The sequence below is a fragment of the Cupriavidus sp. FW305-27 genome (genome assembly GCF_058787995.1).
In genome coordinates, this window is sequence record NZ_JBYTAG010000002.1 from 114,310 (window position 1) to 202,127 (window position 87,818).

79 protein-coding genes and 1 pseudogene are annotated in these 87,818 nt (G+C 67.1%); 27 read left to right on the plus strand and 53 right to left on the minus strand.

All coding sequences use genetic code 11. From position 1 onward, the window contains the following. Window positions 1-20 precede the first annotated feature (20 nt). Together AC3WRI_RS01500 and AC3WRI_RS01505 are read right to left on the minus strand one after the other, a co-directional pair. Window positions 21-932: a TauD/TfdA dioxygenase family protein gene (locus AC3WRI_RS01500; protein ID WP_010814518.1), complete on the minus strand. Its 912-nt coding sequence runs from the start codon at window positions 930-932 to the stop codon at window positions 21-23. Window positions 933-980: 48 nt separating this feature from the next. Continuing rightward, on the minus strand, window positions 981-2,654 hold the full coding sequence (locus AC3WRI_RS01505; RefSeq protein WP_492292408.1) for a GMC family oxidoreductase: 1,674 nt from the start codon (window positions 2,652-2,654) through the stop codon (window positions 981-983). A gap of 176 nt (window positions 2,655-2,830) precedes the next feature. Here AC3WRI_RS01505 and AC3WRI_RS01510 point away from each other — a divergent pair, with 176 nt between their 5' ends. Both AC3WRI_RS01510 and AC3WRI_RS01515 read left to right on the plus strand, forming a co-directional pair. Continuing rightward, window positions 2,831-3,541 (plus strand): GntR family transcriptional regulator, encoded by a 711-nt coding sequence (locus tag AC3WRI_RS01510; RefSeq protein ID WP_492292410.1) that lies wholly within the window; start codon window positions 2,831-2,833, stop codon window positions 3,539-3,541. Window positions 3,542-3,814: 273 nt separating this feature from the next. Further along, window positions 3,815-4,069 carry a hypothetical protein gene (locus AC3WRI_RS01515; RefSeq protein WP_492292411.1) on the plus strand — a complete coding sequence of 85 codons (255 nt, stop codon included), beginning with the start codon at window positions 3,815-3,817 and terminating at the stop codon, window positions 4,067-4,069. Window positions 4,070-4,117: 48 nt separating this feature from the next. On the opposite strand, the gene AC3WRI_RS01520 is transcribed toward AC3WRI_RS01515, so the two are convergent. From AC3WRI_RS01520 to AC3WRI_RS01530, 3 genes are all read right to left on the minus strand, one after another. Next, a complete protein-coding gene (locus AC3WRI_RS01520; protein WP_234788113.1) occupies window positions 4,118-4,669 on the minus strand; it encodes a host attachment protein in 552 nt (183 codons plus the stop codon). An 80-nt stretch (window positions 4,670-4,749) separates the two neighbouring features. Further along, the gene (locus AC3WRI_RS01525) at window positions 4,750-6,318 is read right to left on the minus strand and encodes a sulfatase-like hydrolase/transferase (RefSeq protein ID WP_492292412.1); all 1,569 of its coding nucleotides are present in this window, start codon (window positions 6,316-6,318) and stop codon (window positions 4,750-4,752) included. A gap of 17 nt (window positions 6,319-6,335) precedes the next feature. Further along, window positions 6,336-7,313: a Bug family tripartite tricarboxylate transporter substrate binding protein gene (locus AC3WRI_RS01530; protein WP_010814512.1), complete on the minus strand. Its 978-nt coding sequence runs from the start codon at window positions 7,311-7,313 to the stop codon at window positions 6,336-6,338. Between the two features lie 95 nt (window positions 7,314-7,408). On the opposite strand from AC3WRI_RS01530, the gene AC3WRI_RS01535 reads away from it, so the two are divergent. Next, window positions 7,409-7,960, plus strand: a complete 552-nt coding sequence (locus AC3WRI_RS01535) for a MarR family winged helix-turn-helix transcriptional regulator (RefSeq protein WP_492292414.1) — start codon at window positions 7,409-7,411, stop codon at window positions 7,958-7,960. A 17-nt stretch (window positions 7,961-7,977) separates the two neighbouring features. On the opposite strand, the gene AC3WRI_RS01540 is transcribed toward AC3WRI_RS01535, so the two are convergent. Continuing rightward, the gene (locus AC3WRI_RS01540) at window positions 7,978-8,844 is read right to left on the minus strand and encodes a LysR substrate-binding domain-containing protein (protein ID WP_439669122.1); all 867 of its coding nucleotides are present in this window, start codon (window positions 8,842-8,844) and stop codon (window positions 7,978-7,980) included. 143 nt (window positions 8,845-8,987) lie between these two features. Here AC3WRI_RS01540 and AC3WRI_RS01545 point away from each other — a divergent pair, with 143 nt between their 5' ends. Further along, entirely contained in the window at window positions 8,988-9,473 is a 486-nt protein-coding gene (locus tag AC3WRI_RS01545) for a (2Fe-2S)-binding protein (RefSeq protein WP_011617287.1), read from the plus strand. Beyond that, a pseudogene (locus AC3WRI_RS01550) lies at window positions 9,470-9,556 on the plus strand (twin-arginine translocation signal domain-containing protein); the annotation flags it as partial. The gene AC3WRI_RS01545 and the pseudogene AC3WRI_RS01550, both read left to right, overlap by 4 nt. Before the next feature lie 273 nt (window positions 9,557-9,829). Here the strand turns inward: AC3WRI_RS01550 and AC3WRI_RS01555 are convergent. Continuing rightward, complete coding sequence (locus AC3WRI_RS01555; protein WP_492292416.1) at window positions 9,830-11,446, minus strand: sensor domain-containing diguanylate cyclase; 1,617 nt, start codon at window positions 11,444-11,446, stop codon at window positions 9,830-9,832. A 142-nt stretch (window positions 11,447-11,588) separates the two neighbouring features. Here AC3WRI_RS01555 and AC3WRI_RS01560 point away from each other — a divergent pair, with 142 nt between their 5' ends. Further along, complete coding sequence (locus AC3WRI_RS01560; protein ID WP_010814506.1) at window positions 11,589-12,620, plus strand: patatin-like phospholipase family protein; 1,032 nt, start codon at window positions 11,589-11,591, stop codon at window positions 12,618-12,620. Here AC3WRI_RS01560 and AC3WRI_RS01565 read toward each other — a convergent pair. The 10 genes from AC3WRI_RS01565 to AC3WRI_RS01610 all read right to left on the minus strand — a co-directional run bounded on the left by AC3WRI_RS01565 (window position 12,601) and on the right by AC3WRI_RS01610 (window position 23,297). After that, window positions 12,601-13,245 carry an HD domain-containing protein gene (locus AC3WRI_RS01565; RefSeq protein ID WP_010814505.1) on the minus strand — a complete coding sequence of 215 codons (645 nt, stop codon included), beginning with the start codon at window positions 13,243-13,245 and terminating at the stop codon, window positions 12,601-12,603. The two genes, AC3WRI_RS01560 and AC3WRI_RS01565, sit on opposite strands and share 20 nt — an antisense overlap. Next, complete coding sequence (locus tag AC3WRI_RS01570) at window positions 13,242-16,709, minus strand: adenylate/guanylate cyclase domain-containing protein (RefSeq protein ID WP_011617284.1); 3,468 nt, start codon at window positions 16,707-16,709, stop codon at window positions 13,242-13,244. The genes AC3WRI_RS01565 and AC3WRI_RS01570 overlap by 4 nt, the downstream gene beginning before the upstream one ends. A gap of 142 nt (window positions 16,710-16,851) precedes the next feature. Beyond that, on the minus strand, window positions 16,852-17,172 hold the full coding sequence (locus tag AC3WRI_RS01575; protein WP_010814503.1) for a Rieske (2Fe-2S) protein: 321 nt from the start codon (window positions 17,170-17,172) through the stop codon (window positions 16,852-16,854). A gap of 1 nt (window position 17,173) precedes the next feature. Further along, entirely contained in the window at window positions 17,174-17,542 is a 369-nt protein-coding gene (locus tag AC3WRI_RS01580; RefSeq protein WP_010814502.1) for an SUF system Fe-S cluster assembly protein, read from the minus strand. 6 nt (window positions 17,543-17,548) lie between these two features. Further along, window positions 17,549-17,995: a Fe-S cluster assembly sulfur transfer protein SufU gene (gene sufU / locus AC3WRI_RS01585; RefSeq protein WP_439669118.1), complete on the minus strand. Its 447-nt coding sequence runs from the start codon at window positions 17,993-17,995 to the stop codon at window positions 17,549-17,551. Next, a complete protein-coding gene (locus tag AC3WRI_RS01590; RefSeq protein ID WP_010814500.1) occupies window positions 17,995-19,263 on the minus strand; it encodes a cysteine desulfurase in 1,269 nt (422 codons plus the stop codon). Before AC3WRI_RS01590 ends, sufU begins: the two co-directional genes overlap by 1 nt. Then, complete coding sequence (gene sufD / locus AC3WRI_RS01595) at window positions 19,260-20,591, minus strand: Fe-S cluster assembly protein SufD (protein WP_492292417.1); 1,332 nt, start codon at window positions 20,589-20,591, stop codon at window positions 19,260-19,262. The genes AC3WRI_RS01590 and sufD overlap by 4 nt, the downstream gene beginning before the upstream one ends. Next, window positions 20,588-21,334, minus strand: a complete 747-nt coding sequence (gene sufC / locus AC3WRI_RS01600) for a Fe-S cluster assembly ATPase SufC (RefSeq protein WP_010814498.1) — start codon at window positions 21,332-21,334, stop codon at window positions 20,588-20,590. The genes sufD and sufC overlap by 4 nt, the downstream gene beginning before the upstream one ends. 12 nt (window positions 21,335-21,346) lie before the next feature. Further along, complete coding sequence (gene sufB / locus AC3WRI_RS01605; RefSeq protein WP_010814497.1) at window positions 21,347-22,795, minus strand: Fe-S cluster assembly protein SufB; 1,449 nt, start codon at window positions 22,793-22,795, stop codon at window positions 21,347-21,349. Between the two features lie 31 nt (window positions 22,796-22,826). Next, entirely contained in the window at window positions 22,827-23,297 is a 471-nt protein-coding gene (locus AC3WRI_RS01610; protein WP_058696794.1) for an SUF system Fe-S cluster assembly regulator, read from the minus strand. 132 nt (window positions 23,298-23,429) lie between these two features. Between AC3WRI_RS01610 and AC3WRI_RS01615 the strand changes: the two genes are divergently transcribed. Together AC3WRI_RS01615 and AC3WRI_RS01620 are read left to right on the plus strand one after the other, a co-directional pair. Then, window positions 23,430-24,140 (plus strand): SDR family oxidoreductase, encoded by a 711-nt coding sequence (locus AC3WRI_RS01615; RefSeq protein ID WP_011617280.1) that lies wholly within the window; start codon window positions 23,430-23,432, stop codon window positions 24,138-24,140. 377 nt (window positions 24,141-24,517) lie between these two features. Beyond that, window positions 24,518-25,489, plus strand: coding sequence for a Bug family tripartite tricarboxylate transporter substrate binding protein (locus tag AC3WRI_RS01620; protein ID WP_492292419.1), 972 nt, complete (start codon window positions 24,518-24,520; stop codon window positions 25,487-25,489). Between the two features lie 4 nt (window positions 25,490-25,493). Here the strand turns inward: AC3WRI_RS01620 and AC3WRI_RS01625 are convergent, their stop codons facing one another. The 15 genes from AC3WRI_RS01625 to blaOXA all read right to left on the minus strand — a co-directional run bounded on the left by AC3WRI_RS01625 (window position 25,494) and on the right by blaOXA (window position 41,632). Continuing rightward, window positions 25,494-26,399 carry a LysR substrate-binding domain-containing protein gene (locus AC3WRI_RS01625; RefSeq protein WP_010814493.1) on the minus strand — a complete coding sequence of 302 codons (906 nt, stop codon included), beginning with the start codon at window positions 26,397-26,399 and terminating at the stop codon, window positions 25,494-25,496. An 82-nt stretch (window positions 26,400-26,481) separates the two neighbouring features. Further along, window positions 26,482-27,720 (minus strand): metal-dependent hydrolase family protein, encoded by a 1,239-nt coding sequence (locus tag AC3WRI_RS01630; protein ID WP_011617278.1) that lies wholly within the window; start codon window positions 27,718-27,720, stop codon window positions 26,482-26,484. A 1-nt stretch (window position 27,721) separates the two neighbouring features. Beyond that, window positions 27,722-29,047 (minus strand): MFS transporter, encoded by a 1,326-nt coding sequence (locus AC3WRI_RS01635; protein WP_010814491.1) that lies wholly within the window; start codon window positions 29,045-29,047, stop codon window positions 27,722-27,724. 307 nt (window positions 29,048-29,354) lie between these two features. Beyond that, a complete protein-coding gene (locus tag AC3WRI_RS01640; protein WP_010814490.1) occupies window positions 29,355-29,720 on the minus strand; it encodes an HVO_A0114 family putative DNA-binding protein in 366 nt (121 codons plus the stop codon). Next, on the minus strand, window positions 29,721-30,074 hold the full coding sequence (locus tag AC3WRI_RS01645; RefSeq protein WP_492292420.1) for a toxin-antitoxin system TumE family protein: 354 nt from the start codon (window positions 30,072-30,074) through the stop codon (window positions 29,721-29,723). Between the two features lie 253 nt (window positions 30,075-30,327). Continuing rightward, complete coding sequence (locus AC3WRI_RS01650; RefSeq protein ID WP_010814488.1) at window positions 30,328-31,239, minus strand: carbohydrate kinase family protein; 912 nt, start codon at window positions 31,237-31,239, stop codon at window positions 30,328-30,330. 29 nt (window positions 31,240-31,268) lie between these two features. Continuing rightward, complete coding sequence (gene pgi / locus AC3WRI_RS01655; RefSeq protein WP_010814487.1) at window positions 31,269-32,903, minus strand: glucose-6-phosphate isomerase; 1,635 nt, start codon at window positions 32,901-32,903, stop codon at window positions 31,269-31,271. 24 nt (window positions 32,904-32,927) lie between these two features. Continuing rightward, entirely contained in the window at window positions 32,928-34,424 is a 1,497-nt protein-coding gene (gene zwf / locus AC3WRI_RS01660; protein ID WP_011617276.1) for a glucose-6-phosphate dehydrogenase, read from the minus strand. Window positions 34,425-34,469: 45 nt separating this feature from the next. Then, window positions 34,470-35,456 carry an ABC transporter substrate-binding protein gene (locus AC3WRI_RS01665; RefSeq protein ID WP_011617275.1) on the minus strand — a complete coding sequence of 329 codons (987 nt, stop codon included), beginning with the start codon at window positions 35,454-35,456 and terminating at the stop codon, window positions 34,470-34,472. Window positions 35,457-35,481: 25 nt separating this feature from the next. Beyond that, a complete protein-coding gene (locus AC3WRI_RS01670; RefSeq protein ID WP_010814484.1) occupies window positions 35,482-36,504 on the minus strand; it encodes an ABC transporter permease subunit in 1,023 nt (340 codons plus the stop codon). A gap of 79 nt (window positions 36,505-36,583) precedes the next feature. Continuing rightward, a complete protein-coding gene (locus tag AC3WRI_RS01675; protein WP_010814483.1) occupies window positions 36,584-38,146 on the minus strand; it encodes a sugar ABC transporter ATP-binding protein in 1,563 nt (520 codons plus the stop codon). A gap of 19 nt (window positions 38,147-38,165) precedes the next feature. Continuing rightward, window positions 38,166-39,434 carry an ROK family protein gene (locus AC3WRI_RS01680; RefSeq protein ID WP_011617273.1) on the minus strand — a complete coding sequence of 423 codons (1,269 nt, stop codon included), beginning with the start codon at window positions 39,432-39,434 and terminating at the stop codon, window positions 38,166-38,168. A gap of 200 nt (window positions 39,435-39,634) precedes the next feature. Next, window positions 39,635-40,051: a hypothetical protein gene (locus AC3WRI_RS01685; RefSeq protein ID WP_492292422.1), complete on the minus strand. Its 417-nt coding sequence runs from the start codon at window positions 40,049-40,051 to the stop codon at window positions 39,635-39,637. A 37-nt stretch (window positions 40,052-40,088) separates the two neighbouring features. Beyond that, entirely contained in the window at window positions 40,089-40,547 is a 459-nt protein-coding gene (locus AC3WRI_RS01690) for a hypothetical protein (RefSeq protein WP_492292424.1), read from the minus strand. 245 nt (window positions 40,548-40,792) lie between these two features. Next, window positions 40,793-41,632 carry an OXA-1206 family carbapenem-hydrolyzing class D beta-lactamase gene (gene blaOXA / locus AC3WRI_RS01695; RefSeq protein WP_011617271.1) on the minus strand — a complete coding sequence of 280 codons (840 nt, stop codon included), beginning with the start codon at window positions 41,630-41,632 and terminating at the stop codon, window positions 40,793-40,795. 152 nt (window positions 41,633-41,784) lie between these two features. On the opposite strand from blaOXA, the gene AC3WRI_RS01700 reads away from it, so the two are divergent. Further along, the gene (locus tag AC3WRI_RS01700) at window positions 41,785-43,425 is read left to right on the plus strand and encodes a hypothetical protein (RefSeq protein WP_492292438.1); all 1,641 of its coding nucleotides are present in this window, start codon (window positions 41,785-41,787) and stop codon (window positions 43,423-43,425) included. 164 nt (window positions 43,426-43,589) lie between these two features. Continuing rightward, a complete protein-coding gene (locus tag AC3WRI_RS01705) occupies window positions 43,590-43,910 on the plus strand; it encodes an IS110 family transposase (RefSeq protein ID WP_371852252.1) in 321 nt (106 codons plus the stop codon). 76 nt (window positions 43,911-43,986) lie between these two features. On the opposite strand, the gene AC3WRI_RS01710 is transcribed toward AC3WRI_RS01705, so the two are convergent. Further along, window positions 43,987-44,286 carry a TFIIB-type zinc ribbon-containing protein gene (locus AC3WRI_RS01710; protein ID WP_010814477.1) on the minus strand — a complete coding sequence of 100 codons (300 nt, stop codon included), beginning with the start codon at window positions 44,284-44,286 and terminating at the stop codon, window positions 43,987-43,989. Window positions 44,287-44,445: 159 nt separating this feature from the next. Between AC3WRI_RS01710 and AC3WRI_RS01715 the strand changes: the two genes are divergently transcribed. Then, window positions 44,446-45,039, plus strand: a complete 594-nt coding sequence (locus tag AC3WRI_RS01715) for a M23 family metallopeptidase (RefSeq protein WP_011617269.1) — start codon at window positions 44,446-44,448, stop codon at window positions 45,037-45,039. Between the two features lie 30 nt (window positions 45,040-45,069). Here AC3WRI_RS01715 and AC3WRI_RS01720 read toward each other — a convergent pair whose 3' ends face one another. From AC3WRI_RS01720 to AC3WRI_RS01745, 6 genes are all read right to left on the minus strand, one after another. Continuing rightward, entirely contained in the window at window positions 45,070-46,401 is a 1,332-nt protein-coding gene (locus AC3WRI_RS01720) for a nucleobase:cation symporter-2 family protein (RefSeq protein WP_010814475.1), read from the minus strand. A gap of 355 nt (window positions 46,402-46,756) precedes the next feature. Continuing rightward, window positions 46,757-49,051: a TonB-dependent receptor gene (locus tag AC3WRI_RS01725; RefSeq protein ID WP_011617268.1), complete on the minus strand. Its 2,295-nt coding sequence runs from the start codon at window positions 49,049-49,051 to the stop codon at window positions 46,757-46,759. Window positions 49,052-49,307: 256 nt separating this feature from the next. Then, the gene (locus AC3WRI_RS01730; protein ID WP_010814473.1) at window positions 49,308-49,826 is read right to left on the minus strand and encodes a thioredoxin family protein; all 519 of its coding nucleotides are present in this window, start codon (window positions 49,824-49,826) and stop codon (window positions 49,308-49,310) included. 3 nt (window positions 49,827-49,829) lie between these two features. Next, window positions 49,830-50,531 (minus strand): cytochrome c biogenesis CcdA family protein, encoded by a 702-nt coding sequence (locus AC3WRI_RS01735; protein ID WP_492292425.1) that lies wholly within the window; start codon window positions 50,529-50,531, stop codon window positions 49,830-49,832. 273 nt (window positions 50,532-50,804) lie between these two features. Next, complete coding sequence (locus AC3WRI_RS01740; RefSeq protein WP_010814471.1) at window positions 50,805-52,328, minus strand: Fic family protein; 1,524 nt, start codon at window positions 52,326-52,328, stop codon at window positions 50,805-50,807. A 409-nt stretch (window positions 52,329-52,737) separates the two neighbouring features. Next, entirely contained in the window at window positions 52,738-52,881 is a 144-nt protein-coding gene (locus AC3WRI_RS01745) for a hypothetical protein (RefSeq protein ID WP_439671864.1), read from the minus strand. Between the two features lie 522 nt (window positions 52,882-53,403). On the opposite strand from AC3WRI_RS01745, the gene oxlT reads away from it, so the two are divergent. After that, entirely contained in the window at window positions 53,404-54,723 is a 1,320-nt protein-coding gene (gene oxlT, locus AC3WRI_RS01750) for an oxalate/formate MFS antiporter (protein WP_010814470.1), read from the plus strand. 102 nt (window positions 54,724-54,825) lie between these two features. Here oxlT and AC3WRI_RS01755 read toward each other — a convergent pair whose 3' ends face one another. From AC3WRI_RS01755 to AC3WRI_RS01765, 3 genes are all read right to left on the minus strand, one after another. Beyond that, window positions 54,826-56,043: a polysaccharide pyruvyl transferase family protein gene (locus AC3WRI_RS01755; protein ID WP_010814469.1), complete on the minus strand. Its 1,218-nt coding sequence runs from the start codon at window positions 56,041-56,043 to the stop codon at window positions 54,826-54,828. Window positions 56,044-56,246: 203 nt separating this feature from the next. Further along, window positions 56,247-57,449 carry a chromate transporter gene (locus AC3WRI_RS01760; RefSeq protein ID WP_011617267.1) on the minus strand — a complete coding sequence of 401 codons (1,203 nt, stop codon included), beginning with the start codon at window positions 57,447-57,449 and terminating at the stop codon, window positions 56,247-56,249. Window positions 57,450-57,473: 24 nt separating this feature from the next. After that, the gene (locus AC3WRI_RS01765) at window positions 57,474-58,430 is read right to left on the minus strand and encodes a chromate resistance protein ChrB domain-containing protein (protein WP_010814467.1); all 957 of its coding nucleotides are present in this window, start codon (window positions 58,428-58,430) and stop codon (window positions 57,474-57,476) included. A 200-nt stretch (window positions 58,431-58,630) separates the two neighbouring features. Between AC3WRI_RS01765 and AC3WRI_RS01770 the strand changes: the two genes are divergently transcribed. From AC3WRI_RS01770 to AC3WRI_RS01800, 7 genes are all read left to right on the plus strand, one after another. Further along, the gene (locus AC3WRI_RS01770; RefSeq protein WP_010814466.1) at window positions 58,631-59,848 is read left to right on the plus strand and encodes an acyl-CoA dehydrogenase family protein; all 1,218 of its coding nucleotides are present in this window, start codon (window positions 58,631-58,633) and stop codon (window positions 59,846-59,848) included. Window positions 59,849-59,865: 17 nt separating this feature from the next. Further along, window positions 59,866-61,206 (plus strand): LLM class flavin-dependent oxidoreductase, encoded by a 1,341-nt coding sequence (locus AC3WRI_RS01775; protein WP_010814465.1) that lies wholly within the window; start codon window positions 59,866-59,868, stop codon window positions 61,204-61,206. A gap of 92 nt (window positions 61,207-61,298) precedes the next feature. Next, complete coding sequence (locus tag AC3WRI_RS01780) at window positions 61,299-62,123, plus strand: MetQ/NlpA family ABC transporter substrate-binding protein (RefSeq protein ID WP_439671862.1); 825 nt, start codon at window positions 61,299-61,301, stop codon at window positions 62,121-62,123. 9 nt (window positions 62,124-62,132) lie between these two features. Further along, window positions 62,133-62,966: a methionine ABC transporter ATP-binding protein gene (locus AC3WRI_RS01785; RefSeq protein ID WP_439671861.1), complete on the plus strand. Its 834-nt coding sequence runs from the start codon at window positions 62,133-62,135 to the stop codon at window positions 62,964-62,966. Further along, complete coding sequence (locus AC3WRI_RS01790) at window positions 62,947-63,603, plus strand: methionine ABC transporter permease (RefSeq protein ID WP_011617262.1); 657 nt, start codon at window positions 62,947-62,949, stop codon at window positions 63,601-63,603. Before AC3WRI_RS01785 ends, AC3WRI_RS01790 begins: the two co-directional genes overlap by 20 nt. A gap of 62 nt (window positions 63,604-63,665) precedes the next feature. Beyond that, window positions 63,666-64,478, plus strand: a complete 813-nt coding sequence (locus tag AC3WRI_RS01795) for a helix-turn-helix domain-containing protein (RefSeq protein ID WP_439669107.1) — start codon at window positions 63,666-63,668, stop codon at window positions 64,476-64,478. 80 nt (window positions 64,479-64,558) lie between these two features. Beyond that, window positions 64,559-65,332 carry a dienelactone hydrolase family protein gene (locus AC3WRI_RS01800; RefSeq protein ID WP_011617260.1) on the plus strand — a complete coding sequence of 258 codons (774 nt, stop codon included), beginning with the start codon at window positions 64,559-64,561 and terminating at the stop codon, window positions 65,330-65,332. Window positions 65,333-65,353: 21 nt separating this feature from the next. Here the strand turns inward: AC3WRI_RS01800 and AC3WRI_RS01805 are convergent, their stop codons facing one another. Continuing rightward, window positions 65,354-66,364 carry a tripartite tricarboxylate transporter substrate binding protein gene (locus AC3WRI_RS01805; RefSeq protein WP_010814459.1) on the minus strand — a complete coding sequence of 337 codons (1,011 nt, stop codon included), beginning with the start codon at window positions 66,362-66,364 and terminating at the stop codon, window positions 65,354-65,356. A gap of 26 nt (window positions 66,365-66,390) precedes the next feature. Continuing rightward, window positions 66,391-67,572, minus strand: a complete 1,182-nt coding sequence (locus AC3WRI_RS01810) for a M20 aminoacylase family protein (RefSeq protein ID WP_011617259.1) — start codon at window positions 67,570-67,572, stop codon at window positions 66,391-66,393. A gap of 152 nt (window positions 67,573-67,724) precedes the next feature. On the opposite strand from AC3WRI_RS01810, the gene AC3WRI_RS01815 reads away from it, so the two are divergent. The 6 genes from AC3WRI_RS01815 (at window position 67,725) to AC3WRI_RS01840 (ending at window position 75,072) form a co-directional block, all read left to right on the plus strand. Continuing rightward, window positions 67,725-68,633, plus strand: coding sequence for a LysR family transcriptional regulator (locus AC3WRI_RS01815; RefSeq protein ID WP_010814457.1), 909 nt, complete (start codon window positions 67,725-67,727; stop codon window positions 68,631-68,633). A 149-nt stretch (window positions 68,634-68,782) separates the two neighbouring features. After that, window positions 68,783-71,110 (plus strand): FdhF/YdeP family oxidoreductase, encoded by a 2,328-nt coding sequence (locus tag AC3WRI_RS01820; protein ID WP_492292427.1) that lies wholly within the window; start codon window positions 68,783-68,785, stop codon window positions 71,108-71,110. A 134-nt stretch (window positions 71,111-71,244) separates the two neighbouring features. Beyond that, on the plus strand, window positions 71,245-72,090 hold the full coding sequence (fdhD, locus tag AC3WRI_RS01825) for a formate dehydrogenase accessory sulfurtransferase FdhD (protein WP_010814455.1): 846 nt from the start codon (window positions 71,245-71,247) through the stop codon (window positions 72,088-72,090). Continuing rightward, window positions 72,084-73,295, plus strand: coding sequence for a molybdopterin molybdotransferase MoeA (locus AC3WRI_RS01830; RefSeq protein WP_492292429.1), 1,212 nt, complete (start codon window positions 72,084-72,086; stop codon window positions 73,293-73,295). Before fdhD ends, AC3WRI_RS01830 begins: the two co-directional genes overlap by 7 nt. A gap of 69 nt (window positions 73,296-73,364) precedes the next feature. Further along, window positions 73,365-74,819 carry an aminotransferase-like domain-containing protein gene (locus tag AC3WRI_RS01835; protein WP_492292431.1) on the plus strand — a complete coding sequence of 485 codons (1,455 nt, stop codon included), beginning with the start codon at window positions 73,365-73,367 and terminating at the stop codon, window positions 74,817-74,819. Continuing rightward, the gene (locus AC3WRI_RS01840) at window positions 74,806-75,072 is read left to right on the plus strand and encodes a helix-turn-helix domain-containing protein (protein WP_010814452.1); all 267 of its coding nucleotides are present in this window, start codon (window positions 74,806-74,808) and stop codon (window positions 75,070-75,072) included. Before AC3WRI_RS01835 ends, AC3WRI_RS01840 begins: the two co-directional genes overlap by 14 nt. Window positions 75,073-75,096: 24 nt before the next feature. Here the strand turns inward: AC3WRI_RS01840 and moaA are convergent, their stop codons facing one another. From moaA to AC3WRI_RS01885, 9 genes are all read right to left on the minus strand, one after another. Next, window positions 75,097-76,197 (minus strand): GTP 3',8-cyclase MoaA, encoded by a 1,101-nt coding sequence (gene moaA / locus AC3WRI_RS01845; RefSeq protein WP_492292433.1) that lies wholly within the window; start codon window positions 76,195-76,197, stop codon window positions 75,097-75,099. 148 nt (window positions 76,198-76,345) lie between these two features. Next, entirely contained in the window at window positions 76,346-77,179 is an 834-nt protein-coding gene (locus AC3WRI_RS01850) for an HlyD family secretion protein (protein WP_011617255.1), read from the minus strand. Beyond that, window positions 77,176-77,388 (minus strand): DUF1656 domain-containing protein, encoded by a 213-nt coding sequence (locus AC3WRI_RS01855; RefSeq protein ID WP_010814449.1) that lies wholly within the window; start codon window positions 77,386-77,388, stop codon window positions 77,176-77,178. The genes AC3WRI_RS01850 and AC3WRI_RS01855 overlap by 4 nt, the downstream gene beginning before the upstream one ends. Beyond that, window positions 77,375-79,483 (minus strand): FUSC family protein, encoded by a 2,109-nt coding sequence (locus AC3WRI_RS01860; protein ID WP_231881441.1) that lies wholly within the window; start codon window positions 79,481-79,483, stop codon window positions 77,375-77,377. Before AC3WRI_RS01860 ends, AC3WRI_RS01855 begins: the two co-directional genes overlap by 14 nt. After that, window positions 79,473-79,610 carry a DUF2474 family protein gene (locus AC3WRI_RS01865; RefSeq protein ID WP_010809252.1) on the minus strand — a complete coding sequence of 46 codons (138 nt, stop codon included), beginning with the start codon at window positions 79,608-79,610 and terminating at the stop codon, window positions 79,473-79,475. Before AC3WRI_RS01865 ends, AC3WRI_RS01860 begins: the two co-directional genes overlap by 11 nt. Next, window positions 79,610-80,617: a cytochrome d ubiquinol oxidase subunit II gene (gene cydB / locus AC3WRI_RS01870; RefSeq protein WP_010809253.1), complete on the minus strand. Its 1,008-nt coding sequence runs from the start codon at window positions 80,615-80,617 to the stop codon at window positions 79,610-79,612. Before cydB ends, AC3WRI_RS01865 begins: the two co-directional genes overlap by 1 nt. 13 nt (window positions 80,618-80,630) lie before the next feature. Next, window positions 80,631-82,070 (minus strand): cytochrome ubiquinol oxidase subunit I, encoded by a 1,440-nt coding sequence (locus tag AC3WRI_RS01875; protein ID WP_492292435.1) that lies wholly within the window; start codon window positions 82,068-82,070, stop codon window positions 80,631-80,633. Between the two features lie 450 nt (window positions 82,071-82,520). Beyond that, window positions 82,521-82,643, minus strand: a complete 123-nt coding sequence (locus AC3WRI_RS01880; RefSeq protein ID WP_010809255.1) for an MFS transporter small subunit — start codon at window positions 82,641-82,643, stop codon at window positions 82,521-82,523. A gap of 43 nt (window positions 82,644-82,686) precedes the next feature. Further along, on the minus strand, window positions 82,687-84,117 hold the full coding sequence (locus AC3WRI_RS01885; RefSeq protein ID WP_010809256.1) for an L-lactate MFS transporter: 1,431 nt from the start codon (window positions 84,115-84,117) through the stop codon (window positions 82,687-82,689). A gap of 288 nt (window positions 84,118-84,405) precedes the next feature. Between AC3WRI_RS01885 and AC3WRI_RS01890 the strand changes: the two genes are divergently transcribed. Both AC3WRI_RS01890 and AC3WRI_RS01895 read left to right on the plus strand, forming a co-directional pair. Then, window positions 84,406-85,809: a sigma-54-dependent transcriptional regulator gene (locus tag AC3WRI_RS01890; RefSeq protein WP_439669104.1), complete on the plus strand. Its 1,404-nt coding sequence runs from the start codon at window positions 84,406-84,408 to the stop codon at window positions 85,807-85,809. After that, a partial coding sequence (locus tag AC3WRI_RS01895; protein ID WP_492292437.1) for a sensor histidine kinase occupies window positions 85,782-87,818 on the plus strand: 2,037 nt, incomplete at its 3' end. The genes AC3WRI_RS01890 and AC3WRI_RS01895, both read left to right, overlap by 28 nt.

The following is an 87,818-nucleotide window of genomic DNA, read 5'->3' on the forward strand; positions in this document are numbered from 1 at the left end:
TTGTCTTTGGGTGGGGACGGTCAGACCGGGCGGTCGCCGATGATGGTGGCGCGGTTCATATGGCGCACGGCCGGGAAGTAATCCTGCACCGCGTAGTGTTGCGTGGAGCGGTTGTCCCAGAGCGCGATGGTGTCCGGCTGCCAGCGCAGGCGCACCTGGTACTCTGGCGCGGCGGCCTGGCGGTACAGGTACTGCAGCAGGTCCAGTTCGGCCGGGCGGTAGTCGGAGCCGATGCGATATGGCGCTTCCTTGACGAAGTTGGCGAAATGCGTGGTGAAGGCTTCGTTGACGAACAGGATCTTTTCGCCGGTTTCCGGGTGCGTGCGTACCACCGGGTGCACCATCGGCGGATACTTGGCGCGCATCTCCGCGTATTTTTCTTCGTTCAGCGCCGAGCCGAAGGTCGGCATGGCGTCGTGCACGGCCTTCAGGTTGGCGATGCGGGCCTTCATGTCCTGCGGCAGGTTTTCATAGGCCGCGGCCATATTGATCCACATGGTATCGCCGCCGACCTCCGGGCACTCCACGCAGCGCAGCATCGAACCCATCGACGGGATCTCACGCCAACTAACGTCCGAGTGGTAAAGGTTCTCGCGCCCGCGCGTCGTGCCATCGCGCCCGAATACAACCAATTCGGGATGTTCCGGGTGGTTGGTAAACATCGGATGCACTTCCAGCTCGCCGAAGCGGCGCGCCACGGCCACGTGCTGGGCTGGCGTGATTGCCTGCTTGCGGAAGAACAGCACCTTGTACTTCAGCAGTGCGCGGCGCAGTGAGAGATAGGTGTCGTCGTCCAGCGGCTCGCGGAAATCGATGCCTTCGACATCGGCGCCGATCGTCGGCGTGCAGCGGCGCACGGCAAAGGGAAAGGCTTCATTGTCCAGCGCGCGGTAGGCTTCCGGGCTGATGGTGGTTGCGGCAGTGGCTTGCATGGGGTGTCTCCTCGGTGTAGTGGTTGCCGATGCAGGGGGATAGCCGGCTTAGCGGTGCGAGGCCTTGACCAGGTCCGCAGCCTTTTCGCCGATCATGATGGCGGGGGCGTTGGTGTTGCCGCCGATCAGCGTCGGCATGATCGATGCGTCAGCGACGCGCAGGCCCTCCACGCCTTGCACGCGCAGTTCCGGGTCGACTACCGCCATGTTGTCGACGCCCATCTTGCAGGTGCCGACCGGGTGGTAGACCGTGTCCGCGTGCGTGCGCACGAAGTCGCGGATGGCGGCTTCATTGCTGCTGTCGGGGCCGAAAGCGTCGGTCAGGATTTCGCGCCCGCCGTACTGCGCCAGCGCAGGCTGCGCAAAGATGCGGCGGATTGCCCGCACGCCTGCGACCATGCCGGCCATGTCTTCCTCAGCCGACAGGAAGCGCGGATCGATCACCGGCGTCTCGCGCATGTCGGCGCTGCGCAGGCGCACATGGCCGCGGCTCTTCGGACGCAGCACGCAGGCGTGGCAGGAGTAGCCGTGGCCCAGTTTGCCCAGGTTGCGGTTGCCGAGCAGCGCCACGGCAAAGTGCAGCTGCACATCCGGGATGTCCAGCTCGGGGCGGCTGCGCAGGAACGCACCGGCCTCGGCGATATTGGACGACACCATGCCGGTGCGGTTGCGCCGGTAGCGCATCACCTCGCGCGCCAGCCGCAACATGCCGCGGCCGGTCTTGCCGAACAGCTCGGTCGTTTGCAGCTGCTTGTTGACGATGATGTCGAGGTGGTCCTGCAGGTTCTCGCCCACGCCCGGAAGGTCATGGACCACGTCGATGCCGAAGCTGCGCAAGTGCGCGGCCGGGCCGATGCCGGATGCCAGCAGCAACTGCGGCGAGTTGAAGGTGCCGCCGCTGACCACGATCTCGCGCCGTGCGCGCAGGGTCTGCACTGCCCCGCCGCGCACGACTTCCACGCCGACAGCGCGCCTGCCTTCGAACACGATGCGCAGCGCTTGCGTATCGGTCAGCACCGCCAGGCCGCGACGGCCGCCATTGAGCGCTGTGTCCGCGGCATTGCCGTTGTGCAGGTAGGCCCGCGCCGAGTTCCAGCGTTCGCCGTTGCGCTGCGTCACCTGGTACAGGCCGACGCCTTCCTGGCTGTGGCCATTGAAGTCGTCGTTGTGAGGCAGGCCGGCCTGGATCGCTGCCTGGACAAAGCGCTGTGCAAACGGATTGGGCGAGCGCAGGTCGCTCACGTGCAGCGGCCCGTCATTGCCGTGCAGCGGATGTTCCTGGCCGGCTAGGCTAGGATTGCGCTCGCTGCGGCGGAAGTAGGGCAGGACGTCGTCGAAGCCCCAGCCCCGGCAACCGAGCGCGGCCCAGTCGTCGTAGTCGCGCCGATGGCCGCGGATATAGACCATGCCGTTGATCGAGGAGCTGCCGCCCAGGCCACGCCCGCGCGGCTGGTAGGAGCGGCGGCCGTTCAGGCCCGGTTGCGGTACCGTGTAGTAGGCGTAGTTGCGCGGGCCGGCCTTGGGCACCACCGCGGCAATGCCCACCGGCGCCCAGATCGAGAAGTGATGATCATGCGGCCCGGCCTCGAGCAGCGCCACGGTCGCACTCGGATCTTCTGCCAGGCGCCCCGCCACGGCGCACCCCGCCGATCCCGCGCCGATCACGATGTAGTCGAACTCCGCCGCCGCGCTGGCGGTGTCTTGTGATGTCTTGGTATTCAATTTGCGTGTCTCCTGAGTTGCCAGCATGCGGTGATCTGCGGGGGCGCGCGCATATCTGGTGACGACGGATACTGCCATTACCTGTTATAACAGGTCAATAGGGTTACGCCGCAGGCTGTCATGATAGGTATAATCCCTTCCACCCAGTTCGGAGCCGCCGCCAAGGCGGAACATAAGTGGCGCTGCCCAGGTTCAAAGAGATCGAAAACGAGATTCGCCAGCGAATCGCCAGCAACACATGGGGGCCGGGCGCCAAGCTTCCGTCCGAGGCGGAGCTGGTGGCGGAATTCGCGGTTAGCCGGATCACCGTGCGCCAGGCCCTGTCCGGGCTGCACAACGCCGGCCTGATCGAGAAGGTCAACGGCAAGGGCAGTTTCGTGACTCGTCCCTCAGACACGCCCAGCCTTGGCGCGCTGACCGGTTTCTATGAAACCGCACGCGCCCGTGGCCAGCTCGCCTACGGCAAGCTGGCGTCGGTACGGCTGGTGCGCGCGCCGGCCCATGTGGCGGCGGCGCTGCGTCTGCAACCTGGCGAGAAAGTGCTGAGCGTGGCCACCGTGCGGTACTGGGATGACGCGGCCGTCGCGCATTTCACCCTGATGGGTCCTGAGCCGCTGATGCGCCGCCTGGTGCAGGAGGACCTGGAAACCAACGACGCCATGTCGCTGTTTGAAAGCCGGCTCGGGTACCGGTTCAAGGAAGTGGCGATGGAAGCTACCGCCGTTGCCGCGCCCGCGGACGTGGCGCGCCGGCTCGGTGTTGCCGCGGGCGAACCGCTGTTGCGCCTGCGCAGCACGCCGCATGACATCGAGGACACACCGTTGTTCTGCGGCGAACTGCTGTTCCGCCCGGACCGCTATGCCTACAAGTGGACACTGACGCGCTAGCACGGATGCCTGCCATCTTCAGTCGATACTGAACTGCGCCGGCGCGGTAACTTTTACCCGCGGCGCGCACTTCTTACTGTGGCCGGACCGCAGTCATGTCACTTTCCCGCATTGCCGGGCGCCGCGTTGCCAACCCGGCTCGCGCCGCTCGTCGTATGGCGCCGCTGGTACGTCAGTTGCGTCTTCCGCAGCAGAGCTGCGTTCCAGCGCGCTCACCGGCAGCCTGCGCCGTGTAGCAAGGCTTGCCGCCAACCATGCTAGATGGAGGACGACATGAAAACAACACTACGCATCGGCACAGCCCTGCTCGCAATTGGCTTCCTGGCGGGTTGCACCGCCACCGGCAGCACCACCGGCTCTGGCTCGCTGTCCGGCTCCGGTTCGGTCACCGAACAGAGCCGCAGCCGCAGCGCCACCCCTGGCTCAAGCACTTCTACGGGCACGTCCGGCGCTACCAGCACGACCAGCCCGAGCGGCACCTCCAGCGGCAGCAGCGGTGCAGCCAGCGGCTCGGGCACGGCCCGCTGACGCCGGCGCCGCCGCCGGTGGCCTGGCACCGGAGGCGGCGCGGCTTCACTATCGGTCCCGGCCGGTAACAACGCGCGCGTCGCGGCGTGCGGGAATGATGTCCTCGTCGGCCAGCCGTTGTTGCAGGTCGTTGTTGGGCACGTGGGTAAAGTCCTTGCCAATTTCCTTCGTGATGACGTCGGTGACGCCGGCGGGAAGGGCTTTGCGCAGCAGGCCCAGGAAACGCGGCGCCGCGATCAGCGCCAGTGAGTCAAAGCGCTGCTTGTTGCGCGCATCGGCAAGGTAGTCCGCCACGCGGCGGGCAAACAGCTGCGCTTCCTGGTGCAGTTCATCCTCGCCGGCCGACGATGTGACGGTGGACGGCCCGGCCTGGTGGGCACCGGGGTGCCCGGCGTCGCCCTGTACGGCGGCGTGGCCGCGCCGGCCGTAGGCGTCGCGACGCAGGTTGGCGCGGTCGCCATGTGCTGCCGCGTCAGTGATTTCCTCAACCAGAGCCATTGGCGCGGTTGAGGCGTGCGAGGCAAAAATGCGGGCGAGGGATTCGTCCGCCACAAGAATCCAGGTGTGTTTCATGATCGCTCCGGTTGCCGGTGCGAACACCGGTCCCCCATCCCTCGCTTCAAAGGATACGCCATCCGGGCAGGGGGACGTCACCGGACCGCAGATGACGCCGGGCGTAGTCACCACACGCCAAAGAACACGCCGGCCTGCTTGTACACATTGGTCTTGGCCGCTACCTCTTGGCTGGTTACCGTCACGCGCGGCTTGAGCGTGCAGAACCACTCCAGCAACCGCAACCGCATGGCGCTGCGCACGGCTTCGTGGCCGGGGTCGCTGCCCAGGTCGAAATACTCCTGCGGATCGTTCTGGAGGTCGAACAGCTGCGGCCGGAACCCTTGCCAGTGCACATATTTCCAGCGCGCGTCACGCACCATCCAGGCGCGGCACTCGCCGGGATGGCGGCCCAGCGCCACGCGAGCGCCGCGATAGGCATAGTCCAGCTCGGATACGACGAAATCGCGCCAGCTGCCGGCATAGGCTCGCTCGCCCGCGCGCGTCAGGCCCAGCAACGAGCGGCCCTCGACGCGGTGGTCGGCCGGCGGCAGGCCCAGTGCGTCCAGCACCGTCGGCACCACGTCGACCGCGCTGACCATGCTGGCCTGCGCGCTGCCGCGCGTGGCATCCGCTGCCGGCGAGGGGTCGTAGACGATCAGCGGGATGTTCTGCACAGTGTCGTAGAACTGCTCCTTCTCGCCCAGCCAGTGGTCGCCCAGGAAATCGCCGTGGTCGGCGGTGAAGACGATCAGAGTGTCCTGCCAGCGGCCCAGGCGTTCGAGCTGTTCCCAGAGCTGGCCGAGCCGGTCGTCGATCTGCTGGATCAGGCCCTGGTAGGCGGGGCGCACCGTGTCCGAGACTTCCTGGCGCATGAAGTTGGCGCATTCTTCCTGCGTGCGGTAGGCCGACAGCACCGGGTGCGGGTCTTCCAGCTCGGCGTCGTGGCGCTGCAGCGGCATGCAGTCATCGAGCGAATACGCGGCGTGGTAGGGCGCGGGCGCCAGGTAGGGCCAGTGCGGCTTGACCAGCGACAGGTGCAGCACCCACGGATCGTCGCCGCGCGTGGCGATGTACCGCATCGCCTGGTCCACCGTGTACGCGGTCTCGGAATGCGGCTCGGCCACGCGCGCGGGCAGGCCGGCGTTGCGCATGTGCCAGCCGGAGACGATCTCGCCGCGTTCGTTCTCGGCGCTGATCACGTAGTCGGTCCACGGATCCGCGCTGTCGTAGCCTTGCTGGCGCAGCCAGTCGGCGTAGGCGCTGTGCGGCTCGGCGTGGTGGCCGTCATGGCGGTCGACTTCGGTGAAGTGGCCGCTGCGCAGCAGCGTTTCCAGCTCAGTGCCGCCATCCAGGTGCAGCCGCTTCAGGTTGGCGTTGTCGGGCATCACATGGGTCTTGCCCGCCAGCGCCAGCGCGCGGCCGCTGTGCTTCAGGTATTCGCCCAGCGTGACTTCGCCGACCGACAGCGGCACGCGGTTCCAGGTGGCGCCGTGGCTGCTGACATGGCGGCCGGTATAGAAGCTCATGCGGCTGGGGCCGCAGACCCCGGAGGTGACGAAGGCGCGGTCGAAGCGCACGCCGCGCGCGGCCAGCGCATCGATATTGCGCGTGCGCAGCGCCGGATGCCCGTAGCAGCCCAGGTGGTCGCGCCGCAGCTGGTCGCACATGATGAAGAGGGTATTGCGGATCGTCATGGTCGGTTTGCCGGGTTTCAGTCGCCGGTATAGCCGGACGCCTTGACCACCGGTGCCCACTTGCCGGCGTCGGCCTTGAGCACGCCGGCAAAGGCGTCGGCCGGGCCGGTTGCGGGTTCCAGCCCCAGCTTGAGGAACTTGTCGCGCACGTCCGGCGACTGCACGGCCCTGACGATGGCGGCGTTGAGCTTGTCGAGCACCGGGCGCGGCGTGCCCGCGGGTGCCAGCAGGCCGTAGCGGCCTTCACCTTCGATGCCCTTGTAGCCAAGCTCGGTGAAGGTCGGCACATCGGGCAGCGCCACCGAGCGGTGGGTGCCGGAAGTCGCCAGCACGCGGATCTTGCCGGCGCGGTGCATTTCGGTCAGGTCGGCAAGGGTGTCGACCGAAGCCGGCACCTGCCCGCCGACCAGCGCGCTCATCAGCGGCGCAGAGCCGTTGAAGGGGACGTGCAGCATGTCGATGCCAACCTGCTTGCCGATCATCAGCCCGAAGAAATGCGGGATGCTGCCCAGCGCCGGCGAGGCGTAGGAGTTGTTCTGCGCACCGGCCTTGAGCCATGCCACATAGTCCTTCAGCGTGCGCGCCGGGCTGGCCGGCCCGGTAGCGAGCGCCAGCTGGAAGTTGGCGGCCTGCGCCACGGGCGTGAAATCGCGCTGGATATCGTAGTTGAGCTTGCGGTAGACCAGCGGCGCAATGGTCATGACCGCCGAGTTGGCCACCACCAGGGTATTTCCGTCGGCCGGCTGCGTGCGCGCGTAGTCCATCACCAGCCGCCCGCCGGCGCCGGGCTTGTTCTCGATGACCACGGTCTGGTTCAGGGTCTCGCGCAGCTTGTCGCCGACCAGGCGTGCGGCGAGGTCGGCGGTGCCGCCGGCCGGGTAGCCCACCAGGATGCGCAGCGGACGGTCCGACTGCGCGCTGGCGGGCGCGGACCATGCAGCGGCAACCGCCAGCAGGCACGCGGCGAAGCGGGGAAGGAAGGTGCGAGGGCTCACGATGTCTCCAGTTTGTTGTCCGCCGGCGAGCGGCGTCGATGCAAGCTAACACCCGTCGATATAATTGACAAAGTCAACTAATTGGCAGGTGTGGCATGGCACACGACAACAGCGGCAACCGCCTGCAGCGGCCGCAGCGGCTGGCGGATTTCATCAACTACCGGATCTACCACCTGAACCGCGTCGCGCTGGGCGCCGCGGCGCTGCACCTGCGCGCCAGGGCGGGCGTCACGCGGCGCGAATGGCGCATGATCTCCTTCCTTGGCGAGCAGCCAGGCACCCGGCTGACCGAACTGGCCGAAAGCGCCGGCCTGGACAAGGTGCTGGCCAGCCGCGCCGTCCACGCCCTGGTGGAACGCGGTCTGGTGCGCCGCGAAACGCGTACCCAGGACCGGCGCGCAGCAGCCTTCACGCTGACCGAGCAAGGCGAAGCCGTCTACCGTGCAGCGTTCGCACAGGCGCGGGACTTCAATACGCGGCTGGCTGCCTGCCTGACGGCGGAAGAGGCACGCGTGCTGTCGCGCTGCCTGGACAAGCTGCAGGCGCAGGCCGGCGCGATGCTGGTCGAGGCGCAAGCGTTGCCACAGCCGGAAGGGGAAGCGCCGGCGTGGGATCTGCTGCAGGTGTGGCGGGGAGGGAAGGGCTAGCGGCTGGGCGGTGCCGGTCACGCCTGCACCGCAGCGTCGCGCAGCCACAGCGCGAAGCGCCGGATCAGCGCCTGCTTGGGATTGTCCCCACGCCAGACGATGTAGCAGTTGTGGCTCGCGGGAAAGCTGGCGGCCAACGGCTGCACCAGCCTGCCCGCGGCGATAGCCTCCCGTGCCAGCAAGGCGCGCGTCAGCGCCAGCCCCAGGCCGCTGGCGGCGGCTTCGATCAGCAGTGCGCGGCAGTCGAAGACGATGCCGTCTTCCGGCTCGTCCAGCACCACCCCCGCCGCCGCGCCCCATTGCGCCCAGCGAAAGCGCGCGTGCCGCAGCCGCGGCAGGTGCGCGGCGTCTGCGGCCGTCATGCCCGCGTGCCGCTGCGCGAAGTCGGGGCTGCATACCGCGATGATGTCGTCGTCCAGCAGCTTCACGCACTGGTAGCCGGTGAAGGGCGCGGGACCGTAGCGCAGGCTGACGTCGAGGTCGGAGCGGGCGAAGTTCGGGTCGTCGGTGCTGGCTGCGATAGACAGGTCCAGGCCGGGCAGGGCTTCGCGCAACCGCGGCAGCTTGGGTACCAGCCAGGCGCCGGCCAGCTCGGGGCTGACATTGACGCTCAGCGACTGGCGTTCACGCGCGCGGCGCTCGGTGGCACCGGCCAGCGACAGTTCGACCGCGCGCAAGGCACTTTCCAGTTCATCGGCAAGCTCGCGCCCGGTGGCGGTCAGTTCCAGTTGCCGGCCGGCGCGCAGGAACAGGGTGCAGCCCAGCTGTGCCTCCAGCGCACGGATATGGCGGCTGATGGCGCCGTGCGTCACGCACAGCGCATCGGCGGCGCGCGTCATGTTGCCCGTGCGCGCGGTGGCGGCAAAGGCCTGGAGGACTTGCATCGAGGGGAGCCTGCGGATCATGGCTGTGATCTTGCCTCACAGGTCATGGCAAAACAAGTCGATTGTCCTGCCATGCCGCGCGGCCGATACTGGGCCGCACCGAACCGGCCACTGCGAAGCCGGTGCGCGACGAGGAGACCCCGATGAAATTGCAGCTGAAGATCAACGGCAAGCGCCATGCCGTCGATGCCGACCGCGACATGCCCCTGCTGTGGGTATTGCGCGACTACCTGGGCTATACCGGGACCAAGTTCGGCTGTGGTGCCGGCCTGTGCGGGGCCTGCACCGTGCATGTCGACGGCAAGGCCGTGCGCGCCTGCATCACGCCCGTGGGCAGCGTGGCACGTGCCGACATTACGACCATTGAGGGATTGTCGGCCGACAATTCGCATCCGGTGCAGCGTGCGTGGATTGTCGAGCAGGTGCCGCAGTGCGGCTACTGCCAGTCCGGCATGATCATGGCCGCCTGCGCCTTGCTGAAGGAGAACCCGGAGCCCGCGCCTGAAGACATTCGCGCCGGCATCACCAACCTGTGCCGCTGCGGCACCTACCCGCGCGTGGAGCGCGCCATCCTGCGCGCCGCCAGGGGACAGAGCATGGCCGATACCGACGGGAGGGCGCAATCGTGAGCGAATGCCACACCAGTCGCCGCCGCTTCCTGCAGGCTGCCAGCGCCGGGCCGGCAGCGTTCGTGCTGGGCTTCCACCTGCCGCTGGCAAAGGCCGCGGATGCGCCCGCGCGCGATCCCGACGATATCAACGCGTGGCTGCGCATCGATGCCGATGGCAGCGTGACCATCATGGTGCCTTCCGCCGAGCTGGGGCAGGGCGTGATGACATCGGCGCCGACGGCGTGGGGGAATCGGCGGTGCCGACGCTGGCGCCGGCGCTGGCCAATGCGCTGTTTGCTGCCACGGGCGAGCGCATCCGTTCACTGCCGCTGGCGCGGCATGGGTTCGAACTGGCGTAGCCGCGGCGACGGGCCCTCAGGACGCCATCGCCGCTGCCGTGGCGCCGAAGGTTGCGACGCAATTGCGCCCGGAGCGCTTGGCCAGGTAGAGCGCTTCGTCGCCGGCACGGAGAAAGGCGCGCAGCTCGGCGAAATCCTTTTCGTTGCCGGGGCCGTTGGCATCGGTCACCGCACCGATGCTGACCGTCAAGTGCCCGTCGGCACCGGCAGCATTCGGAATCTGCAAGGCCTGGACGGCAGCGCGGATGGCCTCCGCCATGGCGGCCGCGCCGGCAGCGTTGGTGTGCGGCAGCAGGATGGCAAACTCTTCGCCGCCATAGCGCCCCGCATAGTCGCCCGGCCGCCGCACCTGGCGCTGGATGCAGGCGCCCACCGCTGCCAGCGCATCGTCACCGGCCTGGTGGCCGTAGCGGTCATTGAATTCCTTGAAGTGGTCGACGTCCAGCATCAGCAGCGACAAAGGCTGGCTGTGGCGGCGCGCGCGCCGCCATTCCACGTCGGCGGCATCGTCCAGCGCACGGCGGCTGCCAAGGCCGGTCAGGCCATCGGTGTTGACCATCCAGCGCAGGTGCTCTTCCATCTCGGCACGGCGCCGCCATTGGCGCGACAGCAATACCGAGAGCGCGATGATGGCAGCGTCCAGCGCGATGATCATCGCCCCGAACACCCAGGCGCGCTTGTGCCAGGGTGCCAGCACGTCGTGGGTGGCGCGTCCCACCACGACCAGCAGCGGAAAGCCCGGAGTGCGCCTGAAGCTGTAGAGCCGCTGCACCCCGTCGACTGCCGCGACGCCGATAAACGTGCCTTGCGTGCCTTGCAGCAGCGGTGCAAATGACGGGCTGCCGGAGATGTCGCGCCCGATCGATTCGGCTTCATAGGGCCGCCGCATGATGATGGTGCCGTCCGTGCGCAGCAGCGTCAGGGTGCCGCCCGCGCCAAGGCTTACGCCATCGAACAGCTTGCGGAAGTAGTTCAGGCGCAAGGTGCCGACCACGGTGCCGGCAAAGCTGCCGTCCGGTGCGGAAAGCCGCCGGCTGATGCCGATGGACTTGTTCTCCGGCGCCAGGCGCGGCTGGAACGGCCGGCTCAGGAACAGGCCGCTGTGATCGCCGCTGCGGTGGACCTGGAAGTAGTCGCGGTCAGAAACGTTGACCGGGCGCGGCGGCCACTGGTGCGAGTCGAACACCATCGTGCCGTTGGCGTCGGTGACCAGCAGCGAGCCCATGTCTTCGGCGTTGATCAAGCGGTCGAACAGCAGCCGCTGGCGCAGCGCCGGCGGTTGCGCCAGCAGTGCGGGATCGTGCATGGCTTCCACTATGCCCCCGATTGCCAGCTCATGGATCTGCAGGTTGCGCGTGATGCTGCGTTCCAGCGTCAGCGCCAGGTTGGCCGAGGCCTCGCTGGCATTGTCCAGTGCATCCCTGCGCATCTGCACCAGGGCGAGGGCACCAAGGGCCGCGATCATGCAGACCAGGACAAGGCTGGCGGCAACGATCAGGGAGGCCGGGCGGGAAATGGCTTTGCGGGCCGGAAAGTGAGGTATTTGACGCACGAAGGAAAGCTGTTCTGCTTTTATGCGGCCATTGTAGTACCTGGCCGCAGCCTGGCTCAGTTGCGTTATGCGCCAGCGCATCGTCCCGGAGCTTGCGGCCCTGGTCCTGCCTGGCCAGGGCACACGTGCTGTGTGCCACTGCGCGCGTCCGGCACTACGCTGCACGCACAGTTCTTCCCTACACTTGAGCATGGCGGGTTGCCGCCGCTGAAGGGAAGACCGCATGCAGCCAGAGCCTGCACAACCCAAGCCTGTGGCGCTCGCCCTGCAGGGCGGCGGCATGCATGGCGCCTTTACCTGGGGCGTGCTCGACCGGCTGCTGGAGGACGGCAGGCTGGCGATCGAAGGCGTCAGCGCCACCAGCGCCGGGGCCATGAACGCCACCGTGCTGGCCTACGGGCTGCTGCAGGGCGGCAGTGACGGTGCGCGCCTGGCCTTGCATGATTTCTGGGAGGCGATCGCGCACTCGGCGCAGCGCTACAACCCGTTCCGGTGGCTGCCTTGGTTCAAGAGCAGCCATACGCTGGGCCTGAACCATTCGCCGATGTATGCGATGGCCGACATCGCGCTGCGCCTGCTGTCGCCGTACCAGTTCAATCCCAACAACCTCAATCCGCTGCGCGACGTGCTCGGCAGCCAGGTCGACTTTGCGGCACTGCGCGAGCATTGCCCGATCCGGCTCTACCTGTGTGCGACCAATATCGAGACCAGCCGGATACGCATCTTCCCGCCCGAGGAACTCAGCATCGACGCCGTGCTGGCCTCGGCCTGCGTGCCCACGCTGTTCCAGGCGGTCAGCATCGACGGCCAGCACTACTGGGATGGCGGCTATGTCGGCAACCCGGCGATTTTCCCGCTGATCTATCACTGCCAGACCCACGATGTGGTGATCGTCCATATCAACCCGATCGTGCGCCACGGCGTGCCGACCACGGCCGCGGATATTCTGAATCGCGTCAATGAGGTCAGCTTCAACTCGTCGCTGATGCGCGAGATGCGCGCCATTGCCTTCGTCACGTCGCTGATCCAGCAGGGCAAGCTCGACGGCACGGAGATGAAGGAGGTGTGGATCCATTCGATCCGCTCGGACCAGACCATGGCCGCGCTGGGGGTTTCCACCAAGTACAACGCCGATTGGAATTTCCTGTGCTCGCTGCGCGACAAGGGCCGCGCAGAAGCGAGCCGGTGGCTGGAGCAGCACTACGACAGCGTGGGCCGGCGCTCCAGCATCGATATCAGCGGGGAGTTCCTGTAGGCCAGGCCGGCTGCGCCAGCCGCCACGTCAGGTTGGCGCGTGCCTGCGCCTCGTAGCGCGCCTGGAACAGGTCGGTGGTGTAGATGCGCGGGCTGGCCAGCAGCGCACTCAGGAAGGCGCGCTCGGCGGCGTCATAGGCGGCGTCGTCCAGGTCGGTGCGTTCGGCCCGCAGGTTGGCGCCATTTTCCTGGAAGCGCGCGCGGCTGCAGCCCAGCGCCGCCAGGTCGATGTCGGCGGTGAAGCGGCCGGCCAGGCTTGCCGGCACTTCGGCGTGGGTGGTTTCCAGGATAAGGGCGGCCACGCGCGCGGCGGCGGCGATGCTGCCGCCCGACCAATGGCGCAACCATGCGGCGCTGCGTTGCTCGTTGTCCGTGGCGCCGGGCACGTAGATGACGTCGTGGCACCAGAGCGCCAGTTCCACCTCGTCGGTATCCGGTATCGCGCTGCGCGCCCAGTCCAGGTCTTGCAGGCAGCGACGGACATGGTCGAGGGTGTGGTAGTGCCGCGTCGGCTCACCGTAGCAACGAGCGAGATCGGCATAGGCGTCGGCCGCGTGCGTGCCGCCCGCACGTGTCCACAGCGCGACGAAGCGGTCTTGCAGGGGGAGGCCTGGCGTCGAGGTCATGCGTGGGGGCGCTCCGGGGTATTGGCCTGGTCGGCCGCCAGCGCTGCAAGCAGCGCCTGGGCCTCCTGCCAGTCCGCGGTGTCGGTGCCCTCGCTGAAGCTGCCGTGGACCCGCGCCAGCACTTGACGCGCCGCGTCGACCTTGCCTTGTTGCCGCCACAGCCGGGCCAGGCTCAGGGTGGCCTGCAGCTCCAGCGGCTTTGCACCTTGTTCGTGGGCGACCGTGATGGCCCGGTGCAAGCAGGCTTCGGCTTCCTCCTGCGCGGCCGGCGGCGCAGGGCGCTCTGCCGACAGCTGCAGCAGCATCTCGGCGCGCAGCCGGTACACGGTTGCCTCATCCAGCCGTTCTCCGGTCTCTTCCACCAGCGCTTGTGCCTGCGTGAGCACGTCCAGCGCGGCGGTGGTCTGGCCTGCCTTGCCGCAGGCCTCGGCAACCAGGGCCAGCAGGTTCGGCATGCCCAGTCTGCCGCCGGTGGCCTCATAAGCGGCCACGCCCTGGCGCATCAGCGCAACGCCTTCCTGGTGACTGCCCAGCGCCGCCATCGCCCAGCCCTGCAGGACGGTGCCCCACGCCAGGTAGATCGGAAAACCCTGTTCGCCCGAGATGGCGATGGCGGCTTCGGCGTACTCCTGTGTCAGCCGGACTTCGTGCCGGCATTGATGCTGTTCCGCGGCAAAGACCAGGCACAGGGCAAGGTTGTACGCATCCGGGCGGGCACGGGCCATGGCCAGCGCCTCCTGGCAGCGCGCCAGTGCCTGGTCCGCCAAGCCCTGGTACCACAGGATCCAGCCCAGCGTGCTGGTGGCGTGGACGGCCGGGTCGCGCCCGTAGCCCGTGAGGAAGTCGTACGCCGGTTGCTCAGGATGCGGCACCGCGAGCACCGCCTCAACATGCTTGCGCGCGGCGTCCAGCATGCCAAGGCGGAACAGCGTGGCGCCGATCGCGCGATGGCCCTCCGCCAGCTGCTTGGGCTTCTGCGACTTCATGGCCAGCGCAAGCAGCCGCTTGCCCAAAGGCAGCGAGACCTCGTATTGCGCACGAAGCTGATAGAACGCCCACAACCCCAGCTGTGCCGAGAACAGGTAGGGCGTCTGCTGGCCTTGCTCGCACAAGGCGAGCGCACGCCGGTAATTGCCCTCGACTTCGGGCGATGCCTGGCCCCGGGCCGCAATCAGGGCCGGCCCGAGCGCAAGCAGCAGCGTCAGTTCCTGGCGCGCGCGTTCGGCACTGTCGGGTTGCCGCTTGAGCAGGTCGATGGCCATGCTCAGGTGCCGGATCGCTTCGGCCTGCGCCGAGCGCAGCAGGGCTTGCTGGCCGGCGCAGTGCAGGTACTCGACCGCCTTCGGGATGTTGCCGCTGTTGCTGTAGTGGTGCGCCAGTTCGCTGCAGTAGTCCTTGAGCCGGCCATGGAAGAGCGCCTCGATGGCCTGGGCGGAGCTTTCATGCAAGGCGCTGCGCCGCTCGGTGAGCAGCGAGCTGCCGGCCACCTCCTGGGTCAGCGCGTGCTTGAAGGCGTACTCGACCTCAGGGAATGCCGGCCGTTCGTAGATGAAATCCGCAGCCTGCAGGTCGGACAGCAGCGGATGCAGGTGGTCTTCCGGCAAGCCGGTCACGCGCAGGACCAGGCTCAGCGGGAACTCCTTGCCAATCACGGCCAGGGTCTGCAACAGCTCCTTCTGGGCCAGCGGCAGCCGGTCGATACGGGCGGCCAGCACGCCTTGCACGGTGGTGGGGATATGGAGCAGGGCCGGCGCGGTCTCGATGCGGTAGCAGCCGGGCTGGCCGAGCAGCGCGCCTTCCTCGGCCAGGGTCTGGACCACTTCCTCCATGAAGAAGGGGTTGCCTTCGGTCTTGTCGAGGATCAGCCGCTTCAGCGGCACCAGGCTGCGGTCGTCCCCGAGCAGCGCGGTCAGCAGTTCCTGCGCCTCCGCCTGCCCCAGCGGCTGCAGCTGCAGCTGCGAATAATGCCCGTCCGCATTCCAGCGATGGCTGTACTCCGGCCGGTAGTTCACCAGCAGCAGGATGCGCGCGCCGGGCACATGGTCGATCAGCATATTGAGGAAGGCCTCGGTCTCGCCGTCCAGCCATTGCAGGTCTTCGAAAATGACTTCCAGCGGCTGGTTGAGGCTTTCCCGGACCAGCAGCCGCGCAATCGCCTCGAAGGTGCGCTGGCGCCGGATGGTCGGGTCCATGGTCGGCAACGGCGAGTCGGGCTCGATGGTGCCGAGCAGGTAGAGCAGGTAGGGCAGGTGTTCTTCCAGCGAACGGTCCAGGGTCAGCAGCCTGCCGGTCACCTTTTCGCGGCAGCTGCGGTCGCCGTCCTGCGCCGTGATCTGGAAATAGCTCTTCAGCATCTCGATCAGCGGCAGGTAGGCAAACGCCTTGCCGTGCGAGACCGAGAAGGTCTCCAGCGCCAGGCAGCCCTGCTGCGATCTGACCTTGAACTCATGGAACAGCCGGGACTTGCCGACCCCCGCTTCGCCGACCACCGCAACAATGCGCCCGTGTCCAGCCTTGGCCTGCCCCAGCGCCGCGTGCAAGTGCGCCAGCTCATCCTGGCGCCCGACAAACCTGGCGAGGCCGCGGTGCGCGGCCACCTGCAGGCGCGTGCGCAAGGCTCCCAGGCCGACGACTTCATATACCGCGAGCGGATCCCGCACGCCCTTGACATGGGTGGTCCCCAGCGCCGTGAACTCGAAATAGCCTTCGGTGAGCTTGTGGGTCGATTCGCTGACAAGGATCGACGCCGGCGTGGCAATCCCCTCCATGCGCGAAGCGATATGGATGGTGTGCCCGACCGGATCGTAGTCGGTGTGCAGGTCATCCTTGCGGATCGAGCGCACCACGACTTCGCCGGTATGGACGCCGATCCGGATCTGCAGCGGGATGCCTTGCTCCAGCCGCACCCGGTCGCTGTGGCGATGCATCGCGTCCTGCATGCGCAGCGCCGCGTAGAGCGCGCGCAAGGCATGGTCCTCGTGGGCAATCGGCGCGCCGAACAGCGCCAGGATGCCGTCGCCGAGGAACTTGGCCACATAGCCCTCATAGTGGTGGACGGCTTCCATCATCAGCGTCACCACGGGGTCGATCAGCCGGCGCGCGTCTTCGGGGTCGAGGTCCTGCGTCAGCGCGGTCGAGCCGGCCATGTCGGCAAACAGCGCGGTGATGGTCTTGCGCTCGCCGGCGGTCTCGCCCCTGGCCTCCATTGCCGCCTGTTCGGCCAGGATGCGCCCGGCAAGGTGGGGCGGGGTGTAGAGGACCGGGGCCGTGGCCGCGGGCGGCGCTGGCGTGGCAGCGGTGCCGACCGGGGCGTCGGTCAGCGCAAAGCCGCAAGCGCGGCAGAACTTCGCGGCTGCAGTGGCTTCCTCACCACACTGAGGGCAGGCTCGGCCAAGCTTTGCTCCGCACGCCTCACAGAAGTTGGCTCCCGCGAGGTTCGCGAAACCGCAACTGGTGCAGCGCATTTCGCCTCCTGGCCGTCGTTGGTTGCCTGGACGGTACTCAAGACTATTAGAGATGGGATCGGCGGGGATGGCAAGGCGGCGCAGCCTGGCGACAGTGCGTCCAGACCCGCCCCCGGCCAAGTGACTGATCGGGGTTGTACGCTTATTCCCCGCGCTCGTCCCTGACCTGCACCTTGCCGTCCGCCACCCGGACCGGGAACGTCGCCACCGGCTCGTAGGCGGGCGGGGACAGCGCCTCGCCCGTCAGCAGGGAAAAGTGCGAGCCGTGGCGCGGGCAGACGACTTCCTGGCCTTCCACGTCGCCGCCGCAGAGCGGCTCGGCCTCATGCGAGCAGAGGTCCTCGATGGCGTAGTAATTGCCATCCACATTGAATACCGCGACCTGGACGCCATCGATATCGACGCTGCGGCAAGTGCCGGGCGCGAAGTCCTCGGCTCGGGCGACATCGATCCACTCGCTCATCTCAGAGCAGCCCCAGTTCCAGGCGTGCCGCCTCGCTCATCCGTTCTCTCGACCAGGGCGGGTCCCACACCAGTTCTACCTCGACCGCGTCCACCCCGCTGGCTTCCATCACCGCGCTCTCCACCACGCCGGGGAAGGTCTGCGCCACCGGGCAGCCCGGCGCGGTCAGCGTCATGCGGATCCCGACCTTGCCGCTGGCTTCGTCCACCGATAGCTGGTAGATCAGGCCAAGGTCGTAGATATTGACCGGGATCTCGGGGTCGTACACCGTGCGCAAGGCCGCTATCACCCGCCCCTCGAGGCTGTCCGGCTCAGCCTCGAACCTGTCTTCGTGTTCCCTGGCCTTGTGCAGCCAATCGATCATGCTCATGGGGTTCTACTCCGTTGAGACCGGCCTGGCGCTGTTCTCCAAAGCGGCTTGCATGGTATGCCAGGCCAGGGTGGCGCACTTCACGCGCGCCGGGAACTCGCGCACGCCGGCCAGGACTTCCAGCTTTCCCATCGGCACTTCGGACTGCCCCGGCTTTCCGGTGACCAGCGTGTGGAAGCCGCAGAACAAGGCCCGCGCCTGCGCCTCGGTCTTGCCTTTGAGCGCTTCCGTCATCAGCGACGCAGAGGCAGTGGAGATGGCGCAGCCCGAGCCCTCGAAGCTGGCGTCTTCGATCACCGCGTCGCGGATTCTCAGGTACAGCGTCAGCCGGTCGCCGCACAGCGGGTTGAAGCCCTCGGCGCTGCGGTTCGCTGCCGCCAGCCGCCCGAAATTGCGCGGCGAGCGGCTGTGGTCGACAACCACTTCCTGGTAGAGGTTGCGCAGGTCAGACATCAGGCGAATACCTCCTGTGCCGCGCGCACGGCAGCAAACAGTGCATCCACCTCTTCACGCGTGTTGTACAGCGCGAAGGAAGCGCGCACCGTGGCGGGCACGCCGAAGCGCTCCATCACCGGCATGGCGCAATGGTGGCCGGCACGGACCGCCACGCCGTGCTGATCGAGGATGGTGCCGACATCGTGGGGATGGATGCCGTCCAGCGTGAACGAGAGGATGCTCGCCCTGTCGGCAGCCGTGCCGATCATGCGCAGGCCGGCGATCCTCGCTGCCTGCGCGCTGGCGTAAGCGAGCAGCGCGTGCTCGTGGGCGGCGATGGCTTCCAGGCCGAGCGCGCGCACGTACCCGATGGCGGCGCCAAGGGCGATGACGCCGGCGATATTGGGGGTGCCCGCCTCGAACTTGTAGGGAAGCTCGTTGTAGGTGGTCTTGCGGAACGTGACCTCGCGAATCATGTCCCCGCCGCCCTGGTAAGGCGGCATGGCATCGAGCAGCGCGGCCTTGCCGTAGAGCACGCCGACGCCGGTGGGCCCGTAAAGCTTGTGCCCGGAGAACGCGTAGAAATCGCAATCGAGGGCCTGCACGTCGACCTTTAGGTGCGGCACGGCCTGGGCGCCATCGATCAGCACCGGGATGCCATGGTCATGCGCCAGCTCGATGATGTGCCGCACCGGGTTGACGGTGCCAAGCGCGTTGGAGAGGTGCGTCAGCGCGACCAGTCTGGTGCGCGGGCCGAGCAATCGCGCGAACTGCTCCAGCATCAGCTCGCCGGCATCGTTGATCGGCGCCACCTGCAGCAAGGCGCCGGTGCGCTGGCACGCCAGTTGCCACGGCACGATATTGGAGTGGTGCTCCATCGCGCTGATCAGGACCTCGTCGCCCGGGCGCAGGCGCTGGCCGAAGCTTGCCGCCACCAGGTTGATGGCCTCGGTGGTGCCGCGCACGAACACGATTTCCTCGCGCCCGGCGGCGTTGATCAGGTCTCGCACTGCGTCGCGCGCGGCCTCGTAGGCATCGGTGGCGCGCTGGCTCAGGGTATGCACGCCGCGGTGGATATTGGCGTTGAGCGCGGCGTAGTAATGCGCTTCGCAATCGATCACGCTTTGCGGCTTCTGGGTGGTGGCGGCGTTGTCCAGATAGACCAGCGGCCTGCCGTTGATGGTCTGGCGCAGGATCGGGAAATCCTTCCGCAGCCGCTCCACCTCCAGGCTGGCGGCCGGCACCGCGTGCTCCACGGCCATCCGTTCATGCGCAGCCGTGTTCATGGCAGCTCCTTCACAGGCTCCGGCAGCTTGCCGCGCAAGAGCGTTTCCAGCCGCGTGCGCAATGGGGCAGGGCCGAGCCGCCTGACGACCTCTTCGGCGAAGGCAAAGGTCAGCAGCGCACGCGCCGCGGCATCGTCCATCCCGCGCGAGCGCAGGTAGTAGATCTGCTCGGCGTCGAGCTGGCCGACGGTGGCGCCGTGGCCGCATTTGACGTCGTCGGCATAGATCTCCAGTTGCGGCTTGGTGTCGACCTCGGCCTGGTCGGACAGCAGCAGATTGCGGTTGGACTGGTGCGCATCGCTGTGCTGGGCATCGGCATGCACTACCACCTTGCCGTTGAAGACGGCGCGCGAGGCGCCCGCCAGTACGCCCTTGTACAACTCGCGGCTCTTGCTGTGCGGGCTGGCGTGGTCGACGCGGGTGTGGTGGTCGACATGCTGCCGCCCGGCGGTCATATACAGCCCGTCCAGCGAACACTCGGTATGCTCGGCATTCAGCCCGACATTGATGTCGACCCGCGCCAGGGCGCCGCCCAGGGCAAAGGAACTGGAGGCGCAGCGGCTACCCTGCCGCTGGTCCAGGTTCACGCCGGCGATATGGAAGGCCTTGAGGCTCTCCTGCTGCAGCTTGTGATGTTCGACCTGCGCATCACGCTCGGCAACGATGTCAGTGATGGTATTGGTGCAATAGGCCAGGCCATCCAGGCCGGCGTGGTGCTCCACGATGCAGACCTGGCTGCCGGCTTGCGCCACCACGAGGTTGCGCGCATGGATTGCCACCTCGCCAGCCGTGGCGAGGAACAGCAGGTGGATCGGCTGTTCCGGGACGGTGCCGGCCGCCACGCGGATATAGGCACCGTCGGTCATGAACGCCATGTTCAAGGCGGCGAAGCCGGACGGGTAGTCGCTTGTGCGACACAACAGCAGCGCTTCCAGGCAGTCCGGCGCGCGCTCCAGCGTCGCGGCGAGGCTGGCCAGCTCGATGCCCGCAGGCAGGGTGCCGATGCGCGACCATTGCGGCTGGTGCGTGCCATTGACGAACACCATCAGCTGCGCGCCGGCCAGGGCAAGCGCCTCGATCTGGGCTGCCACCGCGGGGTCCGGGCTGTCGCCGGCCTGCGGCAGTGCCACGGCAAAGCGGCTTCGCTCGAGTGCGGCCACGCTGGTGTATTTCCAGTCCTCGTGGCGCAGCGTGGGGAACCCGGCCTGGGCGAAATGATCCAGCGCCTGCCGCCGCGCGTGCGCAAGCCAGCCCAGACGGCGGCCGGGCAGTGCGGCCTCGACGCGGGCGAACTCGGCGAGATAGTGCTCCAGTCCGCTTGCGCTCATGTCGAAGACTCCATCGCGGCATAGCCGTGCCGCTCCAGTTCGCGCGCCAGCTCCGGCCCGCCGGACCTGGCGATGCGGCCTTGCGCAAGCACGTGGACCTGGTCCGGCACGATGTAGTCGAGCAGGCGCTGGTAGTGCGTGACCAGCACAATCGCACGTTGCGGGCTGCGCATGGCCTCGATGCCTCTGGCGACGATCTTGAGTGCATCGATGTCGAGGCCGGAGTCGGTCTCGTCGAGAATGGCGAGCCGCGGCTCCAGCACTGCCATCTGCAGGATCTCGTTGCGCTTCTTCTCCCCGCCGGAGAAGCCCTCGTTCACCGATCGGTAAAGCAGGTCCTGGTCCATCTCCATGAGCTGGAGTTTGTCCTTGACCAGGGCGAGGAAATCCATGGCGTCCAGCTCCGGCTCGCCGCGGTGCTTGCGGATCGCGTTGAGCCCCGCCTTGAGCAGGTAGATATTGGAGACGCCGGGGATTTCCACCGGATACTGGAAGGCGAGGAAGATGCCCGCGCGGGCGCGCTCTTCCGGCGGCATGCCAAGCAGGCTGGTGCCGTCATAGAGGACTTCGCCCTCTGTCACGGTAAAGCGGTCGCGCCCGGCCAGTACGTGGGCCAGGGTGCTCTTGCCCGAACCGTTCGGGCCCATGATGGCGTGCACCTCGCCGGCCTTCACGCTGAGGTCGATGCCGTGCAGGATGGGCTTGTCGTCTACGCTGACGTGCAGCTTGCGAATCTCAAGCATGGCTGGCTTCTTTCATCCGATACTGCCTTCCAGGCTCACGCCCAGCAGCTTCTGGGCTTCCACCGCGAATTCCATCGGCAGCTCCTTGAATACTTCCTTGCAAAAGCCGTTCACGATCATCGAGACTGCATCCTCCGCGCTGACGCCGCGGCTCTGGCAGTAGAACAACTGGTCCTCGCCGATGCGCGAGGTGGAGGCCTCGTGCTCGACCTGGCCGGTGGCGTTCTTCACCTCGATATAAGGGAAGGTATGGGCGGCGCATTTGTCGCCCAGCAGCAGCGAATCGCACTGCGAGTAGTTGCGTGCGCCGACCGCGCTCCTGGCCATCTTCACCAGCCCGCGATAAGCATTCTGGCCGTGGCCGGCCGAGATGCCCTTGGAAAGGATGGTGCTCCTGGTGTTCCTGCCGAGGTGCGTCATCTTGGTCCCGGTGTCGGCCTGCTGGTAGTGGTTGGTCAGCGCGACTGAATAGAACTCGCCGACCGAGTCGTCGCCCTGCAGGATCACGCTCGGATACTTCCAGGTGATGGCGGAGCCGGTCTCCACCTGGGTCCACGAGATCTTCGAGCGCGCGCCGCGGCAGTCACCGCGCTTGGTGACGAAGTTGTAGATGCCGCCCTTGCCGTCCTTGTCGCCCGGATACCAGTTCTGCACGGTCGCGTACTTGATCTGTGCGTCTTCCAGCGCGATCAGCTCCACCACCGCGGCATGCAGCTGGTTCTCGTCGCGCATCGGCGCGGTGCAGCCTTCCAGGTAGCTGACGTAAGCGCCCTGGTCGGCGATGATCAGGGTGCGCTCGAACTGGCCGGTGTTGCTGGCATTGATGCGGAAGTAGGTCGACAGCTCCATCGGGCAGCGTACCCCGGGCGGGATATAGCAGAACGAGCCGTCGCTGAACACGGCGGAGTTGAGCGAGGCGAAGAAGTTGTCGGTATAGGGCACGACCGAGCCGAGATACTGCTGCACCAGCGCCGGATGCTCCCGCACCGCCTCGGAAAACGAGCAGAAGATGATGCCGAGTTCGCCCAGTTTCTGCTTGAAGGTGGTGGCCACCGAGACGCTGTCGAATACCGCGTCCACGGCCACGCCGGCCAGCAGCTCGCGCTCGTGCAGCGGCACGCCCAGCTTTTCGTAGGTGCGCAGCAACTCCGGATCGACCTCGGCCAGCGTCTTCGGTCCGGCCTTCTGGGAGCGCGGCGCGGCATAGTAGGCGATTGCCTGGTAGTCGATGGGCGGGTGCGTCACCGTCGCCCAGTGCGGCTCGGACATCGTGAGCCAGTGGCGGAAGGCCTTGAGACGCCACTCCAGCATGAACTCCGGCTCGCCCTTGATGGCCGAGATCATGCGGATCACGTCCTCATCCAGCCCGCACGGCACCGTGTCCGTCTCAACGGCGGTGTAGAAGCCATGCTTATAGCCGTGGCTGATCAGTTCATCGAGCTTGCGTGCCGGGGTTGCCATGGTTTGCCTTCGCTTGCCACTGTCACCTGAATCACAAAATGTCAGCTTGCGGCCCGTTTGCGCGTCGGGCGCGCAAGGCGCCGATATCCACCGGGTGCAACACCGGTTGCGCCATATCCGCCAGCGTCACGCCATTCAGTGCGCTAAAGATGACTTGATTGATCGATTGCCAGTTGGCGCGGATGGCGCACAGGCCTTCCTGCGCACACAGGCCGGCAGCGACACTGCACTCGGTCATGCCGGCCGGGCCTTCCATGGCGTCAATCACCTGTGCGATCGAAATCTGTTCCGGCGGTCGCGCCAGCAGGTAGCCGCCATTGGCACCGCGCAGAGACTCCAGCAAGTGGTGCCTTGCCAGCATCTTCAGAATCTTGCTTGCCGTCGGAACCGCCACACCGATCGCGGCGGCGACCTCGGCCGCACTGTAGATCCGGCCCGGGTTGCGCGCCAGGTGCGTCATGATCACCGTGCCATAGTCAGTCAGCTTGCTAAGTCTGAGCATCGTCGCCACCAGTATTTCTTAAATTAGAACCAATTCGGTCCTGATTTGTTCCGGCACGGATATCCGCCTAACAAAAGTCGTAATCGACGGTGTATAGATGGGTTATCTGCGCCAGCGAGGAGGACCTCAGGCATGGCCAACCAACCCATTACCGTCATCACCGGCGCGAGCCGCGGCCTGGGCCGCGCAGCCACGCGCCGTCTGGCCACTGTTGAAGGCCATCTGGTCGTCGCCACGGCGCGCACGCCGGCGGACCTCGCTGGGCTTGAGGCAGAGCTCCGGCTCGCGGGGCATCCGATCGCATGCCACCGCCTTGACGTCACGGAAGAAGGCTCGGCGGCCGCACTGGCCAACTGGCTGAGCGAACGCTTCGGACGCGTGGACGTGCTGATCAACAACGCTGGTGTTTCGCTCGACCACTATCACACCAGCCTGCTCGAACTGCCGCTCGAGACCCTGCGCCGCACCCTGGAAACCAATCTGTTCGGCGTGCTGCGGACCACCCAGGCGCTGGCACCGCTGCTGCGCGCCAGCCGCGCCGCCCGGGTGGTCAACCTGGCTTCGGGCATGGGGCAATTGGCGGAGATGGGCCGCGGCGTGCCGGCTTACCGGATCTCGAAAACGGCGCTGAATGCCGTCACGCGCATCCTGGCCGCCGAGATGGCCGATCACGGCGCCAAGGTCAACTCCGTGTGCCCGGGCTGGTGTCGCACCGATCTGGGCGGCCCCGATGCGCCGCGCTCGCCGGAGCAGTGCATCGACACTGTGATCTGGCTGGCAACGCTGCCCGACGATGGTCCCACCGGCGGCTTCTTCCGCGATCGCCAGCCGATTCCGTGGTAGCGATCAATGCTGTGACGCGCCTTCGAGCATCCGGATAGCGGCCGATTTCCCTGCTCGCAAGGGCCGGTATGTGACCATCTTCCGCCCCAATCGGAGGTTCGGAAGCAGTAGCAAAAAGGGACGCCTTGGCGTCCCTTTTTGCATGATTGAACCCAGCGGCTCAGGTGCAGACCGTGTTGGCCGCGTCCTTCGCCTGCACTTCCGGCGGGGTCGGTACCGTCAGTGTCACGGTCGGCCGCCTGTCCGCACATACCCTCGGTTGACGGGGTAATTTATGTGGGTAAAATCCAATTCACAATTATGAATAAATGCAGTTGCAGCCATGGCTGGCCATGCCGGTGCCGGCTTCCGACAACCGCCGTCCAGGAGACAACTCGATGAAACCGAACTTGCGCCGCCGCCTGACGCTGTGCGCCGCCATGCTGGGCGCGATGCCCGCGCTGGCCTGGAGTGACACCTATCCCAGCAAGCCGATCCGCATGGTGGTGCCGTTTGCGCCAGGCGGGGCCACCGACGTGGTGGCGCGGCTGATTTCGCAGAAGCTGGGCGAAGCGCTCAAGCAGTCGGTGGTGGTGGAAAACCGTCCCGGCGCCAACGGCATCATCGGCACGGACATCGTGGCGCGCGCGGCGCCGGACGGCTACACCCTGCTGCTGAACAGCGCCGGCGCGCAGACCCTCAGCCCGGTGCTGTACAAGGCGGGCTATGAGCCGCTGAAGAGCTTCGCGCCGATCTCGCAGATCAGCAATATCGGCTTCGTGATGGTGGTCCATCCGTCGGTGCCGGCCAAGACCGTGCAGGAGTTCGTGGCGCTGGCCAAGTCCAAGACCAAGCCGCTGAGCCTGTCGGCCGGCAGCAGCATGATCGAGCTGATCGGCGCCACCTTCAAGTCCGCGGCGGGCACGCCGGACGTCGTCAGCGTGTCTTACCGCGGCACCGGGCCGCAGATGCAGGCAGTGGTGGCAGGCGAGGTCGACATGACCATCGACCCGTTCAACGGCATGGCGATGATCAAGGCCGGCAAGCTGCGTCCGCTGGCGGTGTTCGCGTCCAAGCGCTCGCCCGCGCTGCCGGACGTGCCGACCATGCATGAGGCCGGCTATGACGGCATGGCCTTCAATTCCTGGGCGGGGCTGCTGGCACCGGCTGGCACGCCCAAGGAAATCGTCACGCGGCTGAACCAGGAGGTGAACCGCATCCTGGCGCAGCCCGAGATCAAGCAGCGCCTGGCAGCGATCGACTATGAGGTGGTGGGCGGCACGCCGGAGCAGTTTGCCGCGACCATTGCCGAGGATGCGGCAAGGTGGGCGAAGATCGTCAAGGATACGAACTACAAGGCGGGTTCCTGAGCGATCAGGCTGGTGCAGGCGTCGCCTGCCGCACCAGCCAGCTGCGGAACGCGCGCGCCGCGGCTGGTTCCATCCGGTCGCGCGGCCACACCGCGTAGTAGCCGCCGCCCAGGCTGGCGCTGGCCTCGCTGGCGCGCACCAGCAGGCCTTCGCGCAGGCAGGCGTCGATCATATGGCGCCAGCCCAGTACGATGCCATGGCCTTCCATGGCCAGCTGCAGCAGGATCGGGTACTGGTTGGAGGTGAGCACGTTGCGCAGCGTGGCGTCGGGCAGGCCCTGGTTGGCCAGCCAGGTCTGCCAGGACATCCACTGGCGCTGGCCGTCGTCGAGCATCAGCAGCGTTTCATTGGCCAGCGCGGCCGGGGCCAGCGTGCGGCCGTTCAGGTAGCCCGGCGCGCACACCGGGAACACTTCCTCGCCATACAGCCGTCGTGCTGCCAGTCCCGGCGGCGGGCCCTCGCGCAGGTAGTACATGCCGATATCGAACTCCGCCGGCGACAGTGACGCCAGGCTGTCGTTGACGGTCAGGCGCAGCTGGATCTCGGGGTGCGCCTCGCGGAACGAGGCCAGCCGCGGCGTCAGCCACAGCACCGCCACGCCGCTGGAGCACGCCACCGTCAGGGCGGTATGGCTGCGCACCTTCATCACGTCTTCGGTCGCTTCGGCGCAGCCCACCAGCAGGCGCTGCACCACCTCGGCATAGCGCTGGCCACTGACGGTCAGGCGCAGCGCGCGCGGTTCGCGGATAAAGAGCTTGCGCCCGAGAAAGTCTTCCAGCTGGGCCACCTGGCGGCTGATCGCGCTTTGGGTCAGGTGCAGTTCGGCCGCGGCGCGGGTGAAGCTGCCGTGGCGCATCGCGGCTTCAAACGCGACCAGGTTGGGCAGGGGCGGGAGCGGGGAAATGCGCATGGGGTTTCCGGTCAGAGAAGCCGCCATGATAGACCGCCGGCGCATCCAGATGGAGGCCAGCGGGAGGGGCGCGCCGCCCGGATCAGCCGGCGCGGCGGTGGATGCGGCCGGCCTGCATCACCACGCTCAGGCGCTCGCCCTGGCCGGCGATCAGGCCGATATCGGCCAGCGGATTGCCGTCGACCAGCAGCAGGTCGGCCAGCGCGCCGGCGCGCACGGTGCCAAGCTCGCCTTCGCGCTGCAGGATGGCGGCCGCGATCGAGGTGGCCGAGCGGATCGCTTCCAGATTGCCGAGCAGATCGGCGCGGATGCGGAACTCTTCGGCCTGGTGGTCGTGCATCTCGCCCAGCAGGTCCGAGCCATAGCCCATCGGCACGCCGGCATCGGCATAGATGCGCAGCGAGTCGCGGCCGGCCTGGCGCACGGTCTCGATCTTGGCCACGGAGTCGGCCGGGAGGCCCAGGCGGGCGCCGTCGCGCGCAAGCGCGTCGTAGGTGACCAGCGTCGGCACCACGAAGGCGCCGTGCCTGCGCATCTCGTCGGCGCTGTCGCGGTCGACCAGGTTGCCGTGCTCGATGGTGCGCACGCCACAGCGCACCGCGCGCGTGATGGCGCGGCCGGTGTAGGCGTGGGCCATCACATAGGTCTGTGCGGCTTCGGCTTCGGCAACAATCGCGCGGATCTCGTCTTCGCTGTACTGGGTGTTGCCGATCGGGTCGGTAGGCGAGGCCACGCCGCCCGAGGCCATGATCTTGATCTGGCTGGCGCCCTTCTGGATTTCTTCGCGCACGGCTAGGCGCACGGCATCGACGCCATCCACCACGCGCGCGATGGCACCGGCGCGGAAGGCACACGAACAGGGCTCCAGCACATCCGAGCGCGGACGGAAATCACCATGGCCGCCGGTCTGCGACAGTGCCTTGCCCGACGCAAAGATGCGCGGCCCCGGCACCAGCCCGGTGGCAACCGCCTGCGACAGGCCCCAGTCGGCGCCGCCGGCATCGCGCACGGTGGTGAAGCCGCGCTCCAGCATGCGCTGCATGATCGGCAGCGCGCGGATCGCCACCAGCACGTTGGGCTGCACCGCGTTCAGGCCGAGGTTGGCCAGCGAGGCCAGCACATGCACGTGGCAGTCGATCAGGCCGGGCATCACGGTCTTGCCGCGCGCGTCGATGCGCTGTGCGTTGGGGGCATCGATGGCCGGGCCGACCGCGGCAATGCGCTCGCCTTCAACCAGGACATCGTGGCCGCGCAGGAGCTCGCCCGTGGCGGGTTCGAGCACATCGCCGCCGTGGAAAAGGATCTGGGGACTCTGGGACATGTCAGCGTTGTTGCAGGTAGGAAGGTTCGCGCACGAAGCGGGTGCCGACCAGGCTGATGGCGGCGGCGATCATCACGTAGATGGCCGGGGCCATGCTGCTGCCGGTGGTGGCGATCAGCCAGGTGATGATGAAGGAGGCAAAGCCGCCGAAGATCGTCACCGCGAAGTTGTAGGCCACCGACAGGCCGGTCGACAGCACGCGCGCCGGGAACAGTTCGGAGAACGCCGCCAGGATCGGGCCGGTATAGGTGGCGATCAGCACGCCGAACACCAGCTGGAATACCAGCAGCGAAGCCAGGCCGGGCGCATGGTTGATATACGCGAACATCGGCCACGCCAGCACCAGGATCAGCAGCGCCGAGCCGCTCAGCAGCACGCGCCGGCCGATGCGGTCGGCCAGCAGGCCCACCAGCGGCGCGAACACCATGATGGCACTGCCGCCCGCCATGCCGGCGATAAAGCCATCGGCCTGCGGCACCTTCAGCACCTTGACCGCGTAGGTCGGCATGTAGAACAGCAGCACATAGGTGCACACCGTCCACAGGATCACCATCGAGAAGCTGGCCAGGGTCTCGCGCGGGTAGGCCTGCACGATTTCCTTGAGCGGTGAATCGGCGCGCTCGGCGTTGTCGCGGAAGGTCGGGGTTTCATCGAGGTGGTGGCGGATGTAGTAGCCCACCGGGCCGATCACGATGCCCAGCAGGAACGGCAGGCGCCAGCCCCAGCTGTTGAGTGCCTCGGTGCTCAGCGAACTGGTGACGAAGGTGCCCACCGCCGCGCCCAGCAGCACGGCCACGCCGATGCTGGCCTGGATCCAGCTGGAGTAGTAGGCACGCTGGCGCGCCGGGGCGTACTCGGTCAGGAAGGCGGTGGCGCCGCCCATCTCGCCGCCGGCGGAGAAGCCCTGCATCAGGCGCGCCACCACGATCAGCAGCGGGGCGAAGAGGCCGATCTGGTCGTATGTGGGCGCAATGCCGATCAGCGTGGTGCCGAGCGCCATCAGCAGGATGGTCAGCGACAGTGCCGCCTTGCGGCCCACGCGGTCGGCGTAGATGCCCAGCACGATGCCGCCCACCGGGCGCATGAAGAAGCCCACGCCGAAGGTGGCCACGGCCAGCAGCAGCGAGCTGAGGTCGTCGCCGGTGGGAAAGAACAGCTTCGCGATGATGACCGCGAAGAAGCTGTAGACGGTGAAATCGAACCATTCCAGGCCATTGCCGATCACCGTCGCGATGATGGCGCGGCGGCGCTGGCTGGGCTGGATGGCGGGCGCCGCTGGCGCAGCCGGTGTGTAGGGCGCGCTCGTTGGCGCAGCGCTGTTTTGCATGGGTGTTTCCTCCTCTGTGACAGCTGCCGGGGGCACGGGCCGGTGTCGTCTCAGGCCGGCCGGGCAGATGGTGCAGCTGATGTTAGGAGAAGGCGGGGCGCAGACGGTAGCGATATCTCCGCATGAATGCATGCGCGTGGCGCATGGCTCGGGGTGATCGCGTCGTTGAGAGTATTTGCCGCCCAGACATTGCCGCCTGCTCAAGAGCAGCAGTTTCGCGGCGCTCAACCCCGGGCAGCTGCTGTGGCCGGCGTTCCTGCTGTAGTGGCAAGCGCGCCGGCCATGCAGCCAACCATGTCAGCGGACGCTAGTGAAAAGCAAGCTCAAGCTCCACGCCGCTGTAGTCAACGCGCGGAGCAAGCCTGCGGCGTGGCCCTTGTTCAAAGTGAATCAAGCCATAGCCCTCCATCGTGCGGAGTGTCCGCGACAGGTTCGACACGGCCCGTCCGGTTTTTTGCGATAGCTCTTCGAGCGATTCAGGATTCGTTTCCGCGATCAGCGCAAGCAATTGGCGATTGGCTGGGGACAGGACCTTTGCCAGCACGTCCAGCGATTGAAACCAGACCTTGGGCTCATCCTTTCCGGGCTTGAGTTTGCCGCGGGCGATCGCCATGGTGCGGGCCTTGAAGTCGTCCAGTGAGGCGATGCCAATCTTGAGGTTGCCGCTCATCATTCACTCCTTTTGCTGCAGGATCTTGTCGACCTCTGTCCAGAAATCTTCCAGCAACGTGGAAGCATCGTGGTAGTCGTAGAATCGAACGCCCGCCGCCATGTGCTGGTGGTCGTATTCAATGCGCGTCCGCACTCCTGGCCCGGATCCCTCATTGATGCCGTGCGCATTGTCAAAGCCAAGCAAACGGCAGCCAATCCTGTCATGCAGTGTCAGCGAATACCTCAGTCCGTGAGGGCGTTCCTGCGAGACAGCGCAGGTGCGCACCACGATTTTCACCCAATGCAAGCTTTCGTCATCCATGACGAAGCGGAGCCCATCCAGGTCCAATAGTGTGTCGAGGCTACGGTCGCGCATAGGTATGCTATCACAGTGTGATAAGTATAGCGAGCCCGACCGCTTGCATAGTTTCGTACGTCCATAGGACGCCCGAACAACGTTTGTCTGTGGCCAAGGCCCGTCTGGTTAGCACATCACTTTGCCACCGACAATGTAACGAGGAGGTTATTTTCTGGAAATCTGGCGCATATTCAGAGCTTTCCCAAAGGGCTTTCCTTGCTGGCTCCGGCTTTTCCGTTGCTGATCGCTTGCGGCTCCTGTCGCCGGCCCTTCAGGCAGCCAGCAATTCTTCCACTTCCTCGCGCCGCGGCGGATACGCGCCGGCCCGGGTCGCAGCAATTGCCGCCGCGGCGGCAGCCAGCCGCGCCTGCGCGGCAAGGTCGCCCGCCGCGCCGGACAGCACGCCGGCCATCCAGCCGCCCATCGCCGCATCGCCACAGCCGACGGTGTCGGCCACATCAACTGCGAGCGCGGGCTGCTCGACGACAATACTGCCCTTGAGCAACGTCATGCCATGCGCGCCGCGCGTCAGCATGACGGTTGCATCGGGCGCCATGGCGCGTACCTGTGCCAGTGCCGCGTCGATATCGAGCGTGGGAAAGAGTCCGGCCAGGTCTTCGTCGGAGATCTTGACGTAGCTGGCCAGCCGCAGCATGTGTGCGAGGACGTTGGCGTAGCCCGGTGCGCGCATCAGGTCCCGGAAGTTGGGGTCGAAGGCAATGCGCTTGCCCGCCGTTGCGGCCAGCGTGGCTTCTTCACACAGCCGTGCCGCCAGCGGCTGGCGCACCAGGCTGATGGAGCCGAAGTGGATCACCTCTGCCGCCTGGCGCCAGCCCTCTGGCAGGCGCGCCGGATCGAAATGCAGGTCCGCGCTGTCGTCGCCGACAAAGAAGTACTGCGGCGGATGGCGTGACGCGACAAAGGCCAGCAACGGCGAGCGCGCCACCCGCTGCAGGAAGCGGCTGTCCAGGCCGGCGTCAGCGCTGGCTTGGGCCAGGTCATCGCCGAACAGGTCCTGGCTGACGGCTCCCGCAAAGGCGGTGGCAATGCCCAGCCGGGCGCCCACGCGCGCCACGTTCCAGCATGAGCCGCCGGGCAGGCCCAGCCAGCTGCCGTCGGCCTGGCGGACCATGTCGGTCAGGGCTTCTCCGAACACGACATAGCGGGGAAGGGGCGTGGACATCGGCGTCTCCTGTGTTGTTTGCCGCGGGGTTAGCCTGCGGCCGTTGCCCGCACTGCCTGGGCGCGGCGGATCAGTGCGGCCGTCGACGCATCATGCGCGGCGGCGCCGGCCGTGCCTTCCAGTTCGCGCTGGATCGGCGCGGCCAGTTTCTTGCCGAGTTCCACGCCCCACTGGTCAAACGAATTGATCTGCCACAGCGCACCCTGCACGAAGGTGCGGTGTTCCGACAGCGCCAGCAGCGCGCCCAGGTGGTACGGGTCCAGCCGCTGCAGCAGCAGCGTATTGCTGGGCCGGTTGCCCTCGAACACCAGGTGCGGCACCAGCGCTTCGTCGCGCACGCCCTCGGCGCGCACTTCGTCGGCGGTGCGCCCGCGCAGCAGCGCCTCGCCCTGTGCAAAGCAGTTGGCCAGCAGCTTGGTATGGTGGCCGGGCAAGTCGCTCACGGGTTCCAGCGTGGCGATGAAGTCTACCGGAACCAGCTGCGAGCCCTGGTGCATCATCTGGAAGTAGGCGTGCTGGCCGTTGGTGCCGGTCGTGCCCCATACCACAGCGGCCGAGCCCGCATCGAGCGCGCCGCCGTCAAGCCGCACGGACTTGCCGTTGCTTTCCATTTCCAGTTGCTGCAGGAAGGCCGGCAGCAGTTCCAGCGGCTCGCAGTAGGGCGCCACGCAGCGGCTGCCGGCGCCGAGGAAGCTGCGGTACCAGACGTCGAGCAGGCCCAGGATCATCGGCAGGTTGCGCTCGGGCGGTGCGCTGGCGAAATGCAGGTCCATCGCGCGCGCGCCGTCCAGCAATTGCCGGAAGCGCTCGAAGCCGATGGCCACGGCGATCGAAAGTCCCACTGCGGACCACAGCGAGAAGCGTCCGCCCACCCAGTCCCAGAACGGGAACATATTGGCCGGGTCGATGCCGAACTCGGCCACCGCATCGCGGTTGGTCGACACCGCCACGAAATGGCGCGCCAGCCCGGCGCGGGTCACGCCTTGCTGCAGGAACCAGTCGCGCGCGGTGCAGGCGTTGGCCATGGTTTCCAGCGTGGTGAAGGTCTTGGAGCAGACGATCACCAGCGTGGTGGCGGCATCCAGCCCCGACAGCGTGCGTGCCAAATCGCTGCCGTCGACATTGGCGACAAAGTGCATGCGCGGGCCGGTGGTTTGTGCATCGCTCAGCGCGCGGCAGACCATGCGCGGGCCCAGGTCCGACCCGCCGATGCCGATATTGACGACGTCGGTGATCGCGCGGCCATCGAACCCGGTCCAGGCGCCACTGCGCACCGCGTTGGCAAAGCGCTCGATCTGTGCCAGCACCGTGGCTACGTCAGCGCCCACGGGCACGCCGAGCGCGCGATAGCCGTCCTCCGGATAGGCGCGCAGCGCGATATGCAGTGCTGCGCGGTGCTCGGTGGTGTTGACCGGTTCGCCGCCGAACATGGCGTCGCGCCGCTCGGCCACGCGCGCCTGGCCAGCCAGGGTGAACAGCAACGCCAGCGTTTCGTCGGTGATGCGGTTCTTGGCGTAGTCCAGCGTCAGGCCGCAGGCTTCGGCGGTGAAGCGCTCGGCGCGCAGCGGGCCGCGCGGGCCTTCGAACCAGTCGCGCATATGGGTGCCGCGCAGGGTGTCGGCGTGCGCGCGCAGGGCTTGCCAGGCGGGCAGGGAAGTGGTCATGTCAGATACTCCGCAATACGTGGGCTACATCTCTTCATGCCAGGCCATGCCGTCTCGCGACAGCAGGGCACTGGAGGCTGCCGGGCCCCAGGTGCCGGCGGTGTAAGGCTTGGGCGGCGTGGGCGAGTTCTCCCACGTCTTCAGGATGGGCGCGACCCAGCGCCACGCCTGTACCTGCTCATCGCGCCGCACGAACAGGCCCAGCCGGCCGCGGATCACGTCGAGCAGCAGGCGCTCGTACGCGCCCACGCGCCGTACACGTGGGGCGGCAGTGTTCAGCTGCAGGTCGAGGGACGCGGGAATCAGCGCCTGCGTGTCGCCCGGCTGCTTGGTCAGGAAATACAGCCGGATGCTCTCCTCGGGCTGCAGCGTGATCACCAGCCGGTTGCCGGACATGATTCCCAGCGGGTGCGGGAACAGCGGGTAGGGCACGTCATGGAAATGGATTACGATCTCCGCCACGCGCGACTGCATGCGCTTGCCGGTACGCAGGTAGAACGGCACCCCGGCCCAGCGCCAGTTGGCGATCTCGGCGCGGATAGCGACGAAGGTCTCGGTGCGGCTGTCGGGCGCGATGCCGGGTTCACTGGCATAGCCGGGCACCGGGTCGCCGCCCGCGGCGCCACGGGAGTACTGGCCACGCACCACCTTTTCGGCCACGTCTTCCGGCCGGATCGGCCGCAGCGCCTTCAGGATCTTGAGCTTCTCATCGCGGATGGCGTCTTCCGACAGGCTCGTGGGCGGCTCCATCGCCACCATGCACAGCAGCTGCAGCAGGTGGTTCTGCACCATGTCGCGCAGCGCGCCGATGCCGTCATAGAAGTTGCCGCGGCGCTCCACGCCCAGCTCTTCGGCGATGGTGATCTGCACCTGGCGCACCCATTCGCGCCGCCACAGCGGCTCGAACAGCACGTTGCCAAAGCGCACCGCCATCAGGTTCTGCACCGACTCCTTGCCCAGGTAGTGGTCGATCCGGTAGATCTGGTCCTCGGCAAAGTGCCGCGCCACTTCCGCGTTGATGGCCTCGGACGAGGCCAGGTCGTGCCCGAGCGGTTTTTCCAGCACGATGCGGCTGCGCGGGCCGGTCAGGCCCACGCGCGCCAGTTGCTCGCAGATGGTGACGAACAGGTGCGGGGCCGTGGCCAGGTAGAACACCACCACTGGCGCCGCGCGCGCATTGACCAGCTCGGCCAGCGCGCCGAAGCCGGCATCGGCGTTGGCATCGACCTGCAGGTACACGATGCGGTCGAGAAAGCCCTGCCACGCTGCGGCCGCGGCGTTGCCGGCCAGCGCTGGCAGCACTTCGTCGTTTAGCATCGCCAGGTAGGCGTCATGCGACAGCGGCTGGCTGCCCAGTGCCAGGATGCGCCCGCGCGGATGCAGCGAACCGGCGGCGTGGGCATCGAACAGTGCCGGCAGCAGCTTGCGCCGCGCCAGGTCGCCGGTGGCGCCGAACAGTACGAAATCGAACTCTGGAGCAGGTTCAGGTGCCGGAGCGCCGGCAGGGGGGCTAGCCATCATGGAATCAGCAAATGGAAAAGAGGGTGGAAGGACCGGCCGTGCCGCTTACCGCGGCGCGGCCCAGCCCTTGTACTGGCCTACATTGGCACGCGTCACCAGCGTGGACGGCAGCAGCACGGTCGGGTTGGGCGGGCGCTGGCCATTCATCATGCCCACGCCCAGTTGCACAGCGGTGCGGGCAATGGCCCACGGGTCCTGGCTGGCCGAGGCCTGCACCAGCGTGTCGGCCTTCAATGCCGCCTCGATGTCAGGCGCGCCGTCGACCGAGGCAATCACGATGCCGCGGCGGTTGAGCTGGCGCGCGGCCAGGTCCGCGCCCACGGCCTGCGGGTCGTTGATGGTGAAGACCGCATCCACCTTGGGAAAGCGCGTCAGGTACAGCTGCATTACGTTCAGCCCGCCTTCGCGGGAGCCCTTGGCATCCTGGTCGTCGGACAGGATGCGGATATCGGGGTGGCGCGCCAGCACGGTCTTGCAGCCCTTGACCCGGTCCAGCACCGCCGATACGGGCGGGCCGTTCTGGATGATGACGTTGCCGCGGCCCTTGAGCCGGTCGGCGATAAAGCCGCAGGCGAGTTCGCCGGCCTGGGTGTTGTCGGTCTGCACGGTGGCATCGGCGCCGGCGGCGGCCACATCGACCGCCACCACCACGATGCCGGCCTTGCGCGCCTTGCGTACCGCCGGCTCGATGGCGCGGGCGTCGGCGGCGTTGATCAGGATCAGGTCGACGCCGGCGACGATAAAGCTGTCGATGTGCATGAACTGCTTGTTCAGGTCGTAGTCCGCCGACAGCACGGTGACCTTTGCCTTCGGGTTGGCCTGCAGGGCCGCGGCCTCGGCACCGCGGGCCAGTGCGACAAAATACGGGTTGCCCAGCGAACCCAGGGTCACGCCAACCTTCTTGAGCGGGCGCTGCACGGACTGGACATCTGAAGCCGGCGCGGTCTGCGCGGGCGCTTGTGCCAGGGCCGGCGCCGCGCACAGCGCTGCCAGCGCGCTCGCGGCAAGGGCTTTGAGGATGGGTTGGATCACGGTCTGTCTCCTGTGCGGCCGCAGCTCAGGTACGGGCCGAGCCCTTCTGGCGATAGCGGTCGAGCGCGACCGCGCCGATGATCACCAGGCCCTTGATGATGTATTGCCAGATATCCGACACGCCCAGCAGGATCAGCCCGTTGGACAGCACCGCGATGATCAGCGCACCCACCAGCGTGCCGGCAATCGATCCGACCCCGCCGACAAAGCTGGTGCCGCCCAGGATCACCGCGGCGATCGCATCCAGCTCATAGGACTGCCCCAGCTGCAGCCCGTTGGCCGCATACAGCCGCGACGCCGACATCACGCCGCCCAGCCCCGACAGCAGGCCCGACACCGCATAGACGAACAGAAGCACCACCCACACCTTGATGCCCGACAGGCGCGCCGCCTCGGCATTGCCGCCGACCGCGTAGATCTGCAGCCCCAGCACCGTGCGGCGCAGCACCAGCCACGACACCGCGACCACCGCAACGGCAATCACCACCAGCCAGGGGATGCCCAGCAGGTCGCCGTTGCCGATAAATGCGAACGGGATATCCGGGTTGTAGACCGTGCTGTCGTTGCCGACCAGCCGCGCCAGCCCGCGCACCGCGGTCAGGCTGCCCAGCGTCACGATGAACGGCGGCAGCTTCATGAAGGCGATCAGCGCACCGTTGACCAGTCCGAACAGCAATCCGCACAGCAGCGCTGCCGGCACGCTCAGCGCCGCCAGTTGCGGCATCAGCGAGACCAGCATCGCCACCACGGCCGACACCGACAGGATCGATCCCACCGACAGGTCGATGCCCCCGGTCAGGATCACGAATGTCATGCCCGCGGCCAGTACCAGGTTGATCGACGCCTGCTGGGCGATGATCGACAGGTTCTGCAGGCTGGCGAAGTTCTCGGTCAGCAGCGTGAAGCCAAAGCAGAGCAGCACCAGCACCGGCAGCATGCCGAGCGCGCGCAGGCGTTCCTGCGTGGTGGCGCGGCCGGTGGCGTGGCCCACCGGCGTGGCAGCCTGGGCGGTGACGCCATGGGCCGTGGATGAGAGGGGATTGCGCATATGTGTCTCCTGATGCTGCGAGGCGGGATGCCGCCCCGGTGCGGCCGTTCTTTGCCGGCCTGTACGGGAATTCAGCGGTTCAGTGCAGGACCGGGGGCGGTTGCTCGCCGGCGCCGGTCGCCAGCGCAATGATCCGTTCCTGCATGGCGGCGGCATCGGCGCAGCCCGGCACTTCGCCGGCCAGCTCGCCTTCGCGCATCACCAGCACGCGGTCGCACAGGCCGACCACCTCGGGCAGTTCGCTGGAAATCATCAGCACCGCCACGCCGGAGCGCGCCAGCTCGTTGATGAGCCGGTAGATCTCGGCCTTGGCGCCGATATCCACGCCGCGCGTGGGCTCGTCCAGGATCAGCACGCGCGGCCGGGTTTCCAGCAGCCGCGACAGCATCACCTTCTGCTGGTTGCCGCCGGATAGCGATCCCACGTTGACCTGCGGGTGCGCCACGCGGATGCCGAGCGAGCGGATCGCCGCGGCGGTGCGCTGGCGCGCGCTGGCGCGGTTCAGGCGCCCGCCGCGCAGCGCATCGCGCGCGGCCACGATCAGGTTGATGTTCTCGTGCACGCTCTGGTCCAGGAACAGGCCCTGCAGCTTGCGGTCTTCGGTCAGGTAGGCAATGCCGGCATCGATCGCCTGGCGCGGGCCGGTGACGGCCAGCGGCGTGCCGGCCACGAACACGGCGCCATCGGTGCGGGCATCGGCGCCGAAGACTAGCCGCGCCAGCTCGGTGCGCCCGGCGCCCACCAGCCCGGCCAGGCCCAGCACCTCGCCGGCGCGCAGGTCGAAGCTGCAGCCGCGCACGCGCCGGCCATCGGACATATTGCGCACCGACAGCATGATCTCGCCCGGCGCGGCCGCGCCATGGGTCTTGGTGTAGAAGCCGGACAGGTCGCGCCCGACCATCATCTTGACCAGCGCCGCCTGCGTCAGAACGTCGCGCGTGAGCGTGCCGACAAAGCAGCCGTCGCGCAGCACGGTGACGCGGTCGGCCAGCTCATCGATTTCCGCCATACGGTGGCTGATATAGATGATGGCCATGCCTTCGGCGCGCAGCTGGCGGATCAGGGCGAACAGGCGGTCGGTCTCGCGGGTGGACAGCGGCGTGGTGGGCTCGTCCATCACCAGGATGCGGGTCTCGAAATGCACCGCGCGCGCGATCTCCACCAGCTGGCGCTGCGCGATCGACAGCGTATGCACCGGCGTCTGCGGCGTGAAGTCCGCGCCCAGCCGGGCCAGCGTGGCCTCGCAGGCGCGCGCCATGGCGGCGCGGTCGACCATGCCGCGGTGGTGCAGGTGGCGGCCCAGGTAGATATTCTCGGCCACGCTCAGGTTGGGCGCCAGGCTCAGCTCCTGGTAGATCACGGCCACGCCGTGGGCGCGCGCCGTGGCCGGGCCGTCGATGGCCACCGGCTTGCCGGCGATGCGGCACTCGCCGCCCGGGTCGGCGATGTAGGCGCCGGACAGGATCTTCATCAGCGTGGATTTGCCGGCGCCATTCTCGCCCATCAGGGCATGGACTTCGCCGGCGTAGACGGTCAGCTCCATGTTGCTGAGCGCCTTCACGCCGGGGAAGGTCTTGGAGATATTGCGCAGTTCAAGCAGCGGCGCTGGGCCCGCATGGCCGCCATGCAGGTGCGCTGCCATGGGCGAGGTACGCGGTGCTTCAGACAATGGCATGGCCGGCCTCCGGAACGATGGCAGACGCGCCCCGTAGCAGTTCGGCGCGCGGCGAGAAGTTCATGAACATCGGCAGCGACGCGGCACCCACCGCGCCGGCGTTGGCGCCAAAGCAGCCGCGCACCACGGTGGCGGGCGCGCGGGCTTCGGGGGCGCTTTCATCCAGCACCTGCTGCAGGCGCGCAATCAGCGTGGCGACCAGGCCGCCGTCGATATCGGCATCGAAGATCACCAGCGGCACGTCGAGCACGGCGAGGGCGGACTGCAGCGCCGGCGCCAGCGCATCGACGCAGTCGGCAATCCATTCCTCGACCGCGGGGTGGCCCAGCTCGACCTGGCGCTGCAGGTCGGCATGGCCGTTGACCACCACGCCGTGGTGGCGCAGGTGGCGGGTCAGGGCGTTGAGCGACGCGCGCGAGATCAGGATGTCGCGCCGCTTGCCGGTGCCGGTGGCAACCGGCGCGGAGGGCAGGGTGCTGGGCGGCACCGGCATCATCGCGATATCGCCGGCATTGCCGGAGACACCGCGCACGCAGTCGCCATTGAGCACCACGCCGCCGCCGATGGCGGGGCCAAGGAAGACATAGAGGAAATGCCGGGCATGGTGGCGCCCGTAGAACAGTTCGGCCACCGCGGCGGCGGTGCCGTCGTTCTCGCCGAAGACCGGCAAGCCGGTGGCGGCGTTGAGCATTGCCGGGAAGTCAGCCTGGTCCCAGGCGCGGAAGCTTGCCTGGAAGGCTTCGCCCTGTACGTCCAGCTCGCGCAGCCAGGCACCCAGGTTATAGGGCTGCGCCACGCCGATGCCCAGCAGGCGCTTCTGTTCGGTGGGGGTGAGCAGGGCGCGCAGCTCGGCAATATCGTGCCGCACCATTGCCAGCGCCTGGTCAGGGTGGGGCAGGACCAGCTGGTGGGCGCGGCTGGCCAGGATATGGCCGGCAAAGTCCACCATCACCACCTCGATGCTGCCGCGGTCCAGCCGTACGCCAATGCCGAAGGCGCCCTTGGGCTGCAGCCGGATCAGGCTGGCCGGCTGGCCGCGCTGGCCTTCCGTGCGGCGCCCGGACTGTTCGACCAGACCTTCCTCGGACAGGGTCTGCACGATGCTGCCCACCGCCGTATTGGTCAGCTGCGCCATGCGCGCCAGGTCAGCCTTGGAGGCCTCGCCGGCACGGCGCAGCGCCAGCAGCAGCGCGCGTTCGTTGTACAGGCGCAGGCTGGCGGAATTCACGCCACGGCCCGCTTTGGATGCGGTCATCTTGTCTCCGTCCGCTATTAATTAATTCATGTTGAATTAAATGATATGGGTGCGCAGAACTCAACCGCGGGGAAACCCGGAGGGCGGATGCGCCGCCTGGGTGTCAGGTGATCGGGAAGCCACTGCCATGGCTCGGAAGGAAGAAGGTAGCGGCGGTCCGCTCGCAGGAGGACCGCCCGGGGGCGTTGCGGGGGGCGGGCTTATTGTTTGGACATCTGCATGGTGAAGTACCCGCCGGTCCCGGTGCTGGCGGCCATCACCAGCGTGCGTGCATAGCGCGTGCTGCTGCTCACGATGATGCTGCCGTCGGCCGGCATCAGGCGGATCGCGGCAAAGCCGTTGTGCGGCACGCCGGTCGACAGCGCGCAGCCGGTGCTGCCCGGCTGCGTGGAGTTTTCGGCAACGATCCTGACCGCATACAGGTTCTTGGCCGATCCCGGGGTAGCAAGCGTTGCCGTGCCCTGCAGGTCGCAAATGCGGGTGACGCTGGTATAGGTACCGGTGACGTTGCCCGCGTCATCGATCTGCATGGCAAAGCCGTCTTGCTTCCAGTTGCCGGCGATGGCAGCCTGGTCCACGGCCAGCGCGTTGGACGGATCATAGGTACCGGATAGCAAATTGATAGGGTTGCTTGGCGTGGCGACGAAATTGCCGTCAAAGCGCTGCCCCCGGGGTAATGGTGCCGGCCCCGGTGGCCGGGTAGGCAAAGCCGGTTTCGTACAGCGTGCCGGGGCCCAGCGTCCAGGCCGAGCCAGAAAACTGGAACGCGCCTGCCAGCACGCCCGTCGGTCTCGCGTGCACGAACTTTCCGCTGTTGTCGACCAGCGTGGCGTTCATGAGGCCGACCCAGAGACCTTCGCTGCCATTGCCGACCGCTGCCGTCGAGCCCGGTTGCGGTGCGCTCAGGCTCGGCGGCAGCTCGCCAGTGGGTGCAGGTTGCGGTGCTGCTTCGGGCGAGGGCTCGGGCTTTGGTGCAGGCGCCGGTGCCGGATTATTTTCGGAAGGTGGCGTTTGTGCCGCCGGTGTGGTCGTTGCGTCGTCCCCGCCGCCGCCACAGGCGGCCAGCAGCGCGATGGCCGACAGCAGGGCTGCCGGCATTGCCATTTTTCTCATTGGATTTCACCTCCGGATTGTGGGAAAGGTCTAGCTGTCCCGTTGCATATGGGCGTCGGGCAGATCCCACTACGGAATGGTTGCGTCGGGCGACGCGGTGGGAAATGCCGACCGGCCAAAGCTATCGATCCGGGGTCGGCAGGTAAATCAGACGGATCTGAAATACGGGGGAGAAATTGCCTGTATGAATATCCGAGGGCAGTCACTGCAGGCGGCCGCGCGTGCGGCGGGCGCCTTCGGCTGCGTCAATCCGGCAACGCCCCCGCCTGCCGCAGCGCCGCGCGCGCAATCTCCATGCGCGCCTTGGCGTGTTCGGGCTGCACCATGTCGAGATTGAGCGCAAACAGGTAGTCGTCGTCGCCACGCTCAACCCAGCCCACCAGCCAGCCCACTGCGGGCTTGGCCGAATCGGCCCACCCGGTCTTGGCGTGCAGGGTGTAGCCGGCGGTGCGCTCCATCACAGTGATGTCGTCCACGGCCTTGAAGGTGGTCGGGGAGAACGGCAGCGTGCGCTGTACCACGCCCTTCAGGAAGTCGATCTGCTGGTAGGCGGAGATCTGCAGCGTGCCGTTCAGCCAGAAGCGGTCGACCTGGCCGGAGCTGTTGGCATTGCCATAGTGCGATGCGGTCAGGTAGCGCTGGTAGGCCGCGCTGCCAACCCGCCGCGCCAGCGCCTGGTAGGCCGGCACGCAGGAATTCGGGAAGGCGACGCGCAGCGGCACGTCAGCGTTGCAGGCGTCGGGCAGGACAGCCTTGCCGCCGACCAGCCAGACCTTGCCGTCCCACGGCAGCTTGTCATGGTCGACGTCGGCCACGGCACCGCTCTCCAGGCCGATCATCGAGTTCAGGATCTTGAAGGTCGACGCCGGCGAGTACTGCGTGGCCGCACGCGGCTTGTTGTAGGTCAGCATGCGGTCGCGCCGCAGGTCGTAGATCACCATGGTGCCGGTGGCATCGGCCTGGCGGAACAGCGCCGCGGCATCCAGCGGGACTTCTTTCGGTGCCGCCAGGGCGGGCAGGGTGGAGGCGAGCAGGCCGAAGCCGATCGCCATCGGTGTCAGCAGACGAGCAAGATGTTTGTTCATGGCTTTGCAGAAGAGTTGAGGGGATGGCAATCCGGGCCCGGACCGTGGTGCGCAGCATAGGAGAGCGTCCGGATAAGGCCAACCGCGTTGGCTGTAACTTGCGTAACATGACGGGCGCCACCAGCGGTTTTCACTCGATCCCTGCCTACCTGATGCCAGCCACGCCTGCTCCGATCCGTATCGACGTGTCGGCCCCGTACCGGGTCGACGGCCAACCCGCGCGCTACCAGTCGGTCTGGCTGCTGGCGCGCATCTGGCATGCGCATCGCACCGGGGAGGGCGGTGTCACCGCGGCGGTGGTGCGCAGCGCCTTCCCGACGGCGGCCAACCTGCGCATGCTGGTGTCGCGCGCGTTCGCGGACTTTGCGCGCTGGCAGGTGGTGGTCGGATGGGGGGCCGACCGCCAGCGCGACCCGGCCGCGGCCAATCCGGCGCAGCGCAGCCGCGGGCCGTTCTGGATCACGGCAGCGTGCGCGCGCCACCTGCGCTTTGTGGCGGACGGGCGCACGCTGGGCCCGGCCGCGCTGGCCCGCCGCCTTGGCTTTCCCACGGGGCCGCAAGCGGCGCCGGCGGGCCAGCCGGACGGCGTCGGCTACGTGATGCGCGACATGGCCTTCTGGAGCGAGCTGACCCAGGCCATGCGCGGCGCGCAGGACGGCCACGCGGGCATGCACGGCTCGGCCGTGGCCGAGTCCTTCCGCGCGGCAGGCCGCAGTGCCGGCGACGGATTCCAGCAAGCGCTGTCATTGCTCAAGGAAAGCCTGGCGTGGCGGCGCTGCGGCCGCCTCGATCAGAGCCGGGCGGCACTCAGGCGTGTCGACCGCCTGGTGCAGGCGGCTGAGGCCGGCGCAGCGACGCCCGCGTTCTGCGCCATGGCGCATATCGTGCGGGCCTGGGAACGCTATACCCGCGGTGACAGCGACGGCGCGCGTGCCGGCCTGGAAGGGCTGCAGTCCGATCCGGAACTGCGCCTGGTGGTGCGCTACAACCCGCGCGTGCGCTTTGAATTGCTGAACCTCGAAGCGCTGCTGCACAAGGCCGATGCCATGCGCGCCGGGCATGCCGGCACGGCGCGGGCCGCGCAGCTGGCGCTGGATACCTTCGCCGGTGCGCTGCAGGCCGCCTACGAGGCGGATTCCGTCGACGCCGTGCAGCATGCCGCGGCCAATATCGGCCTGTGCCTGTGGCTGTTCTGGCAGCACGGCCTGGTCGATGCCGCGCGCACCTTGTCCGCCAGCGCGGTGCAGCGGCAGGCGATGCGCTGGCTGGGCTTGTCGGAGTGGATCTGCGACCGGTTCGGCGTGGGCGGTGGCACGGCGTGGAACGCAATCTTCCTGTTGCGCATCGCACGCGGCAGCTGCGGGCCCGATACCCCGCCGTCCGACCGGCCAGCCAGGGCCAACGACAGCATGGCCGCGTTCCGCCGCCAGCGCCCGCTGTCCGTTGCCGACGCTGTCGACGCACTGCGGCCGTTCCACGCGCCGTTCGCACCGGCCAAGGGCTTCGTGCGCTGGTCCGCCGTGGCTGCGTTCGCGCTGGAAGACCATGACGCCGGCCACGTCAGGCTGGGGCCGTTGCAGCTGGCCAACCTGCTGCTCGAATCGGCCTGGTACCTCACCCACGAGCAAGGCGCTACCGCCATAGCGTGTGCCGCGGTGGAGCGGCTGGCCGCCCAGTTGCCGGCGCTGCGGCCGGCCGAGCGTGCCTTCTTCACCGTGGAATTGCGTGCCTTGCCGCCTGAGTTGCGCGATGCTGCCGCGGAAGCTTCGCGGCGCCGGCGCAAGGCGGCGTGAGGGCTGGGAGCACCCAGACAGCAAGCCAACGGTTTTGGGTGCGCCAAAGCCGCCCGAACTAGCCTAAGCAAGGTGTTCTCCCTCTCCCCTCATGGGGAGAGGGCCGGGGTGAGGGGTGGTTTAGCTAGAAACGACATCAAGCCGGGCCTTCGGCCTGCGGGATCCTGGCCAAGACCGATCGGCTTGATGCGATGGTACTGGCACGCTTCGCCCTGCAGATTCGCCCGCCGGCGCGGCCGCTGCCCGACGAGGCGCAGCGCGAGTTTGCCGATCTACTGGATAGACGCAGCCAACTGGTGGCGATGCGCGCGCAGGAGAAGGCATGGGTTGCCACTGCCCCGCCAGTCGCACTTAAGAGTTTGAAGGAGCATATAGCGCGGTTGGACGCCCGCATTAAGTCTCACGACATCGACATGACGCACAAGCTGCGCACCAGCGACGTGTGGAAGAACAAGGTCGAATTGCTCGACAGCATGCCGACTTGACACGGTTGCTCTCCCGCAAGCGGGAGAGCGAGCACACAAACGTTGTGCTGGAACCAGTGGCACTAGCAATCCGGCTTCAGTCGAACAGTTCGTGCCAGATGCTCTTCTTCTTATAGTGCTTCTGCTCGCGCTCATAGTACCGGTCGCGGTCGCCATGGCCGCGCTGGTATTCCTGTCGCGGGGGCGGGGTTTGCTGCGGCATTTGCTGCATCGGCGCCGCCTGCTGTGCCGGGGCGGTTGCCACGGAGCGCTCAAGGATCTTGTCGAGTTCGCCCCGGTCCAGCCAGACACCGCGGCATTTCGGGCAGTAATCGATCTCGATGCCCTGGCGTTCGGACATCACGAGTTGCGTTTGCGGGCACACCGGACAATCCATTGCTTCTCCTCATTGCAGTGAAAACAGTCAGGGTATGACCGGCGCCAGCCCGTATGGTTCGGCCGGAGAGTGCTTTCGAAAGTGGTGCCGGGGCCGTTTGATGTGGCGCGCAGGCCCGCCTGACGGGGAATTTGCGGGGCTGGCTGCCGTCGAAGGCATATGCATGCCTCCCGTCTGTCTTCCCGTCCCCGCGCTTTCGCCGGCCTGATCTGGCTGGTGGTGAGCATCGGCCTGATCTGGCTCGCCTGGCCCTGGTTGCGGCCGCCACTCGAACGCGCGATCTACGTGGCCCGGCTCTCGGTCCGCCCCGCGCCGGTGGCATTGCCGGTGCCGGTCCAGGGCATTGTCCCGGGCGCGCTGCGCGATACCTGGCACGGCGCGCGCTCCGGCGGACGCAAGCATGAGGGCATCGATATCTTTGCGCCGCGCGGCCGCCCGGTGGTGTCGGCTACCGAGGGCATTGTCACGCGCGTGGGCACCAACAAGCTGGGCGGTAAGGTGGTGTGGGTGATGGGGCCCGGGCGCCAGCTGCATTACTACGCCCATCTTGACGACTACGCCGGCGTGCGTGCCGGCGACGTGATTGTGCCCGGCACGGTGCTGGGCTATGTCGGCACAAGCGGCAATGCGCGGGGCACGCCGCCCCACCTGCACTATGGCGTCTACACCGCGGGCGGGGCGATCAATCCCTACCCGCTGCTGAAGGCGCCCGCGCCAGGGGGCGGGGCGGCCGCGCGAGGCGGCGCACGCTAGCGCGCGCCCGCGGGCTTCAAGGCAGGCTGCTCAGGCAGCCTCGCCGACGGTGCCGTGGCCGGCTTGTTCGGCAGGCTCGTCCTTGCCGCCGGGCAGCAGCAGGTTGAGGATCACCGCCGACAGCGAGCCCACCGTGATGCCGGAGCCAAACACTTCATGGACGAAGGCAGGCAGCTTGGACAGCAGTTCCGGGCGGAACGTCACCGCCAGGCCGCAGCCGATCGACACGGCCACGATCAGGGTATTGCGCTGCGTGAACTTGACGGTGCTGAGCATCTGGATCCCGCCCGACACGATCATCGCGAACATCATCAGGCCGGCGCCGCCCAGCACCGGCTGCGGAATCGTCACCACCAGCGCGCCCAGCACCGGGAACAGCCCCGCCAGCAGCAGCATGACGCCGGTCAGCGCGACCACATGGCGGCTGGCCACGCCGGTAAGCGAAACCACGCCGACGTTCTGCGCAAAGGTGGACAGCGGCGGGCTCGACACCAGTGCCGCAAAGGCCGAGCCAAAGCCATCGCACAGGATGCCGCGCGACAGGCATTTACCGGAAATCGGCCGCTGCGTGGCCGCGCCCAGTGCCATGAACGTGCCCGTGGATTCGACGATGGTCACCAGGAAAGCGATCGACATGGCGACGATGCCGGAGATTGGGAACGACATCCCGAAGTGCAGCGGCTGCGGCACCGCGATGATCGGCGCCTGGTGAAACTGGGTGAAGTCGACCAGGCCCAGCGCCAGGCAGAGCAGGTAGCCGCCGGCAATGCCGACCACAATGGCCGAGGCCGACAGCATGCCCTTGCCCCACTGCACCACCGCGACCACCAGCGCCAGCACCGCGACGGCAATCGCCAGGTTGCCGGGTGCGCCATAGCGGCTGCTGCCCTGGCCGCCTGCGGCCCAGTCGATGGCCACCGGAATCAGCGACAGGCCGATCATGGTGACTACCACGCTGGTGACGGTATGCGGAAACAGCTTGCGGATCGCCGGCATGAAGAAGCTGCCCAGGATCATCACCAGCGAACCCGCCAGCGCCGAGCCCAGGATGCCAGCCACGCCGTGTTCGACGCCCACGCTGATGGCCGCGCCGACAAAGGCGAAGCTGGTGCCCATTACGCATGGCATGCGGATGCCCACCGGGCCAATGCCCTTGCACTGGATGATGGTGACGATGCCCGAGCCAAGCAGGGCCGCATTCACCAGGGCAATGACCTGGTCCGGCGGCAGCTTCAGCGCACCGCCAATGACCAGCGGCACCGCAATGATGCCGCCCAGGGCGGCCAGCAGATGCTGGAGCGCAAGCAAAAACGTCGTCAGCCGAGGGGGGCGGTCTTCCACCTTGAATAGCAAGGGCGCCATTCATGTCTCCTGTTGTCTGGCCGGATAGGTTTCCGGACTGTCTTGTTCTTCTGGCGCCGGGGAAGGGGCTGCCCCCGGGCCCTGTCATTGCGCGCTGACGGGCAGGCGGAGACCGCCTGCCGCGAGCGTGGCCTGGATCCAATTCCAGGCCGCAACCGGGGAGCAAGAATAGCAGGGATAAGCACTCCGTGATACAAAAATTGCATACAATCTGTATCAACTCCCTTGCGCAGGAGGATATAGGAGCGGGGAGAGGCGCCGTGCGCCGGCGTGCCGCTTCCGCGGCCGTTGCGCCAACCCGGCGCAAACGGCGCGGCCGGTCAAGGGACCAGGCCAGCGCCGTCCGGCGGCAGCCTTACCAGCGGTGCTGGTACATCGCGGTCAGCGTGATGCCCGCAGCCGGCAGGCGGCTGGTGTTATTGCTGTTGCGCATCAGCTGGCTGTACAACGGGTAGTAGTAGCGGTTGAACAGGTTCTCGATCCCCACCGTGATCGTGTCCTTCTTGCTGACCTGGTAGCGGCTGATCAGGTCGACGGTGGTGTAGCTGCTGACCTCGCGCCGCCCGAAGCTGTTCTGGTCGTTGAGCCGGTAGTCGCGGCCGCCGTAGTAGGTCACCTGCAGGCGGTTGCTCCAAGTGCTGATCGGCCGGTACTGGACGTAGGCGGTCAGCTTCAGCGGCGGGATGCGATAGCCCGTCATGTTCTGGAAGCTGCTGCTGCCTTGCGGCTGCTCGCGGCCGTTGATCCAGGTGAACGTGCCGCCGGCGCCCCAGGTCTCGCTGTCGCTCAGGTAGTCGGCGGAAGCCTCAACGCCTGCGATGCGTTCCTTGGTCCGGGTCAGGATCAGGCCGTTGTTGAAGCTCTGCACGTCGCCCAGCTGCGAGGTGGTGTAGAACAGCGCCAGGCTCGCCATCGTATTGCCGAATGCGCCGCGCCAGCCGATTTCATAGTTGTTGGTCTTGACCGGCTCAAGGCTCGACGAATTGATATTGAAGCCCGGCCGCGCATTGCGGATCTGCAGGCCGATATCGGGCAACTGGAAGCCCTGGCCGAACGAGGCATAGAACTCCTGGTTCTTCACCGGCGCGTACGCACCGCCGATATTGAAGAGCCACGCGCCGTAGTTGACGGTGCCGCCCTGGACCGCGACCGGGTTGCTGACCCGCGATTGCGACAGCGGCACGAAGTCGTCGAACGTGGCGCTGGCGCGTTCATAGCGCGCGCCGCCTTCCATCGACCACTGCTCGTTGAACTTGTGCTGAAGCTGCCCGAAGATCCCGCCGCTGCGGGTGGTCAGCGGCGGCATGTAGGTCAGCGAACCGGTCTTGTTGAAGACCAGCCCGCCGCTCTGGTCGTAGGCGCGCGGATCGAACACGTCGAGCGGCATGTCGCTGCGCTCCTGGTTGTAGTCAGCGCCCCACAGCAGCTTGGTCTTCTTGTCGGCACCCAGCGGGGTGCTGATGGTCAGGCGCCCGCCGAACACGTCGCTGTTCTGGCTGACCTGGTCCACATTGCCGCCACGCGTGGCCACCGCGCGCGCATCGAACGGGGGGAAGCGGGTGAAGTAGTCGCGGTAGTAGATCTGCGTCGACACCGTGCTGCCGAGCAGGTCCAGGTTCTGGTAGCCCAGATTGACCACGGTGTTGCGCAGTTCGTTCTGGTTTTCCAGCTGCAGCCCCTTGATCGCCCGCGCCGCGGCGGTGCCCGGCGTCAGCCTGGCCACCGACGGATCGGAGGCGTAGTCGGTGTTCTGCTTGGCCTGGTACTGGCTCACGCTCAGTTCGATGCGCTGCTGGCTGTCGATGCGCCAGCCCAGCTTGCCGCTGACGTTGTAGACGTTGGAATCGAACAGGTCGCCCTGGCTGGGCTCCGGCGCGATGCGGTGGCCGTGCGCGTCGTAGGAGCCGCCGATACGCTGCGCGCCGAGGTGGAACGCGTAGTCGATCGGCCCCTGGCTGCCTGAAAAATGCTGCTGGACATTGGCGCTGAGCCCTTCCTTGCTCAGCCGCGTCAGCGGGGTGCCGAGCGTCACCGTGGTATCCGCGCTGGGCGCGCCGCCCGCGGGCCGCGTGGTGATCGCGATAATGCCGCCGTTGGCGCCGGCGCCATAGATCGCGCTGCTGCCGCGCATGACTTCGATCTTCTCGATGTTGCTGGAATCGATGGTGGCGAGGTTGCGCGCCGAATCCCGGTTGGTGTTGAGCGGAATGCCATCCACCAGGATCAGCGTGCCGCGCCCGCGCAGCGTCTGGCCGAAGTCCGTGACCGTGCGGCTGGAGTCCGCCATGCCCGGGATCAGCTTGCTCAGCATGGTCGCGAGATTGGTGGAGCCCACCTTCAGCTCCTCGATTTCCTCGCGCTCCAGCACCGTCACCTGGCGCGTCGGGCTGACGAGATCGCTCTTGATCCGGTCGACCCTGACCTCCACCGCATTCAGCTCGCCGCCGTCGGCCTTAGCGGTCGGGCCTTCCTGCTTCGCCCCCGCACCGGACGTCCCGGTTTGTGCCACGGCGGCGCCGGCGGCCACCTCCTGTGCTTCTGACAGCAGCGGAGTGCCCGCGCCGATGGCGGCCATGAGAAGGGCGAGCGGACGGACCCGGAAGCGGCCGGCCGGCCCCTCCAGGGTGACTGAGCGCGTTGCGGTTTGCATGGTTATGGTCAGGCGAACGTAGTGATGTGTTTAATGTGCTTTTGAAAACCCCGCGAATTATAATCGGAATGATTCCTATTAACTAGAGATTGGGGAATCTGAATTTTCGTAAGGTGTGCCGGGGAACCGGCTCGGATGTGTCTTGGAAGCGAGAACAGGCTCCAAGGCCTGGGCCGTGCCGGAGAGCACGGCCCAGCGCGCGGCAGGCTCGTTCGCCATTCGCGCTCAATGGTCGCTTGTAAGCGATATGGCAGGCTTACTTGTTCTTGCCCAGCGCCTTCTGAATGGCCGCTTCGGTCTGGGCGTAATTCCCTTCGCCAAAATGCTTGTAGACCACGGTGCCGTTGGCGTCGACCAGGTAGAGCGCCGGCCAGTACTGGTTGCGCCAGGCGTTCCAGGTGGCATAGGCGTTGTCCTGCGCTACCGGGTAGCGGATATCGAAGCGCTTGAGCGCTGCCTGCACGTTGGCGGTGGACTTCTCGAAGGGGAACTCCGGGGTGTGGACGCCGACCACGACCAGGCCCTTGTCGCGGTATTTGTCGTACCACTGACGCACATGGGGCAGCGTGTTGATGCAGTTGATGCAGCTATAGGTCCAGAAATCGACCAGCACGACCTTGCCGCGCAGCCCGGCAACGGTCAGCGGTTCAGAGTTGAGCCACTTGTCGATGCCGGTGAATTCCGGCGCCTTGCCATAGTCGGCAGGGGCGGCGGCGGCATGCTGGGCGGCGACGATGGCGGTAGTGGCAAGCAGGGTACGAAGCAAGCGATGCATGGTTCAGGCTCCAGGTTGGGAGGCAGGGAAAAGGGAGGTCAGCCAGGCGACGGCAAGGGTGTCGTACTGGAAGTACATGGCGATGGCGGTCGCCACCACCAGCACGCCGAAGCCTTGCTGCAGCCGGTGCGTGTGACGCGCCAGCCGGCGCACGTGAGTGGTGGCGAACTGGCCGCCATAGGCAATGCCCAGCATCGGGATGGCCGCGCCAGCCGCGAACAGCGCCAGCAGGCCGGCGGCGCGATGCAGGTCTTGCGCCTTGGCCACCAGCGCGAGGATCGACGCCAGCACCGGCCCGGCGCACGGGGTCCACACCGCGCCCAGCGTCATGCCCAGCACAAAGCCGCCGGCCACGCCGGTGCCGGTCCGGCCGCCGGCGCCCGCCAGGCGGTCGACCACGCCGGCTAACGGGGCCGCCAGGCGCTCGAAGCCCGCCGGCCAGAGCCGTGCCAGGCCGGCACCCAGCAGCAACAGGATGGCCGCGTTGCGCGCCACGCCTGGGGCTTCGCTGAAGGCGCTGGACAGTGCGCCAAAGACTATGCCCAGCGCGGAAAACGCGCTGACGAAGCCAAGCGCTATCGCCAGCGGGCGCAGCCGGCCGGATTCGCCCACCGAGCCGGCCAGCAGCATGGGCAGCACCGGCAGCACACAGGGCGAGGCAATAGTCAGCACGCCGGCGGCAAAGGCAAGGAAGGCGTCGATCATGGATGGCTTCCGTCGGCGTGCGCGGTGTCGTGGCAGGCACGATAGCAGGGGCAGGGCGGCGGCGGATGGATGGCGACGACGGACATGGCGGAGAACTCCCGGTGTTGGCGATAGACGCATTCCACCGTCCGCACGTATCCGGGTTGTTTCCGCTTCCCGGCATCCGTGCAAGCTTTCATGTCTGCCGTGGCCCGGGATACAAAGCGATACATAGTGGCGCCGGTGCCGCCCCATGGTGGCGGCACCGGGCAGTGCCAATGCTGTGCCGCCGCTTCAGCGGCTGCCGTTGAGCTCGAGGTATTCCGTGAATTCGTCGCGCACGACGGCTTCAATGCGGGCGAGCTCGTCGTCCGTGATGTCTTCGAACAGCTTGCGCTTGCGCCTGGACAGCTCGCCGTGGTTCTGGACGATCAGGTCGATCAGGTTCGACAGGCGTGACTGGCGCAGGTCGAGCCAGCTTTCCAGGCGTGCGACGCTGGCATCGTAAGCGCGCAGGTACTGGATCTCCTGCGCAAGGTCCTGCTCGACGCACTGCTCGATGCATTCGAAGACGAATTCGCACAGCGCTGTTGCATCAAAGGATGCGTAAAGCCAGCCGGGCTGTGGCGACTTGATCAGGATCGTGTCGCTGTCCGAATCCAGCGCGTAGTTGAGCAGGGCCGTCCGCGGGGCGGAATAGGACTTCAGCAGCGCGGCATAGGTATCGATCTGCTTGAGCATCCGTGCCGACACCGGCAGCACGACGCCATCTGGCGTGACACCGGCCTGGCGCAGCAAATGGTGGATGAGGAATCGATGGAGCCGGCCGTTGCCGTCGTAGAACGGGTGGGCGAAGACAAAGCCAAACGATACGCACGCCGCGGCCACGATGGGGTTCGCCGCCTGTGCCTCGACCAGGCCCGCGACCGCGGCAATCCCGTCCATCATCGCGCCAAGCTGCCCGGGCGGCGGGGGAATATAGTCAGCGATGTTGCGCATGCGCCCGCCGCGGGACAGCCAGTTCTGCTTGTCGCGGTAGGAGAATTCGGCGCGCAGCCCCGAGATGATTTCGTTCTGCCACTCGCACAGCTGGGCTTCGGTCAACGGCGCGGGATTGCCGGCATATTCCAGCAGCCGCCTGAACTTGGCAACCCGCTGGTTATCGGGGATCTCGTGCTCGATGGAGTAGGTCGATCGTGTCTCCGCGAGGTAGAGGTAGTCCACCGCGCGCGCCAGCAACTCTGGCTCGAGCCGCTTGATGGCCGCGGCCACGCGGCCGGGGAGGTCGGCGGCAATGTACTGCGCCAGCTTCTCGGTGCGGCGCACCAGGGGGCAAAACGCGGCCGGGCCGAGGTGGTTGTTCTGGATGCCGAACTGCAGGTCCGGCGTTGCCGGGCCGGTCAGGTACCGGCTCTCGTCCAGCGCCAGTACCCTGGGCGCCCCGGCCGGCAGCTTGTAGTCGAATTGCGCTCCGGCAAGCCATTTGGCATAGAACGCGCTCAGCCTCGCATAGCGCGAGGTCGGGGTGGCCGCCAGCCACTCCCGTACGGCCTGCACCGCTGGCGCATGTTCGAACAGCGCCGCCAGCACGGTCAGGTCGAGCTGCTCCTTCTTCAGCGCGAAAGTCAGGTGGTCCACGGTCGTATCGCCGCCGCGGTAGCGGTTCCTTGGGTACACGGTGCGCGTGGTGCCGTCCGGTCCGGTGTGCGTGCTGAGGACCCCGGTCTTGTCGGCAAGGGCGGACGTCGAGCGCAGCGGCGGCACGCGCAGCCCGAACTTGCGGATAAGCGCGTCGTAGCCAAGTGGCGCATGAGACATAGATGGTCGCAATTTCCGGATGCCGGTTTGCTCGGGAGCTTACCAGAGTTTCTACAGAACTTACCAAAAGATCTACTTCTATGCCTGCTGCTTTCCATTCTATCTATAGCAATGGATGGGCAACCTGGCCGCCGGGCTTCCAGGAGTTCTACAGTACTTACCGTTTCATCTACTTTCATGGGCAGCCTGGATGATCTTGTCTACAGTGCTTGCCTGCCGACCCGGGCAGCAGCGCATCTGGCCAGCAAATCGAAATCCATCATGACAAGTTGCCATCTGCTGAATCTCGCCAAATCGCGCTCAGGGTTTTTCGGTAAATCCCTCAGGGTTTTCGAGAATCCCTGACCGCCACCCCGCGCTAAGCGTTTTTATTTATTTGTCTGGCCCGAATAATCGCCTATAACTGCATCTACATGCTGCGGCTGATGTCACGCATCATGCCTACGCCCGCCAGGCTTGCCTGCGGGCATTTTTTTTGGCGCGCCGGTGCGGTTTTATGCCGTATTAATCGCTCTGATTTATTTCGTTCATCATTCGGTGCGGTCAAAATCATGACATTTCTGTAATCATGACATTTTCGTAATCATGCTGTTCTGGCCGGAACGGACGGCTTCCGGGTATGACAAATTTGTAATGATGGGATTTAAGTCGTTTTCCTCATCCATTCAAAACGAACCCTCATCTATCGGCGGCGACGCGCCCGGAAGTGGCTCCGGTAAAGGGTTTCATGGTTATCCGGCGGTGCCCGGCCGGGCCTCCTTCCAGGGGCGATGATGCATTTTCAGCGTGAATATCCGGAACCCATCCTTCGCAATCATAAATTCAGTGAAAACCCTGCCATGCCTTTCCCTTGACTTACCTGATATATCACATACTGTGTATTCCATCGCCACTCCGAACTTGAGAGAGGTGAGGGCGGAGACCTCAGGTCGGCGTCGGAATAAGAGGCAAATAAATGCCAATGACACAGGAGACATGAAATGCCAGCAGCCACCCTTATGCTGAGGCGCAGTGCGTCCGCATACCCGCCCGCACCCCCGCAACTGAATGGCCAAATGATTCAAGGAGCGCGCAAATGAGTAATCCGTCCGCAGCGCTGGGCGCTAATCGCCAGGTCCCGGAAGGCACACGCTGGCTGCAATTGATCGTCGGTGTGATCTGCATGATCGCCACCGCCAATATTCAATACGCCTGGACCCTTTTCGTCCCTGAAATCCAGAGTACCTACGGCTGGTCGCGCGCCAGCATCCAGATCGCCTTCACCGTCTTCGTCCTTGTGCAGACCTGGCTGGCGCCGATCGAAGGCTACTTCATCGACAAGTTCGGCCCGCGCATGATGGTCGCCTTCGGCGCGGTCTTCATCGGCGCGGCGTGGTGCATCAACTCCCAGGCCACCACCCTGATGGGCTTCTACGTCGGCGCAGCCGTTGGCGGCCTTGGCGTGGGCTCGATCTACGCCACCTGCATCAACAACGCGCTCAAGTGGTTCCCGGACCGCCGTGGCCTTGCGGTGGGCCTGACCGCGGGCGGTTACGGCGCCGGTTCCGCGGCAACCATCCTGCCCATCGCGGCCATGATCGAGTCGCAGGGCTTCCAGCACACCTTCCTGTTCTTCGGCCTGCTGCAGGGCGGACTCGCCTTTGTCGCGGCGTGGTTCCTGCGCGCACCGAAGGGTAGCGAGGTGAAGGCATCGCAGAAGCTGGTCCAGGCCACGCGCGACTACACGCTCAAGGAAGCGATGTCCACCAAGCTGTTCTGGCTGATGTTTGTGATGTTCATCCTGGTCGTCACCGGCGGCATGATGGCCGTGGCCCAGCTTGGCGTCATCGCCAAGGACCTGGGTGTGAAGGAGTTCAAGGTCGACCTGCACTTCTTCGTGATGGCCGCACTGCCGCTCGCGCTGATGCTGGACCGGATCATGAACGGCATCTCGCGTCCGTTGTTCGGCTGGATCTCGGACAACATCGGCCGTGAGAAGACCATGGTCATCGCCTTCACCCTGGAAGGCCTTGGCATCATCGCGCTCGGCTACTTCGGCAGCAACCCGTACGCCTTCCTGATCCTGTCGGGCGTGGTGTTCCTGGCCTGGGGCGAGGTCTACTCGCTGTTCTCGGCACTGGCCGGCGATGCCTTCGGCACCAAGCACATCGGCAAGATCTATGGCGTGCTCTACACGGCCAAGGGCATCGGCGCACTGTTCGTGCCGGTCGGCAACCTGATGATGGAGGCGAGCGGCACCTGGTCGACGGTCCTCTACACGGTGGCGGCCATGGACCTGAGCGCGGCCTTCCTGGCGATCATGGTCTTGCGGCCGGTGCTGGCCAGCCATGTAGCGACTTCCAGGAGTCTTTTCTCGAAGGAGACGGCGGCGGCGGGGACGCAGGTTCCAGCCTGACCGGCCGATATACAGGCGTCTAGCGGCAAACCGGGCGGGCTTCTTCGGAAGCCCGCTTTTTCGTACCGGGGACTTGCGTCTCGGGCGGGCACTTCGATCGCGCTAGTTCTCCTGAACCAGCTGGAATGCGCTCCTGCATGCCTTGGCCCATTCCCAGGCCAGTTCCCTGCGCTGCGCGGTCCGGGTTGCCATCGCTTCGTCCAGGCCGTCCGCAAGATCCTGAACGATCACCGCGGCCGGCGCCCCGGCCGCGCCCCAGGCCGCGGCAAAGGCGACCTGCTTGCTGGTGCCAGGAGGTTGTGCGGGCCGGAGCAGGCCAAGCCGTGGCAGGAAAAAGGCGCCGGCGACAATGCCGCCGTGCAGGCTGCTGCCGACAAAGCCCTGGCTGTGCGCAATCAGCGCACAGATATCCCACAGATTGAGCGATTCGAACAGGACCACAGGCGTGCCGCGCAGCCGTGCCGCCAGGCGCTGGTAGCAAGCCAGGTCGTCGTGCCAGGGCGCGGCGCCGGCGCGAAACAGCACCATGCCCAGGGCCCTGGCCCGGGCGATACGTTCGAGCTGGGCCGCCAGCTGTGAAAGGGTATCGTCGTCGCCAAAATCCGCGCTGAACTGCACGGCCAGGTATCCCCCCGAGAACCCTGACACGATGCGGGCGCACTCGCCCTGGCGGGCGCGCCGGCGGATGCAGGGGCCGAACAACTCGGCCACCAGCACGGCCGGATCGGGCTCCAGGCGGCAGGCAATGCCGTTCTCCGCGAGCATGGCCCGGGTCTGATGGTCTCGTACCCCGACGCTGGTGGCGGCCCCGAGCTTGGCCACCACCTCGGCCCGCATGGCAGGCTCAACCGATCCAAGTTCAATGCCGCCGACGGCGTGGACAATGACACGCCGGACGTTGGCAAAGATGCCGGCCGGCAACAGGTAGGGGACAAGGTCCCGTATGCCCAGCTGCGCCTGGGCCCAGACCGTCCGCTCGTGCGGCCGGGCATCGAGCATTGCCACTACTGCCCGGGCCTGCCCGGGAGGCTGCAGCATCACGGCCGCCTCCCAGAGCGAGCAGGTCAGGGTTTCGCCACCCACATGGATGACATCGACGGCGCTGTCGCCCACGCTGGCTGCAAGCCGCGCCAGGGTGTGGACCCGATGGCCGCCATGGATTCTCAGGTTGCGCTCGGCCAGGCCCCCGTAGAACGGGTTGGCCGGCCCGATCAGGCTTCGCATCACATGCGGCAGCAGCAAGTCGCCGAAGTTGTGGCGATCGAAAGCGCCAAACAGGATCGTGGGGAAGCCGGTGGTTCCTGAGTGGGAGGCTGGCATGGCGTTTGGCAAGAATTGGCGCCCACGGGGTTCTCAGATCCGCATTTTGTGCATTGCGCGATGGGACCCTCCTCGGGACGCCTCTCCGTCGGATTAGATTCCCCAAAGCCGTCCATCGCAAGTGGCTTCGGCCACCAGGGCAGTGGGCCGGTTGTGCGCCCAAGCTCGCAAAGCGATTTCATGGACCCGGCGCGGCGCTCCCGTCAATGATGCATGAGCGGATAGATCACCAGGCCGATCAGCGCCGCGCCGGCCACGATCACGGGTTCGGGCAGCTTCCTGAACCTGAGCAGCAGCGCCACTGTGCAAAGCGCCAGCAGTACCGTCGGCACATCCACGATCGAACGCCTGGCCAGCACGATCACGGCGCCGGTGATGGCCCCCACCGCGGCAGCGGTCACGCCATCGACAAAGGCCAGGATGGCGGGCAGCTTGCCGTATTTCTTGAAGTAGGGGGCCGGCAGGACGGTGAACAGGTAGCACGGCAGGAAGGTGGCCAGCGCCGCAACCGACGCGCCGGGCAAGCCGGCCACCAGGTAGCCGATAAAGCCGACGGTGATCACCACGGGGCCGGGCGTGATCATGGCCACCGCCACGGCATCGACGAACTGCTTTTCATTGAGCCAGTGGAAGTCGGTGACCACGCCGCCGTACAGGAACGGCACAATGGCCAGCCCCGAGCCGAACACGAATGCGCCCGCCTTGGCAAAGAACACGGCGATCTGTGCCAACAGGGGCCAGTCAATGGTGCCAGCCACGCCCCCGGCCAGGGGCAGCTGTGTCGCCGCGGCCGCATGCAGGCCGCCCTGGCGCAGCCATTTCGGCGGGGCGCGCCAGAACCACACCAGCAGCCCGGCCGCGAGGAACATCCACGCGATTTCGGATTCGGTGACCACCGTGACCGCGGCAAGCACCAGGTAGATCGCCCACAACAGGCGGTCTTTGCCCACGCTCTTGGTCGTGAGCTTGTACGCACTGATCGCAATGATGCCGATCACCGCGGCCCCGACGCCGTAGAACACGGACTGCATCCACGTCAGGCCGCCAAAGCGCACATAGGCCCAGCCCAGCGCCAGCACCATCAGGAATGACGGCAGCACGAACGCGATCCCGACCAGCGTCGCGCCCGCGATGCGGTAGTGGACATAGCCCAGGTAGATGGCCAGCTGCGCGGCCAGCGGGCCGGGTGCCAGCTGTGCCAGGGCCAGCCCCTCCTTGTAGTCGGCGTCGGTGATCCACTGGCGCCGGTCCACCAGGTCGCGATGCATATAGCCAGCCAGCGCCACCGGACCGCCGAAGCCGAGCGTACCCAGGCGCAGCATGTAGCCGACCAGCTGCCAGAGGGTGTAGCGCGGCCGTTCCGTGAGCGCGGCCTTAGGGGTTGGGGCCTGCGAGACGTTGCTCACGTCGTGGACCTCAGGGGCATGGTGCTATCGCTTTCCGGAAAAATGCACATAAAGAGAATCGAGGGTACGGCCGATTTCGGCCAGCAGCGCGTCGTCATCCGCCAGGCGCTCGCGCGCGCCGGCAAGCACAGCTTCGAAGCCGCTGGCTTCCGGCGCCTGGGCCCCGCCGATATCCAGGGCGTGGACCATGTTGGCCAGGCGGGCCAGCCCGCGGTCGGCGTCCAGCCCGAAGCTGGCCAGCAGCACCTCGAATGAAACCTTGTCGCCCACATGCGTGAAGGCGGCGCCGTCGAAGTCGAAACCCAGCGCGTCATGCGGGCAGTCCGCGGGATGCTCCAGCCACAGGAAGCGCGCATGGGGGTCGATAAAACGCTGGATCAGCCACGCGCTGGCGACCCGGTCCACCCAAAGGTGGCGCCGCGTTGCCCAATCGCGCCCCTGGTATTGGGCAGGATCCCGGCGCGGGATGCCGCCGCTTGCAGGCTGGGGCTCGCCTGGCGAACGCAGGGTTTCGATCGCACTGGTGAAGTCCCGCCATTGCAAGGAGGCGTTGACCGATGCGTCATTGGGGAAGAAATCGGTCCCGGCGATGGCATCAAAGGCACGGCCGTGCCGGCGCAGAAGGCGGGCGATCCCGGCTTCGTCCTGGCCGGACAAGTTCTTGCGGTCTTCGGAGAGGGAGGCCAGCCAGACGGCGTAGTCGGTCGTGCGGTCAAACAGGGTCCGGTAGGCGTGAGCCTCCGCCGGATCATGCGCGCGCACATTCAGCAGCCAGGCCTGGCCGCCTTCCTGGATGGCTTCATCGGCCAGGTCACGTAGTTGAGCGCTTTGCGCGCTTGGCGTCGGCAACAGATAGGCGCCGTCGCGCAGTGCAGCGCAGCCTAGTGCCTTGAGGGCCCGCCAGATGCGCATCCGGGCAGTGGCGCACTTGGTTGGCAGGCTGATGACGAGGAGGGTCCACAGTTCCGGAGCTGGTTCCATGGGCCGATACTAAGTGCTTGTAGAGTGTGGATCAACTCTGTAGCGATCTCTACAATTTCAGTCGAGTGCACTTAGTGGCACTTATTCCGGAGTCGGCTGAAGTCCATTGGGTAGATAACGATATAGGCATTCATTCGTTCCCGTGTGATGCAGGGTTCCCTATCTTGTGAGCCTGCTCATCCGCAAGGAAGGAATCCTTTATGAATGCCCCGTTGGACTTCGATGCGCGGCACGCGCTGCGCGCCGCGCTGGACGCCGTGCCGGCGCTGGCGCGGAAGATTGGCGTCGACGCGGCCGCCCGCGAGGCACGGCGGCTGCTGCCCTATGAGGCCTTCGCGCTGTTTCGCGAGTCCGGGCTTGGCGTGCTCCGGCTCCCGGTGGAGCAGGGTGGCTTGGGCGGCTCGCTGGCCGACCTGTTCGAGGTCATTGCCGCGCTTGCCGCGGAGGAATCGAACGTCGCGCACGCGCTGCGCATCCACTTCGACCAGACCGAGTCGCTGCGCCTGGCGCCGCGCTCGGCGTTCAATGACCTGCAGGTGCAGCGCATTGTCGGGGGCGCGATCTTCGGCGGTGCCTCCACCGAACGCGGCACGTCGCGTCCCGGTGAAATCAGCACGGCGCTGCGGCGCGACGGCGGGCACTACCGCCTGAGCGGCAAGAAGTATTACTCCACCGGCACAGCCTTTGCCGACTACGCCCGCATCAATGTAAAGGATGCCGATGGCGCCGATGCCTCGATCATCATCCCGACCGATCGCCCCGGCTTCAACGTCGTTGACGACTGGGACGGCATGGGCCAGCGCATGACCGCCAGCGGCAGCCTGGTGCTGGACGATGTGCAGGTGCTCGCCGATGAAGTGACGCGGCGCGCCAACAGCACGCTGGTCGGTCGTCACTGCGGCGCGCTGCGCCAGCTGCACCTGGTGGCGGTGGCGGCGGGGATCGTGCGCAATGCCTGGGCCGATGCCTTGCGCTATGTGCGCGAGCATGGCCGTCCGGTGCTGCACAGCCCGGCATCCTCGGCACGCGAAGACCATTTCATCCAGCAGGTGATCGGCGACCTGGCCGCGCACAGCCATGCCATCGACGCACTCGTGCGTGAGAATGCGCGCGCACTGGACCGCTCGGCCGATGCGCTGCTGGCACGCTCCGAAGACGCCGAAGCGCTGGTCCTGGCCGGCGCGCTGGCCACCGCGCAGACCCAGCTGGTGGTCAGCAAGCTGGCGCTGCACGTGGCCGAGCGCATGTTCGAGGCCGGCGGCGCCTCGGCCACCGCCAGGCAGCACAACTTCGACCGGCACTGGCGCAACCTGCGCACGATCTTCAGCCACAACCCGCTGCTGCACAAGGCGCGCGTGGTCGGCGCCTACCACCTGAACGGCGACACCACGCACCTGGCCGAAGGCCGGGTGTTCTGAGCCGCCGGAGGCGAACGATGACAACAAGCTCACCGCAGCGCCAGCTGCACCTGAATATCAACGCGCTCCATTCCGGCTTCGTGCCGTCGGCGTGGCGCCTGCCCGCCAGCGACCCGCGTGCGTTCGTGGACGTGCAGCACTACATCCGCCTGGCACGCATCGCTGAAGCGGGGAAGTTTGACGCGATCTTCCTGGCCGACAATGCGTCGATTGCCGACCAGATCCATTTCCGGCCGATCACGGCGCTGGAGCCGACCCTGCTGCTGGCCTGCGTCGCCGCGGCGACTACCCATATCGGACTGGTGGCCACGGCCTCCACCAGCTACAACGAGCCCTATAACATCGCGCGGCGCTTTGCCACGCTGGACCATGTCAGTGGCGGCCGCGCGGGCTGGAACGTGGTGACCACGGCGGATGCCGGCTCGGCACGCAACTTCGGCCGCGCCGCGCCGCCGGACCACGGACAGCGCTATGCGCGTGCCGACGAGTTCACGGATCTTGTCAAGGCGCTGTGGGACAGCTGGGAAGATGATGCCCTGATCGGCGACAAGCACGACGGGCGCTTTGTCGATACCGCCAGGCTGCAGCCGGTGGCGCACCATGGCACCTTCTTCGACGTGCAGGGCCCGCTGAACCTGCCGCGGCCGCCGCAGGGCCATCCGGTGCTGTTCCAGGCCGGCGGCTCCAGCGACGGGCGCGAGCTGGCCGCGCGGCATGCCGAGGCGGTGTTCTCCGCGTCGCAGTCGTTCGAGGAGTCGCTGGCCTACAAGCGCGAGATCAACGCACGTGCCGAAGCGCTGGGCCGCGGCCCGCACGCGGTCAAGGTGTTGCCGGGGCTGACCACCATCATCGGCGCCACCGAGGCGCAGGCGCGGCAGCGCCGCGACGAGCTGGTCGACCTGATTCCGTGGGACTACAGCCTGGTGCGGCTGGCCGGCACACTAGGCATCCCGGTGGAACGGCTGAGCCTGGACGCGCCGCTGCCAGATGACCTGGCGCTGCCGGCCAACGGCAACCACACCTTCTTCCGCGCCACCGTGGCGGTGGCGCAGCGCCAGAACCTGACGGTGCGGGCGCTGATCCGCGAGCTGGCGGGCGGCGGCGGCCACCGCGTGATCGTGGGCACGCCGGAGCAGGTGGCCGACGATATCGAACACTGGTTCCGCCATGGTGCCGCGGACGGCTTCAACCTGATGCCCGATGCGCTGCCCGACGGGCTGCAGGCCTTCGTCGATGGCGTGGTGCCGATCCTGCAGCGGCGCGGCATTTTCCGCACTGCGTACGCGGGTACCACGCTGCGCTCGCACCTGGGCCGCGAACGGCCCGCGGGACGGGTACCGGCGCAGGCTGCGGCGTAAGCAGAAGTCCGCATTTGCTACGTCGTATTCCTTCGTGGACTGGGCAACGGGCGTTTCTTAGACTGGTCCTTCCTTATCACTGCCCACCTGCCATGACACGACGCCCTTTCCTTGCCACCCTCGCACTCGCCGCGCTGACGGCGCTTGCCACGCTCTCCATCGGCAACGCCCACGCGCAAGCCAGCGACCGGCCACTCAAGGTCGGCGTGCGCGGCGGGGTCGACGAAGAGATCTGGGAACTGGTGACGCGCGTCGCCGACAAGCAGGGGCTGAAGGTGCAGACCATCGTCATCACCGGCACCGCCAGCCCCAACGAGGCCCTCAACAATGGCGACCTCGATGCCAATGCCTTCCAGCACATCCCGTTCCTGCGCGACCAGGTCCGGCAGCGGGGCTACAAGATCGTCAATGTCGGCGATACGCTGATCTCGCCGATCGCGTTCTATTCGCGCAAAGTCAAGTCGCTGGAGGCGCTGCCCAACGGCGCGCGCATCGGCATCCCGAACGACCCGAGCAACCAGACGCGCGCGCTGGTGATCCTGCGCGACCACGGGCTGGTCAAGCTCAAGGATGGTTTCGATCCCTATACCGGCACGGCGTCGCTGGCCGACATCACGGCCAACCCGAGGAAGCTGGAGTTCGTGGAAAGCGCCTCGGTGGTGCTGCCGCGCGCGCTGCCAGACGTCGATGCGGCCGCCATCGTCAATACCTTTGCGTACCAGGCCGGCCTGATCGCCACGCGCGACGGCATCGCGGTGGAAAAGAGGGAGCACAACCCGTACGTGAACGTGATTGCCGTGCGCGAGAAGGACAAGGGCGCGCCGTGGGTCGCGCGGCTGGTCAAGGCCTATCAGTCCGACGAGGTGCGCAAGTTCATCCAGACCAAATACCAGGGTTCCGTGATCCCTGCCTTCTGACGAGCCAGCATGCACGCTGTCCTACCGTTGCGCGAGTCCGCGCCGCATATCGTGTTCGCGGGGATCGGCAAGACCTACGCGGGGGCAGGCGCCCCCGCGCTGGCCGATATTTCCTTCACCATTGGCCGCGGCGAGCGCTTCGGCATCATCGGCCGCAGCGGCGCCGGCAAGTCGACGCTGTTGCGTACCATCAACATGCTGGAGCGTCCCGACACCGGCCACGTCCGCATCGACGGCACCGATATCGGCCTGCTGGACGAGAACGGGCTGGTGACGCTGCGGCGCCGGATCGGCATGATCTTCCAGCACTTCAACCTGCTGTCGGCCAAGACCGTATTCGACAACGTCGCGCTGCCGCTGCGCGTGGCGGGTGTGCCGCGCCACGAGATCGCGGTCCGTGTGATGGAGGTGCTGGACCTGGTCGGGCTGACCGACAAGGCGCGCGCCTATCCCGTGATGCTGTCCGGCGGGCAGAAGCAGCGCGTGGGCATCGCCCGTGCGCTGGTGCACCGGCCCGAGATCCTGCTGTGCGATGAGGCCACTTCCGCGCTGGACCCGGAGACCACTGAACAGATCCTGGCGCTGCTGCGCGACATCAACCAGCGGCTGGGGCTGACCGTGGTGCTGATCACGCACGACATGGCGGTGATCAGTGAAGCCTGCGACCGCGTGCTGGTGCTCGACCACGGCCACGTCATCGAGCATGGCACCGTCTGGAAGGTGTTTGCCGAGCCGCACGCGGAAGCCACCATCGCGCTGCTGCGGCCATTGCGGCACCGCATGGCCGCCGTGCCGGACACAACCAGACAGGAGACTGCACATCGTGCTGCTGCCAATGGCTGACAAGTATTTCAAGGCACTGGGCGAGACCCTGCTGATGACCACCAGCGCGTGCGCCGTGGTGTTCGCCGCCGGCATGGTGCTGGCCCTCGTGCTCACCATGACCGCTCCCGGCGGCCTGGCGCCGCGGCCGCGGCTGCACCGGACCTTGTCGGTGCTGGTGAACATGTTCCGCTCGATTCCCTTCATCATCCTGCTGGTCGCGATGCTTCCGGTGACGCGCATGATCGTCGGCACCACCATGGGCACGTGGGCGGCGGTGGTGCCGCTGAGCGCCCACCTGATACCGTTCTTCGCGCGCATCTCGCAGGTTGCACTCAATGAGATCGACCCGGGGCTTGTCGAGGCGGCCCGAGCCATGGGATGCCGCCGCTGGCATATCGTGCGCCACGTGCTGCTGCCGGAGGCGATGCCCGCGATCATCGGCGGCGCCACCGTGACCGTGATCGCCATGATCGGTTCGTCGGCGATGGCGGGCGCGGTCGGCGCCGGCGGGCTGGGTGATCTGGCGATCCGCTATGGCTACGAACGCTACGAGACCGCCGTGATGTTCCATGTGATCGCGATCCTGGTGACGCTGGTCACGCTGGTGCAGTTTGCCGGTGAACGGCTGGCGCGGCGGTTCGACCACCGGCGCTAGTCGACGCTTTGTGATAAAGGTACGGCTGTCCTGTTTCCGGCGCATGCCACGACACGTCCGCTATGTTCCAGGTGATTGCTCCTTGCGCCGCCCTGGCGCCCTACGTCAACGGCTACTGGTTCGTCGAGGACCTGGCGGGTGTTTACGCGGGCAGGCGGATCGTGACCTGCCCGTACCCGGGGGCGGTGCTCTCGATCAACTTCGGACGCCCGAACGCGATGGAGGGCGGCCCGACCGTGCCGCAGGTGTCGCTGCTGGGCTTCCAGTCGACCAGCCGGCAATGGCGGTCGTGGCCGGACACCTATTTCGTCATGGCGATGCTGAGTGGCGCGGGCCTGGCGCGGCTGTTCCCCGGCATCGGGCCGGACTGCAAGGATCAGCTGCTGGACCTGGCCGGATACCTTGGCGATGGCGCGACCCATGCGCTCAGCGCCGACCTGAGCGCCGCCTGGACCCCGGCGAGGGTTGCCTGCCAGCTGGACGCGTGGTTGCTGCGACGCATGACGGCTATCCGGCCGGCTGCGGAACTGGCGACGATCAGGGCGGCGCATGCGCTGCTGCGCCAGGGACGGCAAGTGCAGGAAGTCGCCAGCCTGACCGCCGTCAACCGGCGCCAGCTGAACCGCTGGTTCGAGCGGCACCTTGGCGTTGGCCCCAAGCAGTTGATGGACCTGGAGCGACTGCAGTCCAGCATCCAGGCGGTGCAGCGCGGCGCGGGCGACGCGCTGTCAGGCTATAGCGATCAGCCACATCAGATACGGAGCTGGCGGCGGCGCCTGGCCCAGACGCCGGGCGACTATGCGCGCAACGGGCCATCGCCGCTCGCCGAGTACTTCGGACGCCTGCCAGACGATGCCCCGGCCTTCTATCTCTGACGACGCAACACCTGGCGTCCCAAACGTTCAATACAGCGTTCCCCGCCTGCCGCATGCTGGCGGCTCAAAAGGAGAATGCTATGGACGCTGGGAATCTGCCGCTGGAACAATCGTTGGTCGAATACACGGATGGCACGACTGTCTTCGAAGGGTATGTAGCGCGGCCCGCCGGGCTGGCCCAACGCACGCCGTGCGTGCTGCTGGCCCACGAATGGAGCGGACTCAACGCCGCGATGCGCTGCTGCGCCGACCGGCTTGCGGCATTGGGCTACATCTGCTTTGCCGCAGACGTGTACGGCAAGGGCGTCCGTGGTGACGAGCTGGGAGACAACGCGCATCTCATGGGCCCGATGATGGCCGATCGCCGCTTGTTGCGCCGGCGCCTGCTGGCCGGGTTCGATGCGGCCACCACGTTTCCCGGGGTCGATGCGAAGCGGATGGCTGCGCTTGGGTATTGCTTCGGCGGCCTGTGCGCCCTGGACCTGGCGCGCGCGGCCCCGCCGAACCTGCTGGCTACCGTCAGCTTCCACGGGGTGCTTCAACCGCCGCGGATCGGCCCGCAAGCACCCATTACTTCCAGCATCCTGCTCCTGCATGGTTGGGAAGACCCGGTCGCGCCGCCGAACGATGTTCTCGGCATTGCAGGGGAGCTGACCGGCGCCGGCGCCGACTGGCAGCTGCATGCCTATGGCCATGCCCTGCATGCATTCACGTTCGAGGGGGCGAATCTTCCGGATCGTGGCATTGCCTATGATGCGGCGGCGGACCGCCGGTCCTGGGCGGCAATGCAGGCCTTCCTGGCGGAACGGCTTGCCCCGGGTGTGTCACCCAAGGCAGCCTGGCCGGCCAGCTAAGGCGCGCGCTGCGACATGACTTCAGGACGCGTTGGTCTTGCGGCCCACGTTCCGGATCAGTTGCGTGACACGTCCCAGGTACTGGTCGAAGACCTGATTCGCCTGCTCCTGGCTGTTGATCGGCTGTGCGACCGTACGTCCCTCGGCTTCGAGCTTGGCCCGGATCTCGGGCTTGGCCAGGGCTTCGCCAATCGCCTTGCGCAGCACTGCCACCCGGCTAGCGGGCGTGCCCTGCCTGACGAAGTAGCCGCCGCCGATCGAGTACTCGAAGTCGGGCACCAGCCGGCTTTGCGAGATCAGCGGAATATGCTTGAGCGCCGGGGGCAGGGCCTTGGCGAAGCTGCTCAGCACCTTCAGCCGGCCCTGTTGCTGCATGCTGTCGAAACTGGATTGGTAGGGCAGGATGGCAAAGTCGACCTCCCCGCCGGCAAGGCCTTGCAGCGCTGGAGCGCCGCCCTTGTACGGCACGTGCAGGAAGGGCACGCCGAGCCGGGCAGCCAGCGCATCGCCCATGAGGTGATAGATGGAGTCGATGCCGACCGTGGCGTAGGTCAGCGGTTTCCCCTTGCTTTTCTTCGCATAGTCCAGGAAATTGTCCAGGGTATCCACGGCAATGCCGTTCCTGACCATCAGCACGATGTTGGCGTCGCTGATGGGCGCGGCCAGCTGGAAGTCCTGCGGCTTGTAGCGCGCCGCCGGGTTGAGCATGGGAGCCAGGAAGACCTCGTTGATCGAGCCGTGGAAGAAGGTGTAGCCATCGGCCGGTGCGCCCAGCACCTTGTTGGCGCCGATCAGCCCGGTGCCGCCGCCGTAGTTCTCGACGACCACCTGCTGCCCGACGCTCTTGCTGATGGATTCCCCGAAGATGCGCGCCGAAGTGTCGCTGGCACCGCCGGCCGGGTAGGGGACCACCAGGGACAGCGACTTGGCGGGGAAGTTGTCTGCGGCAAAGGCCGGCAGGCTGGCCAGCACGGAGGTGCCGGCGGAAACACCGGCATATTGAAGGAAGCGGCGGCGGTTCAGTGAAGCCATGGTGGATGTCCCCGAAGAATTGTTGTTCAAACCAGATAGCTTTGCGTCAGGTGCGCCCAGAATGCGGCGCCGACAGGCAGGGCCTTGTCATTGAAGTCGTACAGGGGGTTGTGGACCATGCAACCACCATCCTCGCCCAGGCCGTTGCCGAGCCGGATGTAGGCACCGGGCCGGTGCTCCAGCATGTAGGCGAAGTCTTCGCTGCCCATCACCGGCGGGCGCTCGACCACGTTGTCCGCGCCCACCAGCCGGATCGCGGCCTGGCGCGCGCGCTCGGTCTGCGCGTCGTGGTTGACCAGTACCGGGTACTTGCGTTCGTAGATGACCTCGGATTGCAGCCGGAAGCTCTGGGCCTGTGCGGCGACAAATTCGCTGATGCGCGCTTCGACCAGCGTACGCACCTGCGGGTCCAGCGTGCGCACGCCGATCTTGATCGTTGCGCTGTCGGGCACGACGTTGTAGGTGGTGCCAGCCTGGATGGAGCCTACGGTAATGACCGCGGACTTGAGCGCATCGATCTCGCGGCTGACGATCGATTGCAGTCCAAGCACGATGCTGGCGGCGCACTGCATGGCGTCGATGCCATGATGAGGCATGGCGCCATGGGCGCCGCGGCCGCGCAGCGTGACCGTGGCGCGGTCGAACGAGGCCATGGCAGGGCCGGCGATGACCCCGATCTGGCCGACCGGCAGCCCCGGGGAATTGTGCAGCGCATAGATTTCGTCGCAGGGGAATTGCTCGAACAGCCCATCGTCCAGCATGCGCAGCGCACCGCCTTCGTTCTCCTCGGCCGGCTGGAAGATCAGGTTGAGCGTGCCATTGAAATTAACGGACTCGGACAGGTACCTGGCGGCACACAGCAGGATCGCCGTGTGCCCGTCATGGCCGCAGGCGTGCATCTTGCCGGCGATGGTGCTGGCGTAGTCAAGGCCGGTCTTTTCCTGAATCGGCAGCGCGTCCATGTCGGCGCGGATGCCCAGCGCCTTGCTGCCTTGCCCCTTCCTTAGCCTGCCCACGACGCCGGTGGTGCCCATGCCGCGATGCACCTCGTAGCCCCATGCCGCCAGCCGTCCGGCGACCAGGTCGCTGGTCTGGCGCTCTTCAAAGGCCAGTTCGGGGTGCGCATGGATCTTTCGGCGGATCTCAACGAACTCCGGCGACAGGGTCTGGATGGATTGGTGCAGTTCGGCAAGCGGGGCCTGGTTCATGGCGGTATCGGAGCGTGGTCGTCCACAGCATTCTCCACGCAGGCGCTTGCCGAAACCATGACAATGATGAGGCAGAAACGTTGCATAATTTGCAACATTAAAAAGTCCGTGCTGCCGTCCTGAGGCGGCGGCACGAGCCAGAGGAGGAAGACATGGAAGATGTGCTGGACCGCAAGCGGGCGCTGTGCTTGCTGCAGATCATCGAGACCGGCACGGTGCGCGGCGCGGCCGAGGTGCTTGAGCTGGACCCGTCCGTAGTGAGCCGCGCCGTGGCGAAACTGGAGCAGGAAACCGGGCTGACTTTGCTTGAGCGGCGCGGCCGGGGTGTTGTCGCCACCGATGCCGGGCGCCTGCTGGCGCTGTTTGCCCGGCGCCAGCAGGACCTGAACGATACCTTCCTGGCCGAGGTCAACAACCTGAAGAATGCGCGGCGCGGCCACGTGGAGCTGGTCTTTGGCGAAGGCTTCGTCGACCTGGTGCTGGAGCCCGTGCTGCAGGGCTTCCTGCGCAAGCATCCCGACGTGAGCTGCAGCATCCAGGTGGCCGGCACCGATGAAACGGTCCGGCATATCCTGGAGGACCTGGCGCATGTCGGCTTCGTCTTTCAGCCGCCCGACGATGTGCGCCTGCGCTCGCACTATTCACGGCTGTCGCCGATCCGCGTGCATGTGCGTAAAGACCACCCGCTGGCGCGCAAGCGCCGCGCACTGACGCTGGCGGATCTGGCGCCGCACCAGGGAGCGGCGCTGACGGAATCGTTTGGTGTGCGCAAGCATATCCAGGCGGCGGAGCTGGACGAGCACGTCACCCTGAAGCCGATGCTTGTCACCAACTCGTTCAAGGTGCTGTGGGAATATGCAGCGATGGGGCTGGGCTACATCATGACGGCACGCTCGGTGGCGCTGAAGGAGCCGCAGTTCAGGCAACTGGTGTCGCTGCCGCTGGCAAATCCCATCCTGAACAACAGCCGCATCCACATCATCACCCGGACCGGCCGGCACCTGTCCCCGGTGGCCGACAGCCTGCTGCGGCATGTGGTGAAGGCGTTCCCGCTGGTCTGAAGCAACTGTGCTCCCCGGGCAAGCGCCCCTTTGTATGTACCCGGGGGCACCCGGGAAATCTAATCTGGTGACACCGCAACGATCCGGTCCCCGCCGCAGCACTGGCAGGCCGCCGGACAGCGCCCCCGTCGTTACAGGACACCACGCCAATGAGCTCCCCGACCCCTGAAAAAGGCCACATCGCCCCCTACACCCACCCCGCCGCCGGCTGGGGTGCGTTGAAGTACGTTGCCATCAACCTGATCAAGGAGAAGGTTGCCGGTGGCAAGTACAAGATGCTGTTCAAGCAGAACCAGGCCGATGGCTTCGACTGCCCCGGCTGTGCCTGGCCGGACCGGCAGCACGCCTCCACCTTCGAGTTCTGCGAGAACGGCGTCAAGGCCGTGGCCGCCGAGTCCACCAGCATGCGCGTGACCCCCGAGTTCTTTGCGCAGCACACGGTGACGTCGCTGATGGCGCAGACGGACTATGAGCTTGAGCAGCACGGGCGGCTGACGCACCCCATGGTCTATGACGCAAAGACCGACAAGTACCGTGCGATCGCCTGGGACGAGGCCTTTGCGCTGATCGGGCGCCACCTGCGCGCGCTGCCGGACCCGAACCAGGCCGCATTCTATACGTCGGGACGCGCCAGCAACGAGGCCGCATTCCTCTACCAGCTGTTCGTGCGTGCCTATGGCACCAACAACTTCCCCGACTGCTCGAACATGTGCCACGAGGCCACCAGCCGGGGCCTGCCGCCGACCATCGGCGTGGGCAAGGCCACCGTGGTGCTGGATGATTTCGAGCATGCCGACACCATCCTGCTGTTCGGCCACAATGCGGCCACCAACCATCCGCGCATGCTGGGCGAGCTGCGCGAATGCGCGCGGCGCGGCGCCACCATCGTCTCGATCAACCCGCTGCGCGAACGCGGGGTGGAGCGCTTCACCAGCCCGCAGCACCCGGTGGAGATGCTGACCGGCTCCAGCACCAAGATCGCCTCGATGTTCGTGCAGCCCAAGCTGGGCGGCGACTTTGCCTTGATCAAGGGCATGGCCAAGCGCCTGGACGAACTCGACCAAGAGGCCATCCGGCACGGCCGCGAGCGCCTGATCGACGTGGATTTCGTGCGCGAGCACACCATCGGCTACGGCGACTTCATCGAAGACCTGCGCGCGGAGAGCTGGGCCGACATCGTCGCCGAGTCGGGCGTGTCGCAGGAAGACATCGATGCTTTGACCCAGGTCTACGCCAAGGGCAAGCGCGTGATCGCCTGCTGGGGCATGGGCCTGACGCAGCATAAGCACTCTGTGCCGACGGTGCAGATCCTGTCCAACCTGATGATGATGCGCGGGAACATCGGGCGCCCCGGCGCCGGGCTGCTGCCGGTGCGCGGGCATTCGAACGTGCAGGGCGACCGCACGGTGGGTATCGAAGAGAAGCCCGAGCCGGAATTCCTGGACCGCCTGCAGGCCGCCTTCGGCTTCGAGCCGCCGCGCAAGCATGGCTATGATGTGGTCCACACCATCTCGGCGATGCTCGAGGGCAAGGTCAAGGTCTTTGTCGGACTGGGCGGCAATTTCTCCACCGCCACGCCGGATACGCCACGCACCTTCGAGGCCCTGCGCCAGTGCGACCTGACCGTGAACATCGCCACCAAGCTCAACCGCAGCCACCTGGTGCACGGCAGGGAGTCGTTGATCCTGCCGACGCTGGGCCGCACCGAGATCGACCAGCAGGACGGCGTGGCGCAGGGCGTGACGGTCGAGGACTCGGTCTGCATGGTCCATATCTCCTTTGGCATGAACGCGCCGGCGTCGCCGCACCTGTTGTCGGAGATTGCCATCGTCGCGCGCATGGCGGCCGCCACGCTGGGCTCGGAGAAGATCGACTGGCTCTGGTATGCGCAGGACTACGCCCGCATCCGCGACGCCATCGAGCAGGTGATCGACGGCTTCGAGAGCTACAACGAGCGCGTGGCGGTGCCGGGCGGGTTCCACCTGACGCCGGCGGCATGCAACCGGGTCTGGCATACGCCGTCGGGCAAGGCGCAGTTCCTGGTCAACCGCATCGACAAGGACACCCCCATCAGCCGGGCCCGCCAGAAGTATGGCGACAAGCTGATGGTGATGATGACGACGCGCTCGCATGACCAGTACAACACCACGATCTATGGCCTGGACGACCGCTACCGCGGCGTGTTCGGCCTGCGCCGGGTGGTCTTCATCAGCCCCGCTGACCTGGCGCGGCTTGGCCTGAAGGCGGGCCAGCACGTGGACATCACCAGTGTCTGGGACGACGGCGTGCAGCGCCAGGTCGAGGACTTCGTGCTGGTCGAATACGACATCCCGCAAGGCTGCCTGGGGGCGTACTACCCCGAGACCAATCCGCTGGTGCCGCTGGAAAGCACGGGCGATGGCTGCGGCACGCCCACGTCGAAGTCGGTGCCGGTGTTGCTGACGCCGTCCCGTCGCCAGAACGCGGCGGCGAGCTGATCCCGCGCTGCGCGCAATACCGCTCGTCAAGCGACTGACACCCCTGGTGAACGTTCCCCTCTCCCGCAAGCGGGAGAGGGGAACAAACCGTCAGCATGCAAGCGGGCGCTGCACATAATTTTACGAGAGATCCCATGGAATGCACCGAACTGGTCGAACACACAGGCTATGAAGCGCGCAGCATCGTGCGGCACAAAAACTGCTTGGTGCAGCCGGCCACGGACAACGTGGCGGAAGAACTCCCGGTGGCGCTGGTGTACAACGGCATCTCGCACGCCGTGATGATGGCCACGCCGCTGGACCTTGAGGCGTTCGCGGTCGGCTTCTCGCTGACCGAGGGCATCGTCGGGCGCAATGCCGAGATCCACGACCTGGAAGTGCGCGTGCACCCGCACGGCGCCGAGGTGCAGATGGAGATCAGCGAGCACGCCTTTGCCACCATGCGGGCCCGCCGGCGCGCGCTGGCGGGGCGCACCGGCTGCGGCGTCTGCGGCATCGAGAGCATCGAGCTGCTCGACCTGGAGCCGGCGCGCATGCCCGAGCCGGCCACCCGGCTGACGCCGTCGCGCGAGATGATCGAGCGCGCGGTCGCGGCGCTGCCGTCGCACCAGCGGCTGATGCAGGCCACCGGGGGCGTCCACGCCGCGGCCTGGTGCGATGCGGGCGGCGAGATCCTGCATGTGTTCGAGGATGTGGGCCGCCACAACGGCCTGGACAAGCTGATCGGCCACCTGGCGATGCAGCGCGTGGCGATGGACGACGGATTCGTGCTGCTGTCCAGCCGCGCCAGCTATGAACTGGTGCGCAAGGTGGCGCGCATGAATATCCAGATGCTGGCGACGATCTCGGCGCCGACCTCGCTGGCGATACGCATCGCCGAGCAGGCCGGTCTGCGCCTGCTCAGCTTCTGCCGCCAGGATGGTTATGTCGACTATACCGGCGCCGCACTGGATGCCGCCCGCGGAGGCGCAGCATGCTGAACTTTGACGAGGCGCAGGCGGTCTTCGCGATGTGCGCGGAGCCCGTGCGGCAGACCGAAACCGTGTGGCTGGGCCTGCTGACCGGCCGCGTGCTGGCCGGCGACGTGGCCGCGGTCATGGATACGCCCGCGGCGGACCGCAGTGCCATGGACGGCTATGCGGTGCGCTGTGAAGACTGCCGCGCTGACGCCTGCCTGCCGCTGCAGCAGGTCGTCTACGCCGGCACGCAGCCGCAGCCGCTGTTGCCCGGCCAGGCCATCCGCATCTACACCGGCGGCGTGATTCCACCCGGCGCCGGTGCCGTGGTCGCGCTGGAGGATGCCGAGGAAACCTATCGCGGCGTGGTCTGCGCGCGCGCACCCGTGGCGGGCCAGCATATCCGGCGCAAGGGCGAGGACGCCCGCCGGGGCGACCTGCTGCTGTCGGCGGGAACCCTGCTGCATGCGGGGCATATTGCCGCGCTGGCGTCGCAGGGACTGACGGAGGCCACGGTCTGCCGGCTGGTGGAGGTGGCCATCCTGACTTCGGGCGACGAGGTGGCGGCGCACGACGAGCCGCGCGACGTGTACCAGGTGCATGACGTCAATGGCCCGATGCTCGAGTCGCTGGTGCAGTCGATGGGCGCCGTGGTCAGTTGCCACCGCCACGTGCAGGACGACGAGCGCGCCTTGCACGACATGCTGCGGGAACTTGCCGCCGACGCCGACCTGGTGCTGGTCACCGGCGGTGCCTCGGTCGGCCAGCGCGACCTGGTCGCGGCGGCGCTGGCTTCGGCAGGCGGCGAGCTGCTTTGCCGTGGCGTCAACATGAAGCCCGGCAAGCCGGTCACGGTGGGGCGCCTGCGCGGCAAGCCCGTAGTATGCCTGCCCGGCAATCCGGCGGCGGCCTATGCCACCTTCGCGCTGCTGGTGACGCCGCTGCTGCGCCGCCTGCAGGGGCGCGCGGAGCTGTTCCCGCCGGTAGGCCGGGTCAGGGCGGCGCTGGCGGGCACCCGCCCGCACCGCGGCGATGCCTTCTGGCGCGTGGGCGAAATCGGCAACCTCGGCGGCCGCGAGAGCTTCGTGCAGGTCAATGCACAGCAGGGTGCCGCCTCGGTGTCGGCGCTCGGCCAGGCCAGCGGCTTTGTGCGGGTCGAACCCCAATGCACCGGACAACTCCAAAATGTGCCCCTGCCGTACTATGATCTTCATCGTTGGCTCAGCTGACAGCAGCCCGGGGCAAGGGCCGGACCAGGCACCGGCCGGGCGCAAGGGACATGGGAAGGGGAGCGCAGCGTGAAACTATATGAAAAGCTGGCTGCGGACATAGAAGCATTGGTGCAGCGGGGGGTGCTGTTGCCCGGCGAGCGGATTCCCTCGGTGCGGCAGACCAGCCAGCACCACCGCATGAGCATCACCACGGTGATCCGGGCCTACGTCTTGCTGGAGAGCCGCGGCATCATCGAAAGCCGGCCGCAGTCCGGCTATTTCGTGCGCGCGCGGCCGGGCGAGCCGGTGGTCGAGCTGCGCCCGTCCAGGCCCAGTGCCAAGCCCTCGGCGGTGGATGTCAGCGCGCTGGTGCTTTCCACGCTGCGTTCGATCCGTTCCGATGATGCCGTGCCGCTCGGTTCGCCCTATCCGGACCCTTCGCTGTTTCCGTGGCAGCGCATCAACCAGTACGCCAACAATATCGCGCGCCGCTATGCCAAGTGGACCATGCTCGACGACCTGCCGCCCGGCAGCCCCGAGCTGATCCGGCAGATCTCGCGCCGCTACCTGGAGAACGGCTACGCCATCGATCCGAACGAGGTGATCGTCACCATCGGCGCGACCGAGGCCATCAACCTCTGCCTGCAGGCGGTGGCCAGGCCGGGCGATACCATCGCAGTGGAGTCGCCAACCTTCTACGCCATGCTCCATGCTATCGAGCGGCTGGGCATGCGCGCCATCGAGGTGGCGACCGATCCGGTGGAAGGCATCGACATCGGCGAGCTGGCGCGGCTGATCGATGAAAAGGGCGTGGCCGCCTGCATGGTGATGCCCAATTTCCAGAACCCGCTCGGCTTCCAGATGCCCGATGAGAAGAAGCGCGCGCTGGTGGCCATGCTGACCGAGAAGGACATCCCCGTCATCGAGAACGACGTCTACGGCGAGCTCTATTACGGCGAGGCCCATCCCAGTTCATTGAAGGCGTTTGACAAGGCCGGCATCGTGCTGCATTGCTCCTCGTTCTCCAAGACGCTGACCAATGCCTACCGGATCGGCTGGGCGCTGCCGGGCCGCTACCGCGAGGCGGTGGAACGGCTCAAGTTCCTCAACACGCTGACCACGCCCGCCATTCCGCAGCTGGCGATTGCCGAGTTCCTGAAGAACGACGGCTACGACTTCCACCTGCGGCGGGTGCGCAAGGCCTATGCGCAGCAGGCCAACATCATGGCCGCCGCGGTGCGCAGGTTCTTCCCGGACGGCACCACCCCGTCGCGCCCTGCGGGAGGCTATGTGCTGTGGGTGCAGCTGCCGGAGGGCATCGATGCGATGGAGATGTACCACGCCGCGCTGGAGCACCGCATCACCATCGCGCCCGGGCATATGTTTGCGCCCGGGGCCACTTACCGCCATTGCATCCGGCTGAACTACAGCGGGGAATGGTCGCCCGGCATCGAGTCCGCCGTGCAGACGCTGGGCAGGATCGCGCAGCACCTGCTGGCGCGCAGCCGGGAGCCCGGCGAGCAAGAGCATGCAAGACGCTGATATCGATCCCGCCATGGTCGCGGCGCTCCAGGTCCTGTGGCAGGCTGGGCGCGAGGGCGGCGGCAGCCCCTGGTCGCTCGCCAAGATCGCGAAGCGGGCCCAGCTGCCAATGAGCGTGCTGCGGCGCGTGTTGACGCAACTGCAGGCCGCCGGACTGGCGGACGTGGCGATCGACGAGGAAGGCCGCGGTCACGCGAGCCTGACACCAGCCGGCGCGGAGCTTGCCGCGCAGGCTTTCCCGAATCCTGACTGAGTGGCCGAAAGCCGCGCCCGCGGCTCAGCCGCCGACCAGCGACATGCGCACCGTCGGGTACTGGCGCTTGCCGCTGGCCAGCCGGTCCGCGCGCAGCTCGGAGTAGCGGTCGCCGCGGGCCTGCCAGGCTTGCCGGACCGCGTCCGCAACGGCTTCATCGGGGCGCGCGGCACCCAGGTGCTGGCGCAGGTCGACAGAGCTGGTGGCGAACAGGCACAGGTAAAGCCGACCGTCGACCGAAACGCGTGCGCGGGTGCAATCGCCGCAGAACGGGTGCGAAACGCTGGAGATAAAACCCAGCTTCAGGCTGCCATCCGCCAGCAGGTAGTTGCTGGCGGTTTCGCCGTCGCGCCGGGTGACCGGCAGCAGCGCATGCGCGCGTTCGACCATGCCGCGGATCTCGTCGGACGGGACGACGCGTGACTGTGACCAGCCGCTCGGGCCTTCCACATCCATATATTCGATAAAGCGCAGCGTGACGTCGCTGCCACGGAAGTGCTCCACCAGCGGCAGCACCTGCTCGTCGTTGGTGCCGCGCTCGACCACGCAGTTGACCTTGACTGGTGCCAGGCCCGCCGCGATGGCCGCGTCGATGCCCTCCAGCACGCGCCCGACCGGGAAATCGACATCGTTCATGGCGCGGAAGATCTGGTCGTCCAGGCTGTCCAGGCTGACCGTGACCCGGCCCAGGCCTGCGTCGCGCAGCGAACGCGCCTTGCGGGCCAGCAGGCTGCCGTTGGTGGTCATGGCCACTTCCACCTGCCGGCCGTCCAGGGTACGCATGGCCGCAATGCGTTCGACCAGCGACTCGATGCCCTTGCGCAGCAGCGGCTCGCCGCCGGTCAGGCGCACTTTCTCAACGCCCAGGCCGACAAAGGCGCGCACGATGCGCAGCAGTTCCGCATCGGACAGGCGCTGCTCAGGCGACAGGAACGGGTAGTCGCGCCCGAAGCGCTCCTTGGGCATGCAGTAGGTGCAGCGGAAGTTGCACTGGTCGATCACCGAGAGCCGCAGGTCGCGCAGCGGACGGCCCAGCTGGTCCCGGCAGGCGGGTGATGCGTGGTCCGGCTCGGGCGCCTCAAGACTGCGGGCGGCGGGCATTTCTTGCACAAGCGCTGCTTGCATGGCGAATCTCCCGGGGGCAATGGGGTAGGGCATGGCGCATGCCATGCCCTCCATGGTAGGGACCGATCGCCGCCCGGCAGGCGTACAAATCGGCAGGAGCGGAAGCAGAACAGTTCCGGCGGGGCCGGTATGGCTGCGTCGGGGCGCCTCATTCGCGCGGCGCCCGGATGCGCACCGTCGCGGTCTGGCCGGCGATCAGGTGGACCCCGGCGGGCACCTGGTCCAGTGCGATTCGCACCGGTATGCGCTGGGCCAGGCGCACCCAGTTGAAGGTCGGGTTGACGCTGGGCAGCATGTTGGGCCCGATGGCGCGGTCCTGGTCCTCGATGCCGGGCGCAATGCTCTGCACATGTCCGCGCAAGGGAGTGCGCTGGCCCATGATATGCACTTCGGCGGCGCTGCCGACGCGGATCGCGGGCAGCTTGGTTTCCTCGAAATAGCCTTCCACGTACTGCGAGCCGCTGGCCACCACCGACAGGGCCGGCCTGCCGCGGGTGGCAAAGTCGCCGACGCGCGGCAGGCGGTCGCTGGCATGGCCGTCGACCGGGCTGGTCACGCGGCAGCGGGCCAGGTTGAGCCTGGCCACGTCCACCGCGGCATCGGCTTCGTCGATGCGCGCCTGCGCGGCGGCCACGGCGGCCACGGCGGCCGCGTTCGCCGCCTGGCGCCGGCCCAGTGCCAGCGCGGCGCGCGCCGACGCGGCCTCGGCCTGGGCCTGTTTCAGGGCCAGGCTGAAGCGCTCCTGGTCCACCACGAACAGGACCTGGCCGCGTTGCACCCGGGCGTTGTCGCCGACGAGCACGGCAGTGACCAGGCCGGACACGTCCGGCGCGACCTGGATCACTTCTGCGCGCACATGGCCGTCGCGGGTCCAGGGCGCCTCGGTGTAGTACTGCCACAAATGCCAGGCGGTCAGCGCCGCGGCGACCACGGCCGCCAGGGTCACCGCAACGGGGCCGAGCAGCGAAAGCTTGCGAATCATGATGGGGCCTGCCAGAGGAGCGCGACGAGCGCGCCCAGTACAAGGATATAGAGCGAGAAATTGAACAAGGACCGGTGCCAGACGATGCGGTAGAAGCCGATCCGGGCGAGCACGGCGCGCACGCCGGCGGTCACCGCGAACGCGGCCAGCATCCACACCACGGTGGCCGGCACGAAGACGCCGTACAGGTCGAACTCAGTGGCGTGCATGGGGCTCTCCTTCGGTAGGCGGATACAGGGCCAGCCGCAGGGTGGCCAGTGCCGCCAGCGCCGTGCGGGGGCTGCCGTGCGCCGACGAGGCCAGCGCCGCGAAGGCCGCGTCGATCTGCGCCGCCAGTGCCGGAGCGGGCGGGCTGGCATGGCCGGTGCGCGCGCACTGGCGGTAGTGGCGTGCCACGCCGGCCAGCACGCGCTCCACGGCACGGCGGTGCGGCGCAGGCACGCCAGCGGGGGCGCGCCGCAGCGCGAGCGCGGCGGATTCGACCAGGAAGTCGGCAACGGCGCTGCCGGCGTGCCTGCCGCTGGCATTGTTGCGGCGGGTCAATGGCGGCCACTGGCGCAGCAGCCGGTCCAGCATGCGGCCGCGCAGCCGCGCGCTGTTGACCGGCGCGCGCGGGTGCGCCGCCAGCGCGATCTCGTTCCAGTTGGCCCGGGCCAGCCGGTAGGCCACCAGCTGCTGGCCGAAGGGCTGCATCAGGACCGCCCACAAGGCCGCGAACACCAGCGCCGCCAGGCTTGCCAGGCTGCTGTTGAAGATGCCGGCGAAACTTGCCGCGGTCAGGTGCTGCGGGCCCGGGAACGATGCCGCCGTGACCGCCAGCAACACGCCGAACAGCGCATTGCGCGGCTGCGTGGTCATGGCGCCGATGACCAGGTAGGGGCCGCACAGCAGGGCGGCCAGCGAGCCAAAGTCATGGGCCAGCTGCAGCACCACGAACTGGTAGTACCAGGACAGCAACGCACAGCCGATGCTCCACGCGATCACCCGGCCGGCCATCAGCCGCGGCTCCGCGGTGGTGGCGATAAAGCAGCTGGCAAGCGCGGCCAGGCCGACCGGGACGGCGCCATCGACCCACCCCGACACCATCCACAACAGGCCCGCGACGAAGGTGGCCGAGCCGGCGGTGGCGCCGCGGAACAACAGTTGCGCGTGGTCATGGTGCCGCGCCTGCCCGGCGGGTTCCACGCGGTAGCGCAGCGCGGTGGGCTCGCTCCCGCCCTGGCGCAGGCTGGCCTGCAGCAGGCGGCAGTCTTGCCAGAGGTCGCCCAGTTCGTCCAGGTAGGTGCAGGTCGCCGCGACCAGCCGTGCATGCCAGTCCGCGGGTGCGGCGGGCGTGGTGCCTGCCGGGTACCAGGAAGGCGGCGGCCGGGACGCGCCGGCGTCGCCGGCGATCCAGGCCAGCGTGGCGCGCATGCGCTGCGCGACGGTGTCAGGCATGCCCGCCGGATGCCGGTGCAAGGCGCCGGCGGCATCGGCCAGCGCCAGCACCAGCGGCAGCAGGGCCGTCATGCGCTGGTGCAGGGCACGTGCGCGCCGCAGGGTCAGGGCGCCGTCGGCTTCATAGGTCAGCTGCGCCAGCTGGGTTTCCATTGCCAGGATATCGGCGGCCAGCAGGCTGAAGCTGTCATGGCGCTGGCCCGCGCTGGCGCCGGCGGCCAGCACGTCGGTGATCCAGCGCGAGGCGTGGTCCAGCCACGCCGACGCGCGCGCGGCCAGCGCCGGCGTGGTGCGCGAGGGAAACACCACCGCGCTGACCACGCTGGCGCAGACGATGCCGATGACGATTTCCTCGATGCGGGTGAGGGCCACGTCGAAGACCGTGGCCGGGTTGGTGACCGTCGGCAGCGCCACGATCGGCAGCGTATAGGCGGCCAGCAGGCAGATGTAGTTGCGCGGCGCCGGCTCCAGCAAGGACAGGTAGAGCAGGGTGCCGGTCCAGCACGCGATCGCGGCCATCAGCAGCACCGGCTCGTCGACCAGCCAGGGCACCAGCGCCACCGCGCACACCGCGCCCAGCAGCGTGCCGAAGACGCGGTAGGTGCCCTTGGCATAGGTGGCGCCGGCCAGCGGGCTGGACACCAGGTAGACGGTGGCCATGGCCCAGTAGGGCCGCGGCAGCCCGAGCGCCAGCGCCACGTAGAGCGCCAGCATTGCCGCGCCGAACACCTTCAGCGAATGCAGCCAGGGTGCAAGGTCGGGGCGTCCCGCCCAGGCTGCCGCGAGCGTGTCGAACACGCCGGCGGTGCGCGCGGGCAGCGCGGGACGGGAGAGCGGGCCAGAGGACGGCATGGCTTCAGTTGGCAAGCCCGGCTGCCCGCATCAGCAGCTTCATCAGGCTGGCGCAGACGAAGACGGTGCCGACCCCCGCCAGCCACAGCGCCAGCAGCCAGCCCAGGCGGGCCGCCAGCCGCGATTGCGGGATCCTGGCCATCAGTGGTACCCCTCCCCGCGCTTGACCTTGCCGCGAAACACGTAATAGGACCAGGAGGTGTAGGCCAGGATGATCGGCACGATGAACAGGGTGCCGACCAGCGCGAAGCCCTGGCTTTGCGGGGGCGACGACGCATCGAAGATCGAGATCGACGGCGGGATGATATTGGGCCAGATGCTGATGGCAAGCCCGGTATAGCCCATGAAGATCATCAGCAGCGCGTACAGGAACGGCGACACGTTCGGGTGCTTGCGCAGGGACCGGTAGATGCCGAAGGCCGAGAACAGCACCAGCAGCGGCACCGGCAGGAAGAAGAACAGGTTGGGCAGCGCGAACCAGCGTTGCGCGATCTCCGGATGGGTCAGCGGCGTCCACACGCTCACCGCGGCGACCATTGCCAGCATCACGCCGGTCAGCACGTTGGTCACGCGCAGCATGGTCCATTGCAGGCGGCCCTCGGTCTTCATGATGAGCCAGGTGACCCCGAGGAAGGCATAGGTGATCACCACGCCCACGCCGCAGAAGACCGGGAACGGCGCCAGCCAGTCGAGCGCGCCGCCGGTGAAGGTGGCGCCTTCCATGGCGATGCCGTCGATATAGGCGCCCAGTGTCACGCCCTGGAAGAAGGCGGCGAGCACAGATCCCCACGTGAACGCGGCATCCCAGTACGGGCGGCTGCGGTCGCTGGCCTTGAAGCGGAATTCAAAGGCCACGCCGCGGAAGATCAGCCCCATCAGCATGAACATCAGCGGCAGGTAGAAGGCGCTGAGCAGCACCGAGTAGGCCAGCGGGAAGGCGCCCAGCAGCGCCGCGCCGCCCAGCACCAGCCAGGTTTCGTTGCCGTCCCAGACCGGGGCCACCGTGTTCATCATGACGTCGCGGTCATGACGGTCGCCGACGAAGGGAAAGAGAATGCCGATGCCAAGATCGAATCCGTCCATGATGACGTACATCATCACACCGAAGAAGATCAGGGCGGCCCAGATAACGGGAAGGTTGATACCCATGTTGATCACCTGTTCAGGATTCGCGCTGGCCGTGCGGGGCCATCGGGTTGGGTGTGGAAGCCGCGGCGATGGCGGCGGGGACGACGCTGCCGGGGCCGTAGGACGGCTCTTCGTGCGGGTGCGCGTCGGGGGCGGGGCCGGCGCTGGCCAGCTTGAGCATGTAGCGGATGCCCACGCCGAAGCAGACGAAGTAGATCACCACGAACAGTGCCAGCGACAGCGCCACCGGGCCGGCCGCATGCGCGGAAACGGCATCATGGGTACGCAGCAGTCCATAGACCACCCACGGCTGGCGGCCGATCTCGGTGGTCATCCAGCCGGCCAGCAGCGCGACCAGGCCGGCGGGGCCCATCACCACCGCGAGGCGCAGGAAGGCCTTGGACCGGTACAGCGCGCCGTTGCGGCGCAGCACCCAGCCCAGCAGGCCGAACAGGATCATCGCCACCCCCAGGCCAACCATGATGCGGAAGGTGAAGAACAGCACTGTGGCATTGGGGCGGTCTTCCCTGGGGAAGTCCTTCAGGCCACGGATCTGGCCGTCAAGGCTGTGTGTGAGGATCAGGCTGCCCAGGCGCGGAATCTCGATGGCGTAGCGGGTTTCCTCGCGTTCCATGTCGGGGATGCCGAAGACGATCAGCGGGAAGCCGGCCTTGTCATCCTTGGCCGCGGTGTTCCAGTGCCCCTCCATCGCCGCGATCTTGGCGGGCTGGTGCTCCAGCGTGTTCAGGCCGTAGGCGTCGCCCACCACCGCCTGGATCGGCGCCGCGATCAGCACCATCCACAGCGCCATCGACAGCATCTTGCGGGCGGCGGGCACGGCGCGGTCATGCAGCAGCTGCCAGGCCGAGGATGCCGCCACGAACAGTGCCGTCGACAGCAGCGCGGCGATCACCATGTGCGCCAGGCGGTAGGGGAACGACGGGTTGAAGATCACCTCGAGCCAGTCGGTCGGCACCACCTTGCCGGCAACGATGACGTAGCCGGCCGGTGTATGCATCCAGCTGTTCGATGCCAGGATCCAGGTGGAGGAAATCATGGTGCCGAGCGCCACCATCACCGTCGAGAAGAAGTGCAGCCCCGGCCCGACCCGGTTCCAGCCGAACAGCATCACGCCCAGGAAGCCCGCTTCCAGGAAGAAGGCGGTCAGCACCTCGTAGGTCAGCAGCGGTCCGGTGACGCTTCCCGCAAACTGCGAGAAGCCAGACCAGTTGGTGCCGAACTCATAGGCCATGACCAGGCCGGAAACGACCCCCATGCCGAAGTTCAACGCGAAGATCTTGATCCAGAACTGGTACAGGGTCCTGTACACCGAGTCCTTGGTGTAGAGCCAGCGTGCTTCCAGGAACGCCAGGAAACATGCCAGCCCGATCGTGATGGCGGGAAATAATATGTGGAAGGAAACCGTGAATCCGAACTGGATTCGAGCGAGTTCCAGGGCTGTGAGTCCGTACATCGATGTGCTCTCCGTGGGGTGGCCGCCGGCACGACGGCGTGTCGCGCGAGACTGTGTCCGGTCCCGCAATTGACTTGATGAATGAAATCGTCCAGTTGGTCGTCAGGCTAGGCGCGAGGAGGCGCCATAGCCGTAGCCATGGCAACGACGAGCAACGACGCATGGCGGGCAACTGGGCGATTTCATATCGGGTCAATTGCGGGACAGGACACCATGGACAAGCGTAAGGACTACAGCCTGCCCGCTAGGGATACAGTTCTTGCGGAACCGTTCAAGCTCAGTTCTTCAGGCCGGAAGCAGCGCTTGCCAGGCACTTCGCGCCACCGGTACAGATGACGCGATTGCGCGGGATCACAGTCATGCGACAGGATCCCGCGGCACCAGTCAGGAGGCTCTCGGGTGTGCGCTGCGAAGATGGATCAGGACGCAGCGGACGGCCGGCGCGAGCGCTCAGCTGAACAGCTTCATGGCCTTGCCGAGGGTCGACCAGATCCCCGCGCCCAGCGGGATCAGCACGTATGCCCAGAACGCGAGCAGCAGCAGCGTCTTGCCGAAAGTACGGTCGTCTTGCACGGTGGTGTCTCCTGTGTATTGGTATCGGAAGCCGGGGTGGCGCTCAGGCTGCGCTGGTGGCTTCGCGCAGGTGGTGGCGCTCATGCACCGGCCGGATCAGCAGGTTGCAGACGAACCCCGCCACCAGCAGGCCGGCCATGATGTGCAGGGTGTCGACATAGACCTCTGACCTGGGCACACCCATGGCCAGCTTGTGCTCGCGGATGTAGTTGACCAGCGCCGGGCCGGCAATGCCGGCGGCGGCCCAGGCGGTCAGCAGGCGGCCATGGATGCCGCCGACGTAGGCCGTGCCGAACATGTCCGCCAGGTAGGCGGGAATGGTGCTGAAGCCGCCGCCATACATGGTCAGGATCAGGAAGTAGCAGACCACGAACAGGGCCACGTTGCCGGACGAGCCGACGGCCGGCACCGCCATGTACAACGCGGCGCCGAAGGCGAAGAAGATGGCATAGGTGATCTTGCGGCCGAAGTAGTCGCTGGCGGAGCTCCACAGGAAGCGCCCCGTCATGTTGCCGATGCTGAGCAGGCCGACGAAGCCGGCGGCGGCTGCCGCAGTGATGCTGCCCTTGAAGGTTTCCTGGATCATCACCGCAGCCTGGCCCAGCACGCCGATGCCGGCGGTGATGTTCAGGAACAGGATCACCCACAGCAGGTAGAATTGCGGCGTCTTCAGCGCCTGGTCGATGTGCACGTTGGCGTGCGTGACCATCTTGCGGGCCTTGGTGGTGGGTACGTAGCCCGGGGGCGCCCAGCCCGGGGCCGGGATGCGGATGGCCAGCGCCCCGATCGACATCGAGATGAAGTAGATCACGCCCATCACCAGGAAGGTCTGAGCCACGCCCGCGCTGGTCGCGCTCTTGAAGTAGTTCATCAGCGCGACCGACAGCGGCGCGCCGATCATCGCGCCGCCGCCGAAGCCCATGATCGCCATGCCGGTGGCCATGCCGCGGCGGTCGGGAAACCAGCGGATCAGCGTGGACACCGGCGACACGTAGCCCAGCCCCAGCCCGATCCCGCCCAGCACGCCGTAGCCCAGGTACAGCAGCCAGATCTGGTGCAGCCAGATGCCCAGCGCCGAAACCAGGAAGCCGCCGCCGAAGCAGCACGCGGCCGTGAACATGGTGCGCCGCGGCCCGACCTTCTCCAGCCACTTGCCGGCAAAGGCGGCAGAGATGCCGAGGAAGAAGATCGCCAGCGAGAACACCCAGCCCAGCGTGGTCAGTTGCCAGTCGCCCGGCGCGGACTGCGTGACGCCGAGGATCCGCGTCAGCGGCTCGTTGAAGACCGAGAAGGCATAGGCCTGGCCAATGCACAGGTGCACCGCCAGCGCGGCCGGCGGCACCATCCAGCGGTTGAAGCCGGGGCGGGCGATGATGGCCTCCTTGGAGAAGGCCGACGGGCGTGATGCTGGCCGGGACGGCGACGCGTGCTGGGACTTCTGCGAGGGCGTTTGCGCTTGCGCGGGGTATGACATGAAGGTGTCTCCTACCTGGAAGTGGCAGCCTCTTTTTTGCGCGTGATGCGACGGGCTGGAGTGCGTGGTTCAGCAAAAGCCATGCCCAAGGCGCAATCCCTTTGTCGTCAATGGATTGCGTCGCGCGGCCCCGCGCGCCGGGGCGCAGCCTTGGACAAAATGTCCGGACGGAGGCCCGTTGCCCGGGCCAAAATGTCCATGTGCGGCGGCCGGCTCGGTTTAATTCCCAATACAGCCGGGTGGCCGACTGTCGCTAGACTCTTCCCTTGCCCCGCAACAACTAAAGTGATGAGCGAAAGACAAAGCAACCCGCCCGATGCCGACAACTGGCAGCGTCGCACGATCCTGGTGGTGGACGACGAGGCCGGCATGCGTTCGTTCCTGTCGCGCGCGCTCGAAGGCAAGGTGGGCAGCGTGGTGACGGCCGACAGCGCCGAAGCGGGTGCCGCGCTGCTGGAGCAACGGCATTTCGACCTGATCCTGCTCGATGTGGCGCTGCCCGGTGCCAGCGGGATGGAGTGGCTCAAGGCACTGCGCGCGGCCGGCAACCCCGCCGACGTGATCCTGATGACGGCCTTCGCCGACATGGACACGGCGATTGCCGCGCTGCGCTCGGGCGCCGCGGACTTCATCGTCAAGCCGTTCCGGGTCGACCAGATGCTCAATGCGATCCGGCGCTGCTTCGACCGGACCCGGCTCACGCGCGAGAACTACCTGCTGCGCCGCGAGCTGGACAAGTACACCATCCACAAGCACTTCATCGGCGAGTCCGAAGCGATGAAGAAGGTCATGGCGCTGGTGGCACGGGTGGCACCGATGCCATCGACGGTACTGGTGACGGGCGAGTCCGGCACCGGCAAGGAAGTGGTGGCGCGCGAGCTGCATCGCCTGAGCGGACGGCAGGGCCAGTTCGTGCCGCTCAACTGCGGCGCGATGGCGCCCGAGATCATTGAAAGCGAATTGTTCGGCCACGCCAAGGGTGCCTTCACCGGCGCGGCCGGCGGGCGCCATGGCCTGTTTCTCTATGCCGACGGCGGCACGCTGTTCCTGGACGAGATCTCGGAGCTGCCGCTGCCGATGCAGGCCAAGCTGTTGCGGGTGATCGAGGACCGGCGCATCCGGCCGCTCGGCACCGAGCGCGAGATTGCCGTGGATGTGCGCATCGTCGCGGCCTGCAACCGCAACCTGGCCAACGAGGTCGCCGCCGGGCGCTTCCGCCAGGACCTGTTCTACCGGCTCGATGTCGTGTCCGTAGCCATCCCGCCGTTGCGCACGCGGCCGGAAGACATCGTGCCGCTGGCCGAGCATTTCTCGGAGCAGCTGTCGGCCCAGCTCGGGCTGCCGGCGGTGCCGCTGTCGCCCTCATTGATCCGGGTGCTCAAGGGCTACGACTGGCCAGGCAATGCGCGCGAACTGCGCAACCTGGTGGAGCGGGCGCTGATTCTTGGCGAATACCCGGTCGAGCTGCTCGCGCACCAGGCCGATCCGGCTCAAGCCAACCTTCCGGAGGAAGGGCGCGAGGATGCAGCCATGCCGGCCGATGACGGCACGCTGCTGGAGTCGGTGGAGCGGCGGCACATCCTGCAGGTGCTGGCGGCCGAGGGCGGCAACCGGGTGGAAGCGGCGCGCCGGCTTGGCATCTCGCGCCGCACGCTGGACCGCAAATGCCTGCAGTGGGGCCTGCGTCCTTGAGCCCGGCTGCGCTGCTGCGCCACTATCGCGCCTCGCTGCGGGCCAAGCTTGTATCCATCGTGGTCGCGCCCCTGCTGGTGGCGCTGCTGGCACTGCTGCTGATCATGGGGTTGTGGGGCAATCGCGCGTTCCAGGCCTTGCTTGCCTACAAGGTCAACAGCGACCTGCTGGTCGCCCACGAGTATTTCGAGCATATGGTGGGCGGCGTGGGCGACCGTGTCCTGCAGGAGGCGAGGTCATATGCGCTGGTGGACGGACTTCGCCGCGGCGGCGCCATGCCCGGGATCCTGGCTGACGCGCGGCGCACGCATGGGCTCGATTTCCTGCAGTTGCTCGATCCGCAAGGGCGGCTGCTTGCCGCTGCGCCTGCCGGTGCGGCAGGGGCGGATTACGCAGCCTGGCGCGTGGTGGCCAGCGCCGCCGCCGGCCGCACGGACGCCGCCACCGACGTATGGTCTGCCACGCAACTGGCCGCGGTTTCCGGCGAGGCTGCCCGACGCGCACAGGTGGCGCTACGCCCCACCGCCAACGCAGCGCCGACCGACAGGACCCAGGAAAGCCGCGGCATGGTGATGCACGCAGCCGCACCGGTATTTGACCAGGCGGGAACGCTGGTGGCGATCCTGCATGGCGGCACGCTGCTGAACCACAACCTCGGCTTCATCGACACGATCAACGCGCTGGTCTACCAGCCGGAATCGCTGCCTCGTGGCAGCGAGGGCACGGCGACCCTGTTCCTGGACGACACGCGCATTGCCACCAACGTTCGGCTGTTCCATGGCGAGCGCGCCCTGGGAACGCGGGTCTCCCGCGAGGTGCGCGACAAGGTGCTGCTGCGCGGCGAGAAATGGCTGGACCTGGCGTTCGTGGTCAGCGACTGGTACATGAGCGCCTATGAGCCGATCGTGGACAGCCGCGGCGAGCGGATCGGCATGCTCTATGTTGGCTATCTTGCCAGGCCCATCGGCCAGGTGAAGAACCTGGCTTTTGGGGTCCTGGTGGGCCTGTTCCTGCTGCTGGGCGTGGCGGGGTCGTTATTGGCCTTGTTCTGGGCCAGGCGCGTGTTCGCGCCGATGGCGCGGATGGTCGGCACCATGCAGGCGCTGAAGGCGGGCGACGCCGATGCGCGCGTGGGCCCGGTGCGCAGCGAAGACGAGCTCGGCCAGCTCGCCAGTCAGTTCGACCAGCTGCTGTCGGCCCTGCGGCAGCGCAATGACCAGCTCAGGGACTGGGCGGACTCGCTCGATCGCAAGGTGGCCGAGCGCACGCGCGAGCTGGAGGACGCAAACGCCGAGCTGCGTGCCACCCGGCAGCAGCTGATCACGTCGGAGAAGCTCGTCGTCGCAGGGCACCTTACAGCGGGCGTGGCACATGAGATCAACAATCCGATCGCGGTCATCCAGGGCAACCTGGACGTGGCGCGCGAGATTCTTGGCCCGGCTGCCGAGCCAGTCCGGCACGAGCTGAGGCTGATCGACGAGCAGGTGCGGCGTATCCACCTGCTGACCAACCGGCTGCTGCAGTTTGTCCGGCCAGAGGCCTACGCGGGCAATATGGAGCGCCTGGATGCGGGCGAGGTGGCGGCTGGCTGCGTCGACCTGGTCCAGCACATGCTGAAGGGCGCGTCGATCCGGGTCGAGCTGGACTGCCTGGCCACGCGGCAGGTGCGCATCAGCCGCAGCGAGCTGCAGCAGGTGGTGGTCAACCTGCTGACCAATGCCATCCACGCCATGCCCGAGGGCGGCACGCTCACGCTCGGCACGCGCGACTGGGACGGGCAGGGCGTGACGCTGCATGTGCGCGACACCGGGCACGGCATCCGGGAAGAAGACGTGCCCAACCTGTTCAATCCGTTCTTCACGACCAAGAAGCAGATGGGGACGGGCCTCGGGCTTTCCATCAGCTATGCGCTGGTGGAGCGCTACGGCGGCCGCATTACCGTGGAGAGCGCGGTGGGGCAGGGGGCGGAGTTTATTGTCTGGCTGCGCGAGGACGGGGCGGCCCCGGCG

Excerpts from the sequence above, each read along its gene's own strand:
- zwf (WP_011617276.1), bottom strand. The coding sequence starts at position 34,424 with ATGATGGCTAGCCCCCCTGCCGGCGCTCCGGCACCTGAACCTGCTCCA.
- AC3WRI_RS01865 (WP_010809252.1), bottom strand. The coding sequence starts at position 79,610 with ATGGCCAGGATCCCGCAATCGCGGCTGGCGGCCCGCCTGGGCTGGCTG.
- AC3WRI_RS01565 (WP_010814505.1), bottom strand. The coding sequence starts at position 13,245 with ATGACCTCGACGCCAGGCCTCCCCCTGCAAGACCGCTTCGTCGCGCTG.
- AC3WRI_RS01710 (WP_010814477.1), bottom strand. The coding sequence starts at position 44,286 with ATGGATTGTCCGGTGTGCCCGCAAACGCAACTCGTGATGTCCGAACGC.
- AC3WRI_RS01810 (WP_011617259.1), bottom strand. The coding sequence starts at position 67,572 with ATGAACCAGGCCCCGCTTGCCGAACTGCACCAATCCATCCAGACCCTG.
- AC3WRI_RS01570 (WP_011617284.1), bottom strand. The coding sequence starts at position 16,709 with ATGCGCTGCACCAGTTGCGGTTTCGCGAACCTCGCGGGAGCCAACTTC.
- AC3WRI_RS01850 (WP_011617255.1), bottom strand. The coding sequence starts at position 77,179 with ATGATTCGCAAGCTTTCGCTGCTCGGCCCCGTTGCGGTGACCCTGGCG.
- sufD (WP_492292417.1), bottom strand. The coding sequence starts at position 20,591 with ATGAGCGCAAGCGGACTGGAGCACTATCTCGCCGAGTTCGCCCGCGTC.
- cydB (WP_010809253.1), bottom strand. The coding sequence starts at position 80,617 with ATGGGTATCAACCTTCCCGTTATCTGGGCCGCCCTGATCTTCTTCGGT.
- AC3WRI_RS01740 (WP_010814471.1), bottom strand. The coding sequence starts at position 52,328 with ATGTCTCATGCGCCACTTGGCTACGACGCGCTTATCCGCAAGTTCGGG.
- oxlT (WP_010814470.1), top strand. The coding sequence starts at position 53,404 with ATGAGTAATCCGTCCGCAGCGCTGGGCGCTAATCGCCAGGTCCCGGAA.
- AC3WRI_RS01580 (WP_010814502.1), bottom strand. The coding sequence starts at position 17,542 with ATGAGCATGATCGATTGGCTGCACAAGGCCAGGGAACACGAAGACAGG.
- AC3WRI_RS01500 (WP_010814518.1), bottom strand. The coding sequence starts at position 932 with ATGCAAGCCACTGCCGCAACCACCATCAGCCCGGAAGCCTACCGCGCG.
- AC3WRI_RS01885 (WP_010809256.1), bottom strand. The coding sequence starts at position 84,117 with ATGTCATACCCCGCGCAAGCGCAAACGCCCTCGCAGAAGTCCCAGCAC.
- AC3WRI_RS01625 (WP_010814493.1), bottom strand. The coding sequence starts at position 26,399 with ATGCGCATTTCCCCGCTCCCGCCCCTGCCCAACCTGGTCGCGTTTGAA.
- AC3WRI_RS01725 (WP_011617268.1), bottom strand. The coding sequence starts at position 49,051 with ATGCAAACCGCAACGCGCTCAGTCACCCTGGAGGGGCCGGCCGGCCGC.
- AC3WRI_RS01820 (WP_492292427.1), top strand. The coding sequence starts at position 68,783 with ATGAGCTCCCCGACCCCTGAAAAAGGCCACATCGCCCCCTACACCCAC.
- AC3WRI_RS01540 (WP_439669122.1), bottom strand. The coding sequence starts at position 8,844 with ATGCAAGTCCTCCAGGCCTTTGCCGCCACCGCGCGCACGGGCAACATG.
- AC3WRI_RS01765 (WP_010814467.1), bottom strand. The coding sequence starts at position 58,430 with ATGGAACCAGCTCCGGAACTGTGGACCCTCCTCGTCATCAGCCTGCCA.
- AC3WRI_RS01575 (WP_010814503.1), bottom strand. The coding sequence starts at position 17,172 with ATGAGCGAGTGGATCGATGTCGCCCGAGCCGAGGACTTCGCGCCCGGC.
- AC3WRI_RS01680 (WP_011617273.1), bottom strand. The coding sequence starts at position 39,434 with ATGACCGCATCCAAAGCGGGCCGTGGCGTGAATTCCGCCAGCCTGCGC.
- AC3WRI_RS01670 (WP_010814484.1), bottom strand. The coding sequence starts at position 36,504 with ATGCGCAATCCCCTCTCATCCACGGCCCATGGCGTCACCGCCCAGGCT.
- AC3WRI_RS01515 (WP_492292411.1), top strand. The coding sequence starts at position 3,815 with ATGAAAACAACACTACGCATCGGCACAGCCCTGCTCGCAATTGGCTTC.
- sufB (WP_010814497.1), bottom strand. The coding sequence starts at position 22,795 with ATGGCAACCCCGGCACGCAAGCTCGATGAACTGATCAGCCACGGCTAT.
- AC3WRI_RS01875 (WP_492292435.1), bottom strand. The coding sequence starts at position 82,070 with ATGTACGGACTCACAGCCCTGGAACTCGCTCGAATCCAGTTCGGATTC.
- AC3WRI_RS01545 (WP_011617287.1), top strand. The coding sequence starts at position 8,988 with ATGAAATTGCAGCTGAAGATCAACGGCAAGCGCCATGCCGTCGATGCC.
- AC3WRI_RS01615 (WP_011617280.1), top strand. The coding sequence starts at position 23,430 with ATGGCCAACCAACCCATTACCGTCATCACCGGCGCGAGCCGCGGCCTG.
- AC3WRI_RS01610 (WP_058696794.1), bottom strand. The coding sequence starts at position 23,297 with ATGCTCAGACTTAGCAAGCTGACTGACTATGGCACGGTGATCATGACG.
- AC3WRI_RS01735 (WP_492292425.1), bottom strand. The coding sequence starts at position 50,531 with ATGATCGACGCCTTCCTTGCCTTTGCCGCCGGCGTGCTGACTATTGCC.
- AC3WRI_RS01800 (WP_011617260.1), top strand. The coding sequence starts at position 64,559 with ATGGACGCTGGGAATCTGCCGCTGGAACAATCGTTGGTCGAATACACG.
- AC3WRI_RS01755 (WP_010814469.1), bottom strand. The coding sequence starts at position 56,043 with ATGCCAGCCTCCCACTCAGGAACCACCGGCTTCCCCACGATCCTGTTT.
- AC3WRI_RS01535 (WP_492292414.1), top strand. The coding sequence starts at position 7,409 with ATGGCACACGACAACAGCGGCAACCGCCTGCAGCGGCCGCAGCGGCTG.
- AC3WRI_RS01715 (WP_011617269.1), top strand. The coding sequence starts at position 44,446 with ATGCATGCCTCCCGTCTGTCTTCCCGTCCCCGCGCTTTCGCCGGCCTG.
- AC3WRI_RS01780 (WP_439671862.1), top strand. The coding sequence starts at position 61,299 with ATGACACGACGCCCTTTCCTTGCCACCCTCGCACTCGCCGCGCTGACG.
- blaOXA (WP_011617271.1), bottom strand. The coding sequence starts at position 41,632 with ATGAACAAACATCTTGCTCGTCTGCTGACACCGATGGCGATCGGCTTC.
- AC3WRI_RS01775 (WP_010814465.1), top strand. The coding sequence starts at position 59,866 with ATGACAACAAGCTCACCGCAGCGCCAGCTGCACCTGAATATCAACGCG.
- pgi (WP_010814487.1), bottom strand. The coding sequence starts at position 32,903 with ATGACCACTTCCCTGCCCGCCTGGCAAGCCCTGCGCGCGCACGCCGAC.
- AC3WRI_RS01770 (WP_010814466.1), top strand. The coding sequence starts at position 58,631 with ATGAATGCCCCGTTGGACTTCGATGCGCGGCACGCGCTGCGCGCCGCG.
- AC3WRI_RS01830 (WP_492292429.1), top strand. The coding sequence starts at position 72,084 with ATGCTGAACTTTGACGAGGCGCAGGCGGTCTTCGCGATGTGCGCGGAG.
- AC3WRI_RS01840 (WP_010814452.1), top strand. The coding sequence starts at position 74,806 with ATGCAAGACGCTGATATCGATCCCGCCATGGTCGCGGCGCTCCAGGTC.
- sufU (WP_439669118.1), bottom strand. The coding sequence starts at position 17,995 with ATGTCTGACCTGCGCAACCTCTACCAGGAAGTGGTTGTCGACCACAGC.
- AC3WRI_RS01650 (WP_010814488.1), bottom strand. The coding sequence starts at position 31,239 with ATGTCCACGCCCCTTCCCCGCTATGTCGTGTTCGGAGAAGCCCTGACC.
- AC3WRI_RS01890 (WP_439669104.1), top strand. The coding sequence starts at position 84,406 with ATGAGCGAAAGACAAAGCAACCCGCCCGATGCCGACAACTGGCAGCGT.
- AC3WRI_RS01785 (WP_439671861.1), top strand. The coding sequence starts at position 62,133 with ATGCACGCTGTCCTACCGTTGCGCGAGTCCGCGCCGCATATCGTGTTC.
- AC3WRI_RS01855 (WP_010814449.1), bottom strand. The coding sequence starts at position 77,388 with ATGCACGCCACTGAGTTCGACCTGTACGGCGTCTTCGTGCCGGCCACC.
- AC3WRI_RS01815 (WP_010814457.1), top strand. The coding sequence starts at position 67,725 with ATGGAAGATGTGCTGGACCGCAAGCGGGCGCTGTGCTTGCTGCAGATC.
- fdhD (WP_010814455.1), top strand. The coding sequence starts at position 71,245 with ATGGAATGCACCGAACTGGTCGAACACACAGGCTATGAAGCGCGCAGC.
- AC3WRI_RS01635 (WP_010814491.1), bottom strand. The coding sequence starts at position 29,047 with ATGCAAAACAGCGCTGCGCCAACGAGCGCGCCCTACACACCGGCTGCG.
- AC3WRI_RS01555 (WP_492292416.1), bottom strand. The coding sequence starts at position 11,446 with ATGCGCTGGCGCATAACGCAACTGAGCCAGGCTGCGGCCAGGTACTAC.
- AC3WRI_RS01645 (WP_492292420.1), bottom strand. The coding sequence starts at position 30,074 with ATGCGCGACCGTAGCCTCGACACACTATTGGACCTGGATGGGCTCCGC.
- AC3WRI_RS01795 (WP_439669107.1), top strand. The coding sequence starts at position 63,666 with ATGTTCCAGGTGATTGCTCCTTGCGCCGCCCTGGCGCCCTACGTCAAC.
- AC3WRI_RS01700 (WP_492292438.1), top strand. The coding sequence starts at position 41,785 with ATGCCAGCCACGCCTGCTCCGATCCGTATCGACGTGTCGGCCCCGTAC.
- AC3WRI_RS01720 (WP_010814475.1), bottom strand. The coding sequence starts at position 46,401 with ATGGCGCCCTTGCTATTCAAGGTGGAAGACCGCCCCCCTCGGCTGACG.
- AC3WRI_RS01525 (WP_492292412.1), bottom strand. The coding sequence starts at position 6,318 with ATGACGATCCGCAATACCCTCTTCATCATGTGCGACCAGCTGCGGCGC.
- AC3WRI_RS01690 (WP_492292424.1), bottom strand. The coding sequence starts at position 40,547 with ATGAGAAAAATGGCAATGCCGGCAGCCCTGCTGTCGGCCATCGCGCTG.
- AC3WRI_RS01730 (WP_010814473.1), bottom strand. The coding sequence starts at position 49,826 with ATGCATCGCTTGCTTCGTACCCTGCTTGCCACTACCGCCATCGTCGCC.
- AC3WRI_RS01590 (WP_010814500.1), bottom strand. The coding sequence starts at position 19,263 with ATGAACACGGCTGCGCATGAACGGATGGCCGTGGAGCACGCGGTGCCG.
- AC3WRI_RS01620 (WP_492292419.1), top strand. The coding sequence starts at position 24,518 with ATGAAACCGAACTTGCGCCGCCGCCTGACGCTGTGCGCCGCCATGCTG.
- AC3WRI_RS01630 (WP_011617278.1), bottom strand. The coding sequence starts at position 27,720 with ATGTCCCAGAGTCCCCAGATCCTTTTCCACGGCGGCGATGTGCTCGAA.
- AC3WRI_RS01640 (WP_010814490.1), bottom strand. The coding sequence starts at position 29,720 with ATGATGAGCGGCAACCTCAAGATTGGCATCGCCTCACTGGACGACTTC.
- AC3WRI_RS01805 (WP_010814459.1), bottom strand. The coding sequence starts at position 66,364 with ATGGCTTCACTGAACCGCCGCCGCTTCCTTCAATATGCCGGTGTTTCC.
- AC3WRI_RS01560 (WP_010814506.1), top strand. The coding sequence starts at position 11,589 with ATGCAGCCAGAGCCTGCACAACCCAAGCCTGTGGCGCTCGCCCTGCAG.
- moaA (WP_492292433.1), bottom strand. The coding sequence starts at position 76,197 with ATGCAAGCAGCGCTTGTGCAAGAAATGCCCGCCGCCCGCAGTCTTGAG.
- AC3WRI_RS01745 (WP_439671864.1), bottom strand. The coding sequence starts at position 52,881 with ATGATTTTGACCGCACCGAATGATGAACGAAATAAATCAGAGCGATTA.
- AC3WRI_RS01675 (WP_010814483.1), bottom strand. The coding sequence starts at position 38,146 with ATGGCAGCGCACCTGCATGGCGGCCATGCGGGCCCAGCGCCGCTGCTT.
- sufC (WP_010814498.1), bottom strand. The coding sequence starts at position 21,334 with ATGCTTGAGATTCGCAAGCTGCACGTCAGCGTAGACGACAAGCCCATC.